The 104,944-nt window shown below is 64.6% G+C and carries 94 protein-coding genes, 7 tRNA genes, 2 pseudogenes and 1 riboswitch (1 of these 104 running past the window's edge); of the genes and pseudogenes, 48 read left to right on the top strand and 55 right to left on the bottom strand.

The features are described 5' to 3' along the window. Positions 1-153: 153 nt before the first annotated feature. The 9 genes and pseudogenes from tal to ACFQ50_RS03220 all read left to right on the top strand — a co-directional run. Positions 154-1,099, top strand: a pseudogene (gene tal, locus ACFQ50_RS03260) (transaldolase); the annotation flags it as partial. Between the two features lie 390 nt (positions 1,100-1,489). Continuing rightward, positions 1,490-2,833: an MFS transporter gene (locus tag ACFQ50_RS03255; protein WP_377994079.1), complete on the top strand. Its 1,344-nt coding sequence runs from the start codon at positions 1,490-1,492 to the stop codon at positions 2,831-2,833. A gap of 310 nt (positions 2,834-3,143) precedes the next feature. Next, positions 3,144-5,258 carry a polysaccharide lyase family protein gene (locus ACFQ50_RS03250; RefSeq protein ID WP_377994078.1) on the top strand — a complete coding sequence of 705 codons (2,115 nt, stop codon included), beginning with the start codon at positions 3,144-3,146 and terminating at the stop codon, positions 5,256-5,258. Between the two features lie 824 nt (positions 5,259-6,082). After that, entirely contained in the window at positions 6,083-6,595 is a 513-nt protein-coding gene (locus ACFQ50_RS03245; RefSeq protein ID WP_377994077.1) for an SRPBCC family protein, read from the top strand. A 120-nt stretch (positions 6,596-6,715) separates the two neighbouring features. After that, entirely contained in the window at positions 6,716-7,609 is an 894-nt protein-coding gene (locus tag ACFQ50_RS03240) for an oxygenase MpaB family protein (RefSeq protein WP_377994076.1), read from the top strand. 85 nt (positions 7,610-7,694) lie between these two features. After that, positions 7,695-8,078, top strand: coding sequence for a hypothetical protein (locus ACFQ50_RS03235; protein WP_377994075.1), 384 nt, complete (start codon positions 7,695-7,697; stop codon positions 8,076-8,078). Then, a complete protein-coding gene (locus ACFQ50_RS03230; protein WP_377994074.1) occupies positions 8,078-9,082 on the top strand; it encodes a hypothetical protein in 1,005 nt (334 codons plus the stop codon). The genes ACFQ50_RS03235 and ACFQ50_RS03230 overlap by 1 nt, the downstream gene beginning before the upstream one ends. Before the next feature lie 281 nt (positions 9,083-9,363). Beyond that, the gene (locus ACFQ50_RS03225) at positions 9,364-10,392 is read left to right on the top strand and encodes a DUF4192 domain-containing protein (protein WP_377994073.1); all 1,029 of its coding nucleotides are present in this window, start codon (positions 9,364-9,366) and stop codon (positions 10,390-10,392) included. A gap of 795 nt (positions 10,393-11,187) precedes the next feature. After that, positions 11,188-11,940 carry a DUF5131 family protein gene (locus tag ACFQ50_RS03220; protein ID WP_377994072.1) on the top strand — a complete coding sequence of 251 codons (753 nt, stop codon included), beginning with the start codon at positions 11,188-11,190 and terminating at the stop codon, positions 11,938-11,940. Here the strand turns inward: ACFQ50_RS03220 and tcmP are convergent. Next, positions 11,928-13,106, bottom strand: coding sequence for a three-Cys-motif partner protein TcmP (gene tcmP / locus ACFQ50_RS03215; protein WP_377994071.1), 1,179 nt, complete (start codon positions 13,104-13,106; stop codon positions 11,928-11,930). The two genes, ACFQ50_RS03220 and tcmP, sit on opposite strands and share 13 nt — an antisense overlap. A 661-nt stretch (positions 13,107-13,767) precedes the next feature. On the opposite strand from tcmP, the gene ACFQ50_RS03210 reads away from it, so the two are divergent. From ACFQ50_RS03210 to ACFQ50_RS03200, 3 genes are all read left to right on the top strand, one after another. Continuing rightward, positions 13,768-14,049, top strand: coding sequence for a hypothetical protein (locus ACFQ50_RS03210; protein ID WP_377994070.1), 282 nt, complete (start codon positions 13,768-13,770; stop codon positions 14,047-14,049). A 158-nt stretch (positions 14,050-14,207) separates the two neighbouring features. After that, on the top strand, positions 14,208-14,768 hold the full coding sequence (locus ACFQ50_RS03205; RefSeq protein WP_377994069.1) for a DUF2511 domain-containing protein: 561 nt from the start codon (positions 14,208-14,210) through the stop codon (positions 14,766-14,768). 82 nt (positions 14,769-14,850) lie between these two features. After that, positions 14,851-15,753 carry a DUF4238 domain-containing protein gene (locus ACFQ50_RS03200; protein WP_377994068.1) on the top strand — a complete coding sequence of 301 codons (903 nt, stop codon included), beginning with the start codon at positions 14,851-14,853 and terminating at the stop codon, positions 15,751-15,753. Between the two features lie 24 nt (positions 15,754-15,777). Here the strand turns inward: ACFQ50_RS03200 and ACFQ50_RS03195 are convergent. Both ACFQ50_RS03195 and ACFQ50_RS03190 read right to left on the bottom strand, forming a co-directional pair. Further along, positions 15,778-16,323, bottom strand: a pseudogene (locus tag ACFQ50_RS03195) (DUF6308 family protein); the annotation flags it as partial. Between the two features lie 182 nt (positions 16,324-16,505). Beyond that, positions 16,506-16,805 (bottom strand): DUF4193 domain-containing protein, encoded by a 300-nt coding sequence (locus ACFQ50_RS03190; protein ID WP_377994067.1) that lies wholly within the window; start codon positions 16,803-16,805, stop codon positions 16,506-16,508. Positions 16,806-16,960: 155 nt separating this feature from the next. Between ACFQ50_RS03190 and ACFQ50_RS03185 the strand changes: the two genes are divergently transcribed. The 6 genes from ACFQ50_RS03185 to ACFQ50_RS03160 all read left to right on the top strand — a co-directional run bounded on the left by ACFQ50_RS03185 (position 16,961) and on the right by ACFQ50_RS03160 (position 25,236). Then, entirely contained in the window at positions 16,961-17,971 is a 1,011-nt protein-coding gene (locus tag ACFQ50_RS03185; protein ID WP_377994066.1) for a competence protein CoiA family protein, read from the top strand. 155 nt (positions 17,972-18,126) lie between these two features. Continuing rightward, positions 18,127-18,435 (top strand): hypothetical protein, encoded by a 309-nt coding sequence (locus ACFQ50_RS03180; protein WP_377994065.1) that lies wholly within the window; start codon positions 18,127-18,129, stop codon positions 18,433-18,435. A 778-nt stretch (positions 18,436-19,213) separates the two neighbouring features. Further along, positions 19,214-22,774 carry a MobF family relaxase gene (gene mobF / locus ACFQ50_RS03175; RefSeq protein ID WP_377994064.1) on the top strand — a complete coding sequence of 1,187 codons (3,561 nt, stop codon included), beginning with the start codon at positions 19,214-19,216 and terminating at the stop codon, positions 22,772-22,774. 26 nt (positions 22,775-22,800) lie between these two features. Then, a complete protein-coding gene (locus ACFQ50_RS03170; protein ID WP_377994063.1) occupies positions 22,801-23,388 on the top strand; it encodes a hypothetical protein in 588 nt (195 codons plus the stop codon). A gap of 505 nt (positions 23,389-23,893) precedes the next feature. Next, positions 23,894-24,397 (top strand): recombinase family protein, encoded by a 504-nt coding sequence (locus ACFQ50_RS03165; RefSeq protein ID WP_377994084.1) that lies wholly within the window; start codon positions 23,894-23,896, stop codon positions 24,395-24,397. Positions 24,398-24,657: 260 nt separating this feature from the next. Continuing rightward, entirely contained in the window at positions 24,658-25,236 is a 579-nt protein-coding gene (locus ACFQ50_RS03160) for a hypothetical protein (protein WP_377994062.1), read from the top strand. 162 nt (positions 25,237-25,398) lie between these two features. Here ACFQ50_RS03160 and ACFQ50_RS03155 read toward each other — a convergent pair whose 3' ends face one another. The 10 genes from ACFQ50_RS03155 to ACFQ50_RS03110 all read right to left on the bottom strand — a co-directional run bounded on the left by ACFQ50_RS03155 (position 25,399) and on the right by ACFQ50_RS03110 (position 36,440). Beyond that, on the bottom strand, positions 25,399-25,962 hold the full coding sequence (locus ACFQ50_RS03155; protein WP_377994061.1) for a hypothetical protein: 564 nt from the start codon (positions 25,960-25,962) through the stop codon (positions 25,399-25,401). Positions 25,963-26,375: 413 nt separating this feature from the next. Further along, positions 26,376-26,906, bottom strand: coding sequence for a hypothetical protein (locus ACFQ50_RS03150; protein ID WP_377994060.1), 531 nt, complete (start codon positions 26,904-26,906; stop codon positions 26,376-26,378). A gap of 752 nt (positions 26,907-27,658) precedes the next feature. Continuing rightward, positions 27,659-28,168 carry a single-stranded DNA-binding protein gene (locus tag ACFQ50_RS03145; protein ID WP_377994059.1) on the bottom strand — a complete coding sequence of 170 codons (510 nt, stop codon included), beginning with the start codon at positions 28,166-28,168 and terminating at the stop codon, positions 27,659-27,661. A gap of 60 nt (positions 28,169-28,228) precedes the next feature. Beyond that, positions 28,229-29,386 (bottom strand): ArdC-like ssDNA-binding domain-containing protein, encoded by a 1,158-nt coding sequence (locus ACFQ50_RS03140; RefSeq protein ID WP_377994058.1) that lies wholly within the window; start codon positions 29,384-29,386, stop codon positions 28,229-28,231. 88 nt (positions 29,387-29,474) lie between these two features. Next, positions 29,475-29,984: a hypothetical protein gene (locus ACFQ50_RS03135; RefSeq protein WP_377994057.1), complete on the bottom strand. Its 510-nt coding sequence runs from the start codon at positions 29,982-29,984 to the stop codon at positions 29,475-29,477. Continuing rightward, positions 29,974-31,782 carry a type IV secretory system conjugative DNA transfer family protein gene (locus ACFQ50_RS03130; protein WP_377994056.1) on the bottom strand — a complete coding sequence of 603 codons (1,809 nt, stop codon included), beginning with the start codon at positions 31,780-31,782 and terminating at the stop codon, positions 29,974-29,976. The genes ACFQ50_RS03135 and ACFQ50_RS03130 overlap by 11 nt, the downstream gene beginning before the upstream one ends. Positions 31,783-31,790: 8 nt before the next feature. After that, the gene (locus tag ACFQ50_RS03125; protein WP_377994055.1) at positions 31,791-33,005 is read right to left on the bottom strand and encodes an ATP-binding protein; all 1,215 of its coding nucleotides are present in this window, start codon (positions 33,003-33,005) and stop codon (positions 31,791-31,793) included. 239 nt (positions 33,006-33,244) lie between these two features. Continuing rightward, the gene (locus tag ACFQ50_RS03120; RefSeq protein ID WP_377994054.1) at positions 33,245-34,750 is read right to left on the bottom strand and encodes an SCO6880 family protein; all 1,506 of its coding nucleotides are present in this window, start codon (positions 34,748-34,750) and stop codon (positions 33,245-33,247) included. Beyond that, entirely contained in the window at positions 34,743-36,140 is a 1,398-nt protein-coding gene (locus ACFQ50_RS03115; RefSeq protein WP_377994053.1) for a hypothetical protein, read from the bottom strand. Before ACFQ50_RS03115 ends, ACFQ50_RS03120 begins: the two co-directional genes overlap by 8 nt. 12 nt (positions 36,141-36,152) lie before the next feature. Beyond that, a complete protein-coding gene (locus tag ACFQ50_RS03110) occupies positions 36,153-36,440 on the bottom strand; it encodes a hypothetical protein (protein ID WP_056345693.1) in 288 nt (95 codons plus the stop codon). A 279-nt stretch (positions 36,441-36,719) separates the two neighbouring features. On the opposite strand from ACFQ50_RS03110, the gene ACFQ50_RS03105 reads away from it, so the two are divergent. Next, complete coding sequence (locus ACFQ50_RS03105; RefSeq protein ID WP_377994052.1) at positions 36,720-37,004, top strand: hypothetical protein; 285 nt, start codon at positions 36,720-36,722, stop codon at positions 37,002-37,004. A 251-nt stretch (positions 37,005-37,255) separates the two neighbouring features. After that, positions 37,256-37,441, top strand: a complete 186-nt coding sequence (locus ACFQ50_RS03100; RefSeq protein WP_377994051.1) for a hypothetical protein — start codon at positions 37,256-37,258, stop codon at positions 37,439-37,441. A 401-nt stretch (positions 37,442-37,842) separates the two neighbouring features. On the opposite strand, the gene ACFQ50_RS03095 is transcribed toward ACFQ50_RS03100, so the two are convergent. Further along, entirely contained in the window at positions 37,843-38,784 is a 942-nt protein-coding gene (locus ACFQ50_RS03095; protein WP_377994050.1) for a hypothetical protein, read from the bottom strand. A gap of 545 nt (positions 38,785-39,329) precedes the next feature. Further along, a complete protein-coding gene (locus tag ACFQ50_RS03090; protein WP_377994049.1) occupies positions 39,330-40,754 on the bottom strand; it encodes an AAA family ATPase in 1,425 nt (474 codons plus the stop codon). A 594-nt stretch (positions 40,755-41,348) separates the two neighbouring features. On the opposite strand from ACFQ50_RS03090, the gene ACFQ50_RS03085 reads away from it, so the two are divergent. Further along, complete coding sequence (locus tag ACFQ50_RS03085; protein ID WP_377994083.1) at positions 41,349-41,609, top strand: hypothetical protein; 261 nt, start codon at positions 41,349-41,351, stop codon at positions 41,607-41,609. 450 nt (positions 41,610-42,059) lie between these two features. On the opposite strand, the gene ACFQ50_RS03080 is transcribed toward ACFQ50_RS03085, so the two are convergent. Then, the gene (locus tag ACFQ50_RS03080) at positions 42,060-43,175 is read right to left on the bottom strand and encodes a C40 family peptidase (protein ID WP_377994048.1); all 1,116 of its coding nucleotides are present in this window, start codon (positions 43,173-43,175) and stop codon (positions 42,060-42,062) included. A gap of 1,859 nt (positions 43,176-45,034) precedes the next feature. Here ACFQ50_RS03080 and ACFQ50_RS03075 point away from each other — a divergent pair. Then, positions 45,035-45,358 (top strand): ArsR/SmtB family transcription factor, encoded by a 324-nt coding sequence (locus tag ACFQ50_RS03075; RefSeq protein ID WP_377994047.1) that lies wholly within the window; start codon positions 45,035-45,037, stop codon positions 45,356-45,358. Here ACFQ50_RS03075 and ACFQ50_RS03070 read toward each other — a convergent pair. Both ACFQ50_RS03070 and ACFQ50_RS03065 read right to left on the bottom strand, forming a co-directional pair. After that, entirely contained in the window at positions 45,312-45,815 is a 504-nt protein-coding gene (locus tag ACFQ50_RS03070; protein ID WP_377994046.1) for a hypothetical protein, read from the bottom strand. The genes ACFQ50_RS03075 and ACFQ50_RS03070 overlap by 47 nt on opposite strands. Positions 45,816-45,856: 41 nt before the next feature. Further along, complete coding sequence (locus ACFQ50_RS03065) at positions 45,857-46,198, bottom strand: hypothetical protein (protein WP_377994085.1); 342 nt, start codon at positions 46,196-46,198, stop codon at positions 45,857-45,859. Between ACFQ50_RS03065 and ACFQ50_RS03060 the strand changes: the two genes are divergently transcribed. From ACFQ50_RS03060 to ACFQ50_RS03050, 3 genes are all read left to right on the top strand, one after another. Continuing rightward, a complete protein-coding gene (locus ACFQ50_RS03060; RefSeq protein ID WP_377994045.1) occupies positions 46,187-46,642 on the top strand; it encodes a winged helix-turn-helix domain-containing protein in 456 nt (151 codons plus the stop codon). The two genes, ACFQ50_RS03065 and ACFQ50_RS03060, sit on opposite strands and share 12 nt — an antisense overlap. A gap of 44 nt (positions 46,643-46,686) precedes the next feature. Continuing rightward, positions 46,687-46,902, top strand: coding sequence for a helix-turn-helix domain-containing protein (locus tag ACFQ50_RS03055; RefSeq protein WP_076797906.1), 216 nt, complete (start codon positions 46,687-46,689; stop codon positions 46,900-46,902). 192 nt (positions 46,903-47,094) lie between these two features. Beyond that, complete coding sequence (locus tag ACFQ50_RS03050) at positions 47,095-47,340, top strand: hypothetical protein (RefSeq protein WP_076797907.1); 246 nt, start codon at positions 47,095-47,097, stop codon at positions 47,338-47,340. 17 nt (positions 47,341-47,357) lie between these two features. Here the strand turns inward: ACFQ50_RS03050 and ACFQ50_RS03045 are convergent, their stop codons facing one another. After that, a complete protein-coding gene (locus ACFQ50_RS03045) occupies positions 47,358-48,488 on the bottom strand; it encodes a tyrosine-type recombinase/integrase (protein ID WP_377994044.1) in 1,131 nt (376 codons plus the stop codon). An 88-nt stretch (positions 48,489-48,576) separates the two neighbouring features. Next, a tRNA-Leu gene (locus tag ACFQ50_RS03040) sits at positions 48,577-48,658 on the bottom strand. 206 nt (positions 48,659-48,864) lie between these two features. Between ACFQ50_RS03040 and ACFQ50_RS03035 the strand changes: the two genes are divergently transcribed. Then, positions 48,865-49,470: an ANTAR domain-containing response regulator gene (locus ACFQ50_RS03035; RefSeq protein ID WP_306922492.1), complete on the top strand. Its 606-nt coding sequence runs from the start codon at positions 48,865-48,867 to the stop codon at positions 49,468-49,470. A gap of 162 nt (positions 49,471-49,632) precedes the next feature. Here ACFQ50_RS03035 and pyk read toward each other — a convergent pair whose 3' ends face one another. The 12 genes from pyk to ACFQ50_RS02975 all read right to left on the bottom strand — a co-directional run bounded on the left by pyk (position 49,633) and on the right by ACFQ50_RS02975 (position 65,978). Beyond that, positions 49,633-51,153, bottom strand: coding sequence for a pyruvate kinase (gene pyk / locus ACFQ50_RS03030; RefSeq protein ID WP_377994043.1), 1,521 nt, complete (start codon positions 51,151-51,153; stop codon positions 49,633-49,635). An 87-nt stretch (positions 51,154-51,240) separates the two neighbouring features. Then, positions 51,241-52,698 carry a glutamate synthase subunit beta gene (locus tag ACFQ50_RS03025; RefSeq protein ID WP_377994042.1) on the bottom strand — a complete coding sequence of 486 codons (1,458 nt, stop codon included), beginning with the start codon at positions 52,696-52,698 and terminating at the stop codon, positions 51,241-51,243. After that, positions 52,691-57,307, bottom strand: coding sequence for a glutamate synthase large subunit (gene gltB / locus ACFQ50_RS03020; protein ID WP_377994041.1), 4,617 nt, complete (start codon positions 57,305-57,307; stop codon positions 52,691-52,693). Before gltB ends, ACFQ50_RS03025 begins: the two co-directional genes overlap by 8 nt. A 264-nt stretch (positions 57,308-57,571) precedes the next feature. Further along, the gene (lgt, locus tag ACFQ50_RS03015; RefSeq protein ID WP_377994040.1) at positions 57,572-58,864 is read right to left on the bottom strand and encodes a prolipoprotein diacylglyceryl transferase; all 1,293 of its coding nucleotides are present in this window, start codon (positions 58,862-58,864) and stop codon (positions 57,572-57,574) included. Between the two features lie 8 nt (positions 58,865-58,872). Next, positions 58,873-59,706 (bottom strand): tryptophan synthase subunit alpha, encoded by an 834-nt coding sequence (trpA, locus tag ACFQ50_RS03010; RefSeq protein WP_377994039.1) that lies wholly within the window; start codon positions 59,704-59,706, stop codon positions 58,873-58,875. Further along, positions 59,703-61,022, bottom strand: coding sequence for a tryptophan synthase subunit beta (trpB, locus tag ACFQ50_RS03005; protein ID WP_377994038.1), 1,320 nt, complete (start codon positions 61,020-61,022; stop codon positions 59,703-59,705). Before trpB ends, trpA begins: the two co-directional genes overlap by 4 nt. Before the next feature lie 94 nt (positions 61,023-61,116). Then, entirely contained in the window at positions 61,117-61,935 is an 819-nt protein-coding gene (trpC, locus tag ACFQ50_RS03000; RefSeq protein ID WP_377994037.1) for an indole-3-glycerol phosphate synthase TrpC, read from the bottom strand. Between the two features lie 2 nt (positions 61,936-61,937). Continuing rightward, positions 61,938-62,222 (bottom strand): HGxxPAAW family protein, encoded by a 285-nt coding sequence (locus tag ACFQ50_RS02995; protein ID WP_377994036.1) that lies wholly within the window; start codon positions 62,220-62,222, stop codon positions 61,938-61,940. Positions 62,223-62,319: 97 nt separating this feature from the next. Continuing rightward, a complete protein-coding gene (locus tag ACFQ50_RS02990; RefSeq protein WP_377994035.1) occupies positions 62,320-62,955 on the bottom strand; it encodes a Trp biosynthesis-associated membrane protein in 636 nt (211 codons plus the stop codon). After that, positions 62,955-64,532, bottom strand: a complete 1,578-nt coding sequence (locus tag ACFQ50_RS02985) for an anthranilate synthase component I (protein ID WP_377994034.1) — start codon at positions 64,530-64,532, stop codon at positions 62,955-62,957. The genes ACFQ50_RS02990 and ACFQ50_RS02985 overlap by 1 nt, the downstream gene beginning before the upstream one ends. Before the next feature lie 59 nt (positions 64,533-64,591). Further along, entirely contained in the window at positions 64,592-65,080 is a 489-nt protein-coding gene (hisI, locus tag ACFQ50_RS02980) for a phosphoribosyl-AMP cyclohydrolase (protein WP_377994033.1), read from the bottom strand. Positions 65,081-65,237: 157 nt separating this feature from the next. Continuing rightward, positions 65,238-65,978, bottom strand: coding sequence for a hypothetical protein (locus ACFQ50_RS02975; RefSeq protein WP_377994032.1), 741 nt, complete (start codon positions 65,976-65,978; stop codon positions 65,238-65,240). Between the two features lie 279 nt (positions 65,979-66,257). On the opposite strand from ACFQ50_RS02975, the gene ACFQ50_RS02970 reads away from it, so the two are divergent. Then, positions 66,258-66,902, top strand: a complete 645-nt coding sequence (locus ACFQ50_RS02970; RefSeq protein ID WP_377994031.1) for a TIGR03085 family metal-binding protein — start codon at positions 66,258-66,260, stop codon at positions 66,900-66,902. A 76-nt stretch (positions 66,903-66,978) separates the two neighbouring features. Here ACFQ50_RS02970 and hisF read toward each other — a convergent pair whose 3' ends face one another. The 15 genes from hisF to ACFQ50_RS02895 all read right to left on the bottom strand — a co-directional run bounded on the left by hisF (position 66,979) and on the right by ACFQ50_RS02895 (position 78,979). Then, complete coding sequence (gene hisF / locus ACFQ50_RS02965; RefSeq protein ID WP_377994030.1) at positions 66,979-67,755, bottom strand: imidazole glycerol phosphate synthase subunit HisF; 777 nt, start codon at positions 67,753-67,755, stop codon at positions 66,979-66,981. Positions 67,756-67,803: 48 nt separating this feature from the next. After that, positions 67,804-68,664 (bottom strand): ATP phosphoribosyltransferase, encoded by an 861-nt coding sequence (hisG, locus tag ACFQ50_RS02960; protein WP_377994029.1) that lies wholly within the window; start codon positions 68,662-68,664, stop codon positions 67,804-67,806. A 58-nt stretch (positions 68,665-68,722) separates the two neighbouring features. Then, the gene (locus ACFQ50_RS02955; protein ID WP_003801526.1) at positions 68,723-68,986 is read right to left on the bottom strand and encodes a phosphoribosyl-ATP diphosphatase; all 264 of its coding nucleotides are present in this window, start codon (positions 68,984-68,986) and stop codon (positions 68,723-68,725) included. A gap of 133 nt (positions 68,987-69,119) precedes the next feature. Next, positions 69,120-69,602: a 6,7-dimethyl-8-ribityllumazine synthase gene (gene ribH, locus ACFQ50_RS02950; protein ID WP_377994028.1), complete on the bottom strand. Its 483-nt coding sequence runs from the start codon at positions 69,600-69,602 to the stop codon at positions 69,120-69,122. Between the two features lie 18 nt (positions 69,603-69,620). Beyond that, positions 69,621-70,322, bottom strand: coding sequence for a GTP cyclohydrolase II (gene ribA / locus ACFQ50_RS02945; RefSeq protein WP_377994027.1), 702 nt, complete (start codon positions 70,320-70,322; stop codon positions 69,621-69,623). After that, on the bottom strand, positions 70,319-71,062 hold the full coding sequence (ribB, locus tag ACFQ50_RS02940) for a 3,4-dihydroxy-2-butanone-4-phosphate synthase (protein ID WP_377994026.1): 744 nt from the start codon (positions 71,060-71,062) through the stop codon (positions 70,319-70,321). Before ribB ends, ribA begins: the two co-directional genes overlap by 4 nt. Next, positions 71,059-71,706 carry a riboflavin synthase gene (locus ACFQ50_RS02935; RefSeq protein WP_377994025.1) on the bottom strand — a complete coding sequence of 216 codons (648 nt, stop codon included), beginning with the start codon at positions 71,704-71,706 and terminating at the stop codon, positions 71,059-71,061. The genes ribB and ACFQ50_RS02935 overlap by 4 nt, the downstream gene beginning before the upstream one ends. Next, entirely contained in the window at positions 71,706-72,833 is a 1,128-nt protein-coding gene (gene ribD / locus ACFQ50_RS02930) for a bifunctional diaminohydroxyphosphoribosylaminopyrimidine deaminase/5-amino-6-(5-phosphoribosylamino)uracil reductase RibD (RefSeq protein ID WP_377994082.1), read from the bottom strand. Before ribD ends, ACFQ50_RS02935 begins: the two co-directional genes overlap by 1 nt. A gap of 50 nt (positions 72,834-72,883) precedes the next feature. After that, positions 72,884-73,594 carry a nicotinamide riboside transporter PnuC gene (gene pnuC / locus ACFQ50_RS02925; RefSeq protein WP_377994024.1) on the bottom strand — a complete coding sequence of 237 codons (711 nt, stop codon included), beginning with the start codon at positions 73,592-73,594 and terminating at the stop codon, positions 72,884-72,886. A gap of 95 nt (positions 73,595-73,689) precedes the next feature. Further along, positions 73,690-73,838: riboswitch (FMN riboswitch) on the bottom strand. Positions 73,839-73,983: 145 nt separating this feature from the next. Beyond that, positions 73,984-74,640 (bottom strand): ribulose-phosphate 3-epimerase, encoded by a 657-nt coding sequence (gene rpe, locus ACFQ50_RS02920; protein WP_377994023.1) that lies wholly within the window; start codon positions 74,638-74,640, stop codon positions 73,984-73,986. Positions 74,641-74,694: 54 nt separating this feature from the next. Continuing rightward, positions 74,695-76,293, bottom strand: a complete 1,599-nt coding sequence (locus ACFQ50_RS02915; protein WP_377994022.1) for an RsmB/NOP family class I SAM-dependent RNA methyltransferase — start codon at positions 76,291-76,293, stop codon at positions 74,695-74,697. Continuing rightward, positions 76,290-77,210, bottom strand: coding sequence for a methionyl-tRNA formyltransferase (gene fmt, locus ACFQ50_RS02910; protein ID WP_377994021.1), 921 nt, complete (start codon positions 77,208-77,210; stop codon positions 76,290-76,292). The genes ACFQ50_RS02915 and fmt overlap by 4 nt, the downstream gene beginning before the upstream one ends. Beyond that, positions 77,207-77,809, bottom strand: a complete 603-nt coding sequence (gene def / locus ACFQ50_RS02905; RefSeq protein WP_377994020.1) for a peptide deformylase — start codon at positions 77,807-77,809, stop codon at positions 77,207-77,209. The genes fmt and def overlap by 4 nt, the downstream gene beginning before the upstream one ends. Positions 77,810-77,965: 156 nt before the next feature. Then, positions 77,966-78,811, bottom strand: a complete 846-nt coding sequence (locus ACFQ50_RS02900; protein WP_377994019.1) for a cytochrome — start codon at positions 78,809-78,811, stop codon at positions 77,966-77,968. A 96-nt stretch (positions 78,812-78,907) separates the two neighbouring features. Continuing rightward, positions 78,908-78,979 (bottom strand) — tRNA-Val (locus tag ACFQ50_RS02895). A gap of 286 nt (positions 78,980-79,265) precedes the next feature. On the opposite strand from ACFQ50_RS02895, the gene ACFQ50_RS02890 reads away from it, so the two are divergent. The 6 genes from ACFQ50_RS02890 (at position 79,266) to ACFQ50_RS02865 (ending at position 80,221) form a co-directional block, all read left to right on the top strand. Next, positions 79,266-79,338: transfer RNA gene (locus ACFQ50_RS02890), tRNA-Gly, on the top strand. Between the two features lie 60 nt (positions 79,339-79,398). Next, positions 79,399-79,469, top strand: a tRNA-Cys gene (locus tag ACFQ50_RS02885). Between the two features lie 38 nt (positions 79,470-79,507). Continuing rightward, positions 79,508-79,582: transfer RNA gene (locus ACFQ50_RS02880), tRNA-Val, on the top strand. 57 nt (positions 79,583-79,639) lie between these two features. After that, positions 79,640-79,712, top strand: a tRNA-Gly gene (locus tag ACFQ50_RS02875). Positions 79,713-79,764: 52 nt separating this feature from the next. After that, positions 79,765-79,836: transfer RNA gene (locus tag ACFQ50_RS02870), tRNA-Val, on the top strand. 148 nt (positions 79,837-79,984) lie between these two features. After that, positions 79,985-80,221, top strand: coding sequence for an antitoxin (locus ACFQ50_RS02865; RefSeq protein ID WP_377994018.1), 237 nt, complete (start codon positions 79,985-79,987; stop codon positions 80,219-80,221). A 149-nt stretch (positions 80,222-80,370) separates the two neighbouring features. Here the strand turns inward: ACFQ50_RS02865 and zapE are convergent, their stop codons facing one another. Beyond that, on the bottom strand, positions 80,371-81,408 hold the full coding sequence (zapE, locus tag ACFQ50_RS02860; protein WP_377994017.1) for a cell division protein ZapE: 1,038 nt from the start codon (positions 81,406-81,408) through the stop codon (positions 80,371-80,373). Between the two features lie 217 nt (positions 81,409-81,625). Here zapE and ACFQ50_RS02855 point away from each other — a divergent pair, with 217 nt between their 5' ends. From ACFQ50_RS02855 to ybaK, 3 genes are read left to right on the top strand one after another with little or no spacing between them, the layout of a single operon-like run. Beyond that, positions 81,626-82,549: a sulfurtransferase gene (locus ACFQ50_RS02855; RefSeq protein ID WP_377994016.1), complete on the top strand. Its 924-nt coding sequence runs from the start codon at positions 81,626-81,628 to the stop codon at positions 82,547-82,549. Between the two features lie 51 nt (positions 82,550-82,600). Then, positions 82,601-83,059 carry a SufE family protein gene (locus ACFQ50_RS02850; protein ID WP_377994015.1) on the top strand — a complete coding sequence of 153 codons (459 nt, stop codon included), beginning with the start codon at positions 82,601-82,603 and terminating at the stop codon, positions 83,057-83,059. Between the two features lie 12 nt (positions 83,060-83,071). Next, positions 83,072-83,575: a Cys-tRNA(Pro) deacylase gene (ybaK, locus tag ACFQ50_RS02845; RefSeq protein WP_377994014.1), complete on the top strand. Its 504-nt coding sequence runs from the start codon at positions 83,072-83,074 to the stop codon at positions 83,573-83,575. Here the strand turns inward: ybaK and ACFQ50_RS02840 are convergent. Continuing rightward, entirely contained in the window at positions 83,563-84,834 is a 1,272-nt protein-coding gene (locus ACFQ50_RS02840; protein ID WP_377994013.1) for an alpha/beta hydrolase family protein, read from the bottom strand. The genes ybaK and ACFQ50_RS02840 overlap by 13 nt on opposite strands. A 117-nt stretch (positions 84,835-84,951) precedes the next feature. On the opposite strand from ACFQ50_RS02840, the gene ACFQ50_RS02835 reads away from it, so the two are divergent. The 6 genes from ACFQ50_RS02835 to ACFQ50_RS02810 all read left to right on the top strand — a co-directional run bounded on the left by ACFQ50_RS02835 (position 84,952) and on the right by ACFQ50_RS02810 (position 90,176). Further along, on the top strand, positions 84,952-85,443 hold the full coding sequence (locus ACFQ50_RS02835; RefSeq protein WP_377994012.1) for a hypothetical protein: 492 nt from the start codon (positions 84,952-84,954) through the stop codon (positions 85,441-85,443). Between the two features lie 14 nt (positions 85,444-85,457). Further along, positions 85,458-85,916, top strand: a complete 459-nt coding sequence (msrB, locus tag ACFQ50_RS02830; protein ID WP_377994011.1) for a peptide-methionine (R)-S-oxide reductase MsrB — start codon at positions 85,458-85,460, stop codon at positions 85,914-85,916. A 158-nt stretch (positions 85,917-86,074) separates the two neighbouring features. Continuing rightward, on the top strand, positions 86,075-87,487 hold the full coding sequence (locus ACFQ50_RS02825; RefSeq protein WP_377994010.1) for a DUF6421 family protein: 1,413 nt from the start codon (positions 86,075-86,077) through the stop codon (positions 87,485-87,487). After that, entirely contained in the window at positions 87,484-88,290 is an 807-nt protein-coding gene (locus ACFQ50_RS02820; protein ID WP_377994009.1) for an SDR family NAD(P)-dependent oxidoreductase, read from the top strand. The genes ACFQ50_RS02825 and ACFQ50_RS02820 overlap by 4 nt, the downstream gene beginning before the upstream one ends. A gap of 21 nt (positions 88,291-88,311) precedes the next feature. After that, entirely contained in the window at positions 88,312-89,421 is a 1,110-nt protein-coding gene (locus ACFQ50_RS02815; RefSeq protein WP_377994081.1) for a threonine aldolase family protein, read from the top strand. 68 nt (positions 89,422-89,489) lie between these two features. After that, positions 89,490-90,176, top strand: coding sequence for a DUF3000 domain-containing protein (locus tag ACFQ50_RS02810; RefSeq protein ID WP_377994080.1), 687 nt, complete (start codon positions 89,490-89,492; stop codon positions 90,174-90,176). Here ACFQ50_RS02810 and ACFQ50_RS02805 read toward each other — a convergent pair. Beyond that, positions 90,173-91,546 (bottom strand): MFS transporter, encoded by a 1,374-nt coding sequence (locus ACFQ50_RS02805; protein WP_377994008.1) that lies wholly within the window; start codon positions 91,544-91,546, stop codon positions 90,173-90,175. The two genes, ACFQ50_RS02810 and ACFQ50_RS02805, sit on opposite strands and share 4 nt — an antisense overlap. Continuing rightward, on the bottom strand, positions 91,543-92,838 hold the full coding sequence (locus ACFQ50_RS02800) for a lyase family protein (RefSeq protein WP_377994007.1): 1,296 nt from the start codon (positions 92,836-92,838) through the stop codon (positions 91,543-91,545). Before ACFQ50_RS02800 ends, ACFQ50_RS02805 begins: the two co-directional genes overlap by 4 nt. Positions 92,839-93,012: 174 nt before the next feature. Here ACFQ50_RS02800 and ACFQ50_RS02795 point away from each other — a divergent pair, with 174 nt between their 5' ends. The 6 genes from ACFQ50_RS02795 to ACFQ50_RS02770 all read left to right on the top strand — a co-directional run bounded on the left by ACFQ50_RS02795 (position 93,013) and on the right by ACFQ50_RS02770 (position 101,131). Continuing rightward, on the top strand, positions 93,013-93,777 hold the full coding sequence (locus ACFQ50_RS02795; protein ID WP_377994006.1) for an IclR family transcriptional regulator: 765 nt from the start codon (positions 93,013-93,015) through the stop codon (positions 93,775-93,777). A 119-nt stretch (positions 93,778-93,896) separates the two neighbouring features. Then, positions 93,897-94,748 carry an iron uptake transporter permease EfeU gene (gene efeU / locus ACFQ50_RS02790; RefSeq protein WP_377994005.1) on the top strand — a complete coding sequence of 284 codons (852 nt, stop codon included), beginning with the start codon at positions 93,897-93,899 and terminating at the stop codon, positions 94,746-94,748. 62 nt (positions 94,749-94,810) lie between these two features. Next, the gene (efeO, locus tag ACFQ50_RS02785; protein WP_377994004.1) at positions 94,811-96,007 is read left to right on the top strand and encodes an iron uptake system protein EfeO; all 1,197 of its coding nucleotides are present in this window, start codon (positions 94,811-94,813) and stop codon (positions 96,005-96,007) included. Next, positions 96,004-97,371 carry an iron uptake transporter deferrochelatase/peroxidase subunit gene (gene efeB / locus ACFQ50_RS02780; protein ID WP_377994003.1) on the top strand — a complete coding sequence of 456 codons (1,368 nt, stop codon included), beginning with the start codon at positions 96,004-96,006 and terminating at the stop codon, positions 97,369-97,371. Before efeO ends, efeB begins: the two co-directional genes overlap by 4 nt. A 129-nt stretch (positions 97,372-97,500) precedes the next feature. After that, complete coding sequence (locus ACFQ50_RS02775) at positions 97,501-98,832, top strand: HRDC domain-containing protein (protein ID WP_377994002.1); 1,332 nt, start codon at positions 97,501-97,503, stop codon at positions 98,830-98,832. A gap of 142 nt (positions 98,833-98,974) precedes the next feature. Next, positions 98,975-101,131, top strand: a complete 2,157-nt coding sequence (locus tag ACFQ50_RS02770; protein ID WP_377994001.1) for a 3-hydroxyacyl-CoA dehydrogenase NAD-binding domain-containing protein — start codon at positions 98,975-98,977, stop codon at positions 101,129-101,131. 128 nt (positions 101,132-101,259) lie between these two features. Here the strand turns inward: ACFQ50_RS02770 and ACFQ50_RS02765 are convergent, their stop codons facing one another. The 4 genes from ACFQ50_RS02765 to ACFQ50_RS02750 all read right to left on the bottom strand — a co-directional run. Continuing rightward, positions 101,260-102,852: an ABC transporter ATP-binding protein gene (locus tag ACFQ50_RS02765; protein ID WP_377994000.1), complete on the bottom strand. Its 1,593-nt coding sequence runs from the start codon at positions 102,850-102,852 to the stop codon at positions 101,260-101,262. After that, entirely contained in the window at positions 102,849-103,637 is a 789-nt protein-coding gene (locus tag ACFQ50_RS02760) for an energy-coupling factor transporter transmembrane component T family protein (protein ID WP_377993999.1), read from the bottom strand. The genes ACFQ50_RS02765 and ACFQ50_RS02760 overlap by 4 nt, the downstream gene beginning before the upstream one ends. 19 nt (positions 103,638-103,656) lie before the next feature. After that, positions 103,657-104,478, bottom strand: coding sequence for an ECF transporter S component (locus ACFQ50_RS02755; RefSeq protein WP_377993998.1), 822 nt, complete (start codon positions 104,476-104,478; stop codon positions 103,657-103,659). Positions 104,479-104,613: 135 nt separating this feature from the next. Then, positions 104,614-104,944, bottom strand: the 3' end of a protein-coding gene (locus ACFQ50_RS02750; protein WP_377993997.1) for a nucleoside hydrolase. 704 nt of this gene lie beyond the right edge of the window; only the last 331 of its 1,035 coding nucleotides appear in the window; its start codon lies beyond the right edge, outside the window; it ends in the stop codon at positions 104,614-104,616.

Here is a 104,944-nt window from a genome sequence, read left to right as displayed (position 1 = left end):
GTCCCGCAGCTCTGCGGGACTCAGCGCCAGCACCTGCCACCTCTTGCGGCCAGCCGCAGGTTCCCGGCAAAAACCGACAACCGCCCACGGCCATGACAAGCGGCGCCTACAACGAAGCTGATTCGGAGGCTGCTGTAAATCCAGTCCCTACAGATCTCCAGGAGCTTTGATACGACCACGCCCACCCAGCGGCTCTCCGACGCCGGAGTTTCCATCTGGCTCGATGGCCTCTCCCGCGGACGCCTGGATACCGGCGTCCTGGCCAAGCTCATCGAAGAGAAAAACGTGGTCGCTGTGACCACCAACCCGTCCATCTTCCAGACCGCCATCACGGCCGGCACCGACTACGACGCCACCATCGCAAAGCATGGAGCGGCCGGCGCCAGCGTCGAGGACACCATCTTCGCGATCAGCACCGACGTCGCCGACGCATGCGACCTGTTCGCCCCGGTGGCAGCAGCTCCAACGGTGTCGACGGGCGCGTGTCCATCGAAGTTGACCCCCGCCTGCCTGGCACACGGCCGGCACCATCGCCGAAGCCAAGAACCTCTACAAGAAGGTGGACAAGGACAACGTCCTCATCAAGATCCCGGCCACCCTCGAAGGCCTGGGGGCGATCACCGCTACCCTCACCGGGGCATCAGCGTCAACGTGACCCTGATCTTCTCGCTCGAGCGGTACCGCGCCATCATCAACGCCTTCCAGACCGGCCTGGAGCAGGCCAAGGAACGGCCACGATCTCGCGAAGATCCACGCCCTCGCCTCGTTCTTCGTATCCCGCGTGGACGCCGAGATCGACAAGCGCCTCGACGGCATCGGTACCCTGCAGGTACTATCGCTCAAGGGAATGGCCGGAATTGCCAACGCCCGCCTCGCCTACGAGGTCTACGAAGAGCTCTTCGCCACCGAGCGCTGGGCACTGCTGGCCGAAGCCGGCGCGCTCCCCCAGCGGCCGCTGTAGGCCTCCACCGGCGTCAAGGACCCGGCCTGCCCGGACACCCTGTGCGTCGCTGAACTCGTCGCCCCCGGCGTCGTGAGCACCATGCCGGAGAAGACCCTCGAGGCCACCTTCGACCAGGCAGTTATCACCGGCGATAGCACCGAGTACCCAACGCTGAAGCCCTTTCACACAATCACAGACAGAACGGACGTGGTGGTCTGGATCGTGCGCAAGGCAGGCAGTTTTGCGGTAGTCGCACGGAAACAAAGCCACGTAATCCCATTGAGCGCGTGACGCTGTCTTCATCGACTTTTACGGCCTGAACTGGACGCCTGCCACCCGCCAGTCCACCGGCGGCCCCCTGATGTTCTTGACTCGTGGCCGTCCCTGCAAGGCATCCGCAGCGAGCGGTTGACGTGACGGCCCTCACCCCATAACCTAATGAAACGATTCATCGGAAAGCGCTTGCCAACCCTTGCCGCTCCCGACTGAAGCCCTCCGAAATGAGAATTTCGGTTCCTTGCCAATGATGACGAAGGAATTTATAGAATGCGCACAACCTCCGGGGATGCCCGCCCCGCCCTTGAAACCAGTGTGGGCCAGAAAGATCCGAAGAAGGCTGCAATGAGCGGCTGGATCGGCGGCGCGCTTGAATACTACGATTTCGCGCTGTACTCGCTGGCCGCGACGCTCATCTTCCCCGCGACCTTCTTTCCGTCGGAGAATCCGACCGTCGGGATCATTGCTTCACTCGCCACCTATGCCGTGGGTTATGTCAGCCGTCCGGTCGGCGCGATCGTTTTGGGAGCCTACGGTGACCGGCACGGCCGCAAGCACGTACTTGTATTCGCGATGTTGCTGATGGGCTTCGCTACCTTCGCCGTCGGACTCTTGCCCACGTACGGGCAGATCGGCATCCTCGCACCGGTTCTGCTCGTCATCCTCCGGCTGATTCAGGGTTTCGCGGTTGCCGGCGAGCTGGGGGGTGCCAGCGCGATGATCGTCGAACACTCCCCCGATGCCAAACGCGGCTTCTTTGCCAGCTTCAGCCTTCAGGGCACCCAGGTCGGCTCGATCCTGGCCACGGCTGTTCTGCTTCCTCTCGCTGCTCTTCTTCCCAACGATCAGTTCAGCGCCTGGGGCTGGCGTGTTCCTTTCCTACTCAGCGCTATCGTCATCCTGGCTGGATACATCATCCGCCGCCGGGTGCAGGAACCGCCGGCATACCTGGCGAATTCCGAGACGGCCGCCCCGGCACGCCGGTTCCCCCTCATTGAGATCTTGCGCACGCGTCCATCGGTCTTGGCCCGCTGCGTCATCATGACGTTCACGAATGTGATCGGCATGGCAACCCTCATCTTCGGGGTTTCCTACGCGACCCAAAAGGGCTACGGCATCGGCTTCTCCAGCAGCGAATTCCTCTGGGTAACACTCGTGGCCAATATCGCTGCCGTAGTGACGATCCCGGTGTTCGGTGCGCTGTCCGACAGGATCGGTCGCCGGACGCTCATGGTAGCGGGCGGGATCGCTGGGGGTGCTCTTTCAGGAGGATACCTCTGGGCTGTAGACCAAAGAAGCCTGGCACTGGTCTTCATATGCGTCGTCATAGTGCAAGGCATCTTCTTTCAAATGTGGAACTCTACATTCGCCACGTTCTTCCAGGAGCAGTTCCCCATGCGGATCCGGGTCACAGGGTTTGCGGTGTCACAAAACGTCGGCCTCATGATCGCGTCATTTTTCCCCAGCATCTTCACTGCAGTCGCCCCTCCAGGAACGGACAACGTTCCCCTTGTCATCGGGCTCACCACATTCGGTATCTGCCTTGTCGCCGCGCTGGCTACTCTCCTGACCCCGGACACGAAGGGCAAGTCCCTTCAGGACCTCGAGAGCTAAAGGGCCATTTCCCAACACTTCCCTCCCCCGGGAAATACTTCCCGGTGGGCCACTCCATTCAACGAGGAGCGAACGTATGCAGTCAGATCAGTTGCAGCCTAAGCAGGCAAAGGGTATCTCCCGCAGGACCGCCCTTCAGGGGTTCGGAGGTGCTGCTCTCGGTACCGTCTTGGCTGGGCACGTTGGCAGCGGTGCCGCGGTCGCCGAATCGGGACAAGGCGTCAAGGTCCTGATCAACGGCGAACCGGCGAGAGTCGGAAGCTATGCGTTTCCAGGCGAAGCGTCAGAACTCGTTCTCGACAATGGGCTTGTGCGTGCCACGTTCGGGCGGGACGACGCCGGAATGGTCACCGGCTGGCAGGACGTGTCCATCACCGCAACGTCAATTGTCGTCGCCGGTACAGAGCTGGCGCATAACCTCAACGGCGTCAATCCACGCGATCCTGACCGCCAGCACTCCTTCTACGTCGACGCAGGCGGGGGAAAGACACGCCTGGTGTGCTCGAGGGTTGATGTCGTCCGCGTCGAAGCGGGACTGGTCGAGGTGGCATTCGTCGATACCACCAGCACTCCCCTGCGCCACGAGCACCATCTGGTCATGAGGTCCGGCCGCCGCGGTATTTACGGCTACAACATCATGACCGCCGTGGCCGACACCGTCCTCAGCGAGGTCCGGATGAATACGAGGTGGGACCGCGGCCTTCTCGACCACTCCTACAACTGGGAACGGGGGGCAGGGCAGCAGCCGACATACGCATATCTGGCCACACAAGAGAGTCTTCAGGACGAGACCTGGCGGATTGACGGGGCCAACAACCCGGACCTTCCCAGCCCGGACAGCAACTCCGGCAACCTGCCCGCGGGCTCGGTTTACAGCAAATACGACTGGAGCCTCTACCACCACGAGAACCCGATGTTCGGGCACTTCGGCCACGGGTTCGGTGCCTGGTTCACCCCGCTGGGCGGCGTCACCGGTGACACACTCTGCGCCTACTATGGCGCCGGACCCCAACATCAAGACCTCGCGATCCACCAGGACGCCCTCATCCTCAACTACTTCGCCCGCAACCACTACGGCGAGCCCGGCTATCAGGTTCCGGCAGGCTACCGCCGCCTGTATGGACCCTGGCTTACCTTCTTCACTGTCGGCGACCCCGCAGAGCCCGGTGCGCTGGTCGCACAAGCCGCGCGGACGGCCCAGGCCGAGATCAAAGAACACAGAGAAGGCGCCCCTTGGGTAACCGACCCCCTTTACCCGGCCCCGGCTGACCGCACCACTGTCACCGGCCGCGTCCGGCTGACGGACCGGCGCCCGGCTACGAACTTCCATGTCATCCTCTCCACCCAGGACAGCGAGAGCGTCTTCCCAATCGCCGAAGCGACCTACTTCGCCACCACTGACGCCGAAGGACGCTTCCGGCTCCCCGGCATCCCTCACGCGTGGAAGCCGGGCACCGCAACGCCGGGAACATATGTCCTGTACATCCAGCCCGCGGCAGGGTCAGTGACCGACCTCTACCGCCGGCCAGGCCTGGTCGTCTCGGGCCGGTCCCAGGACCTCGGCGAAATCATGTGGACCCCCACCACGCACGGCACCTTCCTCTGGCAGCTCGGCCGCTCCGACCGGACTGCCGGCGAGTACGCACTGGCCACCAAATCGCCGGTCACGGCCCGGCCGCGGGGGTACGAGAAGCCCTCCGTAATTCCAGCGGACCTCACCTTCACCATCGGCGAGAGCTGGGAGCCGACCGACTGGTACTACGCCCAAACCAACAGGGGCACCTGGACCGTCCAGTTCACCCTGGACCGCCCCTACACAGGCACTGCGTACCTCACCGTCGCCACTGCAATGCAGCAAGGAGGCGCCCCGGCAGTGGCAGTCAACGGCAACAGCTCCGCCGTCACCGGCGCCCTCCCCAACAACAACGACTCCACGATTGCCAGGCAGGCCGACCGCAGCGGTTTTCCGCGCACGGCCGTCCTGTCATTTCCCGGGGAGCTTCTCGTGGCCGGCGAGAACCGCATCACCTTCACCCATGGCGCTCCGACGGCAGCTGGAAAGGGCCCCGGATGGGACACTCTCGTCCTGGAAGTCGACGAGGGCACCCCGCCCGCCGCCGCCCGGCTGACAGCCTCCTTGGTCAAGAGATCTGCCGGCGCCGGCAGGACCACCTGGGAAGTGACCATTCATAACGACGGCCCCGGCAACGCCTACGACCTGCGCATTCAGGGAGTGAGCACGCCCTCGGGGCAACCCGCACAGACCATCGGGCGAGACCCCAACAGCTTCGCCGTACCCGTAGCCGCGGTTCTGACACCCGGTGGAAGTACCGTCACCCACATCACTGTTGCCGGTGGCCAGCCGGTCACAGTCTCGCTGACAGCCGACGGAGGACGAACAAACGCCACGACGGGGGGCCACTGACAGGCGTAAGGGAGCTTGTCGGCTGAGGGAAAACGGCGGGCTGCGGGCGCTTCCGGGCACTGAAGATACCCACGGTCAGATCACGGTCAAGCCTGCCGGTGAGAAACATCCAGCCAAAGAAAACGCCCAGGGACGACGTTGCTGAGCTCATTGATTTCGTTGACCACTGGGACGTTTTCGCGAGCACGAACAGATTCACATCGAGAAGGAGGGCACCGGGAACAGGCCCGCGCGGACCTGACAAACCGTGAGAGGCGCAATATTCTCTCAGCACACCCCAAGTCAGGTCCTCCGCCCCGATGCTCATTCTGGCCATCCAGCCGGACATGCGGGCCATCATCAGCAGATACCCAACCACAGTGCTCTTCGCGTAGCCCAGTTGGAGCATCCCGGCCACAACATCGTCCCGGTTAGCGGCCAGAGGCCCTGCAACGTGAACCCGTGACGAATCGATCATGATCTTGGTCCTTTCCAGAATTGGAAAGACCAACATGAACCCGCCCGCGGATTATGCCGAGCTATCGCGGGCCTGACCCGCCCACCTGACACCACCGGCTCGGTCTCTGGCAGCAGGGGCAGCAATGTGGCATCTGGTTCCTTTTCGGCTCTCCAGCGAAAAGAGGTCAGCACACCCACCGACAGGGAATCTCTCGAACGACCATGCGAGCACAGAGACTGTGCACAAGTTGCTGATATTGGAACGCGATGCTTCTTCCGATGCCAGGGACGGTGGCGCCTTGTCACGGGTCAGCGTCTTGCAATCCTCGGCATATGGAAGACCGCGGTGCAGCCGGGCCGTATACACGTCGTGCCAAGATACCTATATGCCTCCCCGCCTCTTCGACCTCAGCTCTACCTGGCACCTCCCCGTGCCGCCAGAAAAGGTGTGGGCAATCATCGCCGACATCAACATGAGCTGGCCCAACTGGTGGCCACGCTGCAGTTTCGCGGGGCCGCTGGTTCGCACCAAACCCCTGACCAACTCCCAAGAGGACATCCTCAAGGCGACCACCGCGCACCTCAACTTCAAGGCCGCGCTGGGTTACACACTCACCATCAGCATCCACCCAACAGTCGTCGTCGCACCTCGGGAGATAGATTTCGATGCCGGCGGGCACTTGAGAGGAACCGGGCGGGTAGTGCTCACTCCCGACGAGCAAGGCAAAGCAACACGCATGGACATTGAATGGCGCGTCCGCCCTACCCAACGATGGATGAATCTCCTCACGCCGATTGCCGCCCCGGCCTTCACGGCCGCCCATGCTCTCATGATGAGACAGGGAGAAAAGGGTTTGGTCAAGGCGCTGGCAAAGCAAGCACCAGCGAACGCACAGTAGACCCGTCTACAATCGACTAGCCACGCGGATTCAACAGTCCTACCATGGAGGTGGTCAGCCGAGCTGGGGAGCTGAGGCCCCTCCTCGAGCGCGGACTTTCAGGCACGGGAAAGGGGCACGATGAATCTTCATGAGTCGCTCGCCGCGAGCCTCCGCCACCAGGAAACGGCACAGCCGCAGGACTGGGAAGCCACGTTCCGCAACATGGCCCTCTTCGATCTCGCAGCGGACATGGAACTCGGCTTCTTCCTTTCGTACTACCGCAATTTCGCCATCCCGAGCATCGCTGCAACGCTGCACAGCAACGCTGAAATCCAGCACCGTCCCATGAAGCGCTCCTACGACACCGCCATCGTCATCTACGAACTCATCGCCACAGGACTCGACAGCGGCCGCGGCCGCGCAATGGTTGCCCTCCTCAACCGGGTCCACCGCAACGTACCTGGCAGCAAGGACGACTTTCTGTATGTCCTCCTCACCCTGCTGGTGGTCCCCATCCGCTGGACCCAGAGGCACGCCTGGCGCCAGCCCACAGCTGCAGAGCTCGCAGCTGCTTCACGATTTTTCGCCGAGCTGGGATCCCGGATGAACATCGCCGGCATGCCCACTACCTATGCTGACGCCGAGGCCTTTTTCGACGCATACGAGGCGGCGCATGTCGCGCCATCCCCCGAAGGTCAGCATCTGATGGACGCCACGGTCCAGGTCTTCCAAAGCCGGTTGCCGGCGCCCCTGCGCCGCTTGGCGAAACAGATCATCAGCACAATGCTCGATGACGACCGCCTCACCGCGGCGCTCGGCCTCCCCAACTCGAGCCAGACTTCCCGAGCCGCCCTCACAACCGCACTCATAGTCCGAAACGCGATCCGCCGTCGTCGGCCGCTGAAGGAGCAGCCGCATTTCACGCCCGGCAAAGCCGGGTCGTCTCTATACCCGAACGGGTATTCTCTGGGCCAGATCGGTCCGGTCAATGTTCCCCACTCCCCCGCGGCCCGAAGCAATGAACTATCGTGACGCCCGAAAGATAGCCCGGCGAGCGGAGCACGGCTTCGGTCTGCCCGACGACGCGACCCTTCTGTACATCCAGAACAAACTGGAAATGCAACGCGCCCGGCCCATAATCGTCGACGAACTCCCTGGCATGCGCGGATCAGAACTGTGCGGTGTCTGGCTCATCTGCGCCGACCGCGACATAGTCCTGCATGCCACGGTGAAATCCAGCTGGCACCGGCAACAGATCATCCTGCACGAGTTCAGCCACATGATCCTTCAGCACGACCTCGAGGAACCGAGCGAAGACTTGGTCACTGCTTTCCTTCCGGACCTGGGCGTCGAGGTTCTCCGGGCTCTCGGCCGCAGAAGCTACACCGACGACGCAGAATTCACAGCCGAGGCCCTTGCTGACCAGCTTGCAATGCGGATCAACAACAGCGAGATCCCCAGCCTGCCCGAGCCTCTGGCCTTTCGCCGCGTGTTCGGCTGATGGAAGCCGTCCCCGCAGCCGCGCTGTGGGTGCTTACTGTCCTTCGGCTGCCCATCGCCCGAGATCCTGACCGCGGCAGCGTATTTCGCGCCACTATCCTGGCCGCAATTGCCTGCACACTGTATGTCCCCGCCGTCTACTACGGCATCGATCCGCTGCTCGGTGGCCAGAACCGCGTAGGGCTTGCCACCCTCCTGTCTCTACTTCTTGGGTTTTGGCAGTTCCGAACTGCCATCCTGCTGGCTGCGGTCGCGGATAAAGAAGTACGACGGCGGCAACTCACGTTGGGCCGTTGGGCTGCGGGTGCCGCCTGCGCGGCGGTTACTGCAGGATTTCTCACCAGCCGTGTAGATCTCACCGATCCCAACCTGCCACTGACATACGGTGACCAGCCCGGGATGGCGGTTTTTCTCTGGACCGGCTCGGCCTTCATCATGTGGATCTGCGTCGACATAGCCCGGGTATGCAGGAGCAACATTCCTCACATGCGTACACCGGCGTTTCGATCGGCGTTCACCCTCATCGCCGTCGGTTGCGTCTTGTTCGCTCTGGTCCTGCTCGACCGGCTGCTCTACGGCGCGGTCATCAAGGTTGAAGGCACTGCCAGCCCGACGGCAGCTGTCCTCACCAGCTTCTATTGGGTGGGCGAAACGTGCGCCGTGCTCCTCGTCAGTCTCGGGCTACTTCTCCCCCGGCTGGCAGGACGTCTCAAGCATGGCACCTTCGGGCTCCGCGCCAGGCTGTTGCTCTGGGAGACCACTCCGATATGGAACCGCATTGCCTTTGGCCAGTACGAGTTAGTCCTGCAGGACAGACGCGCCAGTCGGCTGTCGTTCCTCTGTCGGCACGCCGAAAACCAGCTTCACCGGCGGTTGGTAGAAATACGTGATTGTGAAATGGCCAACCCCGAAACTTCCGGGCGCCTGGCCGCCCACGACCGCTCCGTCGTCGAACGCGCCGAACAGGCACTCGAAAGGCGATCCGGCGCACAGTCGACGCAATAACCCCCAGACAAACTGCGGTCTCTAGGATCATGCCGCGGTGCCCCCACCTGCCCATGAATGAGCAAAAGCAACTTCGCTGTTTGTCATTCTGATCCCGATCATCGCTGGGCAGGTCCTTCGCACAACTGGGGGCAGCGCGCCGTTCACGAACCATGAGTTCGTTCGGTGCTCCTGCGTCGCTTCGTCCGGACCCGCAAGCCCAGCGGTGGCTCTCCAATCAGAATGACGCCGAAATCTGACGGGCGCATCCGCGGTCCGCCGGCCGATGAAGGAGAAGGATCATGGAAGAGCTCACCATCCGCACCCCAGCCGACGTACTCAGTTTCGTCGGCCACACCCTCGGGTTCTGGCCTCGCGAGAGCCTGGTGTGCATCACTTTGTCAGATAAGCACGTTGGGGCGACGCTCCGCGTTGATCTGCCGAAGCCGGGCACTGAGATCAGCTACGCGCAGACGGTCGCCGGTTACCTGTCCCATGACACCAATGCCGAGAGTGTCCTCTTTGCCGTATACACCTCTCAGGAAGAGCAGGCAGGTACGGTCAAGCCCCAGGCGGCAACCATTGCCGCGTTGACTGGTGCCCTCGCCGAGCGCGGGATGTCCATCCGCGATGGACTCTTGGTCGGGAACGAAAGGGTCTCCCAATATGATGGAAGCCCCGAGGACGGTCGGTCACTCCCGCTGGCTGCAACACAGTCCAGCCAGATCAACGCCGAATTCGTCTACCGCGGCAGCACCATCGAACCGACAAATCGGATCACTTTGCCTGCCTCAACCAAAGAAACCGAAACTACGGATGCGGTGCGCGACCGCGTCGCGGCACTCGGGGGCTTGAAAGTAGGGGAAGCGCTCGAGCAGGCCCGGGCGCGCTGGACGGAAATGCTTGGGTCGAACAGCTACCCGGACCAGGATGAAATCGTGAACCTGATCGCGGATCTCCAATTCCCCGTCATCCGAGACAGACTGATGGCAGACATCCCAGGAATCGACGAACGCATGGACCGGATCCTCCTGGCCCAAACCCACGACAAGCCGCAGTGGTCTCGAGTCGAGTGGGCGCAGCAGCTGCTCCTCCATGCCTACACGCACAGCAGCACCAAGCACTCCGCCCCCCTCCTCACTGCGGTGGCCTTCATCAATTGGTGGGAAGGCAGAGGCAGCAAGGCGCACCAGTTCCTCCAGCTCGCCCTCGAGGCTGACCCCGCCTATCACTTGGCCAGGGTCAGCGACCTCATGATCGGCTCCGGGATGGTCGCCGGGTGGAACATGGATAAGGGTACGGCGTACCGGGACCCGGGTTTGAGTGCCTGACGTGGATTCTTCGGCTGCGTCCCAGCACAATGAACCGCAGTGTCGCCCGGACTGAGAGCAGGAACCCGGAACTCACACCCAGTTCGGGCCCGAGCAGCAGGGCCGGTCACGTTGAGGCTGAGGAGGCTCAAGCCCCGCCGGGCAAGGGAGGCGACGGCCACCGCACTCATCAGCATCCAGGCCTTGAGCACGCTGGCGTCTGGCCCCACTATGGGAACGAACAGGCCAAGGCCTGCTAGGGCGCAGCTGCCGCTGAGATCCTGCTCAGCACAAGTGAACGCGCCGCCATCAGCATCTCGCCAAGGACCAGGCTGCAGTTGGCACGGTAAATATTTGCAATACAGGTGCGTGAACGAGCAGGCCCTCGAGGACTGCATGTGCAGAATTGGACTGCTGCTAAGCCGCCGGGCGCCCGGGCTTGAGGACTTTTGGACAGGAAGACCTAGCTCCTCTGCTCCAGTAACTTATCGTATCGATGGACGTGAGCAGAGGGCTGCACTGGGACCTCTTGGGCCTCATTGCATTCCCCGCTCCCGCAGGAGCGCCTATCAGTCTCGTGATGGTCTCGTCAAGGAGCGAAAAGCGTGCTTCATCCGCGCAAGCAGGCCAATATCGCCCTCGCCACCACATGCTCATGTCCTTGATTCGCGCATGGACGATGAATGAAAGCAATCTTTGATCCCCGTGGATCGAAACACACCCCTGGGGATGCGATCACAAGGGTTTACTCGAAGATATATTCGAGCTGTAATGTTGGGTGTTGGCAAAATCGGCCGCAGAACCGAAGGAACGGTAATGAGCGCAAAGTCCCAAATCGAGTGGACGGAGGCAACATGGAATCCTGTCACGGGCTGCGACCGCGTAGCTGCAGGCTGCGATAACTGCTATGCGCTCGCACTGTCGAAGCGGCTAAAGGCAATGGGCGCGGAGAAGTACCAAAACGACGGGTCCCCCATTACGAGCGGCCCAGGGTTTGGTGTCACCATTCATCCACAAGCTCTCCGGCAGCCCTACTCCTGGAAGGCACCTAGGGTCGTGTTTGTGAACTCCATGAGCGACCTGTTCCACGCCAAGGTTCCAGTCTCTTTCGTGCAGGACATTTTTGATGTCATTGCTGCTACTCCCCAGCACACATACCAGGTACTGACGAAGCGGTCACACAGGATGGCCCGAGTAGCTAGCCGATTAGATTGGCCCCAGAACCTCTGGATGGGTGTTTCGGTTGAAAATCAAGACGTGGTGAATCGAATTGATCATCTGCGGCAAGTACCGGCCGCTGTTCGCTTTCTGTCCTGCGAACCTCTCATCGGACCAATTGAAAGACTGAACCTGGGTGGAATTCACTGGGTCATCGCGGGCGGCGAATCGGGGCCAAACCACCGTCCAATGGACCCCCATTGGGTGGAGAGTATCCGGGACCAGTGCCTCGAAGCAGAGGTGCCGTTCTTCTTCAAGCAATGGGGTGGAAGAACACCTAAGCAGAATGGGAGGACTCTAGCGGGCCGCACATGGGACGCGATGCCCTCTACGCTCTCTCAGGCTTTGTGAAGCCAGGCTCTGTCCAAGCGCGTTGGAGGCTTTTGGATCAGACCTCCACTGTGGAGACTTGCTACAGCCTTCCTTAACTCCCGTGTGCCCGCAGTGCCCAGCGTGAGGCCGAACGCCGCTTCCATATGCTCCCCCAGCGATATGCTCGAACGATCAGACAGCAGCGATCGCAGATTCGTTTCGATCGTTCGTACGGCTTCAGTCGACAATCGGTTGTCCTCCGACTCACGGTCAGGCAGCACGTCGACGTCAAACAAAGCCATGGGGTCGCTGTGTTTCTCGGCATATCGCTCCCAATGGGCGTGTCTCCAGTTCCTATGTGCCCTTGCGGCTGCGTCAATAAATGGAAGCTTTGCTGCATCATGGGAATGAAATAGCATCAGGGAAAAGAACGGCTGAGTGGCGCGTTCGCGACGCACAGGCACCGATAAAGCATGCACTCCCGCCCTAGACGAAATCATTTGTGCATATCGCTCTGCAACTTCCATTGCCGCCTCTGCAGCCGATCGGTATTCGCCTTGGTCGTCCATTGCTTTACGTGCCGTCCGGAAGCTCTCATGCCACCAGTCACCGCCAAGGAAGCGGTCCGCTGTTTCTAGGGTGGGCTTACCATTGACACCATTCATCGCCCTGGCAGAGTTGAGAAAGCCTCCGAAGCGCCACACGGCCTCAATATTGAAATTGAGCAGCACTTCCGTTGAAGCCCTACCGGGGCGACGCAGGATTTTATCAACCAACAGGTCCGCAGACAGCGCGGTCCCAAAGGGGTCCAAGAATATCAATGCCGGCCGCCCCTCAACGGCTTTCAGCACCGTATCTATCCGATCTTCCAATGTGCCCTGCAGGGGTCCTACTATGTCTACCCCGTTACCTTCCGCAGAAATTACTTCAGAGAGGCGGCTCGCATTCGCGGCGAGTTTCTCGACAAAAACGCAGCGGAGGTTGGAAGTGGGTACTTTTAGGGCGGCATGCATGGCTATAACCGGTGAACCTTCTTCACTCCCGTCGTAACGACCACTGCCGGCGTATCCGTCGACGAAGGCGACGCCCTGGGGGTTGAACGATCCCAGTTTGGCCGCCCAAGGAGTGAGGTAATCCTCTAGCAATTTGTGCTTGAAAATCGCAGCGGGTTTCTTCTCCCGAAAAAACTCTCGACTGTTCCCCATTGCTGCCCCGTCCGTTGGTTGCCACGGTCAACATGAGCCTATGGCGTTGTAGCCATTTACTCCCGCCTTTTGTAAGGACGGACATTGACATGCAAGCAATCTTGCCAGACCTGTCCGACGGTCTGCCTCACCGGAAGAACGTGTTTGCCCTTGTAGACGTTTGAAGTCGTCTTCCCGGCACCTCGACTCTACGCACCGCATCACATGGTTTTCTCAAGCTGGTTGTGAAAGCAGTAACTGGCTCTGGAATGCTTACCCTTGGGATTACGCCCAGGCAAAGGGATGAAGAACGAGATGACCGCCACCTCCTATATCGTTGAGATCTTCTGTGACGAGTCTGGTCACGACGGCGAGAACCTAATGGCAGGCACCACCCCAGTTCTAGCGCACAGCAGTCTTCACATGGATCTTGCCGAGGCGACTAATCTTCATCTGGGCCGCGAGCTACAGTATCTAGCCACGAAAAGCAGTGCTTGTCCCCGCAGCTGAGCGCTAGGAACGTCCCCTCCCCCGATTATTGCCACAGCATATCGACGTGCCGATGATTCACCTTCAGTGGGGATCCACCACTGCACGAAAGTCAGTTCCGGGTAACCAACCACGACCTGCCCAGCTGGGCCGATATGCTCAACTTCATTCGAGAATCAAGCATGGGGGAAGCATGACTGGAAGCCCGATCTACGGGGCCGGCTACTACCAGGGGCACCAGGACGGTCATAAAGAGGGTCACAATGAGGGCCTGGGACAAGGTGCTGGTCTAGGCGCCGTCGGCGTCATCGCCGTCACCGGTGCAATTTATGGCGTGAAGCTGGGCATCGACAAGCTCAAGGACCTTGCGGCCGTCAGGCATGAGAAGAAGCTGCTGAGGATGGAACAGCTGGAGACTCCCCCTGTGGATGCCGCAAACGACGGTGACGATACCACTACGGGAGCGAACTCATGATCACTTCCCGGTACGCAGCGACGGCCCGCATGTTGTTTGCCGGACTGCTTCTCGCTGGCTGCGCAGCGCCCGCATCCGAGCCCGCCGATGAGACTTCAAAGCCGTCGACTCCGTCGGCATCAGGAGCTCCTGTCAGCACGCTGACTGATGCAGAACGTGTGACCCAAGCAGAGGACGCGGCTCAGGCCGAACTGCCCAATGCCCCAATCTGGAAGGGCATGACTTTCAAAGGCGTTGTGGTTGACGAATCAGAGATCTGCGTTGACCGTACCTGGGCTCCCGGAGGAGGCCCGGAAAAGCTCGGCGGAAATGCAGGGTACGTCGTAGTCAGCTTTCCTCCGGTCGCCGTCGGCAATCCGCAGGACGGAACCTGCGCAGAATATGCACCAGCTGAAGCAAAAGCAGCCGCCAAGGTCGAGGTGCCCGCCGCGGTGGCAAATGATCCAGGTCTTCTTATCAGCACCGAGTTCGGAGATAAGTGGCCGCTGACAGTTCCTTACGTCGTGGCCCACTGCGAGAACATCACGGTTTCCAGCCGGCCCCTCAAGGTGGCGACTGTTGATGCTCCGGATGGCAAGACCTATGCAGCCAATGGCACAGCCAAGGACCACGGCAACTATCTCGACATTGATCCAATCTGGGCGCCGCATCCCGATGTCACCGGTCTGAAGGTCGACATCAGTCCGGTCATCGATGCGGCTCTTGAACTGTGTAATTGAACGGGCGATAGGGTTCTCGCGTTTGCCTCAAAGCACCGGGTCAACAACTGTTGCTGCTCCCCATTAGATACAAGGAAAGATTTTGAACGAGCCTGTCCGGCATCACTACGTGCCACAGTTCCTCCTACGGCGCTTCGCAAACGCCAAAGAGCAACTGCGGATACATCGGATTGCCGACGGCAAGAGCTTCACGTCCGTGGTTCTGAACACCGGTCAGGTCAAAGACGGTCACACACTCTATGGTTCAGAAGGCCAAAAGGACCGGTCGCTCCTGGAATCATCCATGAGTCATATTGAAACTGAATCCGGTGCAGTGATTGATGAACTCGTTGGTTCCACAGCTACCGAAGTTACTGATGAACAGAAGCAGGAGATCATTTGGCTTGCCGGCCTTCAGATCCTCCGTAGCCGGTTCACCCTTGGGTGCGTGGCACATGGGGCTCGGGACGAGTATCCGAAGGACGCCTCTGCCGAAGACATTCGAACAGGCCTTCTGCGGGCAGCCTTGTTCTCCTATCTTGCCACTTGGCCAAGCAGGAATGACCAGTTCTCCAGGCCCAAGGACAGGTGGAACCCATACACTGGAAGCCTGCTGGAATTCAGATGGGACGTCATGCGCTACCGGTCCCCCAGCCTGGTTCTTGCCGACGCGTTCGCCGCTCAGAGCGGGATTCGAAGGGACCTGAAAGAGAATTACGCCCCTGTTGAGCACAGGTGGGCTATGCATGGTTTTGGTGTTCCCCTTCATGATTGCGAGCGGGTGACGATACCACTGAGTCCGTACACCGGGCTGTATCTGCATCGCTTTGAAGGTCGGAGAAGGCTCAAAGCTGAAGACTTCAATCAATACACCGTGTATTCGTCGCGGGATTTTGTTGCGCATAATGTGGACTGGAGCGACATGAACCCGCGGCTATACAAGTCCATGGCCCGCCAGCTGGAACTTCAAAGGATGCTTCGGATGGCTATGCCGGCGAGTTTCTGAGGAGATCCAGGACTGGCCAAGTATCTACTTTCGGCTCTTCCGGCGGCGTCCGCCGAGCCCTTGGTCCTTCCCGTGACGCCACAGGATCACATCCATGATCCGCAGCTCAGACAGCGGCAGCTCCACTTCCGAGAGCCGGTGAATCTCTGCCAGGCGCTCAGGCAGGCTGGTACTGTCTGTCAGGAGCCCATGCCAGTTCACCCACTGGCCTTCAGAGCTGTCCGCCCCAATGACATCACCAATCATGTCATCCCAGACGGGAATCAGGTGGGGTCTCTTCCTATCCATGATCTTGCTTGCTGTCGTGGCGCCGATGCCCCAGCGGTTGCTCTTCGTTCTGCGGAGTTTCTTCCAGAGCAGAGCGGCAGGACCCTGCCCCGTGAGCAGGGCTGCTGCGTCTTTGCTGCTGAGGCTGCTCAATGCAACATCGGTGGGGATCAGCCTCAGCAACTCTGTGATGCGCGCTGCTGTATCGCGTTCAGCCAGTCCCACCGTGGCCTTTGCCGGAACGATGACACTGAGCATGGACACGGCAACGGCGTCACTGTCCGTGCTGACATTCTTGTTTGCTGTGTCCCCGCGGCCGGCCCTGAGTAGAACGACCCCTCGCCGATGAACACCCGGACGGCCTGCTGCATGGCACCGGGTTCACCCAGCGCCTGGAAGTGTGCCTCCAGGTCTGCCGTGGCCGGCAGGGTGAAATTCCTCGCGGACGCTGCCAGATGTGCTCCGGGACAGCCAGCCAGAACCTCTCAGCCCTCACATTCGGTGCAGGAGGCATGGCCGTCCTTCTCGCGCGCCTTCTGCGAACGGTGGCGGACCAGGAAGCAGGAGTAACAAGTGAACTCGTCGTCGGCCTGGGGAATGACATCCACGATGAGTTCTTCGGCGATGAACTCTCCGCCCGGAGTCAGGCCATCCGAGGTGTCAGCCTCGTCGAGCTCCTGAACGACCGACTTGGCGTCGGGCGCCTTGGCAGTCTTCAGGGCCTCCAGGGAGTTCTCCTGGGATTCCTTGACGTCGGTGCGCAGTTCATCGTAATCGGTTGCCACGAAGGTGTATCTCTTTTCTGTTGATGGTATGTCGGCGACTGCAACGTAACGGACAGAGCAGGAATTCCCTAAATCATCTGATAGGCAGCCTCAGTAGACCGGCCGCACCTATTGGCCTACAAGGAAATGTCAGTCCTTCAGCTCATACTGTGCCCATGATCGAGATACGTCGGCTCTTTCCCCGCAAATGGGAACCGTCAGATCCCCTCGTCGCCTACAACAACGCGGACGGGCAGATTGTCATGGCGGCGGCCATGCACCGCGGAAACAGCTCCTACTACGACCGCTACGGTTACCAGGGCTCCAAGGAGATCGTCTGCATCGACTGCAAGGAAGACGGCCGCGAAGTCCCGGTGCAGCTCGTCGACGCCAAAACCCGGTGCAAGCACTTCCGCCATCAGGCTGGCGAGGCTCCCGACGGCTTACGCCGCGACGGCGAGACCGCTGGGCACCTGCACGGCAAGCGCTTCATCATGGACTGGGCGAGAGACCAGCACCACATCCTTCCTTGGTCTGTCCAAGATGAGGTTTGGATCCCTGGCGTCCGGCTGCGCAGCGACGTCAGAGCAACAGCCACTTCCGGCCGGCATCTGGCGTTCGAGGTCCAGCGCAAGCCAATGGACAGCAAAGGGTGGGACCGCCGCCACGGCGGCTATCAGACGGCAGGCATCCATGACGTGTGGCTGTGGTCTCCGGACGTTCCTGACCTGGTCCTCGATCTGCCGCTGAGCAGTGTCGTCCTGGATATGGAGTACGAGTCCCTCGGTGTCCTCGTGGCAATATACGGGGGCCGTTACCGCCACCCCACGGCTGAGCGGTACCTCGTGTATCCCACCCACTACGCCTCCGCCCCGCTGTCGGAGTGGAGGCTGTCGGGCGCAGGATCCCTCGTGCCTCCACCGGGCATGGCTGAATTCATTGGGGACAAGCCGGAACCGGCCCGGCTGGCACAACTCAAGGCCCATCGGGAAGCGCTGGCCCGGCGGACGTCCAGACAGCCGGCGACGCCGGTTGAGCGGCGGACAGACGCCGTCAGCCAGTACAGGAACCGCACCAGTTACAGCCAGGTACTGGGAGCCAGCGCAAGTGCGGCGCGTATCGACCCTGAACGGGACGCGCGACGTGAGGCAGAGGCCATCGAACGCATCATGGGCCGCAAACGCTAGACCGATCTGCCCCGGCAGACTCTAGAGCCCGCCGTCGCCCTTCCCTGCCTCGGCTGACATTTCGGCTAGGATTCGCATGGCCGATCGATGCTCTTGGGGTCCAGAGCGGGTTGCGTCGTCACCATTCCCGCTTTCACTCGACAGGAGCTGCTCTCGTGTCCAGCGTCCTTCCCGTCATCGTGATGTTCCTGCGGCCGCCGGACTCATCCTCGTTCGCGGTCAGCATGGGAATGCTTCTCGTGTTCACGGCGCTGCAATGCCGGGCTGCGCTCAGACTGCCGCGGGGCGAACGCTGGGCCAGGTACGTCCTGACCGCCGTAGCAGTGCTGTCCCTTGCTGGTTTTACTGCCCTGAACAACATCCTGGTCGTTATGGGTCTGATCCTCAGCCTTGCCGGTGCCGTGCTGATGTGGCTGCCGGCGTCCACCACCCACATACGAAGGAGCCGCTCAGCAAGTGGCTAGCCCATCGTCGTCAGCGGCGGCCAGTCCTGGGCCGCTGCCAGCCCGAAGGCGCCCGACCGCCGTTCCCTCCCGATCTTTCCGAAGCCACTGTCGTCTCCGCAGCGGTCCTCAGAGACCCGACCCCGGTCGAGTTCTGCATTGGCTACTGCCGCGGCTTTGTTTCCCGGCGCGTCAACTACCTCACACCTCTGGCATCCAAGGTGATCACCGTGAGGTCAGCTCACGGTTGGTCATGTCGTGAGCTGGGCCCCGGCAGATGAACCAACGTGGGCAAGAGAATTTGTGCCGAATGTCGGGAGGGCTTCGAACCGAGTCGCGCTTCTCAACGCTTCTGCTCTACTCGCTGCGCCAACAGACAGCGCGATCGGCGACGTCGGCAGCGTCTCTCAGCGTCAACACCGATAGCCTCCGCGGCATCACTAGACGGCTCCGAACTCGCCACGCCCACGCGTCGAGACCGAGCAACAGCCGAAGTGACTCGCGTCCAAGGCTCGAGCAGCCGAGTCGTGGCTTCGCTCCACGCCCAGCTCCGACTTCAAGCCGTAGACGTCGAGGGCCTCGAAGCCGAGGCCGCGGAGCAACGGGCCGCCGCCCAAAACCTTCGCCTAGAGCTAGGCCGACTCCAAGCCATTCAGAAAACTGATGCCCAGGATCTGGTCCACGTCGCCGGCAAGCTACTGGCACTCGCTCGGGCCGCCGGCGTCGAACTCGACCCCAAGTCCAAGGAGTTGTTCCGCCGCCGCGGATGGAGCAGCTCGGGCCGCCGGGGACAACAGCCATGACCATGTCCATTGCCCGGCTTTCGGCCCAGTCCGGCCTGAAGTACTTGTTCAAAACCACCATGATGGATGACCTAAGGGTCACTCCCGTGGATGCCACGAATTACTACATGAAGTCGGGAACGCCCCCCGGCCGCTGGGTAGGTTCGGGCCTGGAAGGAATCAGTCGTGAAGCTGGGGATGTCGTCACGGAAACGGACGCCAAGGCCGTCTTCGACCAGGCCGCTCATCCGGACACCGGCACTCCACTCGGCCGTCCTCACGGCCAGCCGACGCTCGTCCAAAAGAGTGGCGGGCCAACCGAAATTCGTCACGCCGTCGTTGGATTCGACCTCACATTCAGCGTCCCAAAATCCGTCTCGGTCCTCTGGGCACTCAGCCCGCGGAGCATCCAGGACCAAATCCTCGAGACCCACCACCAGGCAGTCAGCGCCACCCTGCAATGGCTCGAGGAGTCCGTCATCCACACGAGGGCGGGCCGCAACGGCGTCGCCCGTATCGGCACCCGCGGGGCGATTGCCGCCGCCTTCGACCACTGGGAGTCGCGTGCCGGTGATCCCCAACTGCACACTCACATGGTCCTTGCCAACCGGGTCCAGCGCATCACCGACGGCGCCTGGGCCACGCTGGACTCTCGGACGCTGTACAAGGCGGCAGTCGCGGCCAGCGAGCGGTACAACGGCCTCCTCTTCGACGCCCTCAGCCGCAACCTCGGCACCGAGACGGACTTCCGCAAGCCAGCCGCGACCACACACAACCCCAGCCAGCAGCTCACCGGCGTCGACGATGCGCTGATTCGCGAATTCTCCAACCGCTCCCGCCTCATCGATCTCGAAACCGACCGGCTCGTGGCCGAATGGACTGCCGGCCACGGCACTCCGCCATCCGCGACAACCGTCATCAAGCTCCGGCAGCAGGCCACCCTTTCAACCCGGACAGCCAAATCGGAAACGGTCGCACCGCTCCACGAACTCTCGGCGCAGTGGCAGAAACGGACAATCAAGAAAGGCTTCAGTCCAAGCCATGTTCTCGCCGCAACCGTTCGGCGCTCCCACAGAACCCCATTCCGCTCCTGCGACTTCGCTCCGTCCTGGATCGACGCCGTCGGATCACTGGCACGGGAGCGTGTGGCCATCAAACGCGCCACCTGGAACCGGTGGAACCTCCTCGCGGAAGCCGAACGTGTCTGCGCCGAAATTCGCTGCAAGACAGCGAAGGACCGCAGCTCCACGATCGATGCTGTGGCCACGGCCGCGGAAAACCAGTCCGTGGCGCTTAACGAGCGCCGTTATACCGTCCCGGTCGATGCGCATTCTGATCTTCATTTCGCAGGACATTCGGTCTTCGATTTCCAGGGCTCCCGCCTGTTCACGGATGCAGGGACTCTCGCCGCCGAGGATGCCGTTATGGATGCAAGGAACGACGACGGCGGTCCAGCCGTGAGCGCGGAAGTCACCATGGAATCGCTCGCCAGTTACAAGCACCGTGGGCGTCTTGGACTGCACATGGATCAACGCGCGGCTGCGGCCACTGTCCTGCTCAGCGGCAACCGGCTCGACGCCATCGTCGGTCCTGCCGGTACTGGCAAGACCACCACGCTAGGCGCAGTCAAGGCAGCTTGGGAAGCAACATTCGGAGCTGGAACGGTGGTTGGACTGGCACCGGCGGCAGCGAGCGCCGAGGTTCTGGGGCGAGAGCTTGCGATGGCCACCGAGAATGTCGCTAAATGGCTCCACGAGTCCGCCGGCCAGGGAGCCGGCAACCGGGCGGCCCAGTTCTTCGATGTCGAGCAGCGTCTTACTCGTCACCAAGGTGACGGGAACCCACACGCCGTCCGGCTGGCACAAAAGGCCGCGTGGCTCGCTGCTGAACAGGACAGGTGGCGTTTTCATCGGAACCAGCTGATCGTCGTCGACGAGGCCTCCATGGTGTCCACTCTTCAGCTGGCCGCCATTGCACAGCAGGTGCGAGACGCCGGGGCGAAGGTCCTCCTGGTGGGCGACCCGGGACAATTGGACGCCATTGACGCCGGCGGCATCCTTGGCTGGCTGGACCGTCAAGGCAAGACGTCCCGGCTGACAACTATTTGGCGGTTCGAACAAGCCTGGGAGCAAGGCGCGTCGCTGATGCTCCGGTCGGGAGATTTTTCCGCAGTTGCCGAGTACAACCGTCACGGACGCCTTCGCCACGGCTCATACCTGGACATGGTTGATCAGGCCTATCTCAACTGGCAGGCCGACATCAAAGCCGGCAAGTCCTCCATTCTCATTGCAGCCGAGAATGACACGGTAAACATGCTCAATCAGCGCGCTCAGGCCGACCGGGTAATCCAGGGTGAAATAGACGCAGAACACGCGGTACCAATCAGCGACGGATCTCGTGCAGGCCGCGGTGACGCAATCATCGCTCGCCAGAATGACCGCACCATCATGGACAGCAGCGGAGACTTCATCCGGAACGGAACCATGCTCGACGTCGTCCGTGCAGTAAAGCGCGACGGGTCCCTCACCGCCGTTCGCCGGGATACCCGTGCAACCATTTCCTTGACCCGCGACTATGTCGAGAGTTCGGTTGAGCTCGGATATGCGACAACTGCCCACCGTTCGCAGGGCCTGACGGTGGACACAGGACATACCGTCGTGACGCAAGGTCGTCTCACACGAGAGCTGCTGTACGTGAGCATGACCCGTGGACGCGTGGGAAACCATGCCTACGTCAGCGAGAGCGATCCGCTGGAGGACGAACCTCTGGATCCCGCCCTGCAGGCCACATGGCAGCAGATCCTAGGCGAAGTCCTTGCTGCCGAGGGCGCTGAACGGACGGCCCACGAAGTCCGCGAGGCGGAGAGGACGAAAGCGGATAGCTTGCAGCGCCTCAGTGCTGAGCTCGACTATCTCGCGCAAATCGCCGCTGCCGAGGATCTGTCGGCATTCATCGAGACGTACTCCCCCGGCCCAGTGGCTGAGCTGCAGCAGTCTCCATCCTGGGGCGCGACTGTTGCGGCCTGGCGCCGCGCTGTTCAAGTCAGCCGTCCAAGCGCCCAGCGCGTGGTGAAGGCCGCCCTGGGAACCAGCCAATCGGCCAAAGACGTGGCAGCCGTGGTCCATTCCCGGCTCCGGCGCTTCCTGACTGAGATGCCCGCAGTTGCAGAAGATCCGCTAGCCCCAGTGCACTCCGCACGCCCTGACCTGACAAACCTAATCAGCCAAGTCCAGGAGCGGATGCAACACAGGATGGATCACGTCATCAGAGACGCCCTCACTCATGATGCGGTATGGAAACGGAACCTTGTGGATAGTTTGGACCCGGACGTCCGGTCAGATGACGCACACCACGTCGTAGGCCGAGTCGCGATTTTCAGGGACAGATGGGGCGTTGAAGATTCGCCGCTTCCTTTGGGACCCGTTCCGGCAGCGTACGAGTGGGAGCAGCGCTCGGGGATTGATCAGCTCATTGGCCAACTGGCTCTCCCGCTTACTGGACAGCCTCAGGGGTACGGCTGGGTTGGAGAACCGGCAACTCAGGCAGACAGCCTTATCAATGTCGGCTGGCAGCTCTAAACTGGGCGCGGGGGTAACCAGTGGATATGAACCCAGTCCTGAAGCCCAAGCTTGCAACACCTGCGCTGATCCTCATCAGTGTAGCCGTGGTGACCTGCGCCGTTATTGTTCTTGGCACAGTTGCCGCTACCTGGCCGCCGCCATGGCTCTCAGTCGTAGTGGCAATGGCACTCCTTCTCGCTGCGATCATTGTTGGCGCAATCTGGCTGACTCGGGTACATCGGCTGCGTACTTGGACGGTGGCAGCAAGGGAGAGGTGGAAGAGCTTCGATGAGGCGAAGCGCCTGCACGGCACAACCGCCGAGGTGACCGTCCTGAGCGTTGACGCCCTTGAACCCACCGGATCGTGGATCACCATCCGCTGGAAGCGCTTTGACTATGTGCAGCCCGCTTGGATCGAGGCCCTGCACGAACCAATTTGGCCGGGCTCTGTAGTGCTTATTTCACCAGATCCTGCTCAAGTCAGGCCGGGAGCGCCATGGCCGGCAACATACTACATACCTGCTTCGGATTGCCTTGCCTGGGCGCCCGCGGCGGCCGACGCGGCAGCGCAGCCATGGAGCAGCCATGGAGTGGTCGATCAGCGAGGCGACTGCGGCGACGACCGTAAGTAGGTGACGAGCGGGCTGGCCCATACGTCGCTCCTGCTTTCCCGTAACAGGTTTGTTGTTGAGGATGCCAGCTGCCCACGGTTGCTAGACCAATACCGTCAAAATCCATACAGAATTCGCTGTGCGGACGAACACGGCGAACACTACTGTCAGCCGCAGCACGCCGAAGACAAGCGGCACCACAGTCGTGACCAGTTGCCTGTTTCTGCGTGCATGACGAGGACTGCCATCTACGTTCGACAATCAGAGGACAAGTCCGGCGAGGCCACGGCCGTCTTGCGGCAGGAGCAAGACTGCCAACTACTGGCTCAGGCCAAAGGTTGGGACAGTCCGGTCTTGTACCCGACAACTCGATCAGTGCCTCGAGCGGCAAGACAAGACCCCAGTTCGAACAACTCCTGCGCGACGTTGAAGCAGGGTTGATCGGCAACGTCGTCGTATGGCATCTCGATAGCTGGGCGACCCCACCGGGGTGGCGGTGGCTCAAATTCTGACCGCGATCGCGTCCATGGAGACGGCGCACAAGTGCGAACGCCAGAAGCGGGCCAATCGGCAACGGGCGGAAGCGGGCAAAGCACTTTGGACCCGTCGCCCGTTTCGATACGACCGAAGCACGGACGGCAAGGTCTTCATCGTTGAGGACGAGGTAGCAGCAATCGGCAGGGCGGCCTTGGCTGTGCTACAAGGTGCGACCGTAACGAGCGTCGGGCGGGACTGGAACGCCGCTGGCCTACGGACCACCGCAGGCAAGGGCGGGCTTTGGGGCGTTACCCAGGCCAGGCGTGTCCTCATAAACCCTCGTTATGCCGGCAAGCGCGTCTACAACGGCAAAGACATGGACGGGATCGGCGATTGGGAGCCCATTCTCACGGAAGAGCAGCACCGTGACCTGGCAGTGAAATTGACTGATTGTCAGGGAGGACGCAACTCTGGCCGCGGACGGGTCTGTAGACAACTTCCACCCACAACCTGGTCCAGCTCCGGCTCGAAGGACGTTTCGGGTGAGCCGTGAAACGTCCAAATGCCTTCGTAGAAGTCGCATTGGCTGCTTGAGCCAAGGCGAAGGTGTCAACCTCACCGCTGACATAGAGCCCGGCAGCGGAAAGGATGGAAGTAGAGTCTCGTCGACATAACGAGGCAACGACGCTTTCAGCGCCATGGTGGTGGGGCGCCCCGGAACTCCGTCCGGCCCCACCACACACCTCATCTATCTCGCGTAGGCTTCTTCTTCGAAGAATTAGTTGCCGCCGGAGTTAGGGAAGGGCTACCAGCATGAGTGCCTATGAAGATGTAGTAGAGGAGCGCCGACCAGGAGGAAGTGCTTCCACGTCCACCGGGCTGAAGGTGGAATCCCTCGGTGCTTTTCAGGACAAAATCACCATCATGGTGGACATCTACGCCCGTCTGCACCTGAAGGCACGATTTTTCAGCCGTACCTTGCTCCTGGTCACCCTAGGCTTTTCAGCAATCAGCGCCGGCATGAACCTGATGACGCTCTGGCTGGACCAGCCTTCCCAAGAGGTCCAGATTCTGTTGCGAGCCGCCACGATACTTAGTCTCGTCCTGGTCCTAGGCTCACTTGCATCGACAATTTGGGGATTAGATCAGAGGGCCAGCGAGTGTAACTATGCCTTCCGCCGTCTCATGTCCATCAAAACGAAACTGCGAGTTGCCAGTGTAGAGGAAGCCCGGAGGATGCAGCGTGACTACGCCGAATTCGGTGATGACCTGCCTCAGATCAGCACTCGAGAATTTACCAAGCTCTGGAACGCGGTGCTTAGAGAGCGCGACGCCCGAAAAGCACGAGACGCAAAGCGCGCCGGCAAGAACACAAACTCTTCACATTCATAGTCAACCCCCGCGCTGGTAGGGGCGTCGAAGTCGCTCAGGCATGTCACGGTGGAACCCCCGGCAGTGGGCCATCCCCCTTGGCCCGGAGGGGGGGTCGCGCGCGCGAGACGGCAACCGTCCAACAGTTTTGGACGGTTCCTCCGCGTAACCCCATGCAGGTGCTCATTCCGTGGGAAGTTGAAACCATTCGGGCTCGTATTCCATCTGGCACCAGTCCCCCACCAGGGTGCTTTCCACTTCAAATCCTTCAAGTCTTTGTATCCAATTAAGCCGCTTCACTACTTTCGCGTAGGGGCGTCCCCGAAGGCCCTTCCACTTTGTTCCGTGGATGGGGATTTCCATTGACCAAGTCTCGGTGTCGAGGCCTTCGAGTTTCATCGGAACTGTCGGGTCAAGCGGCCCACCCACAACAGGTATCAACGTCTTTTTGGAGGTTTCGATTTGCCAGGCAACTTCTTTGACCGAAGCAGCTTTATGACCCGTGTTCGCCAAGTGCACGTCAAGTTGCCACTTGGGGTTACGCGGTTCCTGCCCGTCCATAGTCACGGAGCATTGACCCGAAATGGAGACCAGAGGTCTATCGCGTCGACCAGTAAGGTACTGCCACAGAAGACTCAACCCTGCCAAGATGAGGGCCACTGTCGCCACGATGTTGGCGTACACCGGGGCGAAATCGCCAGCGTTCTGAGTCTGTTCCGGTGCAGTTTGGAGTATCCAGGAAATCATCGTCGAACTATCTCATAAAACCATCGCCCGGCAGACCTCCGGCTACGTCTTACCCCTACGGTGTCGCACGCGTGTAGCGCGGGGTCGTCAATAGATTCTTGACGCTGCGACAGACAACACAAGCTCGGGTCTTGCTACGGATGCCATCAAGGCCTAAAAACATCCCGTCCACCCTAATGGCGATTAGGGCGGACGATTGGGGCCGGGTGAACGCAGTATGGCTCAATCCACACCGTAGCCCTCCACCCAGGTGTCGCCGGCGTCCCGGCACTGGTACTCAGGCGAGGAAGCCCGGATGACCTGGCATGCGGCGACACCGCCAAGCATCAACCCGACGGCCACAATTACGCGGATGAGTCGCCTCCAAGGCGGCCCTTGGGTTCTTTTGTCCGCGGTTTCCATACTCCCCCCGACTATGGTTTCGACTCGAGGTCTGACCTGAGAGTAGTCAAAACGTCAGCCAGGGTAGAGGTGACGTTGGCGCGGTTCCCCTTCAGCGGGAAGTCCAGCACCAAGCCACCCTCGTACACCGCGGTAAACCTCAGGCGCTCCGGTTTCGCAGGCAGGTTGAAAGGGGCGGCGCTTGTAATAGTCACAGACGTGATGGAACTACGACGGAGAACTTGGACAGCAGGCGCAGTGTTTCCGGCCGCGGAGAACGCCGTGTGGAACAGCAGGCCCTCGGAGAAGACAACAAGCTCGCACTGCTGAGGGTCCTCTTCCGCACCCGCCTCCGGGGTTATACCGGCTACTGCAAGCAATTCCTTCTGCTCAGGACCGAGAGCGGCGGCAAGGGCTGACAGCGCAGCATCAACATAGTTCTTGGATGCCGGCGGGTTGCCGAACTGGCCGCCGTATTGGTACAGCTCGTGCTGGAATTCAGCACTGGAATCCTCGAATGCCGTAAAAAGGCTTTCCGCTATGTCCTTCGGTGTACGCGACATGTATCCCCCACTATTGAACCTTGGTTGGAGCCGGTTGGATCGGCCCAGAGTGGAGTCTAACCAGTAGCAATGACTCCTCCTCGCATCAAACACTGTGAGGTGTCATAAAACGGTAACGATTGACCAGCGGCACTATCGTCATGATTCCCTTTTTGCCGGGGGCTCCGCCAGCTCGCGCTTGGCAGGGGTCCCGGACGTCCTGGGCCCATGCTAGAACGGAGAGCACGGCCTCTCGCAGAAATTCGGCTAAGTTCTCCCAACACTCGCGTGCAAGCTCCAAGAGTAGGCGCTGTAGGTATTGGGGGCCGGCGGCGATCTCGGGATGCTTGTCCGCTCTGTTACGGCATCAGAGCGATGGAGTCGCCGGAGGTGCTTTCCCCGGCCCCCACTGCGCCGCTCGTGTCCTCTTCCAGCTCGGGCCACTGGTGTCCTCGGTACTCCGTCCGTACAGGCGGGGGGCGCTAGGTCAGGCGGCATCGAACAGCAACTTTCGGCTGTGCCCGCCCCGCCTATAAGCATGACGAGCGCACCTGCTGGAGGGTCGGTGTCGCGCGGCGCCCGGACGTAGGCAGTCTCCCGAGTCCGAAGCCCCTCTTCTGCCTACGGGATCAGTTCGCATCCGAATCATCTGCTGTTCCAGGGCAGGTTGCACAGGTGCCGCTTAAACGAGGAATCGGAAGGCAGCCAAGCTTGCCCTCCGATTCCTCGTATTATCAGGCCGCGGGCGCCACGATCCAGCTCACTGGCAGCGGTTAGAAGCTGATCTGATTCCCTGCCGCTTGGCTTTTATGAGGCAGAAACACAGGAGGCTTCAACGAGACGTGGTACGCCGGTACCTCAGGTTCTGTCGGGGCCACCTCGCGCCCAGCTTGAACCTCCGGAGACGGCGCCGAAGCTGCAGCATGCGACGCACGCTGATAAGCCGCCGTGCCAAAGCGCAGATCGGGGCCGATCGTATCGGCGACAATTCGGCGGGCCTCGCGTCGCTCGCCATCCTTCTCATAGGAACGGAACTCCAGCTCACCTGCGACGGTGACCGGGTCACCCTTCTTCAGCGAAGTCGCGGCGTTCTCTGCCAGCGCTCGAAACGCCGAGACGTTGTGGAAGACGGGTTCTCCGTCCTGCCACGTGCCGTCCGCCCCCTGGATTCGCTGATTGACAGCGACCCTCAGTTTGGCGTGGGCCACCCCACTTTCCCCGACGGTGAGCTCGGGGTCGGCAACTAAGTTGCCCGCGATGTTGATCGGGATCTTGGTACCCATTTACTTCTCCTTTCAGGAGCCAGCGGGACTCTCCCGCCAGACAGATAGATGCTGTCGTCCTCAGGGGCCAGCCATCACCGGCCCATCGGTCGACGTTGGTCGCCCCACCCCGACGTAATTCGCTGTCGGTTCCAGCCGAGGGTCGGCGTCGACAGCGGTGAACTTTCCGCCGAATCCCGGCGGGTGCGTAATTTCGAGAATTCCTTTGCTCGCAGCAGTAACGCGACCCAGTACCGACTTCGCGATGTCCACACGGGACTCAGGAAGCTTGCTGCCCGTCTCTTGGGAGATCGCATCCTTCTCCGCGTCGAGGACGGCGTCAGCCCAGCCGGCCAGATAGGTTGCGGATTGTGGTCCCCGATCAATGCCATGAGCTCGAAGCACCGTGTACGCCACGGATTCAGCCTCTACCTCAGCCAGTCCGCGGTGATCGGCACTGCTCCCGTAGAGGCGTCCCAGCCTGTCATCGGGCCCATGGAGCAGCACGTGCCCGAGCTCATGCGCGAGGACCGCTGTTCGCTCTTCAGTGCTGAGCCAAGCACCAACCTGTACCCGGTGTTCGGCGAAATCCGTGAAGCCACTGGTCAGCCCATACTGCGCATCCGTGACGTCGACGTTGAATCCATGACTCCTCGCTACAGCTTCCAAAGAACCCCATAGTTCGGCGGCATCAACGCTGGAGCCGAGGCCCCTCGGCACCAGCAGCGGAGTACCCTGCGTCTGCGAGACGTCGAAGACTGCCTGGCCGCGCCAACCCGTTATCACGGTCTTTTTTCCATCGTCGACGGCGCCCTGCGGCAACTGATCGCCCACAGGCACGCGCTGCCGGCTGCCGTCGGGAAGCACGACCTGCTGGACCCGCGCCGTGCGCGGAGCGATCACCCAGAGTGCATGTTCACCCTTTGTCACCGTACGGCCGTGGCGGGCCCACTCCTTATACCCAGCGACAAGGGTGGGTTCCTCGGTGCCACGTTGGGCCATCTGCATCATGAGCAGGGCGACGTTGCCGCCCGAGTATCGCCACAAAGTTGACGAGGCGTCCAGCAGTACCTGCCAGTGCGACGTCGACTCCACAGCCCTCTCCAGGATCCTTTGGAGCCCCTCGGTCAAAGTGGAGATGCGCTCTTCCGGTGTCATGCGCGTGGTGCCGGACACCTTGGCGTCAGCCGGGACATCGGCCGTAACGGCGCTCCATGCGTCTTCAGGTTTAGGGGCCACGACAGCCGCCTTCCTTGCTCCTTGGGAATCCGCCGGAACCTCTTTGCGGATACCAATTCATGTCCTCGGCTGCGCCAGCAGCATGACTTCAGAACTCGTCGACGAGCTGGTGTGCGGCCCCCTGCCACTCGATAAACTCCGGCGTGTCCGTCGGGAGGATTCTCGGCGTCGGGTCCTTATGAGCCTGCAACCCGACACAACCGGCAGTCCTGGTATGAGTCCGCAGACGTTCGACGGCGTGGGGCAGCCTTTCGTGAAAGGCCAGGGGTCCGAAACCAGAATCGTCGCTGCCGTATGAGGCGAGTTCCGCCCGCTGCAGCGCATAGAGTTCAGCGACGATCTCAGAGTGCCGCCACCAGCAATCCGGCACCACGGAGGTCGTCAGCTGATAGGTGGCCACCAGCCAGCGGACCCATGCCGCCAGAGCGGTCCACACGCTTCGGGCTTGCTCCGCGGTCAACTCACGCCAGCGATAAGTCCCGCCGGCGGTCCGGCCAGGTGGGCGCAACGCAGAGCGAAAGAGCTCCGCGGTCAGCTCGTCGTCTTCCCCGCCGGATGAGGGGATCTCAAAGTGTTCGACGTCGTCACTACTGATCATCGTTCACCTCATCTGCCGCTTGCTGTCGCAAGATATGACCGTGTGCCAGAGCCTGTTCGACCTCCCGTTTGGAGCGACCAAGCTCTGCGGCGTCCTTGCGCTTGTGCCATTCCCTCAGATCTAAGAGGATCGGGCGGCTTCGTCGGCCGAGCATGAGCGCCGTGCCTACCGGTAGGCGACGGATCTCATGGAGCGGCAGGACCGGGCTTTCTCGGATTTGTTCTCCGTCCTGACGCCCCTGCGCGGACCAGGACCGGGTGTTGAGAGTGATGCTCCGCTCCCCCAGCAGTCCAGCGAGGGAGCGTAGATCACGTTCGTCGGAGCCGCCTCCGAAAATCACCTTGATGATGGCGGAATCCCAGATGGTGGCCGCCTCATCGACGGACCAGCCGGTCCGTGCCTGGGAGAGGGACTGCAGGACGACAAGAGTGGAGATCCCGATGCCACCGCCATCAGAAAGTACGATGGGCAGCCCCGGCCACGGAGCCAGGTTGGCAATCTCGTCAAGGATGAGGGACAGCGGCGGGTCGAGCCTGCCTCCCGGCGCCACAAAGGCCATCTCCCGGGCAGCATTGTCGATGTCGTCAATCAAAGCCGAAAGATACGGGCCGGCCGCTGCAGCTCCCGCCCGCGTGCCTATCAGGTAGAGAGTGCCGCAGTCCCGAATGAACTTCTTGGGTTCGAATTCCTCGGATTCGTCCCGGGGGTCAAGAGCGGCGAGCACTTTCGGTGAGGACAGCGGCGCGACGGCGGCCGAGACACCGATCCAAGAGTTGGAGGTGTTCCTCGGGTCGTCCTCGAGGATGCCCATCAAATCTGCCTGCCAACCCAGCGCTGCTTCCTTGCGGCTGAGGACGTCGAGTGCTTCCCGTGCCAGCACCGGGCTGGATGACCAGCGCCGAAATGCCCGAACTCCTTCCCCGGACAAAGCGGCGGCATGGAGAAGGCACTGCAGGATGATCAGCGAGCGCTTCTGCCACGCGGCATTCTCGCCTTTCATCTCTGTGTCCGCGGTGATGACGAGGGCGCGGCGCGTGGCGATGTCCGGGTTCTCGCATCCCCGCACCGGGGACCACCGAAGCGTTGACGGCAACCCGGACATGCCCTGCGGGTCGAAAACAGTGACCGGTCGGCCGCCGGTGGATCGAGCTTTCATTGTGACTGCCAGGTTGTCAGCTCGTGTGGAGGTGGTCACCACAGCGCCGGGGGCATCGAGGATGGCATTGATGATCACGTAGAGGCCCTTGCCTGAGCGAGGAGCACCCTGGATGACCATCGACTCCTCGGTGGAAACGTGGATCGTTACGCCGCGAGAGCGACCCAGCGTCCAGGCCACGTCCTGAATCCGTGGTTTGGCCAGTCCTGGCCTTGTGACCTTTCCCCGTCGTCGAACAGCCCTGCTTCCGAAGTCCTGCTGAATTTCTGCACGCCGGGCGATGCCCTCCCGGTTCAGGATGTCCTGACGTAGCCACGCGCCTGATTGCTTCCACCTCCGCCACAGCCCAACCGAGCCAACGGCGAGCGCGGCCAAGGTGAGAAGCACTGGCCCAACGATCCACCAGATGGCGCCGGTCCCGACGTCGCACTGGTTCGGCTCACGGATGATCCAATCGATTCGGCCGGCAAAAAGCCCGACGACGGCTGCAGGGTTGAGTGGCGACGGCCTGCTGCTGCCGCAGCGCCACGTCGTAGCAAGATTTGCAGCGACCTGAACCAGGAAACAGAGACAGATGTAGCCGGCCGCGGCAACAAGTCCGGCGGTAAGGAGAGGGTTTTCGGTGCCTCGACGGGAAGTCATGGGTGGCCTCAGAGCATCCGGGCGTCGGTGCCGAATACTTTCAACTCATCGGTCGTGACCCGGTTGGCCACAATGAAGGACCGGTTTCCTACTTTCCACAGTCCAACGCCCTTGGGGAGGTTCTCGACGTGCTCACACTCAGCCTCCGATAGCCCAAGTGCTTCCTTGGTGAGGCGCATGGCATCGTGCTTTTGCCGGTAGATGATTCGTGTATCTGCTTCGGTGAGCAGGCCGAGGGCCTTCTGTCGGTGGCCGCTGGTGCTGTCGCCGATCTCGTTTAGGTCTGCCACCTTGTGCATGATGAGCAGATTGGCGATGCCGTACGTGCGGGCCAGGCGCCACTGTTCGCTCATTTTGGCGAGCATGTAGGGGTCTGCCAACATTCGCCAGCCCTCGTCGTAAACCACCAGGCGTTTGCCGCCGTCGGGATTGGTGACGGCGGCCTCGAGCCACGTGGCTCCGCACGCGGCCGCGAGCGCCAGTGCTTGCTCGGAGGCGCCGATAAGTGCCGAAGTGTCCATCACCATCATGGGTGCGTCGGCGTCGAAGGCGACGGTGGAGGGAGCGTCAAACATTCCCTCCAAGTCGCCGGACACAGTGCGCCGGAGCGAGTGGCTGACTGCCAGTCCTCCGTCCTTCCCTACCAGACCGATGGTTTCCTTGGACGGATTCAGCAGGTGGTCCAGCACCATCGGCAACGTGGGATTCGAGTTCTCGGCGACGGTCTCTGTGAGCGCCATGTCCAGGGCGGTGTGCTCCACCGGCCGTAGCGGCATACCCTGCCGCATCAGAGAGACCAGCGCCACCAGCAGGTAGCGGCGCCGTTGACGAACCACCGCCTGCCACTGTGCCTCGCTCAGGGCGCTGGAGCGCGGACCGGCATCGAGCGGATTGACGCGGGCTGGCCGGCCTGGGCCTACGGAAATGACCTTGCCGCCGACCGCGTTGGCAACTGCGACCCATTCGCCCTTGGGGTCGGAGGCGACTGCGGCTTTCCGTCCAAGGGTTATGGACCTAGCGACCAAAGACTTTCCGCACATGGACTTCCCGGTCCCGACGGTTCCTATGACTACGATCGAGGGGCCGCTGATTACGCCCTTGTCGTAGAGAATCCACGGGTCGTAAGAAAACGCCCCCGAGCCGAAAACGTCCGTACCGATGTACGTTCCCTCATGCCCGAGTCCTGATTCGGTGATAAATGGGTAGGCCGCTGCGAAAGTCATTGTGGATGCCCGGTGTGGTGCAGGGCGCAGGCGATGAGGACCGCGAAGAGACTTCGGTTCTCGGCTCCCCCAGTCGCCGCCGCGCTCCGTCCTGTCCAGCCGGGAGCCAAGCTTCTCGCTGAGGTTCTGAATCAGGGACCCGGAGACCGGGCTTGCGCTGGCGTCCTTTAGCCGTGGTCCCTTCTGCCGCTGCTGCTTCCCGCCCGACGGCATGTACTGAACGGCATGCATTGAGCGCTTCATCTCAGACCCCGCCCGAACGGCAGGGCCCCTGCCACGAACGCTGCCCATTGCTGGCCAGCCAGCAGCCGCAATTCAACGAACGCTCCTGCGGCGGCCGACTCCAGCTCTTGCCTGTACCGGGCGAGATCTTCAATTGTCGCGCCCGTGATGGTCACGTATGCCGCTGGCCGCACATCCCCGTGGCCCGCGACGATCTCTTCTTCGCGCTGTGCGACTTCTTCCTCCTCAGCCTTCTGCTCGCGCGTAAGGGGCCTGTCGAAGCGCGTGTTGATCCGTCTCCGGGTCTCATGCGCTTCCTGGGCAGAACGAATATCGCGGAGTGCTTCGGTTGTCGGCACAGTCCGGATCACCTCGGTCACCGTATGGCGGAATTCGCCGACATAGATAAGGGGGTGAAGAAAGCCGGGAAAAACCTTCTGCCGCGGCCATTCGGCTATCCAAAAAGTTTGGTGAAAGCCTGTGTCCGTCCGCACATACGTCCAGTGCTCCTCGACCGCCATGGGCGCAGCGAGGACGCTGGAAGCCATGGGCTCCGGCTCGTTCTGACCCTCCGGTTCCATTAGAGCGCCGGCTTGTTGCCTGTCCGTGGTTGCTGCGGATGCTGGATCAAAGGCAGCCCGAACGATGTTGAGAAGGCCTGCCTCCGGCAACCACTCTTCGACGCTGACGCTGTGTGTTCCCAAGGCGGTAGACATAGCCTCAACTTCCAGCCGCAGTACCCGTTCGACGCCGAGGACTCCCGCGCCTGCCTCCCGTATCCGACGTCGGGCCTTGGCAATGTCCACAACGATCGTCAGCAACAGCTCATGACTCATGGCGGAACCAGCCGCAGCGATCAAATCCTCGTACGAGCGCTCGCCCCAGCTTCGTTCGTCGGAGTCACCGGTTTGCCGGCGGACTGTGCCTTCGTAGAAGTCACGAAGGGCCGAGGAGGGATACGGGACTGTGTAGTCCTGAACGGCGATCCTGGCCACGCAGCCCCGCTGGGCCAATCCTGCCTGTACCCTGGACCAAGCCTGCACGGCCCAGGCTTTATCGTCGCCGTCCATGAGTGCGAATGACTTGGTGCTGCAGCGCAATACGGCAATTGCCTCTTTGCCGCGGGAGTCCATTATGAACGACTCCCCGCGGGAAGCGCGGCGCAGCTCCAGGTTCCCCAACCCGCCCGGAAGAGCCAGCCGCCCAGCAAGGACAGGCCGCTCCGGCCGCATCAGGTAGCGCGTCTGTTTGGCGGCCAACCTGTAGAAGAACAGCACGGCTTGGCTGATCCACACTGGGTAAGGAATCCGTGAGTACTGCAGCAATCCGAGAAGTATCAGAACAAGCCATAGCGGCCCGGACGTGAAAAGGCCTACGGGTCCGCGCACTGCCGAAGCCACACTGCCCACGAGAACACCGGCCGCGAGCAGGAGCAGTTGGTACCATTTCAGGCCCATGAACAAGCCGCGTCGTTCGTACCGCGGGAATTTGACGGGCTCAAGAGTTCGCGAGTTTTCAGACATGGGAATCACTGTCAATCGGAGGTTTGGCGGTGGTTTGAGGGCGGATGGGGGAAGGCGGCGTAGCCGCATCCGGAGAAGCAGTGGCAGCGGTAGGCGCCTTCGAAGCCGGGGACTGCGGCCCTTCCCTTATGGCACCTGGCGGCGTTCGATTACCGGACGCTCCCGGGTTCCAGTCCGGCTCGCTGACGCCGCGTCGCGCTCGCGGAAACGATGCACCCTGAGCCGATGTGCCGCCGTCGAGCATTAGAGCTGTGGGGTTCCCACCTGAAGTGCGGGACGGCGTAGTGCCCATCAGTTGCTCCGGCAGCGGGACTCTTGGCGGCAGCGCCCGAGTGGGAAACTGAGCCCGGCTCGACTGAACCGGCCGGTTTGCGGCCGAGCGGCTGGCCAACGCAGCCAGCGTAATGCGCCCACCTGTTTGACGGCTGATCTGCCGGGCAGCGAACCCGGAGCTTCGAGAAAGGACATGCCCGCCGCCGGCGGTTTGGGCGGCTGCCGCCAGCTCGCCGCCGGCGAAACTCACGAGACGCAAAGCCATCAACGGTGCGCCGCAGGCCAGGGCCATGCCAACGACGCCGGCGGCGAGTCCGGCGAATGACTTGGACTCGGCGAAAAGCTTGATGGCCACGGCAAGCACCGTGGCGGCGAGCGGCTTGGCGATGAGCAAAGCTACCACAATCTCGCCCCACCGGCGGGCCCACGATTGTGTCTTCTCCCAGGGCATCAGCATGAGAGCCACGGGAGCGACGGCGGCGAGCAGGATAAGGGCGAAAGACCGAAAGATCATCGAACACATCAGGATGAAGGCCAGAATCCAGACAACGATGACTGCCATCGCCGTCACGACCACGGCACCCCCTGCGCCCCCACTTGTACCGGGGGCCAACGAGACAACGTTCCACTCTCTGCCCGAGCCGGCCGGAGCTTTCTCGAAGCCGAAGAGCCGCATGAACAGGACGTAGGGGTCGGTAGCCAAGGAGTCCAGGAGCGCGGTTGCGGCCAAATCTCCGACTTTCGCGAGCTCCCGGACCAGGTAAACAGCGCCCGCCACCATGGGAACCGCCGCGGCACCGCCAACCAAGGCCCGGATCAGACGGCGAGGTTGCTGGCTGATGAGGCCGGACAGCAGCTGGAGGATCATGGCAATGACGAGTGGTGTCATCATGACGACGACCCACCAGTTCGTCAGCCCCTTGACGGAGTCCCACTGGGAATCGTCAATGTCCGAGGCGCCGAACGCACCAGTGATGAATGACCAGATCCAGGAAGCGACGTTCTCGAGAATGTCCGCAAAGAACGCCGTGATGGAACTCTGGACACCGTCGTTCGCCTGCGAGACGAGACCGCAGCCGGGCGGCCACCATCCATTCAGATCGCACTCAACCGGCATGACCGAGTGGGCCTAGAATCCGAGCGGGAACGCCGTCTGGGACCAAAGAATGTAGCCGTTGATACCTCCCAGGATGGCGGCCACAGGTCCGGTCCAGAGCAAGATCATGCCGCCGCCGGAAGCCAACCGGGAGGACTGGCTCAACTTGCCAGCCAGGAGCATTGCCGCTCCAATGATGGCCACGATCGCGATGACGACGAAGGCTCCAACCAGGATGCCGCCGCCTATCTGTTTGAGGGACTCAAGAAAGGGAAAATCAGCGTTTGGCGTGATGCCAGGATCCACCGCTGCGAGAAACATTGCACGCTCCGTCTGTCGACTTCCATGGGGATGAGCAGATTGGCTCACGACTTCATGGAGGTGGTGGGGCCGCACAACATGACTTGCACGTCTTGCCCATTGCCTGCCGAAGCACCGACCACGGCCAGCGCCGGCTTTGTCGTACCCGTGCGGATCGCCAGATCTGATCACCACCGCGGTGCACGCTATGACATCAATGGGGCAACTGGCGCCTTCGTGCGGCTCTGACTTCCTTCTGCTTAGGAGTTCGATTCGAATATATGTTCTATACTTGTGTCCGTGATCAAGAGCGGTTCCTCAGACGACATCGAGCGCATGATGGCGCGTATGGATGCCGACAAGACCCGGCCGATCGATGATCCGGCCCCGGTCAGAGACTTTCCCAAGTATGGCCGGCCACTCGTCTACGTCAGCGGCATCTACGGTAAAGCCGTGGCCTGGACCCACACCTACGGACTGATTGAATGGCTAGATCCGTCCGGCAAGTACCACATGGGTTGGGCACACTCATCAAGCATCAAGCGCGTGACACCGGAAGAGTGGAAGGGCAGCAGCCGACTGTAGGTTGGAGAATCCGCGTTTCGCGCATCCTGACTAAGGCCCTTGACGTCGAGCCGATGCTGAGCGCACGAGATCCCTGCCGGGCCGCTCCCACCAGTCCATCAGGCGTTTGGGGAGTATACTCGCTCGGCTCTGTCAGTCGGTGGCCCATCCCCTGCTGACGATCAGGTAGCTACTACTGCATCAGTCAGCTTCGGCTTCACGCGCTCGCCTGTCTCAAAACTAACGATGACCGCTCGATTTTTGCGAGAAGGTTGCAAGACATACTCGGCGAGGCCGTCGACGACCCCGGCTCCGGCGGCGCCGCCGTAACCGCCCTGATCCACGTCCTGATCGTGCTCGGCATCCTGCCCATCGACGCCGACGCCGAACACGCCGTGCCGGCGCCCCCGTCCTCGACGACGCCGTCCGCCTCCTCGACGTTCTGGCCTATGAACTGATCCACGCCATCGACGACTGCGTTTCCGGCCATGACGGGCGCTTCGCCAAGATCGCCAAAGCCCTCGGCCTTACCGCCCAAGATGACCGCCACCGTTGCGGGCGAGGAGCTCCACGCCAAGCCAACGAGATCGCCGTCAAGCTCCGAGCCTACCCGCACGCCGCCCTCTTGAACCCCGCGCCGGGGCCGAGGGCCCGAAGAAACAGACCACGCGCATGATGAAGGTGGAGTGCGCCGCGGGCTCCTGCTACAAGGCCTGCATGATTCGCCAGTGGCTCGAAGGGTTCGGTGCCTCGATCCGCCCTTGCCACGAAGAGCGCATGCTCAATGCTTAAGGCGCCACCCGTTATTTTAAGAAAGCAGAAGCCCACAGTGACTCGCTGAGGGCTTCTCTTTGGTCTCCTAGCCGAAACGCAATTCCCGCCTTTCCTCCGCGAGAACCCTGGTCAGTTCGGATTTTCTTTGGCTGATCGCGTCCAGCTCTTCCCGCAAGTCCCGGACGATCCTGTCGCGGGTGTCGGCGGGAGCATCTTTATCGTTCTGTACGAAATCGATCTTGCTAGTTAGCTCAGCTATCTTTGCGTCCAACATCTCAAGCTCATTTGTGAGGGCAGCAAAGCGCTCACGCCCCATCCGGTACTGTCGGCTGTCCCTTATGGACTCTGCCGATAGGTCGCTGAGCCGCAGACGGTCCTCTCTCTCGGGCTTAGAGTTGCGCTGCGCTCTCTCCAGCCGACCGAGACGGGTCACGATTTCAGTAAGCGCGGAGGCTATAGCCTCGTTGGCACCGTCTCCCGGCCCGGCGTTGGATATGGCGGTGAAGGAACCGTGAGCCGTCAGTGGCGAGCGGATCTGATCGCTGTGGTCCGCAAGCCATTCGGCGGACGCGGCAATGGACTCCTTCGCTGCTTCAACTGAGGCCGGGTCCGTCAGGTCGTAAAAAATCACGCGCTGGTCCACAACATCAAAGGGAGGCGACTGCCCCTCTTTCATGATCTGGATAACTGGCCGCTGGTATCCGTGGGCAACGGCGAGCTCGTAGAAAACGTTAGGGTTGTGGTCCGTGAGGTCGGCGACAATCAGTTCACTGTTAACGATCCGATCGATCACCTGCGTCGTGATGGAGTCCGGAGCGTTCTCGTCGTCCGCCCGAACCACTTTCCACTCAGGCTCAAGGAACACCTTCTTAATCAGGTAATCCAAGACAAGCTTGGCGGCTCGGTGCTCCGGCGAACTTGGCTTGCCTATCGGTGAGATGACAAAGACCGTTTTTACGCGAGCCCCATCCACCGTCTGCCCGTTTGATTTTGCATTTGAAGCCGCTGATCTGCCGTTCGAAGCCACGCCCACCCATTCCGTTCCTAAAGTTGTGCACGAATCATAACTGATCCGCCTCGCCGGGCCACGTAGTACCCGTGCCACTCAACCTCTGGCGGGCGCCGGACTCCGTAAGCGGAGACCCAGCAGGAGACGTGCTGGCCGTGGTCGTCCGACCATGTAACCACGACCTCGTCGTCGGTCCATTGCTCGGCGTATCCATGCCTAGCGTGAAGGAGACGACGCCGTTCCTCCGACAGTCGGCGTTCCAGCCGCTTCATTATTGCCAAGCCCTCTTCCAGATTACCTATCGCGATAGGCTCAGCATGAGCAACAGCATTGCGCAAATTAAGGAGTAGTCGAATGTCAGACGAGAGCCCGGCATCGATCACTCCACCGCGCTCAACACGACTATCACCGCTCCGATAGGCTGGCGCCCACGAGACTTCTCTCCGGCGCGTAGGGTGAACAATTCACTCATTTTCCTGGGACAGTCCTCGACTTTCGCCCATTCAGTCAGAAAATTCGCTTCAGGGCCTCTAACTCTTGGAAATAGACCTTCCTCAGGCCTCTCACTCCAAGTCCTCTTCTCTGATTGAGAGCTCCTCATTGGGACCGGAGCCCGGCTCTGAGTTCTGCTTCGTGCCTTCATCTGCGGGCGACTTCGACTCGTAGGATCTCCAGCGTCGCAGCGTGCTGGCCGTCTCGTCAGCTAAAATCCTGAGGCCGGCCGCTAACTTCAACAGGTCCGCGTAGGAAGCCGCGTCCTTTTCCTCTTCGGCAAGGGTTATGCGGAGGTACGGGCGCAGGTGAGGGTCGCTGAATGCGAATACGTAGCGTCGCTTCGTTCCCCTGCGAACTAGGATTTTTCCGTACTTTTCCTCCGCCAACTTGCCGAGCGAAGAGTGCAGGCCCGGACGCGACTCGGAGTACGCAGCTTCCCAGAGGTCCACCACCTCCGTTGCAGTCCAGACCCGCTCGGGAGACTTAGCTAGGAGGCCTAAAATACGCCTTCGCGGCTGGACATCTCCGCCCGCTTCGTACGCCAGCCGAATACGTTCTGCGTAGGAACTGGAAACCGCCTTCGCCGCCCGCTTCAGGGCAACGTCGAGGCTCACGGGAGTCACTGTGTCCTCGCCAGCTCGCCGAGTGGCCCGTGCGATCTCCAACCCCAACAGGTGGGCAAAGTAGGGGAAACCATCGCTGTAGAACACGAGGTGTTCTACGAGCGAGTCTTCAACGTTGATATCAAGTATCTGGAAGCCCCGCCGGAGTATCTCAGCGATCTCGTCATCAGGCATGCGGGGAACCCCTAGCTCCGTCGTCCGCCTGCCATAGGAGCGTGAATCCCCCAGCAGTGTGGCGGCGTCGGATGCAATCCCGATAACGACAAATTTGAAGTCCCGGCCTTCGGAACGTCCCGCACGGTCGGAGAGGATCTCCATGCCTTGGGCGACTCGCTCCCGAACCGCAGGGTCTTTAATGTTCTGGAAGTTGTCTAGGACTATCAGCCATTTGTCAGCCTTGTCCATCGCCTCGGTAAGGACGTCAAGCGCCGCCTTGTCACGGACCTCGAATGTTTTATCCTTGCCCGTTTCGCCTTTGAACTTTCCGGAGAGCTTCGTAATCCAGGGCACGCCCCCTTCTGCCGTGACCTCCACTGAGCCCGAGACTTTGACCGTTCGGCTTATCTCCTTGACGTCGACCATCTGACGGATCGCGGCCTCCAACATGTCGTCGTAGGACATCCCGGTACTGCACTCGACGAGAACATAATCCAGCACTTCGTCCTCCGCCGCGTACTTCAGGAGGGAAGACTTACCGACGCCAGTATCGCCGTACAGGAGTACCTGACCGCCGCGTTCCCGCAGGGCATCCTGAAGGCTGTCCTGGAGGCCCGGAAGCCCTTCCAAGTCGGGCTCATTCCTGCGCTCAAACATGTCCGGCGTAACGATGGTCCGGGGCGTGAAAACGTCTTCGGGATAGCGAACTTCCATCCCTCGACAATAGTTGAATCTCGGTCACGCGACTTCACGTGTCGCAAGGAGCTCCCGCCGTTCTCGCTGCCTACTGGGTTGGGTTAACTTCCCACCGAGATAAGGCTGACGCCTCCGCCCTGTGCTCTTAAGACGAGCCCATGACAGGTGGAGAGGTGGCAGCGACGGCGCTGGCCGGAAAAGTTCACCGGGACGTCCAATTCCCATTCGCGTCCAAATCTCGGAGTCTCGAAACCCTGTGGTTACGAGACTGCGATGAGCTCCGGCTGGGGATCTTCACGGGAGAGATGATCGGGCGGTGCCGGTCCCCACGCCACCCCTCAATGGGTTGCAACCTCCGAAGGAGCCTATTCTGAGGGCATGGCGCAGTCCGGTGAGATGATTCCCTCGGCGCTTCACCCACCACTAGAGGTGGTGCTGGCGAAGGCAGTGAAGAGTGTACCTTGGCCTGACGTCTTGCCAGATGCTTTTGAACCGAAGTTTGACGGCTACCGAATCTTGGTTTTTCGCGACCGCAAGCAGGTGAGGTTGTAGTCTCGTCAGGGTGAGGAGTTGACGGGGTATTTCCCCGAACTCGCGGCCGCAGCCAACGACATGATTCCTGTCGTTGGCTGCATTGTGGACGGAGGCCGCGGTGTAGAGGACGGAAGGCTGAGCTTTGAGTTCCAGCAACAACTCAGCGTCGGAAAGAATCGGCTGGGAGCCCTGGCCAACGAATGCCCAGCGAATTTCGTGGCGTTCGACATCCACTGCGCAGCCGGCCATGATGCTAGGAGCCTACGGCTGCCGGAGCGCAGGGCACTGATAGAAGCGGTCGCCACCAACTGGACTCCCCCACTTTCCCTATCCTTTTGACCACGGACCTGGCGTCGCCCTGCAGTGGTTCAATGATCTCCCCGCGGCGGAGCTGGAAGGCCTGATCTTTAAGGGCGACTCCAACCATATTTGGGTGGTCAACGGATGTCGCTGAAATGTCAGCGATGGTCCCAGATGGACATTATCTGCGTCACGGTAGTCGGAGCAATCGACCGGCCGACGGAGAGATTCTTGTACGATGACTGAAGCCTCCTGAGGGTCATCGCCCTTGGCTTGGCCGGCCACGGTAAAGGGAAGCACAGTAGACCGGTTCAACCGTGATGCGTCACCGGTCGCTATGACGCTCGTGAAGCCGCTTATGGTCGAGGTATCCGCGGACAGTTCCTGATCGGGACAAGCCTTCAGGAATGCCCTGCGCTTCATCAGGGTTCGCCCGGAACTTCCGCCGGAGGAAGTTCCGCTCGCGCGTTGTTGACTCCTGTGGCAACTTCACCTCAAAAGATCGAAGTATGCGGTATCCGAATTCCAGGCGACCGGATGCAACAGGGTGCCCGCCGCCGGGTTCAGTGCGCTGTACATCTTGCCGTCGCCTGCGTAAATGCCAACGTGTCCCCAGTTGTTGGACCCCTGCGCGTTCTGGACGACCAAGTCACCTGGCTGTGGGGTGCGAGTCCTAACGCCCACCCTCCACTGCTCCACGCGCGGCAGATTGATTCCTACTTGCCGGTATATCCATTGGACGTATCCCGAGCAGTCCCACGCCTTGAATGCTGTCCCGCCCCAAACGTACCTGCCCCCGAGACCTGCTTGGGTGAACCGCAGGATGTCCTTCCGGATCGGGGTGAGATTCGCGTGCTGTAGGGCCGGCGTGGAGGCGTCGGGCGCCTCGATGCAGCTACTTGTGGCCACACCATCGCTGAGCGATTCGACGATGGCGGAGGCCTGACGCTCCCACCGGGCATACAGCTCAGGAAATGCTGAAACCTGGACCGCCTGTGCAGCCTGACCTTTACTCATAAACTGCCAGCCCGGAATGTCCAGCAACCCTTGAGGGCTGCCGTGATTCGGCCCATTCGGACCGCCATAGAACGCTCGCACGTTGTATGTCGGGTCCATTAGCTGCTCGACACTCCCCCAGCCCGCCGCCGGACGTTGCTGGGCGGTGCCAAGGGAATCGTGGTCGCTGCCGACGCCGTCATGGGGAAAGCGAAGGGACGCAGGAACGTTCGAGTTGGCCAGGACCCTAAGGCTGGACTCCTGCAGCGCCATCATGATCGCAACGATCTGGCCATCACGAGGCACACCCAACTGTTTGCCGACGGATATGTACCCCCGCGCAACGGCGGCTTGTCGGGGGGACAGCCCGGCTGGCGCTTCACTGCCAGGAACGATGTTCACAGGGACTGCATCTTCGGTGGCCAGGCCACCACTCGTCCCCTCCGGCGGGCAGGCGAACTCCGCACTAACACTGCCCATGCCGAGCACCGCCACGCAGGCCGAAAACGCAACAGCACCCACCATAACAAGGGTTGTAGCTGCGGCCACCGCGGTCCGCAGAATCACACGGCGCTTGACCAGGGACGCAAGCAAGGCTGGCGCCGGCATCAGTAAACGATCCTGCTCGCAGCGGCGTAGAAGCCGACGACAACGCAGTGATCGGCGGGAGCCGTATCAGCCGGCGGACAGTTCATCATGACGCTGACCGGCGCTGTGTACGCGTAGCGGGAAGAACTCGTTTGGTCCAGGACCCGTAGGGCAACGGTGCACACGTGCAGTCCCGCCCACGGCGCAGGTCGCTCCCTTACCTTGGCCAACTCGACGTCGCACCGAAGAGACTGCACCACCGCACTCCGATGCGCCTGCTGCCCAGCCAAAGAGGCATAGCTTCCAGCATTGATCCCAGTCGCTTCGAACTCCTGCACAAATACCGCAAGTGGGTTGGATCCATCCGGCAGCACGTTCCACCAGTTGCGAAGCTTGGCGTAAACCTCTGAGTAGGACGCCGTCCGCGTATCCCATGTATAGACCGCCTTCGCGGCCACCGCGGCGAGCTTGCGGTAATCAGCAGTCCGAGGCGCGTCACCGCTCGCGGTGCCGGGGACCGGCGCTGGCGGATCAGTCCGTGGAGCAGTAGAAGGCTTGGTCGATGGCTCAGACGTTGGTAATGCCGGCATTTGCGGGGACGACGGCGCTGCCGGCACCTGCGTGGGACGCGGTGCGAGGAATACGGCGGCAGATACCGCCACAGCAGTAATCACTATCAGCCACCAATGACGCCTGCCTGGACCAGAGTGGAACCCTATCCGCGATGACCACATATCTGCCTCCTCACCTTACTCATGGCGAGATGACTGGCCCGCAACATGATCAGCCAACAGACTGCATCGCGGAACGGATGATCCTCCATGAGGTTTGATAAAGCCTTCGGGCGTGCCCGATCTGGACGGCAACATAGCGCTCGGTCACACCAAGCTCTGCGGCTAATGCCCCCAGTGCTTTGGCCCGTTCTAGCCCACGCACTCCCGGACGGACGACAGCGGCGGCAGTTCGGCGAAGCGCCACCGTTGGCAGGCAGGCCGCAGCCTGCTCGCACAGGTCATAGATGCTGCAGACAGCCGTCGGCTCAACCTCTAGAGCCTTCTCTACCGTCCTCGCCGTCTGCCGGACCAGTGTCACGGCATGCCACCGGCGGCGGTCCTGAGGCGAGGGCGGACCATACCCTCGAGGTCCCGTCAGACTGCCAACGGCAAGTTCCCATATTCCACCAGGAACGCTGGAACGAGTCAGTTCTATAATCGTCCGGGCCCAATCCTGATCGATGACCCTGTCAGCACTCCGATTCCCTGCCCGGTCCATACTGAGAAAGGCTGCGGCAATGCCCGACGCCGCCCCTTCGCCACCTTCCGGATCGACGAGGAGCGGGAGTGTTTGATGGCGTAATTCCCGACGGATGTAAGCGGCGCAGACATGGCAGCAGACCCCCTGAACCCAGGCGGTGAAGGGAACACCTGGCAACTGCCGGTACCGGCCCCGCCCCACTCCATCCCACACGGCGACCCTAATGTCCTGCAGCACGTCGTCCGAGTCGCAGGCCCGGCCGATGCGGGACAGATGCGATACAACGTAGGGACGCATGCTATCAACGGCCACCATGATCTGATCCACGGGAACGGTGGCTGCAGGGCCTTCCGGAGGCCTGCGGAGGGAGACATCAACGTCAAACTTGATTTCTTGATCTTGTCGGGCTTGATCTGCCCTGGTTTCGAGCCGCATGGCCTTCACCGCTTTGAGTAGATAATCCACTAAATTCGGCGCCCAGCGAGTCCGGCGCCTCAATGTGGCGGCCAATAACCAAAGCCAACCACGACTACAAGGAGACTATGGAAACTATTGTCAAAGATAACTAAAGTATCGTCAAGACTGCGAGTCTTACTTTTCTTGGAGCGTTCGACAAGAATGGTCCTATGCCTAGGATTACGCAGCCTCACGACGACGCCTGGTCCGCCGACGTCGAGGCTGCTGTGGCCACGTTCGGCAACAGAGCACGGAATGAGATCCTGCGCTATCTTTCAGCGCATGGCCCGGCAACCAGAGGGGATATCGTGGCGGCGGTCAGCGCCGGCGAGCCAAGCGTCGCGAAGCACCTGCTTGCGCTTGAGGACGCTGGCGCGGTTGTAGTCGACGTAGAACCCGGGCGGCGGCACGGCAGGTCACCCCGATATTCAGCGAACCCAATACGGATCAGGGAGCTTCTGGCCGCCCACCTTGAGTATCTTCTGGAGGACTAGCGGCAGCTTGCTCGACCTCGGGATGCCGCCCAATGTCCTTGTTCAGATATTCAGAGATAGCCCTCAACGTCTCAGGCGACACGTCCCCCAGGGTCCGGGCGGCGAAGGACTTCACTCGAGCCGCCCTCAGAGACTTAACGAATTCGAGCTGCGAATCAATGCGCTCGGGCAGCTCGGTGTCGTTCCCGAGCAGATACGACGGATCGACCTTGAAGATGCTGCACAACCCCGCGAGCAAAGCCGGATCCCTGACCAGGCGGCCTGTTCCCTCTTTCATATAAAACCAGCGTGCACGGGACAACTTGATGCCCCTATCCGCGAGCTCGGCCTGAACTTCCCTGAACGTCAAGGGCTTGCCCCGTTCGGCCACCGCAGCATCGAGCAGCAGATTCAGCCGACGTGCCAGCTGGGCCTGCGGGGACAGTGCATCACCACGCCCAGACTCGGCACCCCACATGGACCCCTCCTCGATCAGCAACCGGGGACCGGCGGTGCCTGTCAGTACCCGCGGCTCCCCTCCGCCCCAGTATTCCCTGAGCCGTTCGAGTCGGCAATCAACTGCTCAATCCGGGCGTCCAGGTAAGACACCAGCACGAAGCCTGCCGACGGCGGAGCTGGTACGTCCCGAATTCCCGGAGCAGCCAGATCCTGGCAAATCTGTAAAACGGCCCGCGGCAGCACGCGGTGAGCATCCACCTGGAAGCAAACTTCCGTAAGGACGTCTCTCAGCGCGCGCAAGAGCTCTACCTGCTCTCCCGTTGAACCGTGGTGCCAGTAGCGATCCGCACCGAGGATTCGGGCCGCCTCCCGGAACGCTGTAATTTGCGGATGATCCTGCATGTCGTACCCCTCACCCGTCAGGAGGCACGCCGTCACCTGACTATCCGATTCCGTTCACGATCATTTCCACGGCGCGCCTCTTCCAACATGATCGCGTCGAGAGTAACCTGCTGCTGTAGACCCGTCTACAGCAGCAGGTCCCGCACATTCTTGGGTTGTGGTCTCTCCATGTCGAACATCCTGATGAACCGAACGCGAAGCCAAATCATCCGTTTCCTACTGCGAAACGGCCCATCAACCTGCGGTCAGATCGGTACTGGGCTTCGCGCGTCACCATCCACCATTCGCCGACAGCTGTTGCTCCTGCGGCAAGCCGGCTTGGTGCAACACTCGTCCAGTCAGTTCGACGCCTGCGCCGAGCAAGTCCAGCGGCAGGTTGAGGCCCTCGCAGAAAGCTTCACCGGCACCGTCATGCCGCCCCTTGGCTCTTCCCCCATGAACTAGGAACCGAGCTGGCCATCGTGCTGGCAAGCACGACGGAGACCCTTATGACCTCACTTCCAGAACGCAGTCACAACACCGAAGCCGCGGATGAAACATGGCTGACTCCCAAGGAAATCTGCGCGCAGCTACAGATCCCTGAGCAGACTTTCTACCAGTGGCGTGCCAAGCACGTCGGGCCGCGGGCCTATCGAATCGGCCGGCATCTTCGAATCAACCGCAGCGACTTTGTCGCCTGGCTCGCCCTGCACGCCGAGGAATAGAGCCCGAACCCTGGACGACGAACAGCGGGCCCATGTCCCGAGGAACATGGGCGCACCTCATGGCGCCCCAGGGGCCGCCAGTAAACCTCCCTTCGATAATCCCGGTCATGCAGCCGGCGGTTACTGGCTCCATGAGCTAGTGCTGGACCAAACAAGGGGCAACGCCGCCGTCGACGAAGGGACCGAAGCAGCATGAAACTCGAATTCTTCGAACCCGCCGAAGCTGCTTCGGTTCTCAAGTGTTCCGAGGCGTGGCTCCGCGACGGGGCCACAAAAGGCGAGTTCCCCCATTCAGTCTGGGGCAAGGGGAAGATCGTGTTTACCTCGGTCCACCTGAAAGAGATTGCCCAGTTGCGCGAAGTCCGACGCACCGCTCAGTCGCCATCATCCGTCCGAGTCATTGGGAGCCGGGCGCAGGCTCGCCAGAAATCCTCGTAGACGTCGAACGTGCCGGACTAACTACGCCAGATCACGGCAGATCTCTCGACAGCGTCAGCGGCATCCTGGAGGGCTTGCGGCATCAGGTGGCCGTAGACCTGCTCCGTCGTACGAGTGGAAGCGTGCCCCAGCCGCCGAGAGACCGTGAACAGGGAAACGCCGTCCTGGATCAGCCAAGATGCATGGGTATGGCGCAGATCGTGGATTCGCGGCGACTTGGTCAGTCCGCGCGCTTGCGCAGCATCCACCGCGGGGACCCAGTAGTGATGCCAGTAGAGCTTGTGAATGATCCGCTCACCCTTGGGGGTCGTGAAGAGAAGGTCGGTCCCGGGCCGGCTGGCCACCAGCGGGACGAGGATGTCCACCAGGTGGGGATTGAGCGATACCGTCCGCTTCCCGGCACCCGTCTTGGTCGCGCCGATGTAGTACTCCGAATTCGCGCCGCGTTTCCATGCCTTGTTGATCCGGATCGTCGCCGGCTTGGACATCAGATCGACGTCAGCCACAGTTACGGCAGTCGCCTCTCCAAAGCGGAGTCCCGTCATCACCAGGAACTCCGTAAATGCCTTGTACCGCTCACCCATGCACTCGAGGATGAGCCCGAATTCAGCATGCGTCAGGAACCGGGCCTCGTCCTCCGCCTTCTCGCTGGACGGAAGCTGGACACGCTGGCACGGGTTGTCCTTCCGGTAGCGCAACATCACAGCCGTCTCCATGGCCCCATAGATCAGGGCATGGTTGTTCTTGATCGTCTTGGGCGACCTGCCCTTGGCCTGCATCGACTTGATCCAGTGGGTCACGTGCCGATAGTCGAGCTTGTCGACCGGGATGTGCCCTATGACGTCGGCGATATGCAGCTTCAGCATCGTTTGATACGTGTGGACCGTCCCTACGGACGGTCGCACGAGCAGATCGATGTGTTCTTGAATGACGGCCGCGACAGTAGGGGCCTTCGTCTGGTTCTTGACCATCGCGTGCTGCGCGATTTCGAACGATTGGTCGTTCGCGTCCAGGAGCCGTTTCAGCGTTTGGGCCTCGGCGGCGGTGGCGAAGGTGATTCCTTCTTGCTTCCGCGTTTTCGGGTTGCGCCAGCGGACTGTGAACGAGGTCGATCCGTCTGCCTTTTTACGCTCCCAGATGCTGGCCATGGGCAAAATTTTAGGCCTGGTGTGCACAGAAAACGAGCTTTTGTGCACACCCTCACGGCCAAATAGCCCCTGACCTGCGCAAATACTGTGCCCGAGGTGGGACTCGAACCCACACACCTTTCGATACCGCATTTTGAGTGCGGCGCGTCTGCCAATTCCGCCACTCGGGCGCGGAGTACACGGAGTAACAATCGTAAGCTCACAGCTAAGTGTGATCAACGCAGCCACTACCAGTGCGCGGAATTACTCTACATGCAGATAGGCTAAAACCCAGAATCGCGCCACCGCCGTCGCAACAAGCCATGCCGATCCAAGTACAAGCGCGGGGCCCAACTAAGATAGTCATAGTCCCGCCGTACCTTTTCAAGGAGATCCCGTGTCAGAACCGACGGAGTCAAACAAAACGTCCCAGCCCGCGCGCCGCGTCGTCGTGGCCGAAGACGAAACCCTCATCCGCCTCGACATCATCGAAATCCTGCGGGGCGAGGGCTACGACGTCATCGGCGAGGCCGACAACGGCGAGAAGGCCGTGCAGCTGGCCGAGGAGCTCAAGCCGGACCTGGTCCTCATGGACGTGAAGATGCCCGTCATGGACGGCATCTCCGCAGCCGAGAAGATCGTCAAGGCACGCATCGCCCCCGTGGTGCTCCTGACCGCGTTCAGCCAGAAGGAACTCGTGGAGCGCGCCCGCGATGCCGGTGCCATGGCCTACGTGGTGAAGCCGTTCACGCCCGCCGACCTGATCCCCGCCCTGGAGATCGCGCTGTCCCGCCACGAGGAGATCAAGGCCCTCGAAGCCGAGGTCACCGACCTGCAGGAGCAGTTCGCCACCCGCAAGCTCGTGGAACGCGCCAAGAGCCTGCTGACCACCAAGATGGGCCTGACGGAGCCGGAAGCCTTCCGCTGGATCCAGAAGACCTCGATGGACCGCCGTCTCAGCATGCGCGAAGTGGCCGAGACCATCATCAACCAGGTCAACTAACGCCAAGAAGCAGCAAGTAAGGAGGGACCCCGGCATCGCGCCGGGGTCCCTCCGTTTTCCGCGCCAAAGAGCCAAAAAAAGCCACGGAAACCAAGAAAAACCAAAAAAGAGGATCCCCGCCACCAGCAAACCGGTAGCGGGGATCCTCCCTTTCAGGTCAGGCTACTCAGCGGGACCCGCTGCAGCCTTGTCCTTGTTCTTCTTCTTCTTTTCCGGCCACGGGCCGAGCTTTTCCTTCTTCTCGGAAGCCTCACCCAGGCGCGGGGTGTCGGCGAGGTCGCCCACCTTGTGGACCTTCAGCGAGTTGGTCGAACCCGCCTTTCCGGGAGGGGAACCGGCAGCGATGACCACGAGGTCGCCGTCTTCCACCAGGTTCATGTCCAGCAGACTGCGGTCCACCTGCGCGGTCATTTCATCCGTGTGGCCCACCATGGCAACCAGCTGCGGCTGGATGCCCCAGGTCAGCGCCAGCTGGTTCCACACGTGCTCCACCGGAGTGAACGCGAAAACCGGCTTGATCGGACGGAGGCGGGACAGGCGGCGAGCCGAGTCACCGGACTGCGTGAACGTACAAATGTACTTGGCGTCCAGCTGGTCGGCGATTTCGACGGCGGCACGGGTGATGGCGCCACCGCGGGTCTTGGGCTTGGTGCCCAGTGGGGGGACGCGCTCCAGGCCGTGCTCCTCGGTGGACTCGATGATCCGGGCCATGGTCTTGACCGTCTCGATCGGGTACTTGCCCACGCTGGTCTCGCCGGAGAGCATGACCGCGTCCGCGCCGTCGAGCACTGCGTTGGCGCAGTCGGAGGCCTCTGCACGGGTCGGGCGCGGGTTGTCGATCATGGACTCGAGAACCTGCGTGGCCACGATGACCGGCTTGGCCCAGCGGCGCGCCAGTTCGATGGCGCGCTTCTGCACGATCGGCACTTCCTCCAGCGGAAGCTCCACACCCAGGTCGCCGCGGGCAACCATGATGGCGTCGAAGGCGTCAATGATCTCGTGCAGCTGGTCAACGGCCTGCGGCTTCTCGATCTTGGCGATCACCGGTACGCGGCGTCCCTCTTCGTCCATGATTTCGTGGACTCGCTTGATGTCCGCGGCGTCACGCACGAAGGACAGTGCAACCATGTCCACGCCGCGGCGCATGGCCCAGCGCAGGTCGTCCTCGTCCTTTTCGCTCAGTGCGGGGACGTTGACGGCAACACCCGGGAGGTTGATGCCCTTGTTGTTGGACACAAAACCACCGACGGTCACCTTGGCGACAACCTTGACGTCGTCCACCTCGATGGCACGCAGCGCCACCTTGCCGTCGTCGATCAGCAGGGCGTCGCCCGGGTTGACGTCCTCGGTAAGGCTCTTGAGCGTGGTGGAGCAGATGTCCTTGGTGCCGGGCACGTCCTCAGTGGTGATCGTGAAGATGTCCCCCACGGCCAGCTGGTGCGGACCATCGACGAAGCGGCCCAGGCGGATCTTGGGGCCCTGCAGGTCAGCCATGATCGCCACGGCCTTGCCCAGGTCGGAGGCGGCCTTGCGGACATTTTCATAGGTGTTGTCATGCACGGAGTAGTCACCGTGGCTCATGTTCATGCGGGCTACATCAACGCCGGCTTCCAGCACCGCGAGGGTGTTTTCGTAGCTGGCAATGGCCGGTCCGAAGGTGGCCACAATCTTTGCGCGTCTCATATACCTACCCTATTTGTCACTTGCATTGGTTAAGTTGTCGCGGAGATGAATTTCATCCCCGGATCGGCCGCCACGGAGGGAGGCGCGCTACAGGACAGCGATGGCGCGGTCCGTCGGAGCCACGGGTGCAGGAAGGATGGTGCTGCCCATCAGGAACTTGTCCACCGCCGCGGCGGCGGCACGGCCCTCGGCAATGGCCCACACGATCAGGGACTGTCCGCGGCCGGCGTCGCCCGCCACGAAGACACCCTCGGTGTTGGTCATGTAATAGCCGTCACGGGCCACGTTGCCGCGGCCGTCGAACTCGGCACTGACCTGCTCGGTGATGCCGGCGGGTTCCGCTCCGGTGAAGCCCAGGGACAGGAACACCAGGTCGGCGGGGATGATCCGCTCGGTGCCGGCCTTCGGGAGGCGCTTGCCGTCCACGAATTCGGTCTCGGCAACCTTGACACCGGTCAGCTTGCCGTCCTCGCCCACGAACTCAACGGTAGAGGCGAGGTACGTGCGCTCACCGCCTTCCTCGTGGGCGCTGGCCACCTCGAACAGGGTGGGGAATGTCGGCCACGGCTGGTGGCCGGCGCGTTCCAGCGGCGGCTGCTTGCCGATGGCCAGGGTGGTCACCGAGGCTGCCTGGTGGCGGTGTGCCGTACCGATGCAGTCCGCACCGGTGTCGCCGCCGCCGAGGATGACCACGTGCTTGCCGCGGGCGTCGATGTGGTTCTCCGGGGACTCGCCCGCCACCACGCGGTTGGACGGCACCAGGTAATCCATGGCGAAGTGCACGCCGTCGAAATCGCGGCCCGGAATGGGCAGGTCACGCGGCACCGTTGCACCCGTGGCGATAACCACGGCGTCGTAGCGGCGGCGCAGCTGCTCCCAAGTGACGTCCGTACCGACGGCGACGCCGGTGCGGAAGCGGGTGCCTTCGGCCTTCATCTGCTCGAGCCGGCGGTCCACCTGCTCTTTTTCCATCTTGAAGTCGGGGATGCCGTACCGCAGCAGGCCGCCGATCTTGTCGTCCCGTTCGTAGACGGCCACGGTGTGGCCAACGCGCGTCAGCTGCTGGGCAGCCGCCAGGCCGGCAGGGCCGGAACCGACGACGGCGACCGTCTTGCCGGTGAGGCGGTGCGGGGGCAGTGGGTTGACCCAGCCGTTGTCGAAGGCCTCATCGATGATGGACACCTCGACCTGCTTGATGGTCACCGCGGGCTGGTTGATGCCCAGCACGCAGGACGCCTCGCACGGGGCGGGGCAGAGCCGGCCGGTCCATTCGGGGAAGTTGTTGGTGGCATGCAGCCGCTCAATCGCTTCCTCGCCCTTGTCCCGCCACATGAGATCGTTCCACTCGGGAATCAGGTTGCCCAGCGGGCATCCCTGGTGGCAGAACGGCACGCCGCAGTCCATGCAGCGGCCGGCCTGGCTCTTCAGGACACCCTTTTCCTGGGCCTCGTAAACTTCCTTCCAGTCCATGATGCGGACGGGAACGGGACGGCGCGGCTGGGTTTCACGCTGACGTACTTTCAGAAATCCGCGTGGATCAGCCACCGGTCACCTCCAGGATTCGAGACCAAACTTCTTCGCCGTCGGGGTCCAGGCCCTCTTCGATGGCGTCAAGACGGGTTTGCAGCACTGCGGCGTAGTCGCGCGGCAGCACCTTGGTAATGCGGGCAGCGGTGTCGTCGAAGTTATCGAGCAGACGCGCAGCCAGCTGGGATTCGGTTTCCTCCACGTGCTTGACCAGCAGGCCGTGGACAATATCGCGGTCCTCGGCGTCCAGCTCGAGGAGCTGGAGTTCGCCGGACTGCAGGGCTTCCTTGTTGACCCGGGCTGTGTCCAGGTCCAGCACGTAGGCCGTACCGCCGGACATGCCCGCGCCGAAGTTGCGGCCGGTGCGGCCGATGATCAGCGTCTGGCCACCGGTCATGTACTCACAGCCATGGTCGCCGATGCCTTCGACCACCGCGGTGGCGCCCGAGTTGCGCACCAGGAAGCGTTCGCCCACCTGGCCGCGCAGGAACATCTCGCCGCTCGTCGCGCCGTAGCCGATCACGTTGCCGGCGACGACGTTACGTTCCGCCTGGAACACGTTGGTGCGGTCCGGGCGGACGATGATCCGGCCGCCGGAGAGGCCCTTGCCGACGTAGTCATTGGAGTCGCCGTACATGCGCAGCGTGATGCCGGCAGGCAGGAACGCACCCAGCGACTGCCCGGCGGTGCCGTTCAGCGTGATGTCGATTGTGTCCGTGGCCAGCACGTCCGTGCCGAATGTCTTGGTCACGACGTGGCCGAGCATGGTGCCCACCGAGCGGTCGGTGTTGATGACGTCAACCGTGATCTTCACCGGGGCACGGTCGGTCAGCGCCTCGGCGGCCATGGTGATGAGCCGCTGGTCGAAATGCTTGTCCAGCTCGTGGTTCTGGCCGGTCAGGTTCCGCAGCGGGGCGTCGTCGTCAAACTCGAGGCCGTGCAGGATCGGATCCAGGTCCAGGCCTTCGGCCTTCCAGTGGCTGATGGCCTCCTGGGTGTCCAGCATTTCGGCGTGGCCGATCGCCTCCTCGATGCTCCGGAAACCGAGCTCCGCGAGGATCTCGCGGACTTCCTCGGCCAGGAACTCGAAGAAGTTGACCACGAACTCCGGCTTGCCGCTGAAGCGGGCTCGCAGCTCGGGGTTCTGCGTGGCAACGCCCACCGGGCAGGTGTCCAGGTGGCAGACGCGCATCATGATGCAGCCCTCAACCACCAGCGGCGCCGTGGCGAAGCCGAATTCCTCGCCGCCAAGCAGCGCGGCGATCACGACGTCGCGGCCGGTTTTGAGCTGGCCGTCCACCTGTACCACCACGCGGTCGCGCAGGCCGTTGAGCATGAGGGTCTGCTGGGTCTCTGCGAGACCCAGCTCCCACGGCACACCGGCGTGCTTGAGCGAGTTCAGCGGCGAGGCGCCGGTTCCGCCGTCGTGCCCGGAAACAAGCACGACGTCGGCCTTGGCCTTGGTGACGCCGGCGGCAACTGTGCCGATGCCCACCTCGGAGACGAGTTTGACGTGCACCCGGGCCGAGGGGTTCGCGCGCTTCGCATCGTAGATGAGCTGCGCGAGGTCCTCGATCGAGTAGATGTCGTGGTGCGGGGGCGGGGAGATGAGTCCGACGCCGGGAGTCGAGTGGCGCGTCCGGGCAACCCAGGGGTACACCTTCTGGGCCATCAGCTGGCCGCCTTCACCGGGCTTGGCGCCCTGGGCCATCTTGATCTGGATGTCGTCGGCGTTGCTCAGGTAGAGGCTCGTGACACCGAAGCGGCCCGAGGCAATCTGCTTGACGGCCGAACGGCGTTCCGGATCCAGCAGGCGGTCCACGTCCTCGCCGCCTTCACCGGTGTTGGACTTGCCGCCCAGCCGGTTCATGGCGATCGCGAGGGTCTCGTGGGCTTCCTTCGAGATGGAGCCGTAGCTCATGGCGCCCGTGGAGAAGCGCTTGACGATGCTGGAGACCGGCTCGACTTCCTCGAGCGGAACGGCGGGCCGCACGCCGTCCTTGAACTTGAGCAGACCGCGGAGGGTCATCAGGTTCTCGGACTGGTCGTCCACGCCTTTGGTGTACGCCTTGAAGATGTCGTAGCGGCGCTCACGCGTCGCGTGCTGCAGCCGGAAAACCGTCTCCGGGTTGAAGAGGTGCGGTTCGCCGTCGCGGCGCCACTGGTACTCGCCGCCGCCCAGCAGGGGCCGGTGCGGCTGCTCGATGCCGCCCTCCGGGTAGGCCATCTGGTGCCGCGCGGAAACCTCGGCCGCGATGACGTCCAGGCCCACGCCGCCCAGCTGGGAGTGCGTGCCGGCGAAGAATTCGTCCACGAGCTCCTGGCCCAGGCCCAGCGCCTCGAACGTCTGGGCGCCGGTGTAGGACGCCACGGTGGAGATGCCCATCTTGGACATGATCTTCAGGACGCCCTTGCCGAGCCCCTTGATCAGGTTGTAGACGCCGTCCTGCGGGGTCACGCCCACCACGTCGCCGGCAGCGATGAGCTGCTCGACGGACTCCATGGCCAGGTACGGGTTCACGGCGGAGGCGCCGTAGCCCACCAGGACAGCCACATGGTGCGTCTCGCGCACGTCGCCGGCCTCGACCACCAGGGCGGTCTTGGTGCGGTTGGCGCTGCGCAGCAGGTGGTGGTGCACGGCGCTGACCAGCAGCAGGGACGGGATCGGGGCCCACTGGGCGTTGGAGTCGCGGTCCGAGAGGACCACGTACTGCACGCCGCGGTTGATGGCACCGGAAACCTGCTCGCAGATTTCGGTAAGCCGGGCGCGCAGGGCGTTCTCCCCGCCCTCGGGCCGGTAGAGGCCGCGGACCTTCATGGCAACCTTGTCGCCCTCGGCGTTCTCAATGTTGGCGATCTTGGCGAGCTGGTCGTTGTTGATCACCGGGAACGGCAGGGAGACCTGCGGCTGGCGCACCTGCTTGGTGTCCAGGAGGTTGCCGTTGGGGCCGATGGCACAGGTCAGGGAGGTGACCAGCTCTTCCCGGATGGCGTCCAGCGGCGGGTTTGTGACCTGCGCGAAGGACTGCACGAAGTAGTCGAAGAGCAGGCGAGGGCGCTTGGACAGCACGGCCACCGGGGTGTCGGAGCCCATGGCACCGAGCGGCTCGGCACCGGTGCGGGCCATCGGGCCCAGGAGGATCTTCAGCTCTTCGGTGGTGTAGCCGAAGGTGCGCTGGCGAATGTTCACGGACGCGGCCGTGTGCACCACGTGCTCACGTTCGGGCAGGTTCTTGAGGTCGATCAGGTTGTCCTTGAGCCACTCGGCCCAGGGGTTCGCGGCGGCGACCTCGGCCTTGACCTCTTCATCACCGATGATGCGGCCGGCCTCGGTGTCCACCAGGAACATCTTGCCGGGCGAGACGCGGCCCTTCTTGACCACCTTGGAGGGTTCGACGTCGATGACGCCCACCTCGGAGGCGAAGACGACCAGGCCGTCCTCGGTGATCCAGTAGCGGCCGGGGCGCAGGCCGTTGCGGTCCAGGGTGGCGCCCACGAGGTTGCCATCGGTGAACGACACGGCGGCGGGGCCGTCCCAGGGTTCCATCAGGAGTGAGTGGTATTCGTAGAACGCACGGCGTGCCGGATCCATTGTGGCGTGGTTTTCCCAGGCCTCGGGGATCATCATCATGATGGAGTGCGTGATGGGGCGGCCGGACAGCCACAGCAGCTCGGCCACCTCGTCGAAGGACGCGGAGTCGGACGCGCCGGGCGTGCAGATCGGGAACAGCTCTTCCGGCGAATCCCCCAGCAGCGGGTTGGCAAGCTGCGACTGGCGGGCGCGCATCCAGTTCCGGTTGCCCTTGACTGTGTTGATTTCACCGTTGTGGGCGATGGTGCGGAACGGCTGGGCCAGCGGCCAGGACGGGAAGGTGTTCGTGGAGAAACGCGAGTGGACGATCGCCAGCTTGGTCTTGAAGCGCTTGTCCGAAAGGTCCGGGTAGAACGGCTCCAGCTGCGCGGTGGTCAGCATGCCCTTATAGACGATGGTCCGGGACGACAGCGAGGGGAAGTAGACGCCGAACTTGTTCTGGGCGCGCTTGCGGATGCGCCAGGCGCGGCCATCGATGTCATTGCGGTCCAGCTGCTCGCCGGTTGCCGAGGCGAAGAACGGCTGGGAGAAGTACGGCATGCAGGCGCGCGCCATGGCGCCGACCAGGTCGGCGACGACGGGAACCTCGCGCCAGCCCAAGACTGTCAGCCCCTCATCGGCGGCCAGGCCCTCGATGCCGGCCTTGGCGGCGTCGGCCTCGCGCTGCTCAGCAGGCAGGAAGGCGGTGCCCACGACGTACTGGCCGGGGGCCGGGAGCTCGAATTCGGTGACGGCTCGGAAGAACTCGTCCGGCACCTGCATCAGGAGGCCCGCGCCATCACCCGTTCCCTCATCTGCACCGACGGCACCGCGGTGCTCGAGGTTGCGCAGGGCGGTAAGGGCGGCGTCGACAATGTCGTAGCCGGGCTCACCGCGCAGGGTGGCGATAATCGCAAGACCGCAGGCGTCCTTCTCCTGCTCCGGGTTGTAGAGCCCGGATGCCTCGGGGAGCGCCGCAAACCGCTTGAACGGCGACATGGCGGCGTCCGGCTGGTTCGGTTCGGACCAGCTGGGGCTTGAAAGAGTTTGGGTCATGGGAGACGTCCTTCCTCCTGATCGTGCGTATGGAAGGGACAACGTTGGCCCCACTCAGAGCGCCTCTGTGATGGGCACAACAAAGTGTTACTGCTTACTGGAAATTGTAGGGCAGGCATACGTGCTGAACTAACAGTTACGCAGGCTTCCGCCCCGGGCTTGACCGGCCAGCAGCTCTCTGCTGACCGAAGTTGCCCCTTCCACGACGCTGTGGTGGTGGGCGCTCCGAGCGGTAGCTCTCTGCTGCCCTGGTACCGGCGCCTTCTAGCGTGAGCTGTCGGCCTCCGGTGCGGTCCCGGCGTCTGTGCCACCGGACTTTCCGGTGTTCCGCGACTCCGCGGCGGTTGGGGTTCCGCCGGTGGATGCCGGGACTGCTTCCGTTTGGGCAGAAGCTAGCCCGGAACCGTTTTGGTTATCAGGGAGATTATCACGCGATTCACTATCTGAGACAACAGAGTCCGTATCACGGACCGGATGGCCGGTCACATTGGGGGCGGAACCGGAATGCTTTGGCGTGTCCGGTCCCGACGCCGAGCTGGCCGTTCCAGCGGCAGCCGGCTTCCCGCCGTCGGCCTTAACGGACGCCAACTCCCCGCCGTCGGCCTCCTCGGAGACCGCAGGGGCGGGCTCCCGGCCTGGCAGGTAGACGCTGTCCGCGTTGCCGTCCTTGCGCCGGCCCAGCACAATGAACACCGCCAGGGCGGCGATGAACACGAAGATGCTGGTCCAGACGTTCAGGCGGGTGGTGATGCCGAACAGGCTGATCTGTTCGGCGTCATCGATCCGCATGGCCTCGATCCAGACCCGGCCCAGCGTGTAATACATGGCATACAGCCAGAAGAGCCGCCCGCGGCGGAAGTGGAACCGGCGGTCGAGGGCCAGGAGGATCAGCACACCCGCGATGTTCCACAGCGATTCGTAGAGGAACGTGGGGTGGAACAGGGTGTCCGCGGGGTATCCGGCGGGGAAGTTGGCGTTGTCCGGGTCCACCTGGAGTCCCCACGGCAGCGTGGTGGGTCCGCCGAAGAGCTCCTGGTTGAAGTAGTTTCCCCACCGGCCGAGGGCCTGCGCCAGCAGCAGCCCCGGGGCCGCCGCGTCGATGAAGGCCGTGAGCTTGACCCCTGCGCGGCGGCAGCCGATCCAGGCGCCAAACGCACCCAGCACCACGGCACCCCAGATTCCGAGGCCGCCGCGCTGGATCTGCGGGATCAGGGACAGGTCCCCGGTGCCGTCGAAGCCTGGGCCGAAATACGCGTCCGGGGACGAGAACACGTGGTAGAGCCGGCCGCCGATGATGCCGAAGGGGATGGCCCAGATGGCGATGTCCCAGACGCTCCCTTCGGGCGCGCCGCGCCTGGCCCAGCGGACGGACGTCAGCCAGAGGCCGACGACGATGCCCGCCAGGATGCACAGGGCGTAGGCATGGATGCGGAGCGATCCCCACGGCAGCGGAATGTCGAACCCGGACCAGTCCGGGCTCGGGATGCTTGCGGGCACCATACCTGCTGGAAGCACGCCGTTCTGTACCAGTGCGGCTGCGGTGAGGAGCGTCTGCATGGGTGCGGTTACTTCCTGGTCAGTCCGGTACTGAGGTCTTTGGTGAGCTGCGCGACGGCGTCCACGCCGCCGTCGCGGACGGCCGCAACAAGCGCCGAACCGACGATCACGCCGTCCGCGTAGGCCGCGATCTCCGCGACCTGCCCGGCGGTGGAGACGCCGAGGCCAACGCACACGCGTTCCGCGCCGGCGGCCTTGGCCGCCGCCACTACACCGGTGGCTGCGTCGCTCACGGCGGTGCGGGCACCGGTAACGCCCATGATGGAGACGGCATAGACGAAGCCGCGGCTCGCGTCCACGGTCCGGCGCATGCGCTCCGGTGTGGAGGAAGGCGCCACTAGGAAAACACGGTCCAGGCCGTACTTCTCGGACGCGTCCATCCACTCGGCCGCTTCGTCCGGGATCAGGTCCGGGGTGATGAGCCCTGCTCCCCCGGCCTCGGCCAGGCGGCGGGAGAACTCGTCCACGCCCATCCGGACCACGGGGTTCCAGTACGTCATGACCAGCACGGCCGCGTCAGTCTGGCTGGTGATGCCGGCGACGACATCGAAGACCTGGCGGACGTGGAACCCGTTGGCCAGGGCCTCGGTGGTGGCTGCCTGGATGACCGGGCCGTCCATGACCGGGTCCGAGTACGGGATGCCGATTTCGATCAGGTCGGCACCGTTGCGCGCCAGCGCAATGCCGGCGGCGATCGTTTCCTCGACGCTGGGGTACCCGGCGGGCAGGTAGCCGATCAGGGCCGCACGGCCTTCCGCGCGGGCCTTGTCGATGGCGACGGCCGACTTGCTCGTATCCGAGTTGCTGCTGGCCGAATTGCTCGTGTTTTGCGCCGTGCTCACAGCTGCTCCCCTTCCTTGCCGATGGCTGCCTCGGCCGAATCCTTGTCCAGGAGGTCGAACCACTCCGCCGCGGTGGCGACGTCCTTGTCTCCCCTGCCGGACAGGTTCACGATCACGATCTTCTCTGCAGCATTGCCGCCTTCCGCTGCCAGCCGCTGGCCCACCTTGATGGCGCCCGCGAGGGCGTGGGAGGACTCGATCGCGGGGATGATGCCCTCGGTGCGGCACAGGAGCCGGAAGGCTTCCATGGCTTCGCTGTCCGTGATCGGCTCGTAGCTGACGCGTCCGATGTCGGCCAGGTAGGAGTGCTCGGGTCCGACGCCGGGGTAGTCCAGGCCGGCCGAAATGGAGTGCGACTCGATGGTCTGGCCGTCGTCGTCCTGCATGAGGTAGGACCGGGCGCCGTGCAGCACGCCCGGCCGGCCGAGCGTGATGGTGGCCGCGTGGCGGCCGGTCTCGACGCCGTCGCCGCCGGCTTCGAAGCCGTAGATCTTCACGGACGGGTCATCGAGGAAGCCGTGGAAGATGCCGATGGCGTTCGAGCCGCCGCCGATGCAGGCGCAGACGGCGTCCGGCAGGCGGCCGGCCTGCTCGAGGATCTGCTCGCGGGCCTCCTCGCCGATGACCTCGTGGAAGTAGCGGACCAGGGCCGGGAACGGGTGGGCGCCCGCGGCCGTGCCGAGCAGGTAATGGGTGTTGCCGACGTTGGCCACCCAGTCCCGGAGGGCTTCGTTGATGGCGTCCTTGAGGGTCTGCGAACCGTTCGTGACGGGGATGACCGTGGCGCCCAGGAGTTCCATCCGGGCCACGTTCAGCGCCTGCCGGCGGCAGTCTTCGGCCCCCATGTAGACGACGCATTCCAGGCCCAGCAGGGCCGCGGCCGTGGCGCTGGCCACACCGTGCTGGCCGGCGCCGGTTTCGGCGATGACGCGGGTCTTGCCCATCCGCTTGGCAAGCAGTGCCTGGCCCAGCACGTTGTTGATCTTGTGCGATCCGGTGTGGTTCAGGTCCTCGCGCTTGAGGAAGATCCGGACGCCGCCGGCGTGCTCGGCAAAGCGCTTGGCCTCGGTCAGGAGTGAGGGCCGGCCGGAGTAGTTCTTGTTCAGGTCCGCGATCTGGGCGATGAACCCGGGATCGGCCTTGGCCTTCTCGAACGTGTCCTCGAGCTCGTCCAGGGCGGCGATCAGTGACTCAGGCATCCAGCGGCCGCCGTAGGCGCCGAAGTAGGGCCCCGGGGCGTGGCGCAGCGAGGTGCCTCCCTGCAGGAATGCATCCACCGAGCCCTGGTCAGAGCCGGCTGTTGGCGCGTCGGCCATCAGTCTCACCATCCTGTTCACTTTTTCTTGTTGATGTCAGACGCCATCTGTCCACACGGCGTGCGGACAGATGGTGCCACGGTTGGGTGGGAGCTCAGGCCCGGGCGGCGATGGCCGCGGCCCCGGCCGCTGTGAACTCCGCAATTCGTTCACGCGGGGTGGCGTCGCTGACGAGCGCCTCCCCTACGAGGATGGCGTTGGCGCCGTGCGCCGCGTAGTGCGCAACGTCGTCGGCGTTCCGAACGCCAGACTCCGCCACCACCACGGCGCCGGAGGGAATGCTCCCGGCGAGGGAGGCGAAAACGGAACGGTCGACGTCGAGCGTCTTGAGGTTGCGGACGTTGACGCCGATGATCCGGGCGTCGGCGGCCACGGCGCGCTCGACTTCCTCCGGCGTGTGCGTTTCCACCAGCACGTTCATGCCCAGCTCACGGCTGAGCGCGCTGAATTCACGCAGCTGCTGGTCGGAGAGTGCCGCCACGATCAGGAGAATGAGGTCCGCACCGTGGGCGCGGGCTTCCCAGATCTGGTACTCGTCCAGCGTGAAGTCCTTGCGGAGCAGCGGGACGTCCACCCGGGCGCGGACGGCGTCCAGGTCAGCCAGCGAACCGTTGAAACGGCGCTGCTCGGTGAGCACGCTGATCACCGCGGCTCCGCCGTCGGCGTACTGCACGGCCAGCGACGCGGGGTCCGCGATGCTGGCGAGGTCGCCCTTGGACGGGCTGCGGCGTTTGATCTCGGCGATGACCTTGAGCTCGCCGCGGTCCTGGGACAGCCCGCCCAGGGCAGCCCAGGCGTCCCGGGCAGGAGCCGCCGCCAGGGCGCGGTCCTTCAGTTCCGCGAGGGACACGAGGCGTTTCCGGTCCTCCATGTCCTCCCTGACACCGGCGTTGATGTCATCGAGAACAGTCACGGTTAGTGGCCGGAGTTCTTGATCTTGCTGCCGCCCACGCCGTAGCCGGCCTTGCGCATGATGAAGCCTGCCAGCAGGCCCACGAACATGACGGCGATGCCGGCCCAGAAGATCGGGCTGTTGGCAATGACGAACGCGATGGAGGCGATGAGGGCGCCGATGAGCATGACGATCACGCAGGTCCAGGCGGCCGGGCTGTTGCCGTGGCCCAGGTCGATGCTGTGGTCGATGCCGTGGTGCTCCTTGGGGGCCGCGGGCTTTGTACCGGAAACAGTGGCTTTGCTCATGTGAATCTCCTCAGGATCAATACTGCTTACATTCTGCCATTTTTTGCCGCGGCCTTCGGCATCGCGGCCGGGGTGCGTGGCTGCGTGACCCGCCGGCTCAGGTGGGGTCGTCGCCCCGGGAGAGCCTGTCCCAGCTGTCGATCTCATCCACCGGGCCGCTCTGGCTGCCTGCGGGACCCGCCGCCGCGGCGTCGTACTTGGTCCGCGACTTCCAATAGCGCCCCGCCGGAACCACCAGCAGGCCGCCAACGGCGAGCAGGGAACCTGCGACGACGGCGAGCACGGGGAAGGCGCTCACACTGACGTCCGCGGCCCCTCCGGAGACGCCGGTGGCGGCGGCGATGGAGCCTTGGGCTGCGGCGAGGGGATCAGCGAGGACGGTGGCGGCCGCGGTGATGATACCGGCCGCCGCCAGCACGATGATGGCCGTGATGATCCAGCGTGCGATCTTTCCGGCGATGGAGGCCGCGAGGCCGCCCGCCAGGGCGACGAGGGCCAGGGCTGTGACCGTGGTGGCGGCCTTGCTGCCCTGGACCTGGAGTCCGTTTTCGCCGCCGGCGGCCTGGCCCAGCTGCTGGGGGTCCAGGTGCACCGTCAGCCAGGTCTGCGTGGTGGTGCCGAAGACCGCCAGCGCCAGGGCCGCGATCAGCAGCACCACCGTTGACTTGCGGGCCCAGCCCGGCACCGCGCGGCGCGCCTTGGCCGGCACGGCGGATCCTGCGGGAACAGCCATCAGGAGCTTGCCCCGGCGGCTGGGTCGGGACTGCTGACGGAGTCGGGGCTGATGTTGTGCAGCGAGCCGGCCGTGTGGACAGCCCGCAGCGGGGCCGCCGCCTTGTTGACGGTTTCCTGCGCCTCGGCCGGGTTGCTCGAGTCAGCCACGATGCCGCCGCCCGCCTGGACATACGCACGCCCTTCGCGCAGCAGCGCGGAGCGGATGGCGATGGCCATGTCCATGTCGCCGGCGAAGTCCAGGTAGCCCACCACGCCGCCGTAGATGCCGCGCCGGTGCGGCTCGAGCTCATCCAGGAGGCGCAGGGCGCGCGGCTTCGGGGCGCCGGACAGTGTTCCGGCCGGGAACGTGGCCTTCAGGACGTCATAGGCCTTCGCCGTGGGGGCCAGGCGTCCGACGACGGTGGAGACCAGGTGCATGATGTGGCTGAACCGCTCCACCTCCATGAACTGGGTAACGTCCACGGAACCCGCCACGCAGACCTTCGACAGGTCGTTGCGGGACAGGTCCACCAGCATGAGGTGCTCCGCCCGTTCCTTCTGGTCCGCGAGGAGTTCCTCCGCCATTGCCTTGTCCGTGTCCACGGTCTTGCCGCGGGGCCGGGAGCCGGCGATGGGGTGGGTGATGACGTCCTCGCCGGTGACGGTCACCAGCGCCTCCGGCGACGAGCCAACGATCGAATACTCCCGGCCGGCGGCGTCCTCGAGGCTGAAGATGTACATGTACGGGCTCGGGTTGGTGTTGCGCAGCACCCGGTAGACGTCCAGCGGCGACGCCCCGCACTCCATCTCGAAGCGGCGGGAGATGACCACCTGGAAGACTTCGCCGTCCACGATCGCTTCCTTGCCCCGGTCGAGGGCGGCAAGGTACTCGGGCTCGTGCCAGCGCTCCTGGACGCTGGCGGCGAAATCGAGGGCCGCCGGCTCCAGCACGGACACCGGCTGGGGCACCGGGGTGCTGATGCGTGCCAGCAGCTCCTTCACGCGGGCGACGGCGTCATGCCAGGCCTCGTCGACGCGCTCGGAGCTGTTGTCGAAGTTGATGGCGTTGGCGATGAGCAGCACCGTGCCGTCCATGTTGTCGTGGACGGCCATGTCGGTGACGAGGTTCAGCGCCATTTCGGGCAGCTGCAGGTCGTCCTCGGGCGGGCTGGTCAGTTTCTCCCAGTGGCGGACTGTTTCCCAGCCAAGGAAGCCCACGAGGCCGGAGGTAAACGGCGGAAGCCCGTCGAACCGGTCGGTACGCAGAGCATCGATGGTGTCGCGGATGGCATCAACCGGATTTCCGTCCACGGGCACACCCGCCGGTGGCTCGCCCAGCCAGTGTGCCTCGCCGTCCTTGGTGGTCAGCGTTGCACGGGACCGGGAACCGATGAAGGAGTAGCGGGACCAGGCTCCGCCAACGGCCGCCGATTCCATGAGGAACGTGCCCGGCTGGCCCTGCGCCAGCTTCCGGTACAGCCCGATCGGCGTTTCAGCATCCGCCAGCACCTTGAGCCGGACAGGGATGACGCGGCTGTGGGCGGCGAGTTCCCGGAATTCTTCCAGGCCAGGGCTGATGATTCCGAGGTCCTGCATTGCGATGGGTTCTCCGTCTGTTCTTGGTATGAAGCCTGTTGGGTGGAAAAGGCGGGCCGCTAGTTGGCCGGACCTGCCACAACGTCGAAGGCCCGGCCGTCAAAGCAGGTCCGCGTACCGGTGTGGCATGCTGCCCCCACCTGGTCCACCCGCACGAGGAGGGCGTCGCCGTCGCAGTCCAGGGCCACCGACTTGACCCACTGGACGTGGCCGGAAGTGTCACCCTTGCGCCAGTACTCCTGGCGGGAGCGCGAATAGAACGTCACGCGGCCGGTGGTCATCGTCCGGTTCAGTGCTTCATCGTCCATCCAGCCGAGCATGAGCACCTCGTTGGAGTCGAACTGCTGGACGATGGCAGCCACGAGTCCGGCGCCGTCCCTCTTCAGGGCCGCGGCAATCCCGGCCGGGAGCGGGCTCCCGGGCACGAGGCTTTTGCCGGCGCCGGAGGATGGTGCATCGGCGGACGACGAACCGGCGGACGACGAACCGGCGGACGACGAACCGGCGGTTGGGGCGGGGGCGGGGCTGGGGGCGGGCTGCTCAGACATCACGTCAAGTCTAGTGCCCATCAGCGGACACTGTTACAAAGGGACGCTGGCACAAACGCCGCTAACGCGTCACGGCCCGCAGGAGGCGTTCCGCCAACTGCGGGCCGTCCGGACTGCTGCATGCCAGCTGTTCGAAAGGGGCAGTATTTTTGTCCGGTCAGGAGGCGGCACGCTTCACGACGACGTCGTCAACGTAGCTGTCGCCCATCTGGCGCGGGTGCTCGGCGCCGAACTGGACCCTGCTCAGGGTCGCGGTGGGCAGATTCACCGTCCTGTTGAACACCTGGACAGTTCCGAACCAGATCTGGACGGAGGATCTGGCGCGGTCCGCCCGCACCTGCATCCTGACGTGCTGCCAGGTGTTCAGCGGAACGCTGGCGGCCCGGAGCCTGGTGTAACCGGCCGTGCCGTCGGGATTGGCGATCCGGAGCCACAGTTGCCCGTTGGCGTTGTTGCGGAAGACATCCGCCACCCGGTTGGAGCCTGAGAAGAACCGGACGTACGGCACGTTGTTGCCGGCCAGCCCGCCAGTGGTGATGTTGACCCAGGCGTCCGCGCTGGCCCGCTTTGTCCCGGTTGCCAGCGCGACTCCCATCTTCGCTATCGACCCTGAAGTGTCGGTCGCACGGATCCTGACGGAGCATGTCCCGGAGTGCGCCTTCGGGCTTGTCACGGCCACCGTTCCGGTCCCCGAGGTGGTCCTGACGAACGGCGACAGCGTGTTTCCCTCGAAATTGGTGGCCGTTACGACCGTCCCGGAGAAGGTGGTGCTGGTGGGGGCGGCCAGGCCGGTCCGGCAGACAGCAGCCGTGGCTGCGTTCGCGGAACCGACTATCAAACTGCCCGATACAAGCAGCCCAAGGCTGCCGAGTGTGCCCATTTTCTTTAGAGTGCCCATTACGTTTCCTCACGCCACAGATGGAGTTTCCTTAGTCGCTCCACTGCAGCCTTCCGGCTCATCCCCCGGAAGCAGACCAACAGCGTCTGATAATGCGCTGGAGCCAGTTGCGTGCACTCCCCCTGCACATACTTGGTGCAGGAGCTTGGAAAAAGCTTGGAGTTTCTTGAAGGCTCTCGTGTTTCGGGAAGGGCGCAGCAGCACTGGAAAGACGGGCACAAATCCACCGTTGTCAACAGACTGCGCAACTCCACCGGGGACGTGCTAGTTTTCCAAGTGATGCATTTCGTCGATCCGTCCCGAGAAGTCCTGGCCGAAACCCTGCTGGCGGCCGGTCCTGACTCCCCCACGCTCTGCAAGGGCTGGAAGACCAGAGACCTCGCGGCCCACCTTTACCTGCGCGAGCGGAAGGCTGCCGTGGGGCTGGGCCTGATCATCAGGAGCCTCTCCAAGGCCTCGGACAAGGCAACATCCCGCCTGGCCGGAAAGCTCAGGACCGCCGACGACTACGCCAAGCTCGTTAACTCGTTCCGCGCGGGACCGCCGGCGCTCTCGCCCATGAAGATCAAGGCGCTGGATGAGAGCTCCAACCTGATCGAATACTTCGTCCACACGGAGGACGTCCGGCGCGCCGTTGACCGCTGGGCACCCCGTGCCCTCGACGAAGAGTACTCGGACGCCCTGTGGGATGAGCTGGTCAAGCGGGCCGCCATCCTCTACCGCGGCGTGGACCTGGGCATCGTCCTGGTCAGCCCTTCCGGCCCCCGGCACGTTGCCAAGCGCGCGCCCGTGTCAGTCGCTATCGTCGGGGAACCCGGCGAGCTGCTCATGCACGCCCACGGCCGCACGCGCCATGCCCTGGTCACCTTCGAAGGCCAGCCCGACGCCGTCGCCCTCCTCCAGTCAGCCGAAGTAGGGCTTTAACCCAACTGACTCGCAGTTGTTGTCGTTATGAGCGCTCAAAACGACAACAACTGCGAGTCAGTTGGGTTTGTACTGGCTAGCGGACCTCGAAGCCGGCGTCGCGGATGGCGGACTTGACCTGCGACATCATGTCGTCGGGGCCCCAATGGAAGATCGACGCCGCGAGGACAGCGTCTGCGCCGGCCTGGACAGCGGGTGCGAAGTGCGCAGGCTCCCCGGCGCCGCCGGAGGCGATGATCGGAACCTTGACCGCGGACCGGACCAGCCGGATGAGTTCAAGGTCGAAGCCGTCCTTGGTGCCGTCGGCGTCGATCGAGTTCAGCAGGATCTCCCCCACGCCGCGGTCCGCTGCTTCCCTGGCCCAGGCAACGGCGTCGATTCCGGTGCCCTGGCGGCCACCGTGGGTGGTCACCTCAAAGCCCGACGGCGTGGGCTGGGATCCCGGGCGAACACGCCGGGCGTCCACGGACAGCACCAGCACCTGGGAACCGAAGTGCCGGGTGATTTCGTCGATGACGTCGGGGCGGGCAACGGCGGCTGTGTTGATGGAGGCCTTGTCGGCGCCGAAGCGCAGCAGCTTGTCCACCTCGGCCACGCCGCGGACGCCGCCGCCAACAGTCAATGGAATGAACACTTCCTCGGCGGTGCGGCGGACGACGTCGAACGTGGTTTCCCGGTTGCCGGAGGAAGCCGTCACATCAAGGAAGGTGAGTTCGTCGGCGCCGGCGTTGTCGTAACGGTGCGCCAGTTCCACGGGGTCCCCGGCGTCGCGGAGCCCTTCGAAGTTAATGCCTTTGACCACGCGGCCGGCATCAACGTCCAGGCAGGGAATAACGCGGACGGCTACAGCCATGACTTCTCCTGTTGTACTGCTGGGGGTGTGCTGTCGAAAGGAAGCGGATCAGATGCGGCAGGCGTGGATGCTGCTGACCAGGATGGCGCGCGCGCCGAGGTCGTACAGCTCGTCCATGATCCGGTTGGTTTCCTTCTTGGGCACCATGGAGCGGACAGCCACCCAGTCAGAGTCGCGCAGCGGCGAGACGGTGGGCGACTCCAGGCCGGGCGTCAGGCCGGCGGCCTGCTCCACGAGCTCCTTGCGGATGTCGTAGTCCATGAGCACATACTGGCGCGCCACCAGGACGCCCTGCAGGCGGCGGATCAGAACCTCGATTTCCTTGGCCGTGCCGTTGGCCGCGCCGCCCTCGCCGGTGCGGCGGATAAGCACTGCCTCGGACTTGAGGATCGGCTCGCCGAAGATCTCCATGCCGGCGGCCTTGAGCGTGTTGCCCGTTTCGACGACGTCGGCGATGGCGTCCGCGACGCCGAGACGCACGGAGGATTCCACCGCGCCGTCCAGCCGGACCACCTTCGCCTTGATGCCGCGCTCCGCCAGGTAATCGCGCAGGAGACCGTCGTAGCTGGTGGCAAGGCGCTTGCCCTCAAGTTCATCCACGGCGCTGAAGTCGCCGATCGGTCCGGCGAAGCGGAACGTCGAGGCCGCAAAGCCGAGCGGAAGCAGTTCCTCAGCCTCCACCTGTGCATCCAGCAGGAGGTCGCGGCCGGTGATTCCGACGTCGAGCGTTCCCTGCCCGACGTAAACGGCGATGTCGCGGGGGCGGAGGAAGAAGAACTCAATCTCGTTGTCGGGGTCCACCATGACCAGCTCACGGCTGTCCCGGCGCTGGCGGTAGCCCGCCTCGGACAGCATGGCGGAGGCGGCTTCGGACAGGGATCCCTTGTTGGGTACGGCTACACGCAGCATGAGGAGGTCTTTCTGGTTTGGAAGTTTGGGTCAGGCAAGCGGGGCCACGCAGAGGCGGCTAGAGATGCTTGTAGACGTCTTCCAGGCTGAGTCCTTTGGCGAGCATCAGGACCTGCAGGTGGTACAGGAGCTGCGAGATCTCCTCGGCGGCGGCTTCGTCGGATTCGTACTCGGCAGCCATCCAGACTTCAGCCGCTTCCTCCACGACTTTCTTGCCGATGCCGTGGATTCCCGACTCCAGTTCGGCGACGGTGCGGGAGCCCTCGGGGCGGGTCGCTGCCTTCTCGCTCAGTTCTGCGAACAGCGTCTCGAAATTCTTCACGCCCTCCAGCCTACTTGCTCGGGGCCGGGGCCCGCCTGTCGGGCAGTTCCATGACGGCGGGGATGTGAGCGATTACACACGCCGTGTGCTTGCGCCCGCACCCCCGCAACGCCCCGGAACTGGGGAAACGCCCTTAGTACTGCTTGAGCAGCAGTGCCGTGGCCAGTGCGGCTGTGACGGCCTCATGCCCCTTGTCTTCCGAGGACCCGGGCAGGCCGGCCCGGTCCAGGCCCTGCTCTTCGGTGTCGCACGTGAGCACACCGAACCCGACCGGCACACCGGTGCTGACGCTGACATCGGTAAGCCCCGACGTCGCGGCCTGGCAGACGTAGTCAAAGTGCGGCGTTCCGCCGCGGATGACGACGCCGAGGGCAACGACGGCGTCAAAGTGCGGTGCCAGCCGCGCGGCGGCGACCGGCAGCTCAAAGCTGCCCGGGACGCGCAGCACTGTCGGCTCGTTGATGCCGGCGTCCTTGGCGGCGCGCAGGGCGCCGTCCAGCAGGCCGTCCATGATCTGGGTGTGCCAGCTTGCCGCCACAATCGCCAGCTTCAGCTGCGAGGTTTCCGCGGGGTCGAGGGTGGTGAGATCGATCTGGGGTGCGCCGTGTCCGCTCATAAAGTCTTCGTGATCCGTTCAGTCTTGTTCGTGGTCAAAAGTGTCAGTGCCGGTACGGGGTGCGCCTGCGGTCTCGGTGTCGAGGGTCAGCAGATGGTCCATGCGGTCCTTCTTGGTCTGCAGGTACCGGAGGTTCTGTTCCCGGGACGGCACCTCGGTGGGCACCATCTCGACAACCTTGACGCCGGCAGTAGCCAGGCGGTTCTGCTTGTCCGGGTTGTTGCTCAGCAGCCGGATCTCGTGCAGACCCATTTCGGCCAGGATCTGCGCCGCAGCCTTGTAGCAGCGGGCGTCCACTGGCAGTCCGAGCTGTTCATTGGCCTCGACGGTGTCGAACCCGGCCTCCTGCAGGGCGTAGGCCTTGATCTTGTTGGCCAGCCCGATGCCCCGGCCTTCCTGGCCGCGGAGGTACAGCAGCGTGCCGCCATTCTCGGCGATCAGCTCCAGGGCATAAGCGAGCTGCTCCCCGCAGTCGCACCGGTAGGAGCCAAAAACGTCGCCGGTCAGGCATTCCGAATGCAGGCGCACCAGGGGCGCCTTGCCGTCCTTGGACGGATTCGGGGAGCTGACTGCGAGGTGCTCGGCACCGGTCACCAGATCGGTCCAGGCCTGCGTTACGAAATCACCGAATGCCGTGGGCAGCTGGACCACGGGGCCGCTGCTCACCGGATGCGGCTGCCGGCCGTTGCTGACCGGTCCCGCTGTTTGAGATGCCGTCATCGTGTTTCCCCTTCTCCGGCCGGACTGACTTCCAAGGTGCTCTCCTGTGAAGATACACGGTGGTCAGCTCCCAGATAGGCAACCAGGTCCTCGATCGAGATCAAGGGGCAGCCGTGCTCGGCAGCGAATACCCGGAGTCCGTCCAGCCGCATCATTTCACCGTCGTCATACACCACTTCGGCGATCACGCCCACCGGCTCCAGGCCGGCGAGCCGGCAGAGGTCGACGGCCGCTTCGGTGTGGCCGGGGCGTTCACGCACTCCCCCATTAACGGCCCGCAGCGGAAAAATATGCCCGGGACGGGTCAGCGTGTCCGGGCCGCTGGCCGGATCGGCGATGACGCGGGCGGTAAGTGCCCGGTCGGTGGCCGAGATGCCGGTGCTCACCCCGGTGGCGGCGTCGCAGGAGACGGTGTAGGCCGTGCCCTTCGAATCCTGGTTGACCTCCACCATGGGCGGCAGTTCCAGCGCGTCCGCCCTGGCGCCGTCGAGCGGCACGCAGATGACGCCGGAGCTGTACCGGATGGTCCAGCCCATGAGGGCAGGGGTGGCGTGCTGGGCCGCGAAGATGATGTCGCCTTCGTTTTCCCGGTCCTCGTTGTCCACCACCAGGACCGGCAGGCCGGCGGCCATGGCGCGGACGGCGTCCTCGATCGGGTCCAGGGTCAGGGGGACGGAGGTCAGGCCGCCGGGCGTCGGGGCGCCGGAAACCGCGGGGTCAAGCTTTGCCGTGCCGTTCACAGCTGTACCCCGTTTTCCGAAACTGCCGAACCCTCAGTGCGGAAAGCCAGCAGCCGCTCGGTGTACTTCGCCAGCACGTCCACCTCAAGGTTGACCCTGCTCCCGGCCGGCTTGGCGCCGAGGCCGGTGTCGGCCAGGGTGGTGGGGATGAGCCCCACCTCGAACCACGGCGCCGTCTCGGCTGCCGGACTGACGGCGGTGACGGTGAGGGAGACGCCGTCGATGGCGATGGAACCCTTTTCCGCAATGTAGCGCGCAAGCCGCTGAGGGACGCCGAACCGGAGCCGTTCCCAGTTTCCCTGCGGCTCGCGTTCAAGCAGTTCGCCCACACCGTCCACGTGGCCCTGGACCACGTGTCCGTCGAGGCGCCCGCCGGCGGGCACGCAGCGTTCCAGGTTGACGGGGTCCCCTGCAACAAGGTCGCCGATGGTGCTGCGGACCAGGGTCTCACCCATGACGTCGACGCTAAGATCCTTGCCGTCGATGGCCGTGGCCGTCAGGCAGACGCCGTTGACGGCGATGGAACCGCCCAGCGGCAGCCCGTCCGCGGTGCCCGGGGCGTGCAGGCGCAGCGTTGCGCTCGTGTCCCCGTTCCGGTCCACGGACAGGACCTTTCCCTGTTCGGCGATAATTCCGGTGAACATCAGTAGCCTCCCATGGCTGTGCCCGCTGCTGTGCGGACGGGTAGTGATTCGGTTGACGTTTCCTGCATCTCTGGGGTGCGTGCCCCCGTGGGCGGGTCCTGGGCCTGGTGGGGCACGCTGGCTTCCTCCGGCAGCAGGTGCAGGCGAAGATCCCTGCCCAGGAACCGGACCGCGCCGCCGGAGGCCGTATCCCACTCCCAGCGCTGCGCCGCCGCCAGCGTTCCGATGCCGAGGCCGTTGAGGGCCGGCGTGCCGGAGCCCAGCAGTGTGGGCGCCAGATAGACGATGAGTTCGTCCACGAGGCCCTCGGCCAGGAAAGCACTGAGGATCCTCGATCCGCCCTCCACCATGACATGCCGGGTACCCGCGGCGAACAGCATGGCCAAGGCCTCCTCGGGGTCGCGCGTGGGCAGATGCATGACCCTGCCGTCCTCGCCCCGCACGGCCGCATCTTCCGGCACGTCGCGAAGGCCCATGACCGCGCGCAGCGGCTGCTTGCCGCTGGTCTCGCCGTTGGCGTCGCGGGCTGTCAGACGCGGGTTGTCCACCAGGACGGTCTGGGTTCCCACGAGGATGGCGTCGATCCGGTTCCGGATGCCATGGTTGTCGGCCAGCGACTCCGGGCTGGATATCCACTGGCTGGTTCCGTCGTCGGCCGCGATCCGGCTGTCCAGGGTCTGGGCGATGTGCAGGGTAACGAAGGGGCGCTTGGCGTCGACGGCCCGGAACCAGCGCCGGTTCAGCTCCAGCGCACGCCCGGCGGCCAGTCCGCTGCGCACGCTGACTCCCGCGCCCCGCAGGGTGGCGGCCCCGCCGGCGGCGGGGTCATGGGGGTCGTCGACGGCGTATACGACGTTCGCTATCCCGGCGTCGATGATGGCCTGGGCGCACGGTCCTGTGCGGCCCACATGGTTGCAGGGCTCCAGGGTGACCACCATGGTGGACCCGTGAAGGTCGACGCCGGAGCTGACCGCCGCCGCTATCGCGTCGGCTTCAGCGTGCGCGGTGCCGGCACCGCGGTGGTATCCGGTCGCCAACTGGCGTCCGTCAGGTCCGACGACGACGGCGCCCACCAGCGGATTGGCACCCCGGGGCCCCTGCAGGGCGGCTTCCAGGGCAGTGTCCATGGCGGCTGTTTCGGCCGCGGTGAAGGCCGTCACCGGCTTCTGGGCAGCAGTCACTTGGACACCGCCGGGTCCGGGAAGGCAGTCTCAACCTTGACGGTGGACGGGTCCGCCTGGGCCTGGGTCCGGGAAGCCCGCCACCAGACGATGAAGCCGGCCAGCGTGAAGAAGCCGTAGAACAGGTACATGAAGGCACTGGCAAAGTATCCGGCGCTGAAGAGCAGCGGGACGCCCACCACGTCCACGGCAACCCAGATCAGCCAGAACTCGGTCCAGCCGCGGGCCATGCCGTAGGTGGCCAGGAGCGAGCCCATGAAGGTCCACGCGTCGGCCCACACCGGCGGGTAGGAGCCGAGGGAGTCGAAGAGCGGGGTGAGGGCGGCGGTGCCGGCCATGAGCGCGAGTACCAGCACCACGCGGGTCCTGGCGCTGGCCCAGGCGGGCGCGATCGCCGTCGAGGATCCCGCCGCCCGACGGCTCTGCTGCCAGCGCTGCCAGCCGTAGACGGCCACGATGATGAACATGACCTGCCGCCCGGCCTGGCCCCAGAGTGTGGCCGGCGTGGCGGAACCGAAGACGTTGCCCAGGAAGACCGTCAGGAGCAGAAGGTTGCCCGCGATGCCGGCCGGCCATGCCCAGACTTTGCGCCGCATGCCGCCGAGGGCACTGGCCAGGCCAAAAATGTTTCCCAGCACTTCGCGGAGAATGAGCACTGATCCGCCCACGGGAATCTGTGCCTCGAAGAGCCAACGCAGGATGTCCATGCGTGCGTGCCGTTCCTTCCCTCAAGAGCCGAGACTGCTCCGGGGGTATACGACAGCGAAACGCAGCGGCGTTATGGAACGCCACAAGTACAGCTGTACGTGCTTCTCTCATCCAGACTTTAACTGTCGGTACCGGAATTTCACCAGTTCAACCGTCCGCCGGGCTTCCAGAAAGGAAACACCGGCTCGCGGGTCGCGGACTGTCACCGCCGGTTCGGACTTACACCGACCCCGGAGCACGTATTGTGTGTTGCTATTCTGACACAACTTGGCGGGTGCCCAGGCTATTCCCGCTACAAACCGTCATGCGGGCAGTCCTGGAGGCCGGTTGCGGCCTCCAGGACTGGGCTCCTGGCTGAAGTCCCGGCTCGACTCTTGAGGACCGAAGCCTAGAGGCTGCCGGCCTTGCGCAGCCGGTCGATGGCGCCGGACGGGTCAGCGGCCCCATACACGGCCGAGCCGGCGACAAAGACGTTGGCCCCGGCTTCCGCGGCACGGACGATGGTTTCCTCGGTGATTCCGCCGTCCACCTGGATGGCCACGTTCACACCGGATCCCTCGATCGCGGCACGCGCGCGGCGGATCTTCGGCAGCGTGAGGTCAAGGAACGCCTGCCCGCCAAAGCCGGGCTCCACCGTCATGATCAGCAGCATGTCCAATTCCGGGAGCATGTCCAGGTAGGGCTCCACCGCCGTTGCCGGGCGCAGCGCCATCCCGGCCTTCGAACCCCTGGCGCGCAGCTCACGGGCCAGCTTCACCGGCGCGATCGACGCCTCGGCGTGGAACGTCACGGAAGCAACGCCGGCGTCCGCGTATCCGGGCGCCCAGCGGTCGGCGTCGGAAATCATGAGGTGGGCGTCCAGCGGAACCGGGCTGACCGCCTGGATCCGCTGGACCACGGGAAGCCCCAGGGTGAGATTGGGGACAAAGTGGTTGTCCATCACATCCACATGCACGGCATCAGCATTGCTGATTTTCTGCAGCTCGGCTTCGAGGTTCACGAAGTCGGCGGAGAGGATGCTGGGGTTGATGCAGCACTGCGTCATGCGGTGTCCTTTCGGGGGACGGGAGTCCGGGGTTTGAGATCAGTCGGTGGGAAGTCAGCGCTTGCGGCGGATCAGGGCGAGGAACATGGCATCCGTGCTGTGGACGTGCGGCCACAGCTGCGCGGTCTTCTCATGACCCGCGCCCAGGCCGCCGCCCAGGCTGACGGCGTCCAGCACGCTGCCGGCGTCCAGGAGTTCCAGGTCATCGCGTTTGCGCAGGGCATCGCTGACCACCGCGGTGGTTTCCGCAGGGTGCGGCGAGCAGGTCACGTAGGCCACCACGCCGCCGGGGCGCACAGCCGCCAGGGCGGAGTTCAGCAGTTCGCGCTGCAGCGGTCCCAGGTCGGCAAGGTCCTTGGGGGTACGGCGCCAGCGGGACTCGGGCCGGCGGCGCAGGGCTCCGAGTCCGCTGCACGGCACATCCACGAGCACACGGTCGAAGGCGGCAGGCCGTTCCGACCCGACCTCCCGGCCGTCGCCGGTTCTGACGGTCCAGACGTCCGAGGGGACTGCGGACAGTGCCTGGCTGACCAGTTTGGCCCGGTGCGGGGCGGGCTCGTTGGCCAGCAGCGTGGCCCCGCGTTCGTGTGCCAGGGCGCCCAGCAGGGCAGCCTTGCCGCCGGGTCCGGCGCAGAGATCGAGCCAGGCTTCCCCATCCGCGTTTGCGCCCTTCCCTGGCTCAAGGCTGGCCGCCGCCAGGGCCCGGGCCACTAACTGGGAACCGACGTCCTGCACGCGTGTGGTGCCGGACCGGACGGACTCCAGCCGGCCGAGGTCGCCGCCGCTGGAAAGGGCGGATCCTTCCACGAGTTCGCCGGGGACGGCACCGTTCTCCAGTGCCTCGTCAAGGCTTCCCAGCCCGGGAAGGGCCACCAGGTTGACGACGGGGGCCGCGTTATCCGCTTCCAGGAGGTCGTTGATCTCGCCGACCGGCCGGCCGTGGGCCACGAGGGACTGCCGCAGGGCGCGGACAATCCACTCGGGATGGGCATAGCGGACGGACGCTACCTTGTTCTGGTCCTGCTCGCCGGCAACCAGCTCGTCCACCCACTCGTCCAGGCTGCGGGCAGCTACCTTCCGGAGGACAGCGTTGATCAATGCCGACGGTCCGGCGCCGATGACGGCGCGGGCCAGGCCGACGGTCTGGTCAAGGGCCGCGTGTGCAGGGACCCGCATCGCCAACAGCTGGTGGACGCCGATGCGCAGGGCGTCCAGGACGGCAGTGTCTAGCTTATCCAGGGGCCGGTCAACGCAGCGGGCGAGGATGGCGTCGTAGGTGCCCTGGTTCCGCAGCGCACCGTAGCTCAGTTCGGTGGCGAATCCGGCGTCGCGGCGGTCAAGGCCGTGCTGCCTAATGCGGGCCGGCAGCACGAGGTTGGCGTAGGCATCCTCGGCCGCGACGGCGCGCAGCACTTCAAAGGCCACCAGCCTGGCGGGGTCCGCCCTGCGGGTGCGCTGCGACGGTGCGCTTTCCGTGAAGTTGCGCTGCTGGCCGCGGTTGCGTTCCCTGCCCTGCGCATTGCGGCGGCTGGCCCCACCCCCGCCCCGGCGCTGGTCGGAACCGCCCGTACCTGAACCACCGGTACCCGAACCTCGCTGGCCGCCGTGGCTGGACCGGTCCTGCCCGGATCCGCTTCTGCCGGAGTCACTCATTGGAATACCACGCTTTCGAGGGAAGACTGGCCGCGCGCCCAGTCGGCTGCGGCCATCATTTTCTTGCCGGCAGGCTGCACCTTGGTGAGTTCGACGGCATGCGAACCGGTGCCCACCAGCACGCTCTTGCCGGCCAATGCCAGTTGTCCGGGCTGAACGTCGGTGATGTCAGGGCGGAGTCGCAGCGGCTCAAGCTTCAGCCGCTGGCCATCAAGAGTGGTCCAGGCCCCCGGTTCGGGTGTCACACCGCGCGCGCGGCGGCCCACGGACAGGGCCGGTTCCGACCAGTCGATGCGGCCGTCGTCGAGAGTCAGCTTGGGCGCCAGGCTCACTTCCCCCTGTTGGGGAAGCGGCGACGCCGCGCCGGACCCGACGGCGGACAGCGTCTGGGCAAGCAGGACGGCACCGCTGTGGGACAGCCGTTCAAGCAGGGCCCCGGAGGTGTCCTCCGGGCCGACGGCTTCAGTCAGCGTGCCGATGACAGGGCCCGTGTCGAGCCCCTCCTCGAGCTGGAAAGTCACAGCACCGGTGATGTCGTCGCCGGCAATAACGGCCCGCTGCACAGGAGCTGCGCCCCGCCAGGCAGGCAGCAGTGAGAAGTGCAGGTTGATCCAGCCGTGCGGGGGAACATCGAGGGCCGCCCGGGGAACCAGCCCGCCGTAGGCAACAATCGCCGCCACGTCGGGTCGGGCTTCGGCGATCTGTTGGGTGACGGCAGCGTCCACCCGGGACGCGTGGATGATTTGGATGCCGAGCTCGGCTGCCCGGGCAGCAACGGGCGACGGCGTGAGGACACGCTTGCGTCCCACCGGCGCGTCCGGCCGGGTCAGCACCGCGACGATCTCGAAGCCGGCGGCCACGAGGGCATCCAACGAGGGGACAGCTACGGACGGGGTACCGGCGAAGAGAACCCTCATCCGGCAGCGCCGAAGCTGCCGGTTCCGGACGTTGCCGCCCCGAAGCTGCCGCCGCCGAAACTGGAACCGACGGTCTTGGCGCGCTTGGCGGTGGTCTGTTCGGTGATGGAGTCGTAGTTTGCGTTGCGGATGGAGCGAAGGGCGGCCTTGCGGTCCTCACCTTCGAGCCGGTCAGTGAAGAGGATGCCGTCCAGGTGGTCGGTTTCGTGCTGGAAACAGCGGGCAAGCATGCCCTCCGCCTCCACCGAGAGGGGGTTGCCGTTCATGTCGACGCCGGTCACGCGGGTGCTCCGGTAGCGCCGGACCGGGAAGCCCAGGCCGGGGATGGACAGGCATCCCTCCACTTCATCCGGCTGGAAGTCCTCGCTGCATTCCAGCACGGGGTTGATGACGTGGCCTTCAACGCCGCCGATCCGGTAGGTGAAGACCCGGAGGCTGACGCCGATCTGGGGCGCGGCCAGGCCTGCGCCCTCCACGTCCTCCATCGTTTCGGTCATGTCGGCAACGAGCCTGGCCAGCTCCGGCCCGAAATCCGTGACAGGGTCGGCAACCGTGCGGAGCACGGGATCGCCGATGATACGGATATTCAGAATTGCCATGTGCAGTCATTTCCTCACGGTGAACGGGTAAACGGATCCAGTCCAGTTTAGTTGCTGCGGCCTGGCCGGCGCAGACGACGGCGGGAACGGGCCCGGCCAGTCCCCGGCCAGTCCCCGGCCAGTCCCCGGGCGGGACCAGGCCCGGTGCGGGAAGAGTCAGGAGTAGACCGGCGGCGCCAACGGCAGCAGCGCGGGTCCGGCGCTGACGGTGTCCGCGGACATTTCCCATACCCGGCGCAGGGCGCAGAACTTCCACCAGTGGTGCTTGAGGACTTCGGGATTGGCGCGGACGGGCCGGACCTCGGTTTCACCGATCGCGACGGCAAGCAGGACCGGGGTATCCCCGTGCTGCCACGGTTCCCACTCCCCTGCCACCGGGTCCACCAGGCTTTCCTCCGCCTTCATGCCGGCAACGAGCTGCATGACCACCTTGTCATCCAGGGGCTTGACCTGTCCGTCGCGCGTCGTTCCCTTGGTCTTGTAGTCGATGAGGCAGGTGCGTCCGTTGATCTTCGCGACGAGGTCCAGAGTTCCTGCATATCCCACCGTCTTGTTCCACACGGTGATCTCCGGCGCGATCGGCTCGACCCGGAACAGCTCCCACCACTCATCGAAGCGGGCGGCGAAGGCTTCCTCGCCGTTGGACGCCAGCGCTTCACGGGCTTCCTTCATCTGGTGCGGCCTGCCGAGAGCACGCAGCGCCACCTGCTCGCAGTAATGGTGCACCCGGTCCCCGCGCTGTGCAGCCTCGTCCCGGTAGGTTTCGGCCGCCTTGGCAGCACGGTTCACCGCCTGCCGCACCCTCGCTGGGCTGCCCAGGATCTCGGGCAGCGACGGATCCTTGGCCAGGCTGCTGGCGCCCATATATCCGAACCAGCCATCCAGCCCGTGGGGCTGCTGCCCGATGACGGTGGTGATGGAGGGAACCGTGAACTGCTCGGTGGTGGAGCGGGCGTACATTCGGCCATATTCCGTGGCGTGGGCGAGGAGTGGAGCGGTCATGATGAGACTCTTTCACGGGGGTCAGACATTGATGCAAAAACAGAAAAGCCCGCCCCTCCCAGTTCTATCTCCTGGGCTGAACGGACTTTCCATCGGTGGGCGATACTGGGTTCGAACCAGTGACCTCTTCGGTGTGAACGAAGCGCGCTACCACTGCGCCAATCGCCCCGATGCATTTGAATGCTAGCGGACGATCGCGGGTTAACGGAAATCGGCCCGTGAAGTGCTGCACGCCACACAGCCAAGTTCCCCCGACATCACCGGCCGAGGGGTGCAAACCCCCGCGAAACTACACTCCTGTAATTCGAAAATTTCCCTAGAATTCAAGGAAATAGGGCCCACGCGCCATCCAGGCCGGCACTCGATTTGGAGTTTCCCGGAACCTCCTATAGAGTTCTTACTCGTTGGAACGCGACGAACTGCCGAATACGGCAAGGAACCGCGGCTCCGAAATGCGGACGTAGCTCAGCTGGTAGAGCACCACCTTGCCAAGGTGGATGTCGCGAGTTCGAATCTCGTCGTCCGCTCGCAGGACACTGTCATGGTTCTGATTCCCGGAAGTTGATTCCAGGGATCGAGGCCTACACGGTGGGTTGGCCGAGAGGCGAGGCAGCGGCCTGCAAAGCCGTATACACGGGTTCGAATCCCGTACCCACCTCGGTGAAAACCATGGTTTCCGGTACTCCCGGATGAAATGGGCGATTGGCGCAGCGGTAGCGCGCTTCCCTGACACGGAAGAGGTCACTGGTTCGATCCCAGTATCGCCCACCAGAGCAAGGAAACTTGCTTGTAGTTGAACGTTCAGTCTCCAGGCGGAACTTCACAAATGCGGACGTAGCTCAGCTGGTAGAGCACCACCTTGCCAAGGTGGATGTCGCGAGTTCGAATCTCGTCGTCCGCTCTCTTGATCCTTGAGGATCCGAACCCAGGAAACCGCCGGTTTTGCCGGCTCCGGGCGATTGGCGCAGCGGTAGCGCGCTTCCCTGACACGGAAGAGGTCACTGGTTCGATCCCAGTATCGCCCACGAAACTAAGCAGCTCTCCGGAGCTGCTTTTTTCTTGCCCTCATACTGTTTGACAAAGTTTGTCAATAACTCCTTGGCATGCGCCGCCTTCGGGGCTAGGATCGAATGCGGAGGAGCGAACTGGCTCCGCGATTGAAGGGAGGTGCTCGTGGGTTTACTTGACGATCTAAAGGGCAAGGCTCAGGGTCTGATCCGCGGCAACGAGCAAGCCATCAAGGACGGCATCGACAAAGCAGGTGATTTCGTCGACTCCAAGACGGGCGGCAAATACACCAGCCAGGTAGATAAGGTCCAGACTGGCGCTTCCACTCTCGTTGACAAAGCCAATGAGAGGCCAACCCAGGGACCGGCGGACAACGTGCCGCCGGCTGAGAAGGCTCCGTAGCCAGGACTTACCGGGCTTCGCCCCTAAACGTCAAAAAAGGTGCCGGTCCCGCCGAGAGGCGGCGCCGGCACCTTTTCGTGTCTCCGGAGAAATTCCGCGGCGCCGCCAGGACCCTTGGATGCAAAGCCGGGGTCTGCAGAAGCACCCGGCTACGAGGGCTCGTGGTTCTGGCCTTCGCGGGCCAGAGCGGTAAGCCTGGACACCGCCCTGAAGTACTTCTTCATGTAGCCGCCGGTCATCATGTCCTCGGTGAACAGCTTGTCGAACGGAACGCCGCTGGCAAGGATCGGAACGTCCTTGTCGTAGAGGCGGTCGGCGAGCACCACGAACCGCAGCGCCACGGCCTGCTCGGTGATGGTTTCCACATCCCGCCAAACAACACCGTCCACCCCGTCAAGCAGCTTGCGGTAGCGGCTCGGATGGACGCCCGCGAGGTGGGCGATGAGGGTGCCGAAGTCGTCCTCGGCAACGGTTTTGCCGTCAAACTCGGCCTTCATGTGGGCGTGGAGTTCGCTGTTCCGCAACGGTGCCGGCGCGGCCGGCAGTCCGCGGTGGCGGAAGTCCTCGCCGTCGATCCTGATGACGTCGAACTGGTCCGCCAGGACCTGGATTTCACGCTGGAAATCCACGGCGGCAAAGCGGCCGTCGCCCAGCGAGCCAGGCAGCGTGTTGGAGGTGGCCGCAAGTTTCACGCCGGCGTCGGCAAGTTCCCGCATGAGGCGTGACATCAGGACCGTGTCGCCCGGATCGTCCAACTCGAACTCGTCAATGCAGACAAGCCTGTACGAGCTCAGCGCCTCAACGGTTTTCCGGAAGGAAAGGGCACCCACCAGGTTGGTGTATTCCACGAAGGTGCCGAAGGCCTTGGGGCCTGGGGCCGCGTGCCACAGTGAAGACAGCAGGTGGGTTTTTCCGACGCCGAATCCGCCGTCGAGGTAAATGCCGGCGCGGGTCGTTTCCTTCTTGCCAAAGAGCTTCTTGAACAGTCCCCCGCCGTCCCCGGTGCCTACTCCTCCGGCGAATGCCTGCAGCGCGTTCACTGCTGCCGCCTGGCTCGGCTGCTTCGGGTCCGGCCGGTAGCTTGCAAAGGACACCTGCCCGAACCTGGGCGATGGGTAGAAACCTTTGAGGAGCTCATCCACCGACACCGCCGGCGTCCGGGTGGTGAGCTTTTCGATCTGTACCAAGGCGGTCCATTCTGCTGGTGATTTGTCCCCAGCAAGAATACCGGCATTGGCCGCCCGCCCCGCGGGATACGCCGCACTGCCGGCAATGCCGTGAGCAAGCACACATTTCGTCCTGTTAACACACAGGAGCATTCGTACCGGCCCGTGGCTAGTGTTGGAGCAGTGACCCGCCGTCCCCGGCGGTCTGACCTGACCGTTTCAGTGAAAGGCCATACGCATGTCCTACCCCGTTGAACAGAACGAGAAGTTCGCCGCCTACGCGCACCCGGAGCGGCTTGTTTCCACCGAGTGGCTGGCTGCGGCCATCGACACCGGCGCCCTTAACGACGGCAAGCTCGTTGTGGTGGAGTCCGATGAAGACGTCCTGCTCTACGAAACCGGCCACATCCCCGGCGCGGTCAAGATTGACTGGCACACCGACCTGAACGACGAAGTCACCCGTGACTACGTGCAGGGCGAGGCGTTTGCCGCCCTGGCCGCCGCGAAGGGCATTTCCCGCGACGCCACGGTGGTCATCTACGGCGACAAGTCCAACTGGTGGGCCGCCTACGCCCTCTGGGTCTTCAGCCTGTTCGGCCACGAGGATGTCCGGCTGCTCGACGGCGGCCGCGACAAGTGGATCGCCGAAGGCCGTGCGCTGACCACCGACATCCCCACGCCGGCCGTGGCGGACTACCCGGTCGTGGAACGCAACGACACGCCGATCCGCGCCTTCAAGGAAGACGTCCTGGCCCACCTGGGCAAGCCGCTCATCGACGTCCGCTCCCCCGAGGAATACACCGGCCAGCGCACCCACATGCCCGCCTACCCCGAGGAAGGCGCGCTGCGCGGCGGCCACATTCCCACTGCGGCGTCGATCCCGTGGGCACGGGCAGCAGCAGAGGACGGCACCTACCGCAGCCGCGCCGAGCTTGAGGCGCTTTACCTCGGCGAGGCCGGACTCACCGAGGGCGACGACGTCGTGGCCTACTGCCGCATCGGCGAACGCTCCAGCCACACCTGGTTCGCGCTGAAGTTCCTCCTGGGCTTCGAAACGGTCCGCAACTACGACGGGTCCTGGACTGAATGGGGCAATGCCGTGCGTGTGCCGATTGCCAAGGGCGCGGAACGCGGTTCAGTACCGGCAGTTGCCGCGAGGTAAATCCTCCGTAAAAAAGCGGTGGACGGGAACAATCTGCGTAAGCTGGAAGTGATGAGTACTCAAGCGCTTCCCACCGCCCTGGCGGAGATTGTCGACGACTTCCAGGCACTGAGCGAGCCCGAGCGGCTGCAGCTCCTGCTGGAGTTTTCCCGCGGCCTGCCGGAGCTTCCGGACCGCCTGAACAACCACCCTGAGTTGCTGGAGCAAGTGGTGGAATGCCAGTCGCCTCTTTTCCTCACCATTGAGACGGAAAAGAACGACGGCGGGTCCCCCGCCTTCCGGCTGTTCTTCAAGGCGCCGCCGGAGGCCCCCACCACCCGCGGTTTCGCCGGGGTGCTCCATGAAGGACTGGACGGCCTCACCGCCGAGGAGATCCTGGCTGTCCCTGATGACATGCCGGAACTGCTCGGCCTGACCCGCGCCATCACGCCGCTTCGCATGCGCGGCATGACCGCGATGCTCGGGCGCATCAAGCGCAAGGTGGCCGCCGCGGCCCGGCTCTACGCCTAGGAACCACACTCCATGGCGCGCAAGAACACGTCTCAGGGGACGCCTGCCACAGCCGTACTGGCTGCGGCAGGCGTTTCCTTTAACCTGCACCCCTACAGCCACGATCCGGCCGCGGCCAGTTACGGCATGGAAGCGGCCGAGGTCCTGGGAATCAATCCGGCAAGGGTCTTCAAGACGCTCATGGTGGAGGTCGACGGCAAACTGGCGGTCGGCGTCGTACCTGTCAGCGGAACCCTGGACCTGAAAGCGATAGCTGCTGCGCTGGGCAGCAAGAAGGCCGCCATGGCGGACCCGGCCGCGGCTGAACGGCGTACCGGTTACGTCCTGGGCGGAATTTCCCCCCTGGGACAGCGGCAGCCCTCGCCCACCGTCATCGACGAAAGCGCCCTCACCCTGGACACCATCCTGGTGTCCGGCGGCCGGCGCGGCCTGGACATCGAACTGGATCCCCGCGAGCTGGTGCGCCTCACCAAGGCCGTCACAGCCGCGATCGGAACGGGCTCTCAGGCAGGCTGAACCGGTTCCGGCTGGCCGGGGTTCCGGCGCGGCGCCAGCTGCTGCTGCAGCCACGCCCGGACCAGCGCTTCCCAGCGGACCGGATCAGCGTTCCACTCCTTCGCATGCCGTGCCCCCTCGAACGGCTCGAAGGTGACCATGTCGGGGTTTTTTTCGGCGAGGAGGGCCGACGGCTGGTAGGGCACGTACTCATCATCCACGCTGTGGATGATGAGCGTCGGCGTCCGGAGCTCAACGGCCCGCGACACCCAGTCCATTGATTTCAGGTCCACGGGCGCAGCCAGTCCTGTGAGCCGGCGGCCCACCTTGTGACCCATCATGAGCTGGCCGTACCGGCCGACGGCCGACGGGATCCGGTTCAGCTCAGCGTGGTGGGCCAGCACATTCACCCAGTCGATGACGGGTGCGTCCAGGACCATGGCCCGGATGACGTGCCTGTGCTCCGACAGGTCCGCGGTCTGCAGGCAGATGGCCCCGCCCATGGACCAGCCGAAGAGAACAACCTCCCGGGCACCGCGGGCCAGGGCAAAGGCGATGGCAGCGTCGATGTCCCGCCACTCCGTGGAGCCCAGCCCGTACCGGCCGTCGAATGCTGCCGGCGCCAGGCCGTCGTTCCGGTAGGAAACCAGGAGATTCGGCAGTCCGAGCTCGTGGGCCACGCGCGCTCCGCGCAGGCACTCCTGCCGGGTGGCCCCTCGCCCGTGGACCATGATGGCCCACGTCCCGGCCCCCGCATCTCCCGGAATCAGCCAGCCGGGCGCCGTTCCGCCTTCGACCTCGATGGCTACGTCTTCGGTCGCCAGTCCGACGTCGGAGGGATGCTGGTACGTGGCGCCTCCCCACCAGCCGCGGCCCGCGGTTTCCAGGTTGCCGCTGTAGACGGCCTCAACTTCGCGCAGAACGGTGCGCTCGGCCGGGGAATACGACAGGATCTTGCCGATCCGGGCATGCCCGGCACCGGCGTCGAAGAAGAGGCTGTACACGCCATTGTGCGTTGTCTCCGGCGTGGCTGCGAGGATGATCTGCAGTTCCCTGCCTTCCCTGATGACCGCCAGGACTTCCTGGTCCGCAGCCCGCACGCGGGCCGGAGTGAGGACGCGGCGGGCAAAGTAGAGCGCGAGGGCGGACGATCCGGCACCGAGCAGGGCAGCCGCGCTGCCGCCGGCAATGATGCCCCCGAGCGTCCACTTCGCCCTGAGGGTCATCGCATTGCCCTGGGCAGTGGACGGGGTTGTCAAAGCAGCCTGCGCGGAATCCATGCCTTCCATCTTGACGGATCCGGCCCCTTCCGGCACATTCACGGCCCAGGGCGTGCCGACCAAATGCATGCGGGACAAATGCATGCAGGCATTGGCGGGCGGGACTAGGCTGATGCCATGAGCGATCCAATCGTCATTCTGACTGAAGAGCCGCTGGGTGCGGACGACCGCGTGAACATCGAACGCCTGGTGGACGGGGGTGACTCGCCCCTGGTTGTGCTGGTGCCGGCCAATACGGAACGGCATCTGCTGGTGGACTTCCTCGAGAACCTGTCGATGCTGGACATTGCTAAGGCTTTCCGTGAGCTGACCTCCCATGCCCCGGACCCTGTGGAGGAAAGGGCAGCAGCAGACGCCACGCTGGCCACCTCGGTCAGCGCACTGGAAGGCCTCGGCGGCGGAGTTGCCGGCGAGGTGGTGGCCGGCGGCGCCGTTAACGGCCTCGTGGCCAAGGTCAAGGAGCTTGGGGCTGCCCAGGCCGTCGTCATCACCAGGCCGCACGCCGTGTCGGACACCTTCCATACCGATTGGGCCAACCGGGCGCAGGACAAGCTGGGGCTCCCGGTGCTGCATCTGTATGCGGGCTCGGGATTTATCGGGGACTCCTGAGCGTTGGTCCGACTATGAGCACTCCTGAGAAATCCGACCTCACCAACACCGCCGCAACCCCCGCCGCCAACCGATCCGACGAAGACTGGCGGCAGGAACTGACGCCGGAGGAGTACCACGTGCTGCGCCAGGCCGGCACGGAACGCCCCTACACCGGCGAATACTGGGACACCCACACCGCCGGCGTCTACAACTGCCGGGCGTGTGGGACCGAACTGTTCACCAGCAAGGAAAAGTTCGATTCGCACTGCGGTTGGCCGTCATTCTGGGCCCCGCTGGCGGAAGGGCGCGTGCGCTACATCCACGACCGCACCCTGGGCATGGACCGTATCGAGGTGCGGTGCGCCAACTGCGACTCGCACCTTGGGCATGTCTTCGAGGGTGAGGGCTACGGGACCCCGACTGACCAGCGTTTCTGCATCAACTCCATCTCACTGAAGCTGGTTCCGGCCGCCGGCGACCCCCAGGCCTGAGGTTGCCGCCTGAGGTTGCCTGGCGCTGCGCCTAGCGGTTATTTGGACAGCCTCGAGCACTACAGTTTCTTATGCTCGAGCCCTTGATGGATTAGGAAGGCTGTCTGCTTGCTACGCTCGCCGTAGAAGCTCAGATCACCCGAAAGGCGAGGCCAGCGATGACCGCAACCGTACACACAGCACCAGCCAGAATCTCTGCGGAACACCCGGACTGGCAGCGACTCAAGGCCGCGGCCACTGCGCTGCGGAGCCTGCAGGTGCAGGACGGTTCGATCCCCGACCAGGCCGCCCACGCGGCTGCGCACGGCCACATCGAAGCCCTCGCCAGCGCCATCGAGGCGCTGGCACCGGCGTTCCCCCACGATTCCCTCTACCTGGACCTGGTGGGCCGGGACTTTGGCCGCTGGGCCGGGGGCGGGTTCGGCGTTCCGGATTTCCTCGACTCCCTGCTGGCCTTCCAGCCGCAGGCGGACCGCGAGAACGGTCTGCAGCACCTGGTGGTCTTCCCCATGTACACGCAGAACGGCAGCAGCAGCAGGCTCGTGGAGGCTGTCCTCATAGACGTGGTGTGGCCCGACTTCATCGCGGGCCTGGAACAGGGCGACTACTCGAACCGTCTGTTCGTGCCGATCCGGTTCATTGACTTCACCCCCGGGTACGACACCAACTCCGCTGTGCTGTTCCCCGAGACCGTGGGCGTGCGGGCGACGCCGCGGTTCACCTGGGGCGCCATTTTCGCAGACCGGGAGGCGGCACGGTTCCGCCGCGTCCTGCGGGCCGCTGCCGACATCACCTCGCTCCAGTTGCCGGCCGGGGCTGCGGAACTCCTCGAGGACCAGGAACTCACCGAAAAGACCTTCGTGATGTGGGACCTGATCCACGACCGCACGCACATGCGCGGGGACCTGCCGTTCGATCCGTTCATGATCAAACAGCGGATGCCGTTCTTCCTGTACTCCCTCGAGGAGCTGCGCTGCGACCTGACGGCCTTCCGGGAATCGGTGAAGATCGAAAAGGACGAAGCAGCGGATCCGGAGGCCCGCCGGCACGCCAAGCTGGTGCAGTACGCAGTCATCTTCGACCGCATCTTCCGGTTCGCCATCACCGGCAGCCGGGTGCGCAACTACGACGGGCTCGGCGGCCAGCTGCTCTTCGCGTGGCTGCACCAGCACCGCGTCCTCCACTGGACCGACAGCCGGCTGACCATCGACTGGGAACACGTCGCCGGCGTCGTGGTGGAGCTGGGAGCCCGGATCGAGGAGCTCTACTGGCGCTCCATCGACAGGCCCAAGACCGCCCACTGGCTGGCGGCCTATGGGCTGATCTCGGGCACCGTCACGCCGAACCCGGCTTCTGTCTGGGCCAAGGGGCCGGGCGCCCTTCCCCTCGACGGGCCGCCGCGGGGCCTCACGGACCAGGTCATGGACGACGAGTTCCCGCTGTCCATGTTCTACGAAGCCCTAGAAAAGAAGATGCGCCCCGTCATCGAATCCACCGCCGGCATTACCGGTTCCTCGGATTCTGCCTTGCCGCCGGGCGGCCCGGCGGCGACGGCAGCGACGGCAGCATGACGAACGGCAGCATGACCGGCGCCGGCCTGACCGACGGGAGGCCACTGCGCGTGCTGGTCACGGGCGGCAGCGGACCTTCGGGAGTCGCCGCCGCCCGTGCCCTGCTGCACGCTGGCTTTGCCGTCTTCACTGTGGGCTCGGACAAGGCACGCATCGAGGCCGCCGCGGAAACAGCGGGCGGAGCCACACCCCTCGTATGCGATCTCGGCGACCTCGCCGCCGTGCGAGAACTGCAGCAAGAGCTCGCGCGCACCGCCGGAAAAGTCGACGGAGTCATCCACCTCGTGGGCGGCTGGCGCGGGGCGCAGGGCATCACGGACCAGACCGATGAGGACTGGGACTTCCTGGAGCGCAGCGCCGTCACCACACTCCGGAACGTCACGCGCGTCTTTTACGACGACCTCGCCGCCTCGCCCTGTGGACGGTTTGCCATGGTGTCGTCGACGGCGGTGGAGAGTCCCGCCGCGGGCGTCGCCAGCTACGTCGCGGCCAAGGCCGCCGCGGAAGCATGGACCATGGCGGTGGCTGAGGGGTTCCGCCGGGACAGTGACGCCCCGGACAGCCCGGCCGGCGGCGCCCAGCACAGCGCCGCCGTCGTCCTGGTGGTGAAGGCGCTGGTGGACGCAGGCATGCGCAGCGAGCAGCCGGAACGGACGTTCCCCGGCTACACGGACGTCGAGCAGCTGGCGGCGGCCGCCGTCGGGCTCTTCAGCCAGCCGGCCGCGGAGCTGAACGGGCAGCGGCTGCTGCTGGCCCCGGTGCCCGCCGGCTCAGCAAGCACACAGAGCGCCGCAACTACCTAGACTGAAAGCGTGACCAACGAAATGACCACAACCGTTCAAACCACCGGCGGCACCATGTCCAGGCTCCACGACGCCTCGGTCCGCGGCTTTGCCTCGGACAACTACTCGGGGGTGCATCCCGAAGTGCTGGCCGCGCTGGCCGCCGCCAATGAGGGGCACCAGGTTTCCTACGGCGAAGACGCCTACACGGCCCGCCTGCAGGAGCTGATGGAGGAGCACTTCGGGCCGGGCATCGAGTGCTTCCCGGTCTTCAACGGCACGGGCGCCAACGTGTTGTCCCTGCAGTCGCTCCTGCCGCGCTGGGGTGCGGTGGTCTGCGCCTCGACGGCGCACATCAACATGGATGAGAACGGCGCCCCGGAGCGCGTGGGCGGCATGAAGCTGCTGCAGGTGCACACCCCGGACGGCAAACTCACGCCCGAGCTCATCGACCGCGAGGCGTGGGGCTGGGGTGATGAGCACCGCGCCCAGCCGCTGGCCGTCTCCATCACCCAGACCACCGAACTGGGCACCTGCTACACGGCTGATGAAGTTCGGGCAATCGCCGAGCACGTCCACGCCAAGGGCATGAAGCTGCATATGGACGGGGCGCGGCTGGCCAACGCAGCGGCCCATCTGGGCGTTCCCCTCCGGGCTTTCACGCGCGACGCCGGCGTGGACATCCTCTCCTTCGGCGGCACCAAGAACGGCCTGCTGTTCGGTGAGGTGGTGGTGGCGCTGAACCCCGACGCCGCCCAGGGGCTGCTGTTCCTGCGCAAGATGAACATGCAGCTGGCCTCCAAGATGCGGTTCATGTCCGCACAGTTCATCGCCCTGCTCGAGGGCGACCTGTGGCTCCGTTCGGCCGGCCACGCCAACGCCATGGCCGCGAGGCTGCGCGCCGCCGTGGACGACATTGACGGCGTCGAACCCACGCAGAAGACAGAATCCAACGGCGTCTTTGCGGTGTTGCCCGAGGGGGTGGCGGACAGGCTCCGGGAGTCCTTCCGCTTCTACGACTGGAACGAGGCCACCCGCGAGGTCCGCTGGATGTGTTCCTTCGACACCAGCGAGGAGGACGTCGACGCCTTCGTGGCAGCCATCAAAGCTGAACTCGCCCGGCACGGATCCGCCCAGGCGGCAGGAGAGTAACATGCGCGGGATTGCATGAGCAGGCGGCGAGCCTGCCGGAACCGGCGGTTTCCAATGCGTAGCCTGCCATTGTGAACGCACTTGCCCAGGTTCCGGCGAATTTCCTGTATGCGCTGGGAACGCTCCGCAAAGCACGCTGCCGCAGCGAACTGCGCCTCGACGAGATCCCGGCGCCCGCCCGGCTGGCGCCTTTCGCCGTCGCCCTCGGCGCCGAGGTCATGGTTCCCAGCGGCGGCAAGGGTGGCGGCGACAGGGACCGTACACCGGTCCACGGGCCGGCGGCCATGGCGCTGGCCCGATCGGCTGCCGCCGGGGCAACCGCGGCAGACACCGACGACGACGGCGAGGAGCTCGCCACCGGCCGCTTCATCCTGCTGCACGATCCGGACGGCTCCGCCGTGTGGGACGGCGAGTTCCGGATCGTCACCTACATCCGGGCGCAGCTCGACGCCGAGATGGGCAACGATGAAATGCTCGGCTCGGTGGCCTGGACGTGGCTTGTGGAAGCACTCGAAACCCACAACGCCCCCTACCGCGCGGCCGGCGGCACAGCCACCCGAGTGCTGTCCGAAAGCTTCGGAACGCTGGCGGACCGGCCCGCCTCGATCGACATTGAACTCCGTGCCTCGTGGACTCCGGCCGGCGCCGACGTCCAGGCGCACCTGGAGGCGTGGTCTGACATGGTGTGCACCTTCGCCGGCCTCCCGCCGCTGCCCGACGGCGTCTCCGCGCTCCCCCGCCGGCGCCGCAGCTAGGTCCGGTTGTCCTGAAGGGCTATGGCGCCTGGCCGCTCGGTGTGGTGGGGCGTGTCGATTTCCTCGTCGACGGCCGCGAGCGACTCGGTTCGTGTTTCCGGGGCCCACCGCCAGCAGACGACGGCGCCGATCAGGAGGACCACCACGCAGGCAGACAGGGCGGTGCTGATGCCGGCTCCGGCCACCACCAGGGGCAGCAGGAAGGTGCTTCCCGCTGATCCGAGACGGCTGGATGCCGTCGCGACGCCGACGCCGGAAGCGCGCAGCTCGGTCGGGAACAGTTCAGGCGGGTAGGCGAACTCGAGGTTCGCGGCAGCGGACAGCACCAGCGCGAAGGACGCGAACAGGATGACGGCCAGGACCGGGCTCACCGAAGCGAAGAGGACCAGGGCGAGCAGCAGCGCTGCACCGAGGATAAAGCTACCGATGAGGAAGGCACGGCGGGAGATCCGGTCGATGATCAGCATGCCCACGATGGCGCCCACGAGCAGGAACACGTTGTAGGCTGCCCCTGCGGCAAGTTTGCCGGACACGCCAAGGGCTTCCATGACCTGCGGGGCGAACGTTCCCAGGGCGAAGTAGGGAATGACCTGGCAGACGTAGAACACGGCGCCGACCATTGTCCTCCTGCGGTACTTCGCCGAGAACAGCACAGCCAGTCCGCGGGCCGGCTTGGCGGAACCCGCCGGTGGCGGGGCCACGTTCGGGCCGGCATGGCGGCGGACGACGTCGGCGGCCTCCTGCAGACGGCCGTGCTGGGTCAGCCACAGCGGCGATTCCGGAACGCCGAGGCGGAACCCGAACACGATCAGGGCAGGGGCTGCGCTGACCAGGAGCATCCAGCGCCAGGCGTCCGGTCCGAGCCCGGAAAGCAGGAAGCCGGCAAGGTAGGCGATGACGTATCCCAGCGCCCAGGCGATGGCGAGGAAACTCATCAGCCGGCCCCGGAAGTGCCTGGGTGAGTGTTCGGTGACCAGTGACTTGCTGACCACATAGTCCGCCCCCAGGGCGACACCCAGGAGAAGCCGAAGGACCAACAGCTGCCAGGGCTCCTGGACGAAGAACTGCAGCGCGGACAGGGCGCCGAATACCAGCATGTCCCAGCCGAAAATCCTGCGTCGACCGATCCGGTCCGCGATCGGTCCGGTGACGATAGCTCCGATGAAAAGTCCCGCCAGGGTTGCCGCGCCCAGCAGCCCGATCCACAGCGGGGTCAGGTTCAGTGCGGCGGTGGCCGAGGCGAGGACGATTCCGACGATTCCGAGGACGAACCCGTCACTGAACTGGCCCCCGGTTCCTGCCACGGCGACCCGGATGTGGAACCTGGTGAGCGGGGCATCTTCGTAGGCAGTCTGCTTGGGCGCGCTCATCGGGCTTCCTCCGTTCCGGCGGTGCTGGTCTTTCCGGCGGTGCGCGCCGTGGCCACTGCCAGGGTCGTTGCGTCATAGCCCTGTTCGGCTGCCATGGTGACCCACTGGTCGAAGCCGGCGGCGAGGTTTTCGTTGAGGCGACGCCCGTCCCAGGCCAGGCCCGTGATGCATTTGCGTCTGAACGTCCCGGCAGCGGCGGCAACGTCATCGAAGATGTTGAGCAGCGAATCAACAATCACGGGCTCCATGATGTTCAGCTCCAGCTCCCCGGCCGCCACCGCGCATTCGACGGCGTGGGCTGCGCCCCGGACCCGGTAGCTGAGCTGCATCACGAATTCCGGAATGACGGGGTTGATCTTGCCGGGCATGATCGAGGACCCTGCCTGGGTCGCCGGCAGCGTCACTTCGCCGATACCGCCGACGGGGCCGGAGGACAGGAACCGCAGGTCGGCCGCGATCTTGGCCATGGTGATTGCGGCACGGGCACCTGCCGAAGCAATCGCCGCGTACGGATCCAGGTGCGAGAGCGCGTCAACGAGGTCTTCCGACCCCGCCAGTTGCCGGCCCGTGGCGTCACTCAGGTCCTGCACGCAAAGTTCCCGGTAGCCGTCCGGGGCTCCGATGCCCGTTCCAAGGACAGTTGCTCCGATGGGAATCGAGTCCAGCTCCGCCGTCGCAGCCCGCAGCCCCTCGGCCACGCGCCGGATTGCCGTGGCGTGTGACCGGTGTGTTTGACCCACCGTGAGGACCACGGCGTCCTGCAGGCAGGTGCGCCCGAGCCGTTGTGCAGTGTCATACTCAGCGGCCTTGTCCTCCAGCGCCAGGGCCAGTGCCGTGAGGGCCTGGAGGGGGCGTTCGGAGAGCTCCCGGATGGTCAGCGCCATGGCGGTCGGATACGTGTCGTTGGTCGACTGGGAGGCGTTGACGTGATCGTTGGGGTGCACGGCGAAGCCTGAAATCTGTGACGCCCGGGCGGCGATGACCTCGTTAAAGTTCATGTTCGTCGTCGTCCCTCCGCCGCCCAGGACGAGCGCCGTGGGGAACTGGCTGCCGTGCAGCCCCGAGGTGATCTCAGCGCACGCGGCCTCGATGGCCCCTGCCGCCTCGGGTGCGAGGACGCCGAGCGTGGCGTTGGACCGGGCAGCGGCGGCCTTGACCAGTGCGTAGTTCCGCACGAAAGCAGGCACGTCTGCCACCCGCCGGCCGGTTGTACCGAAGTTCTCCACAGCAAGGCTGGACTGCCTGCCGTAAAGGACCTGTTCGCTGGACGCCTCTGTCTGAAGGACTGTCATTTCAATACCTCTCAAGTGATGTGTACCACAGTGGATTGAAAGGTACGGCCCCTGGCGGCCGGCTCCTAAAGCTGTTGCTGCTGCAACAACAGTTTTTTACCTATCCGCCAAGTTAGTGCAGACTCTTTCTAAACATGCGTTGCTGTGACAGCAACTGCGGACGAGGAGGACGCCGTGAGTGAAAGCACCGCCGAGCGGGTTGCCGCCCTGCTGCTGGCTTTCGAAAATCCCGGGCAGGCGGGAGGCGAGCATTCCGTCGGTGAACTCGCCAGGGCCGTGGGACGCGAGCGCAGCCAGGCCTCGCGGATGCTCAAGGCGCTGGCACGGAGCGGACTCGTCGAACAGGATCCCGACCGCCGGACCTACAGGCTGGGATGGAACCTCCGAATACTGTCCACCGGTGCAGGCAACTACCCCCTGGTGCAGGCGACCCGGCCGGCCCTGCAGGCCCTCGTGGCAAAAACCGGGGAAGTTGCCCTGCTGTCGGTACAGGAAGGCAACCGGTCCCTGACCGTGCTCCGGGAGGAATCCCAGCAGTCCCTCCAGGCGGGCGGCTGGGTCGGCCGCCGCTCCCCCATGCACTGCACGGCGTCGGGGCGTGCGCTGATGTTTGACTTCGACGACGAACTGGTGGAAACGCTCACGGCCAACGACCTGAACACCCCCACATCGGCGCCGGGGGCACCAAAGGACCTGGCCTCGCTTCTGCACAGAATCGAACTCGAACGGGCCCGGGGATATGCAGTGGCATCCGAAGAAGTAGAAATTGGACTCACATCCGTCGCGGCCCCCGTACGGGACCGCCTGGGACACATCGCCGGCGTGCTCAACGTGTCCGCACCAACCTCACGCATCATCACGCGCACCGATTCAATAGGCCAGTTGCTCATCGCCGCGTCCCGGGCCATCACACAGAACCTCCGATCCCGGCGGAACTAACCGGTGGAGTAATGTCTCCGGCAATTACGGCACGATTCTTTTGCCTAATCGCCTTTGCCGTGTAAAGTCCCGTGCTTAGGTGAGCCTAAGCCGGGCTCCTCCGGCAGAAGGTGCTTTACATGACAGCCAACTTCCTCATCGGCCTCCGGGAGGGCCTCGAGGCGACGCTCATCGTCGTCCTGCTGATGGCCTACCTGACCAAGAGCGGCCGCCGTGCACTGCTCCCCCGGTTGTGGGCGGGCGTGGGAATCGCTGTTGCCGTGTCCGTGGGTTTCGGCGCCCTGCTGACCTTCGGCCCGCGTGGCCTCACCTTCGAAGCCCAGGAAGCAATCGGCGGCGGACTGTCCATCGTCGCCGTCGGGCTGGTCACCTGGATGGTCTTCTGGATGGCGCGCACCGCCCGCACGCTCGGCAGCGAACTGCGCTCCCGCGTTGACGGCGCGGCCGACGGCGCAGCCTGGGGCCTGGTGCTTGTCGCGGCCCTCGCCGTCGGCCGGGAGGGCCTGGAGACGGCGCTCTTCCTGTGGGCGGCAGCCCAGGCCAGCGGCGAATCCGGAACCCCGCTGTTCGGCGCCCTCCTGGGCCTCGCGGTGGCCGCCGGGCTCGGCTACCTGCTGCACCGCGGGGTCCTGAAGGTGAACCTGTCCCGGTTCTTCACCTGGACCGGCGTGGCCCTGGTGGTCATCGCCGGCGGCGTCCTCGCCTACGGCGTCCACGACCTGCAGGAGGCCGGCATCCTGCCCGGGCTGCACAGCCTCGCCTTCGACGTCTCAGCCGCCGTCCCGCCGTCGTCCTGGTACGGCACCCTGCTGAAGGGGACCCTGAACTTCTCCCCGGCCACCACGTGGCTGGAGGCAGCCGCCTGGGTCCTGTACGCCGTCCCCGTTCTGTTCTTCTACCTCCGCGCCAACGTCCGCACGCCGCACCGTTCCGCGGAAGCCCCTGCCGCAGCTGCCGCCGTCGCGTCCTGACCGGCAGCTCCTGCACCCCCCAACGAACCCCGCCGCATCCCCAACACCCCCAAGGAATCCACATGCCAGGCTTGACCTCGCCCAAAATCCGCCGGGCTGCCGGTGCCCGCCTCGCCGTCGTGGCAGCCACCGCAGTCCTCCCGCTGGCCCTCGCATCCTGCACCGAGAACGCCAGCGCCAACGCATCCGGCACCACCGGCGGGCCCATCCAGGTGACCAGCACCGATTCCGGGTGCAAGGTCTCTGCCACTGAAGCCCCGAGCGGGAACCTGACCTTTGCCGTGAAGAACGACGGCGCCGAAGTCACCGAGTTCTACGTGCTCGCCGAAGACGGCCTGCGGATCGTGGCCGAGGTGGAGAACATCGGCCCGGGAATCACCCGCAACCTGGTGCTCACCGCTCCGGCCGGCATGTACACCACCGCCTGCAAGCCGGGGATGAAGGGCGATGGCATCCGCGCCGACTTCACCGTCAAGGACTCGGGCCAGCCGGCCACCGTTGACGCCGGCCACCGGAAGCTCGTGGACACCGGGGTCACCCAGTACACCGCCTACGTCAAGGACCAGACCGAGCAGCTGGTGGCCGGAACCAGGGAGTTCGCCGCGGCCTATGCTGCGGGCGACGCAGCCAAGGCCAGGAGCCTTTACGCGGCCACCCGCATGCACTGGGAACGGATCGAACCCGTGGCCGAATCCTTCGGGGACCTCGACCCCAAGCTCGACGCCCGCGAGGCAGACCTGGAACCAGGACAGAAGTGGACCGGCTGGCACCGGGCCGAGAAGGACCTGTTCCCGCCGGCCGGCTATGAGGCACTGACAGCGGCTGAGCGCTCGGCAATCGCCAAGCAGCTGGTGGCCGACACTGAGGAACTCAGCACCCGCACCCGCACCGTCGAACTCAGCGCGGACAAGCTGGGCAACGGCGCCAAGGAGCTCCTGGACGAGGTGGCGCGCGGCAAGGTCACCGGCGAGGAGGAAATCTGGTCGCACACGGATCTCTGGGACTTCCAGGCCAACGTGGACGGCGCCCGGATCGCGTTCGAAAACCTCAAGCCCGCCCTGCAGCAAAAGGACGCCGCCCTGGCCTCGGACCTCGACGCCAAGTTCGGGGCCCTGCAGGCTGAGCTGAAGAAGCACGCCAAGGGCGACGGCTTTGCCTACTACAACGAGCTGGGCAAGGACGAGGTCCAGCAGCTCAGCGCGCTGGTCGACGCCCTCGGCGAGCCGCTGTCCAAGCTCACCGCGGCAGTGGTGCTGTGAGCGGCTGCCCCTTCGGCGGCGGCCAGCAGCCCCCGGCCGGCACGCACTCCGAGGCCTCGGCCGCGTCTCCGGAGACGCCCGACAGCGATAACCGCCGTCTGTCCCGCCGTGGCCTTCTGGGGCTGGCGGGCGTGGGCGGCGCAGGGGCGGTGGCGGGCATCGCCGCCGGCCTGCTCGGCCACGATGCCATTGCGGCTGCCGCAGCGCCCCCAGTTGCCAACGGTTCGGTTGTCCCCTTCTTCGGCGACCGGCAGGCCGGCATCACCACCGCCGCGCAGGACCGCCTCCACATGGCGGCCTTCGACGTCACCACAGAAGACCGTGCGGCACTGATCGAACTCCTCAAGGACTGGACGGCCGCCGCGGACGCCATGACCGCAGGCCGGACCACCGGTACCACCGGCGCCGTCGACGGCCCGTACGACGCCCCGCCGGAGGACACCGGCGAGGCGCTGGATCTGGACGCCGGTAGGCTCACGCTCACGATTGGCTTCGGCGCCTCCCTATTTGAAAAGGACGGCAAGGCCCGCTTTGGCCTCGACGGAAAGCGGCCCGATGCACTGATCGATCTGCCGCACTTCCCCGGCGACGCCCTGGAGCCGGCCCGCACGGGCGGCGACATCGTGGTACAGGCGTGCGCCGACGATCCCCAGGTGGCCGTGCACGCCATCCGCAACCTGGCCCGGATCGGCTTCGGCAAGGCCCGCGTCCGCTGGTCCCAGCTGGGGTTCGGCAGGACGTCGTCGACGTCGCGCGCGCAGCAGACCCCGCGCAACCTTTTCGGCTTCAAAGACGGGACCAACAACCTCAAGGCCGAGGACACCGCCCTGCTCGACGAGCATGTGTGGGCCGGCGGCGGATCCCGTGCCGGCGAAGCCTGGATGGCCGGCGGAAGCTATCTGGTGGCCCGGCGCATCCGCATGCACATCGAGATCTGGGACCGCACCTCGCTTCGCGAACAGGAGGGCCTGATCGGCCGGACCAAGGGAGAAGGCGCACCGCTGTCCGGCGGCAAGGAGTTCACCGCCCCGAACTTCGCCATCAAGGGCAACGACGGCGAACCCCTCATTGCCATGGACTCCCACGTCCGGCTGGCCCACGCGGACCAGAACGACGGTGTGCGGATGCTCCGCCGCGGGTACAACTACACCGACGGCTCGGACGGGCTGGGCCACCTCGACGCCGGGCTGTTCTTCATCGCCTTCGTCAAGGACCCGCGGACGCACTACGTGCCGATGCAGATGACCATGGCCAAGGAAGACGTGCTCGCCCTGGAATACCTCAAGCACACGGGTTCCGGCCTCTTCGCCGTGCCGCCTGGAACCAGGCAGGGCGGCTTCATCGGCGAAGGCCTCTTCGCCTGAGCTGTGTTCGACCGGGCACTGTTTCGCCTATTCACCGTGGAGTGGGCAGCGCGCCGCCGGGCGGTTCCGACGGCGGCGCGTGCAGCCCCGGACCGCCGCCGGGCCTGCTGCCGGTAAACTAGGGTCATCATGACCCCTCAAAATCCGGATAACACCACGGCCGGCGCTCCGGCTGCTGAAAACACACCCCATATAACGGTGGAAGGCTTTGACAGCCGGGTCCCCGTTGTCATCGATCTCGATTCCCCCCGCGACGGGGTGCCTCTGGTCATCGAAACCCAGGCAGGGCTGGAACGCTGTGCCGCGGCGATCGCCGCGGGCACGGGCCCGGCCGGTGTCGACGCGGAACGCGCCTCGGGCTTCCGCTACGGGCAGCGCGCGTTTCTGGTGCAGATCCGCCGGGAAGGTTCCGGTACCTGGCTGATCGACCCCGAGCCGTTCGAGGACCTGCGGATCATCAATGATGCCCTGCGCGGCGTCGAATGGATCCTGCACGCGGCCAGCCAGGACCTCCCCTGCCTGTCGGAACTGGGCATGTGGCCGGACAGGCTTTTCGACACCGAACTTGCAGCCCGGCTCGCAGGCCTTCCCCGTGTTGGCCTCGCGGCCGTGATCGAGCAGCTGCTCGGTTTCGGTCTCGCCAAGGAGCACTCGGCAGCCGACTGGTCCACCCGCCCCCTGCCGGAACCCTGGCTCCGGTACGCAGCGCTCGACGTCGAAGTCCTGACGGAACTGCGCGAGGAACTCATCGAACTGCTCGAAGAGGACGGAAAACTCGAATACGCCGAGCAGGAGTTCGCCGCGATCCTGTCCGCCGGGCTCGCTGCGCCGAGGGTGGACCCCTGGCGCAAGACGTCCGGACTCCATCAGATCCGGGACCGCCGCCAGCTGGCCGCAGTGCGGGAGCTGTGGCTGGAACGCGATGCGCTGGCCCAGAAGCGCGATGTCGCCCCCGGCCGGCTCATTCCCGACTCCGCCCTCGTCGCCGCCGCCAAGGCGATGCCGGCAACCGTCCCGCAACTGCTCGGCACCAAAGGGTTCCACGGCAGGGCCGCCCAGCGGGAGGCCCCGCGCTGGCTGCGCTGCATCGCCGCGGCCCGGGCACTCGAAGACCTTCCGCCGCTGCACCTGCCCACCAATGCCCCGCCGCCCCCGCGGGTCTGGGCCGACCGCGACCTCGCCGCGGCCGAGCGGCTGCAGACCGCCAGGCCACTGCTGCAGGAGACAGCGGACGGGCTCAAGCTTCCACTTGAAAACCTGCTGACCCCGGACTACCTTCGCCGTGTCGCGTGGCGGCCGCCGGCGGACGTCAGCGAAGCCGCCATCGCCGGGGAACTGCGCGAACTGGGTGCCCGGCCGTGGCAGGTGGAACTGGTGGCTCCGCTGATCACCGCCGCGTTCCTCAACCCCCAGCCGCTGCCGCCCAAGGAGGCCAGGGAGCCCAAGGAATCCTCCGCCTAGGAGAGCCTGGGCTTCGGGGGCCCGTGCACGGATTGCACCGTTTGCAGCCAATGTTACTCACGAGTAACGTTGGGTTGACTGATGCCCGGCCCCGGCTGTCCCGCCTCGGACCGGTCCGCCCGTCTCACTGAGGAGCCACAGAATGAGCGCCGCAGATTTCCGCAAGCTAGCCGATCTCTTCCCGGATGAGGCTGTCACACATTCGTCAGTACAGGACATCGAACTCCCGGCCGAGGACGGCGATGCCAGCCCCGGCGTTCTCGCCCTGATCACCCTGGACAACGGTCTGGGCCCCGCCAAACCCACCACACTTGGCCCCAATACCCTCGTAGAACTGGGCACCGTCCTCGAAGGGCTGCGCGAGCGGGCTGCCGCGGGCGCGGTCGCGGCCGTGGGTGTGACGGGCAAGCCGAACTTCTTCGTAGCCGGCGCCGACCTCTCCGCAGTCACAAAGCTGCAGGAGCGGGAACACGGCCTGTGGATGGCCCAACTGGGCCACGAGGTCTACTCCACGCTGGCCAGCCTCGGCGTTCCCAGCTTCGCCTTTATCAACGGCGTGGCACTTGGCGGCGGCCTCGAAATCGCCCTGCAGTCCACCTACCGCACGGTGTCCACCGGCGCCGGGGCACTGGCGCTTCCCGAGGCCTTCCTGGGGCTGGTGCCCGGATGGGGCGGTGTGTACCTTCTCCCGCGTTTGATCGGGCCGGAGAATGCGGTGAAGGTGATGATCGGGAACGCGCTGAACAACAACCGCACACTGTCCGGCGCCGAAGCTTTCGAGCTCGGCATCGCGGATGCGCTGTTCGAACCGGAAAATTTCCTGGCGCAGTCGATCGCCTGGGCTGCGCGCATTGTCGCTGGCGGCGCGGCACCGGAACGGCCTGCCGCCGTCGATCCCGCCGACCCCGCGGTTGCCGTCCGCTGGGCGGATGCCGTGGCCGCCGGCCGCGCCTTCGTCGAAGCCAAAACGTCCAACGCCTCCCCGGCGCCGGCCGAGGTGCTGAACATCATGGCGGCGAACCGCACCCTGGCCCAGGCCGAGTCGGCCGTGCTCGAATGCGAAACGCTGGCCGGCCTCATGCAGACCGCTGAGTTCCGTGCCACCGTTTACGCCTTCCTCGATCTCGTCCAGAAGCGGGCCAGGCGGCCCGCCGGTGCCCCAGGCCGCGAGCTCGCCAGGCCCGTCACAAAAATCGGCGTGGTGGGGGCCGGCCTGATGGCCAGCCAGCTCGCCCTGCTGTTCGCGCGCCAGCTCGGGGTGCCAGTCGTCCTCACCGACATCGACCAGGACCGGGTGGACAAGGGAGTCGGCTACGTCCACGCCGAGGTGGACAAGCTGCTGGCCAAGGGGCGCGTCAGCACGGACGCCGGCACCCGGGCCAAGGCGCTCGTGACAGGGTCTGTTTCCAAGGAGCCGTTCGCAGACGCCGACTTCGTCATCGAGGCGGTGTTCGAGGAACTCAACGTCAAGAAGCAGGTGTTCGCCGGGCTTGAGGCCATCGTCCGGCCTGACTGCATCCTCGCCACCAACACCTCCTCGCTGTCCGTGACAGCCATGGCGGCGGACCTGCGGCACCCGGAGCGCCTGGTGGGCTTCCATTTCTTCAATCCGGTGGCCGTCATGCCGCTGCTGGAGATCGTCCGGGCACCGAAGACCAACGACGCCGTTCTTGCTACTGCTTTCGAACTCGCCAGGGGCCTGAAAAAGACAGCAGTCCTGGTCAAGGACGCCCCGGCGTTCGTGGTCAACCGGATCCTGCTGCGGCTCTTGGGTGAAGTCACGGCCGCCTTCGACGAAGGCACGCCGGCCGACGTTGCTGATACCGCGCTGCGCCCCATGGGTCTTCCCATGACGCCGTTCACCCTCCTCGCCATGGTGGGACTGCCGGTGGCCCAGCACGTCCAGGAGTCCCTGCATGCGGCCTTCGGGGACCGTTTCCCGGTCTCGCAGAACCTGCAGAAACTGGTCGACAACAACATCCGGTCCCTGTGGTCCACGGCAGCGGACGGCACGCAGGAGATCCCTGCGGCCACCACGGCCCTGCTGTCCTTTGGCAGCACACCGTCCACCGCAGACGAAGTACTGCGCCGGACCCAGGACGCCCTGGCTGAAGAGATCGGGCTGATGCTCGGGGAGGGCGTGGTGGCAGCCCCCCAGGACGTCGACCTGTGCATGGTCCTTGGCGCCGGCTGGCCCATGTTCCTGGGCGGGATCACCCCCTACCTCGACAGGGTGGGAGCCTCGGAGCGCGTCAACGGCAGGCGGTTTCTGCCGCCGGGTGTGGCATCCCGTTCCTGACCCTCCCACTCCTGACACAGCGAGAACGGACAGTTGAGGCCCCGCTCGGAGGGGCCCCAAGTGTCCGTTCGCGCTCGACCCCGAGCTATGCGGCTGCAGGGCAGCCAAAGCGGCTGGTGAAGCGGCGGTCAGTGCGGCCGGAGCCGGCCGCCGTCGAGCCTGAGCAGCCGGTGCGCGTGAGCCTTGGCGAACCCGAGGTCGTGCGTGACCATCACGACGGCGGCGCCGCGGCCGGCTGCCGCTGACACAGTGGCGGTGAGCAGCTCCAGGCCGTGGGCGTCCAGGGCCACTGTTGGTTCATCGAGCGCCAGCACCGCCGGTTCGCGTGCAAGGACGGTGGCGAGGGCCAACAACCGCTGGCCGGATGCCGGCAGCTCATGGGGATGGGCGCTTCCGCTGTCTCCAAGGCCGACGGCGGCCAGGGCTGCGGTTGCCCGTTCCTGCGCCCCGGTGCCGAAAAGCTGGTCCAGTCCGAACAGCACCTCCCGTAATGCGGTCCGCTCGAACAGCTGGTCATGGGGGTGCTGGAACAGGAGCCCCAACCGGCGGGCCACCAGCCCCGTGGGAACGCCGGCAATGGACTCGCCGGACACGCGGACGTCCCCGCGAAGCGGCCGGTACAAACCGTTGAGGAGCCGGAGCAGCGTGGACTTTCCGGCACCGTTGGGTCCGGTCACGGCGACAATTTCCCCCGGCATCACCTGCAGGTCAACATCGTGCAGGAGCAGCCCGTCCTCCGAAGCCGGCCGGCCTGCCCCGAAACCGAAGGCCACATCCGCCAGCTCCAGGGCTGCAATAGTTCCAACGGGAGCGGTGCCAACCGCAGTGGTTCCGCCGGCAGCGGTTCCGCCGGCAGCCTCCGCAACGGGAAGCGTCAACACCGAGGGCGGCTCGGGCCCCAGTCCCGGTTCGGCGGCCCGGATGACGACGCCGGACTCAGCCAGCGCCCCGCCCTGCAGGATCCTGCCCGGCAGTCCAGCCGCCGTCGCCTCCCCGTCCTTCAGCACCAGCCAGCGCTCCGCAATGCGGGTCAGCGCATCGGCGTGCTGGCTCAGCACCACTACGGCTGTGCCCCGGGCCAGCTCGGCATGGATCAGCTCCACGACGGTCCGGACCCCGGCCTGGTCCAGGGACTCCAGCGGCTCGTCGAGGACCAAGACGCCGGGCCCGTCCACCACGGCGCAGCCCACGGCCAAACGGCGGAGCTCGCCGCCGGACAGGGTCGCGGGATCCCGCTGCAGGAGCCCGTCGAGTCCGGTCCGGCGGGCAATGTCGGCGACGGTGCGCACCATGTCGGGGCGGGGGACGCCGCGGTTTTCCAGGCTGAAGGCGAGCTCCTCCGCCACGGTTCCGCGAACCGCCGACAGCATGGACGCTGCGTCCTGCGGCACGTAGCCGACGTGCCGCGCCCAGGCCCCGGGATCGATCCGCGGATCATCCGGCGTTCCGGAAAAGAGCAGCGGATGGCTGCTGGCGGGATCCCCTGCCACCTTCAGCTGGAGGCTACCGGCCAGCGTTCCGTCCCGCCCGCCGAGCAGCCAGGCACCAAGGAGTCGCCCCAGCGTGGACTTGCCACTGCCGGATCCGCCCAGCACCGCCGTCAGCTTGCCGGGCGCGGCCGCCACCTCCACCCCGGTCAGCGCGGGCCCGGCGTCGCCGTGGTAAGAAAACGAGCCGATGGAGGCCAACAGCGTGGTTGCGGCAGCCCTGTCCGCGATCATCCCGGGCCACCCCCTGAAAGGGTCAACGCAGACAGTGACCCGGCGGAAAGTGCATCAGCGACGCGCCACGCGACGGCTGCCACTGCCAGCAGGACAGCCACCATGCGGAAGGCCGCCTGGGCGGCTGAATCGGGAACCTCCATGTAGCTGGTCCGGGGACCGGCGCCCCGGAACCCCCTGGCGTCGAGGGACTGGGCACGAATGCCGGCGTCGTGGACCAGGCCCAGCACCAGCGGCACCATCTGCAGCCGGATGGCCGCAGCCCGGCTGCCAAGACCCCGTCCCACCACGAGGCCACGCGACTCCTGCGCCTGGCGGACCTTTTCCAGCCGCGCCGCGACCAGCGGGGCAAGCAGCAGCGTGGACGCCAGCACATACCCCACCTGAGGCGGGACGCGGCGGGCAGCCAGGGCGGCAACCAGTTCGGGGACCCTGACGCTGAAGGAAAACACCATCAGCACCAGGACGAAGGCGGCGGTGCGGAGCCCCATCGCCAGGGCGAAAGCCAGCCCCTCTGCAGTGACCCGGGCAGGGCCCCAACTGGCCAGCACGGTGAGCCCCTCCGGGAAGAAGAGGCCGTGGATGACCAGCAGCGACAGCCAGAACGGCACAATGATCGCGGCCGCGGCCAGCAGGACACGCCGCACGGTGCCCGCGGCAGCGGAAAGCAGGACTGCTCCGGCTGCCACGGTGAGGGATACCGCCCAACTGTCAGCCGCCGTCGTCATTACCAGGACGGCGACGGCGGCCGTCAGCGTGGTCAGCGGGTTTAGTCGCGGGGACACCTGGCCGTCGGTTCCGGCGTCAGGAAGTCCGTGCGGCCGGCTCCTTGCCGGCCAGGACGCGGAAGCGGCGGACGAACGGGAACTGGAACGTGGTGCGCCGGGGCAGGGCGTAGACCAGCATGGCGGCGATGGCGAAGACGATGGCCTTGTCCATGGGATCGGAAATCAGGGCCTGCTTGGTGATGGCGGCCAGCAGGGTGTCGCCCATGGCCCGGAAGGCGCTGACGATTGCACCGGTCCCCACCCCGGAGGTGCCGCCGAAGACGAACGCGGCAATCGGTGCGGACACCACGCCGGCGATGATGCCGGTGACGAAGCCGGCAACCGGCGCCAGGTAGAACCGGCGGAACAGCCCGTACCGTGCGGCCACGCCGGCCAGGAAGCCGATCAGTGCGGCGCCGGCCGCGAAGGGCAGGACCGTCGGGTTGAAGAACGACCACACGATGCTGCTCAGGGCGCCGGTGGCGGCGCCGGCCGCGGGTCCGGCCAGCACGGCGATGAGCACGGTTCCGATGGAGTCGAGGTAGAACGGCAGGCCGCTGGTGCCCATGAGCTGTCCCAGCACGATGTTCAGTACCAGCGCCACGGGGATGAGCACCACGGTGGACGTGGGAAGGGTGGGAAGCACGCCCACGATCAGCAGCAGGGCACCGAGGAGGAAGCCCCCCAGCGCAACGAGCGAGGAAACGCTGCCGATCCCGCCGGCAATGTCGGCAGGCTGGGTGAGGACCAGGAAGACGAACGTGGCGGCGATGGCCGCGGCACCGAGCAGTTCGAGGACCCTCCGCCGGCGGACAGCTTTCCGGTCCGTGGGAGGAAGGGTCAGGGACGGCTGTGACATGGTGGATCCTTAGGCTGAAAACGGCGGGTCCCGCACCCGTGGCGTGATGTTCCGCGTGCGCGGAAGCAGGCGCCTATGTCACCTTGGCGCGGCTACCATCCTACCGACCTGCGTGCACACCGTGCTACGGCCCGGCTACAGCAGCTGCTTCCCCACCGCGGCGGCCAGCGCGCCCACCGACGAGATCAGTTCGTCGAAGCACTGCGCGGGGTGGTTCGAGGTGACGATCCTGGCATTGAACGGCTCTTTCCAGATACCCCGGAAGTCGGCGACGGTGGTCCCGACGAGGCGGGGCGAGTCCGTTTCGACGTGCACGGTGGCCGGACGCGTGCCGTAGGGAGTCCGTCCGATGGCTGCGGCCGCAGCGAAGGCGTCGTGCATGTGCGCGATGAAGCCCTGGCCGTAGAGCCGGTGGAACTCCATGTAGAAACGGATGGCATCCGAGAGGCACGCCACGAGCGGATTG

Source organism: Arthrobacter sp. NPDC056493, from assembly GCF_042795115.1.
GTDB lineage: Bacteria > Actinomycetota > Actinomycetes > Actinomycetales > Micrococcaceae > Arthrobacter.
The sequence above is the reverse complement of the archived record's forward strand: the minus strand, read 5'-3'. Positions and strand labels throughout refer to the sequence as shown.

What these genes read in the sequence shown, in the direction of transcription:
- ACFQ50_RS02900 (WP_377994019.1), bottom strand. Translation starts at nt 78,811, where the DNA reads ATGACCGCTCCACTCCTCGCCCACGCCACGGAATATGGCCGAATGTAC.
- pnuC (WP_377994024.1), bottom strand. Translation starts at nt 73,594, where the DNA reads ATGGACATCCTGCGTTGGCTCTTCGAGGCACAGATTCCCGTGGGCGGA.
- ACFQ50_RS02855 (WP_377994016.1), top strand. Translation starts at nt 81,626, where the DNA reads ATGTCCTACCCCGTTGAACAGAACGAGAAGTTCGCCGCCTACGCGCAC.
- ACFQ50_RS03120 (WP_377994054.1), bottom strand. Translation starts at nt 34,750, where the DNA reads ATGTCTGAAAACTCGCGAACTCTTGAGCCCGTCAAATTCCCGCGGTAC.
- ribH (WP_377994028.1), bottom strand. Translation starts at nt 69,602, where the DNA reads ATGAGCGGACACGGCGCACCCCAGATCGATCTCACCACCCTCGACCCC.
- pyk (WP_377994043.1), bottom strand. Translation starts at nt 51,153, where the DNA reads ATGAGACGCGCAAAGATTGTGGCCACCTTCGGACCGGCCATTGCCAGC.
- efeO (WP_377994004.1), top strand. Translation starts at nt 94,811, where the DNA reads ATGCCAGGCTTGACCTCGCCCAAAATCCGCCGGGCTGCCGGTGCCCGC.
- ACFQ50_RS03070 (WP_377994046.1), bottom strand. Translation starts at nt 45,815, where the DNA reads ATGTGGGGTGCCGAGTCTGGGCGTGGTGATGCACTGTCCCCGCAGGCC.
- ACFQ50_RS03050 (WP_076797907.1), top strand. Translation starts at nt 47,095, where the DNA reads ATGAAACTCGAATTCTTCGAACCCGCCGAAGCTGCTTCGGTTCTCAAG.
- def (WP_377994020.1), bottom strand. Translation starts at nt 77,809, where the DNA reads ATGGCAATTCTGAATATCCGTATCATCGGCGATCCCGTGCTCCGCACG.
- ACFQ50_RS02825 (WP_377994010.1), top strand. Translation starts at nt 86,075, where the DNA reads ATGACCGCAACCGTACACACAGCACCAGCCAGAATCTCTGCGGAACAC.
- ACFQ50_RS02805 (WP_377994008.1), bottom strand. Translation starts at nt 91,546, where the DNA reads ATGAGCGCGCCCAAGCAGACTGCCTACGAAGATGCCCCGCTCACCAGG.
- ACFQ50_RS03220 (WP_377994072.1), top strand. Translation starts at nt 11,188, where the DNA reads ATGAGCGCAAAGTCCCAAATCGAGTGGACGGAGGCAACATGGAATCCT.
- ribD (WP_377994082.1), bottom strand. Translation starts at nt 72,833, where the DNA reads ATGGACACTGCCCTGGAAGCCGCCCTGCAGGGGCCCCGGGGTGCCAAT.
- ACFQ50_RS03130 (WP_377994056.1), bottom strand. Translation starts at nt 31,782, where the DNA reads ATGACTTCCCGTCGAGGCACCGAAAACCCTCTCCTTACCGCCGGACTT.
- efeU (WP_377994005.1), top strand. Translation starts at nt 93,897, where the DNA reads ATGACAGCCAACTTCCTCATCGGCCTCCGGGAGGGCCTCGAGGCGACG.
- ACFQ50_RS03240 (WP_377994076.1), top strand. Translation starts at nt 6,716, where the DNA reads ATGAATCTTCATGAGTCGCTCGCCGCGAGCCTCCGCCACCAGGAAACG.
- ACFQ50_RS03080 (WP_377994048.1), bottom strand. Translation starts at nt 43,175, where the DNA reads ATGCCGGCGCCAGCCTTGCTTGCGTCCCTGGTCAAGCGCCGTGTGATT.
- ACFQ50_RS03115 (WP_377994053.1), bottom strand. Translation starts at nt 36,140, where the DNA reads ATGCCGGTTGAGTGCGATCTGAATGGATGGTGGCCGCCCGGCTGCGGT.
- msrB (WP_377994011.1), top strand. Translation starts at nt 85,458, where the DNA reads ATGAGCACTCCTGAGAAATCCGACCTCACCAACACCGCCGCAACCCCC.
- ACFQ50_RS03060 (WP_377994045.1), top strand. Translation starts at nt 46,187, where the DNA reads ATGATCCTGCATGTCGTACCCCTCACCCGTCAGGAGGCACGCCGTCAC.
- ACFQ50_RS03210 (WP_377994070.1), top strand. Translation starts at nt 13,768, where the DNA reads ATGACTGGAAGCCCGATCTACGGGGCCGGCTACTACCAGGGGCACCAG.
- fmt (WP_377994021.1), bottom strand. Translation starts at nt 77,210, where the DNA reads ATGAGGGTTCTCTTCGCCGGTACCCCGTCCGTAGCTGTCCCCTCGTTG.
- ACFQ50_RS02995 (WP_377994036.1), bottom strand. Translation starts at nt 62,222, where the DNA reads ATGAGCAAAGCCACTGTTTCCGGTACAAAGCCCGCGGCCCCCAAGGAG.
- trpB (WP_377994038.1), bottom strand. Translation starts at nt 61,022, where the DNA reads ATGGCCGACGCGCCAACAGCCGGCTCTGACCAGGGCTCGGTGGATGCA.
- ACFQ50_RS02915 (WP_377994022.1), bottom strand. Translation starts at nt 76,293, where the DNA reads ATGAGTGACTCCGGCAGAAGCGGATCCGGGCAGGACCGGTCCAGCCAC.
- ACFQ50_RS03055 (WP_076797906.1), top strand. Translation starts at nt 46,687, where the DNA reads ATGACCTCACTTCCAGAACGCAGTCACAACACCGAAGCCGCGGATGAA.
- ACFQ50_RS03135 (WP_377994057.1), bottom strand. Translation starts at nt 29,984, where the DNA reads ATGATCAGTAGTGACGACGTCGAACACTTTGAGATCCCCTCATCCGGC.
- ACFQ50_RS03185 (WP_377994066.1), top strand. Translation starts at nt 16,961, where the DNA reads ATGATCGAGATACGTCGGCTCTTTCCCCGCAAATGGGAACCGTCAGAT.
- ACFQ50_RS03160 (WP_377994062.1), top strand. Translation starts at nt 24,658, where the DNA reads ATGAGTGCCTATGAAGATGTAGTAGAGGAGCGCCGACCAGGAGGAAGT.
- ACFQ50_RS03075 (WP_377994047.1), top strand. Translation starts at nt 45,035, where the DNA reads ATGCCTAGGATTACGCAGCCTCACGACGACGCCTGGTCCGCCGACGTC.
- gltB (WP_377994041.1), bottom strand. Translation starts at nt 57,307, where the DNA reads ATGACCCAAACTCTTTCAAGCCCCAGCTGGTCCGAACCGAACCAGCCG.
- ACFQ50_RS03150 (WP_377994060.1), bottom strand. Translation starts at nt 26,906, where the DNA reads ATGTCGCGTACACCGAAGGACATAGCGGAAAGCCTTTTTACGGCATTC.
- ACFQ50_RS02990 (WP_377994035.1), bottom strand. Translation starts at nt 62,955, where the DNA reads ATGGCTGTTCCCGCAGGATCCGCCGTGCCGGCCAAGGCGCGCCGCGCG.
- ACFQ50_RS02840 (WP_377994013.1), bottom strand. Translation starts at nt 84,834, where the DNA reads ATGGATTCCGCGCAGGCTGCTTTGACAACCCCGTCCACTGCCCAGGGC.
- ACFQ50_RS03155 (WP_377994061.1), bottom strand. Translation starts at nt 25,962, where the DNA reads ATGATTTCCTGGATACTCCAAACTGCACCGGAACAGACTCAGAACGCT.
- ACFQ50_RS02835 (WP_377994012.1), top strand. Translation starts at nt 84,952, where the DNA reads ATGAGCGATCCAATCGTCATTCTGACTGAAGAGCCGCTGGGTGCGGAC.
- ACFQ50_RS02755 (WP_377993998.1), bottom strand. Translation starts at nt 104,478, where the DNA reads ATGTCACAGCCGTCCCTGACCCTTCCTCCCACGGACCGGAAAGCTGTC.
- ACFQ50_RS03090 (WP_377994049.1), bottom strand. Translation starts at nt 40,754, where the DNA reads ATGGAAGTTCGCTATCCCGAAGACGTTTTCACGCCCCGGACCATCGTT.
- ACFQ50_RS02985 (WP_377994034.1), bottom strand. Translation starts at nt 64,532, where the DNA reads ATGCAGGACCTCGGAATCATCAGCCCTGGCCTGGAAGAATTCCGGGAA.
- ACFQ50_RS03255 (WP_377994079.1), top strand. Translation starts at nt 1,490, where the DNA reads ATGCGCACAACCTCCGGGGATGCCCGCCCCGCCCTTGAAACCAGTGTG.
- ACFQ50_RS02820 (WP_377994009.1), top strand. Translation starts at nt 87,484, where the DNA reads ATGACGAACGGCAGCATGACCGGCGCCGGCCTGACCGACGGGAGGCCA.
- ACFQ50_RS02775 (WP_377994002.1), top strand. Translation starts at nt 97,501, where the DNA reads ATGACCCCTCAAAATCCGGATAACACCACGGCCGGCGCTCCGGCTGCT.
- ACFQ50_RS03225 (WP_377994073.1), top strand. Translation starts at nt 9,364, where the DNA reads ATGGAAGAGCTCACCATCCGCACCCCAGCCGACGTACTCAGTTTCGTC.
- ACFQ50_RS03235 (WP_377994075.1), top strand. Translation starts at nt 7,695, where the DNA reads ATGCAACGCGCCCGGCCCATAATCGTCGACGAACTCCCTGGCATGCGC.
- ACFQ50_RS02850 (WP_377994015.1), top strand. Translation starts at nt 82,601, where the DNA reads ATGAGTACTCAAGCGCTTCCCACCGCCCTGGCGGAGATTGTCGACGAC.
- ybaK (WP_377994014.1), top strand. Translation starts at nt 83,072, where the DNA reads ATGGCGCGCAAGAACACGTCTCAGGGGACGCCTGCCACAGCCGTACTG.
- ACFQ50_RS03065 (WP_377994085.1), bottom strand. Translation starts at nt 46,198, where the DNA reads ATGCAGGATCATCCGCAAATTACAGCGTTCCGGGAGGCGGCCCGAATC.
- ACFQ50_RS02815 (WP_377994081.1), top strand. Translation starts at nt 88,312, where the DNA reads ATGACCACAACCGTTCAAACCACCGGCGGCACCATGTCCAGGCTCCAC.
- ACFQ50_RS03165 (WP_377994084.1), top strand. Translation starts at nt 23,894, where the DNA reads ATGGAGACGGCGCACAAGTGCGAACGCCAGAAGCGGGCCAATCGGCAA.
- mobF (WP_377994064.1), top strand. Translation starts at nt 19,214, where the DNA reads ATGACCATGTCCATTGCCCGGCTTTCGGCCCAGTCCGGCCTGAAGTAC.
- tcmP (WP_377994071.1), bottom strand. Translation starts at nt 13,106, where the DNA reads ATGGGGAACAGTCGAGAGTTTTTTCGGGAGAAGAAACCCGCTGCGATT.
- ACFQ50_RS03125 (WP_377994055.1), bottom strand. Translation starts at nt 33,005, where the DNA reads ATGACTTTCGCAGCGGCCTACCCATTTATCACCGAATCAGGACTCGGG.
- ACFQ50_RS02770 (WP_377994001.1), top strand. Translation starts at nt 98,975, where the DNA reads ATGAGCGCCGCAGATTTCCGCAAGCTAGCCGATCTCTTCCCGGATGAG.
- ribA (WP_377994027.1), bottom strand. Translation starts at nt 70,322, where the DNA reads ATGACGGCATCTCAAACAGCGGGACCGGTCAGCAACGGCCGGCAGCCG.
- ACFQ50_RS02975 (WP_377994032.1), bottom strand. Translation starts at nt 65,978, where the DNA reads ATGGGCACTCTAAAGAAAATGGGCACACTCGGCAGCCTTGGGCTGCTT.
- ACFQ50_RS02765 (WP_377994000.1), bottom strand. Translation starts at nt 102,852, where the DNA reads ATGATCGCGGACAGGGCTGCCGCAACCACGCTGTTGGCCTCCATCGGC.
- hisI (WP_377994033.1), bottom strand. Translation starts at nt 65,080, where the DNA reads ATGTCTGAGCAGCCCGCCCCCAGCCCCGCCCCCGCCCCAACCGCCGGT.
- ACFQ50_RS03085 (WP_377994083.1), top strand. Translation starts at nt 41,349, where the DNA reads ATGATTCCTGTCGTTGGCTGCATTGTGGACGGAGGCCGCGGTGTAGAG.
- ACFQ50_RS02800 (WP_377994007.1), bottom strand. Translation starts at nt 92,838, where the DNA reads ATGACAGTCCTTCAGACAGAGGCGTCCAGCGAACAGGTCCTTTACGGC.
- hisG (WP_377994029.1), bottom strand. Translation starts at nt 68,664, where the DNA reads ATGCTGCGTGTAGCCGTACCCAACAAGGGATCCCTGTCCGAAGCCGCC.
- ACFQ50_RS03110 (WP_056345693.1), bottom strand. Translation starts at nt 36,440, where the DNA reads ATGTTTCTCGCAGCGGTGGATCCTGGCATCACGCCAAACGCTGATTTT.
- ACFQ50_RS02970 (WP_377994031.1), top strand. Translation starts at nt 66,258, where the DNA reads ATGCATTTCGTCGATCCGTCCCGAGAAGTCCTGGCCGAAACCCTGCTG.
- ACFQ50_RS03170 (WP_377994063.1), top strand. Translation starts at nt 22,801, where the DNA reads ATGAACCCAGTCCTGAAGCCCAAGCTTGCAACACCTGCGCTGATCCTC.
- ACFQ50_RS03145 (WP_377994059.1), bottom strand. Translation starts at nt 28,168, where the DNA reads ATGGGTACCAAGATCCCGATCAACATCGCGGGCAACTTAGTTGCCGAC.
- hisF (WP_377994030.1), bottom strand. Translation starts at nt 67,755, where the DNA reads ATGGCTGTAGCCGTCCGCGTTATTCCCTGCCTGGACGTTGATGCCGGC.
- ACFQ50_RS02935 (WP_377994025.1), bottom strand. Translation starts at nt 71,706, where the DNA reads ATGTTCACCGGAATTATCGCCGAACAGGGAAAGGTCCTGTCCGTGGAC.
- ACFQ50_RS03045 (WP_377994044.1), bottom strand. Translation starts at nt 48,488, where the DNA reads ATGGCCAGCATCTGGGAGCGTAAAAAGGCAGACGGATCGACCTCGTTC.
- ACFQ50_RS03245 (WP_377994077.1), top strand. Translation starts at nt 6,083, where the DNA reads ATGCCTCCCCGCCTCTTCGACCTCAGCTCTACCTGGCACCTCCCCGTG.
- ACFQ50_RS03230 (WP_377994074.1), top strand. Translation starts at nt 8,078, where the DNA reads ATGGAAGCCGTCCCCGCAGCCGCGCTGTGGGTGCTTACTGTCCTTCGG.
- lgt (WP_377994040.1), bottom strand. Translation starts at nt 58,864, where the DNA reads ATGCAGACGCTCCTCACCGCAGCCGCACTGGTACAGAACGGCGTGCTT.
- rpe (WP_377994023.1), bottom strand. Translation starts at nt 74,640, where the DNA reads ATGACGCAGTGCTGCATCAACCCCAGCATCCTCTCCGCCGACTTCGTG.